Origin of the sequence: Leptotrichia sp. oral taxon 218, assembly GCF_018128225.1 — a bacterium.
Lineage (GTDB): Bacteria > Fusobacteriota > Fusobacteriia > Fusobacteriales > Leptotrichiaceae > Leptotrichia.
Genome location: NZ_CP072377.1, coordinates 576715 through 692057, shown reverse-complemented (window position 1 = coordinate 692057; position 115343 = coordinate 576715). Strand labels below are relative to the sequence as shown.

Sequence of the window (115343 nt, the reverse complement as noted above, 5' to 3'; positions counted from 1 at the left end):
AACAATAGAATATATTTTTTTATCTTTTCTATGCTGAATCGTATAAGCATTCAAAATTATTTGATACCCGCTCTTATTAACTGCTGGATAAGTGCAATCCACTTTGTCTTCAGGTATGTTCCCAACTTCCAACTTTAACTCTCCACAAATTTCTTTTAATATTTGCGATGGCTTTTTCTTATTAAAATTTTTCACAAAAAAGTTTTTATTAAGATATATGGAGTTATCAAAACATCTAAAAGTTTTAACTTTACTTTCTCCGACAACTTCCACAGAAAAAACTTTACCAATAAATAATTTGTCATCATCGACATAAAATTCAACTTTGTCTCCTAATTTAGTAATTTGAGTATCATCTAAATATGCTACTTCCAATGTTCGTGAAGTTCCGTGTATTCCACCCTTCCAAACAATTCTTTCAAATTTTTTTATATGTTCTTCATCGTTTATAACAATCTTTAGCATTTTTTTTAATTTCCTTTTCTAAGATTTTATCAAACTTTTAATTTTACCTTGTACTTTACCTTTTATTTCACTCTTCAAATCCTCAAATCTCTCTACTAATTGATACTCTTTTATCGGTGAAGTTTTTCCAGTATACCTCTCGTAAAGTGCATTAACATCGTCAATCATTGTTGTCTGTTCCCCAGCTTCTATCAAATCAATTGTTATATCAATATCTCCAGTTTTTTCAACTATTTCATATTCTAGTTGTTCAATATAGCACTTTAAATAAATATTATAATTAGCACTTGTCAAAGTTAAAATTTCTTTATCATCTTTATATTTTTCCAGTTTTTTTATTCCAGCCATCGGAGAATGAGAATTGAGCAAATAATTAAAAAATTTAGATTTTTTGGATGGTAAAAATGTAGAAAAATTGACTTTTTTTATGTTTTTTTCTCCTATTAATGCTACTTCTCCAACATCTAATATCTTTACAACTTCACTGTTTTGACTGCTCGTAATTTTGAAATCCGATGGTGGAATCACAAAAATAAACGGTTCTGTATCGTGTAATAACATAAATATTGATCTCATATTGAAACTCCTTTCGTAATTATTGTGATGCTTGAATTTGAGCTTGTAAATTTGACATCATAGTGTTATATGTATTTTGACTAACATTCTGTGCTATCTGTCTAGCTATGCTCTCAATTTTTGCTGTATCATTTATTGTTATATTTGACAATTGTGCTGCTATCTGTGCATTAGCACTATGATTTATAACCTGTTCTATTGATACTGGTTGTGGAACTGGTGGTTGCATTGTAGCTAAACTAGAATTCAACTGACTGGGCAAACTATTCAAAGGACTTAATCCAGTACTAATAGCATTTGTTATAGCACTTGTGTCGAATGGCTGCATTGGATTCGTATTTTGTTGTTTTGCTACAAGTTGCGAAATTAAACCAGCCAGTTGTGATGTTTTATCCTGTTGAATAACAGGTTGATTTTGTTGTTGCATTCCATATTTTGGTGCAAAATTTGTTGCAAAGGATTTCATATCAAACAAGACTTTCTGCAAAGCTTCTGCGGAACGTCTATCATATTCTTTTTGCCTTGCAATTCTTGCTGATTCTTCTTTTTGCGCTTCTGCCATTGAAGGCACTTTAACACCAGAATACCCCATATAATGGAACTTTCCATCGCCAGAATTATAACCAGATTGACTTGCTCCAGGAGTAAAAGCTCTAGCTATAGCTCCTTGTTTTTCTTTTTCTTTTTTTGGGTCTTTAGGTTCTATAAGTTTTTTTACTATGTCTGGTGAAAAATATCCAATAGCTCCCCCAATTGCAGCACCTACCGCCGTTCCTACTCCAGGTGCAATTGCTGAACCAAGTGAGGCACCCAAAGACGCACCTTTAGCTGCAATAAATCCTCTCATCCCAAGTTCTGCAGTTTTTACCAAACCTTCTGCTTGACCTTTTAACTTATCAGGATTTAATGCCCCACTTTTTTGCCATTCGTCAACTTTAGTCATAAAGTCTTCCATCCACCTAGTCGCTATTGGGGCGAATGCTTCTCCTAACGATATTTTCAAATCATCTATCGCTGATTTAAATTGTGCTATTTTGTTAGCTGTTGTATTACTCATATCATTAGCAAATTTATCCGTTGCCCCACTAGAATTTCTTACAGCATTGGCGACTTTGTTATAGTTTTCTTCTGTTGTTCCCATAATAGAAGCCAGTATTTTCATACCTTCTCCACCAGCAATCATTGTCAAATATCTATTTCTTTCTTCCTCAGTAAGACCTGCAGTAGCAACTTTTAAATCATCAGATAATGCTTTTAATCCTCTAAAATGTCCTTGCTGGTCATAAAGTTGAATATTTAAGTCTTTTAAAGCATTTCCCACTTCTTTCGATGGATTAGCCAACCTTCTGTAAATTCCTGCTAAATTACGCCCAGCTTGACCAGACTTAATTCCATTATCCGCAAGTACTCCTAATAAGATATTTACATCTTCAAAGCTCTCAAAATTTCTTGAAGTTGCTGCAACATATTTATAAGCCTCTCCTAACATTTGTACATTGGTATTTGCATTATTACTTGTTGCAACCATTACATCCATAAGTCTATCAGAATGTTTTAACGACATACCAAAAGCTGTCAGGTTATCTGTGACTATATCAGAAGTTTGAGCAAAATCACTTCCAGCCGCAATTGACATTTTTAAAAGTTTAGGTGTCATTTCCAATACTTCATTTGTTTTCATACCAGCCATAGCTTGATACATTTGTGCTTCAGCCACTTCTTGAGCTGTAAATTTAGTTGATCTACCCAAATCTCTTGTTTGTTGCATAAGTTGCTTTTCTTGTTGTACTGTAGCCCCCATTATAGCCTTATTTCTTCTAACTTGGTCTTCTAAATTCGCATAAGCTTCAACAGAAGATTTTAATACACTAACTGCTGCACCTGCTCCAATACCAACTCCAACAGTTGCCAATGCTCCCTGAACTCCACTAAAAGATTTTTTTATTTTTCCAGTTACACCACCAACTTTATCTTTTAATGTTCCTAATGAGCTTCCAGCCTTTTTTGCTACATCAGTAAACTTATCTTTCAATTCAAGTAAAGCGCTCAATTTATATTCGCTCATTTTCTAATCCACCTCCAATCATAAAAAACATAAATAACAACTCCGAATTACTTAATTCCCTTAGACTTTGCAAACTATGTCCACAATTTAAATAGTGAGCGACCGTTTTTGCTTTCCAGTCGCCCTTGATTAGTTTTTTATCTCATCAACCACCTCTTCAACAGTAAATTTTTCATTCCACCCAGCCTTTTTCATAAGTAATTCCGAAATATTTACTATAGTAGATTGACTTAGCACTTTTGACACAACTTCAATCGGATTCATTTGACAACCTAATTTAGTAATCAATTTTTCATCTTTAAATATTTTTCCTGCAGTATAAATCAATTCACTATCTTTGTCTTGGGTGTTACTGGATAAAATATCCAGTATTTCCATTCTACTCAGCACTTCCAGTTCTAAAACGGCACCACCCAATTCTTCAATTTTAACTTTTATAATATTTTTGTTTTCTATTTTTTTGTTGTTTTCCAACAACATTTCCACTGTTATATTTTTCATTTCGTACCTACCTTTTCTTATCTTATCGCATTTTCATATCTAACATCGCTAGGAGTAAATCCAAAAGGAATTTCTTCTTCCACAATTTCTCCTCTTTCAAATTTTGCAAGTTCAATCGAATTTAACCAAACATTATCAATCGACACCCGTTCTTCTTGTCCACGTAAACTATCAGGATCTTTTATAGATGTGACTATTCTGCTTCTCACATCTTTTCCTTTTACCCAATTTTCAAGTATTTTTTTTCCACGAGTATAAACTTTAAAAACTTTGATAGTTCCTTCACCTTTCAATCCAGTTATTTTACTGTCAACAGAAATCCCCAGCTGTACATCTTTTCTTTCAGCTGTAATTTTAGCTTCTACAGATTTTAACTCCGCTACTTTTTCATTATCAAGCCATAACTCCCCATAAGCTCCTGTTATTGTTCTATTTCCTCTTATATTTTCCGACATTTTATCAACTCCTTTTCATTACATTGTCATTGTTAAGCTAAGTGAAGCCATAGTATCTGCAAATCTTACATCACCTGTTAAATATACATCATCACCTGTAGGATATTGTAGAATCTCTAAATCTGTCATAGTATCTGAATCTAATCCATCTGCTATAACCGTTCTTTTCTGTGCTTCAATATCAATTTCTACTTTATTGTCATAATCTCCATTCAATACATTTGGCGACATTTCTTTAAAATATACTTTTGTTACGTTTGAGCAGAAATTCATTTTATTGTCATAATCATTGATATATTTTCCAAGCCAATATTTTTTAAATGTGTCCCTTATATCATCCACAATAAAACACATACCCTCAACGACTTTAATTTTTCTTGTCTCTTTTTTCCAAGTACTGTCAAATGTAGTTTTAGAATTAACACCATAATTTACCCTAACTGTATCTTCATCCATATATAAACTGAATTTACCAATTTTAGGTTCATAATCTTCAACTTCTTTCAAATCATTCATAATGTGATTATCAGCACTACGATTTAATGGCATACCTGCAATAAGCCCTGCAATAGCCGCTGTGTATTCCTGTGCTGTAAAATCTCCATAAATAGACTTATATGTTCCACCATTTGCAAGTTCTACAATAGCTACATGATCTGTTTTATTCGCATAGCTTGATACATATTTTATAGTTTTACCAATTGGACCAGTATTCCCAAATTGTTGTTTTACCCAATTTACAACTGTTTGGTCTTCTGTTTCTAAAGCTTTTGGATAAGCTAACCAGTTGAACTTTCGCATTTCTAAATCCTTTAATACTTTGCTTGTATCTTCTCCACTTTGTATAACTCTGATTAATATTTTAAATGCTCCATAATGCATAGCTAAATTAATATATTTAATATTATCTTTATCCCATTTTTCAGTTTCAACATCGGCTATGGTTTTAAAAGTGTACCATTTTTCAGTAGCTTTTGTATCTTGTAAAATCAAACAAACAGTACCTCTTTCACTTCTTTGAATAGCTGTCGTTGCTAATGTTTTAAATGCAATACTAATGCTTGGACTCGCATTAATTTGTCCGACTATTGCCATTTTATCACTCTCCTATTTCTTTAATTTCATTTTTAAATTTCTCATTATCTTGTAATTAAACGGAACTCCGTTTTTATCAAATAACGATAATTTTTTAAACACTTCTTCACTAATTAAATTATCATTTTCATCAAATAACGGTACTTTTTCCCCTTTTTCATCAAATAATTGTAATTTTTTTAATATTTCATATTCCATCTCTTCAGTGTCAGGATTATTCAACACCTCTTTTATTGTTTCAATACTATTGTCAAAAGTTCTTAAATCAGTCCCATACACATCAAATAAATCTAAATCGAAAATATAATGACCTAAACCATCTATCATTTTTGTATGCTCATTTTTTAAAGTTAGACATCTATCTTTAACTTTTAAAATCTTATTACCTTTAATTTCAAACATATTATCCAATTCATCAAGCGCTTTATAAACTTCCATTGTATTATTTTCATCATTTTCAGGAATATACATAATATCTACGCTAATAAATATCCGTTTTTTATAATTTGCAAAAAACTCATTTTTGTAGTCAATCACCTGAATATAATAGCATGGTTTAGTCAAAACATTTATATTATCAATTCCAACTTCTTTATCTGTAAAATCGTATATTTTTTTGCTCAGGGCTTTTATAAAATCCATAAATTCCATTATTATTCAAACTCCGCTTTTATTGTTGACCCTATTTCATCTTTAAATATAGGTTCTAATTTTTCTATTGTTTTCTTTAACATAAACACACCAGGTACTACTTCACCCGTATCTTTACCAAAATACACCGCTCTATGTCCATATTCAACATGGTTTACATACTCCACATTGTTATAAACCATCTGTTTGAAACTTCCACCATTTTCCCTATGCCAACCCATTCTTAATTGACCAGTATCTGCTGGTGTTTCTTCTTTTACTTCTTTTATTGTTTGTTCAGCAACTTGTTTGAGTGTCATTCCTACTTTTTGTGGAGTATCAGTAGCTAACTTCTCTAATTTTTTTGCCAGTTTTTCCCAGTCACCACTAAGTTTCATTTTTTTCCACTTCCTCTACCGATATCTCCTGATGTTCCAAAAAATCAGTGTACTTTATAGGTTTATTAGCTTTAAATTTATATTTTATTCCGCCTTTACTTACAACCAAAATATCATTCTGCTTTATTTCTACATCATTACTAACAAATATCTTATATGAATTTTTAGAACTATTTATAACTCCAGTCTCAGTAGCTCTTAAAATTCCAGCACTCAACTGGCACTTAATATTAGTGTAAACAACTTTCCAATCTTGATCCGTTAGCCCATATTCAGTTTTTGTTTTTGTATTTCTTTTAACTTCTTCTATCACATCGGTATCAAAAAAATCTTCAAACATCACATACCACCTTTATTTTATAACTCCAAGTTTTCTAAAACGATTCAAACTTTTTCTAAATTCTACATCATCGTTTAACTCAGTTACAAATTCAACTTGCCTATCTCCACTTTTCATAGATTTTATATTTCTATTTTTATCAAAATTATATTTAAAAATATATTTTGTTATAGGAGTTATCAATTCTCTTGGGAAGTCTTCTCGGTTCATATAGTTAATACTATCTTGAACAATGCTCTCAATAGCAAATTTAGTCTTTGCTTCATTTGGTGTTACATCAGAAATAATTTTTATTTTTTCATAAATTTCATTAATTAATTCAACCATTTCTACTACCTCTTAAAAATAAAAAATCACAGCTAAATTAATAACTGTGATCTATCTACAATTCCCATTAAAATTCTTTTTTAAACTCTTTAAACTCTTCCAAAAATTCATCTTCTTTTTTACGAAAACTATCAGTTTTTTTAGCAAAATTGTCTGCATCTTTATTCGAAATTCCATTTCTTGTCATAATAACCTTAACCTGTTCTAGCCATTGTTGTTTTAATTGTAAATCTTCGTTAGCCAATCTCAACAGATCAGTACATTTAGAATCAAAATTAGTATTTCCTGTTTTTTCACATTCTGTTGCTAAAAAATAATCAGAGGCTTTTTTTAATCCTTTTTCCATATTATTTATATGAACAAAAAAGTCATCAATATCGACAATATCTCCACCTAAAAATATATTATCCAGACCCTCTGTTACTTTTTTCATATCAGCAAGATAATAATTCGCCCCTTTTTTTATTATATTTTCAATTCTATACTTTTCATTTTTTACTTTTGTAATTGATGAATTTTCAGTATTTCCTGAAACTGTTGTCGAGTTTGAAGACTCATTCTCTGATGAGTTTAAAGATGAATTTTTTTCTCCGCAGGAAAAAACAAATAAAATTGCAATAAATAAAAATATTTTTTTCATACCAAATATTCCTCCTAGATATAATTAATTATTGATATTATACTTTATTTATAATATTTTTAAAAGTTTTATTTGTTTTTTTAATCCTTAAAATTAAGCTTCAATTGCAACTAGACCCTTTACTTTGTTATCAAGTATAAAACAGTCATAATAAAATCTACCTAAAAATAAAGTTCCTGAATAATTTTCTGAATCTGTAACTACTCTATATTCAGCTAATTTCACAGGACCAACCGTTGCCGAATTGTGCCCTATTAAACAACCGTAATTTTTAGTTGTAGCTCCACCTACTCCTGTTTTAATTTCCATCCATTTTTTAGTAACTCTTACTATCGGTGCTCCGTCAACCATTCCTACTAATCCATTTATTTTTATATTTTGCCCAATATCCGAGGCTTTGATGAAATTGTCATCTTTTTTCAATTTTGTTAAAAACTCAGGTGTAACATAAGCAATCCTATTTTGAGGTACATCCGCATCATTTAATTTCTCCTGTGCTTCTAAAAATTTATTGTAAGCGTTATTAGCCGCAAGTCCTGTTACTGTCTGTGATTTTGTATCACAGGTTTTAAGAATTGTTTCAAATCTGTATTTCTCAATCTCAGGAATTACTCTTTCTCTCAATTGTCTTGCCAATACTTCTCCAGCTTTAATTTTTGTCTCGTCTTCGTCCATTTTATCCAAAAGCATTTTAAAAGATCTATCTTTTGTTAATGTCATTTCTTGGATTGAATTTTGTAAAATGTCCGCATTTCCATAACCTGTATTTCTGTTATAGTCCCTATTATCAACCGTATTAATCGAAGTAACTTTTACAGTTTTAGCACCTACAAAGCTGTAATCATTATTTACTATTTTCTGTGATACTGCTTCACTTGTAAATCTTTCATCAATTCTGTCTGCAAATAATTCAGTATAAATCATTGCCATATTCTATCATCTCCTTTAAATTAAAAAGAACTAAAAACCTTATCGAATGCTTCAAGTCCTATATCTTTTTTATCTTTTTCTCCTTCACTTCCACCGTTTAAAGAGTTTGGTGTTCCTCCGCTTTGTGTTTTAAGATAGCTAGATAAATTTTCAGAAAAAGATTTCACACTATCTTCAATCTCTTCTTGAGTATTTCCAGTAATGCTGCCTAAAAAACTATCTGGAATTTTATATTTCCCTAATATAGCCTTTTTCATCTCATTAGTTTTCAATGTTGCAAGTTCCGTATTTGAAGTATCAAGTTGTTTTTGAAGTTCAGCAAGGCTCTTATTATACTTCTCTTCTGCAGTAAGATTGGCATTATTGATTCTTGTTTCATAATCTTCAATCGTTTCACCGTGCTTTCTCTCCAATTCTTTTTTCTCACTTTCAAACTTTTTTCTCTCTCTTGCAATTCTTTCTTTAATCATTTCATCTACTTGTTCCTGTGTAAATGTGATTTCTGACATAACTGTCCCTCCCATTTAAAGTCTGTCGACTATTATTTTCTACCTAGATGTTTAATGTCCCTCAGTACGACAAATAAAAAGAGCAGTCGTTAAACTACTCTTTTGATTTTTTATCACTAAAATACAATTCATACAATTCTCGTACAACAATCAAACCTATCTCTTTTGCAACCTCAGAGCATTTCAATTCTTCAAAAAATTCTCTATCCATTCTCAGATATTCCTTATACAAGTAATTTTTCTCCTCGCTATTCTTAGCAGTACTAACTCTTTCTTCTGCTTCTTTTAATTTTTTAAAGTTTTTATATAATTCACTATCTACCGTTAATTTCATTTCTTCTATACCTTAATCCCTTTTTTTTTGCTGTTTCATACTGCTTTAGTTCTCTCCAGATTTTAAATGTCATTTTATCTAGTAAGTCACCTTGCTTTGCTATTATCTCCGCCATCATATCTTTCATTTCAAACATGTCTTTTGATAACTCATGAATATACTTTTCATCAATTGCAGCTAAATATTTCAATTTCAAATTAGTGAACGAACTAAAATCATCATTGCTAAATCCCCACTCGTGATTACTATTTTTAGGATGGTTGTGAGTATACAAAGCGTCTTCAAAATTAATTTTAGTCATCTTATGACTTGGTATTGAATTTTCATCTCCTTTCAAAATATAAATATCTCCATTTTTAGCTATTACTAACGCATTTTCTTTGCTCTTCTTAACGATTTTTTGTTCATATCTTCGCAACAATTCCAGCGGTTCATCTTTATACTCCGTTGCATTAATATTCCCTATATTTCTGTATCTACCACCTTCAACAAAAACAGTACCATTATTATTGATTATACCCTCATTTTCATTATTTTCAAAATCTTCTTTTTCAGGTTCATCAGAAAAAACATCTGAATACTCATAAGGAACAGTTGTACTTCTACAACGAGGGTGCATTGGCGGATAATTTTCTCCTTCCATTGCATTTTCCGTCTTGAACACCTCACCATTAAGACTAGCACAAGTATGACTTGTTCGACTATCCAATACCGCTAAAAACTCATACTTAACAACTCCAGAATCTTTATACCCCATAAGCGTTGCTTGGTTTTGTATATGGGCAGTTTCAGTTCTTACTAGCCTTTCAGCATTTTTATAACTTGTATCAAACTTCTTAGCTATATTTTGCGACATAGTTCTATAGTTAATACCTTTATTCAGCCCAACAATCACTTCATTCTTTATCGCTTTCGCTAAATTATCAATGTTACTCCATATTCTACTTGAATAATTAGCCCCACTCCATTCTTGCTCCAGTGCCATTTTTATTGTACTACTACTAATTACACCTTTTTTAAAATTCAAATCCTCAACAAATGATGTATAAGTATCTTCGTAAACATCAGCCAATGTATCTGTCACTTTACCTTTTATTTTCTCCCCTGCCTGTATAAGTTCATAGTCAACACCTGCTTTTAAACTGTCCAGTCGACTGATACGGCTTCTATATGCCAAGGTTTCAAGTTCAACTGACATTTTCCTGAACTCAACAGGATTACTTTTTTTCAACTTCTCAATTTCCGCTACATATTTTCCTATATCGTGTCGCCATTCTTTATACTCAGTACCACGGAGTAATTTATTCGCTTGAATCTTGTCGATACCTAGTTTCGTTACTTCTTGCTGATATTTAGCGTATAATTGGGCTATTTTATTCTCTATTCCTTTTTTACTCTCACTAAGTATTTTTACATATTCTTTGTATGCTTCTGTACCTTTGTTAAATGATAACTCTTCTCGTGCAAGTTGCCTTTTTTCCCAATATTCTTTATTCTTGTTTTTCATCTATTTTTTCCTGTTCATTTTTTAATCCTTTATATTCCAACGGTTGTTCAATTTGATTTTCTTTTTCAATCTTTTTCAATTCCGCTTCAGTATCTTCAATAAAAGGCAATAATGATATTAAACTTTCTTGTGATACAACATTTTGTAAATTTGTTATTACAGTTGAAAGTTCAACCAAATTTTCAGGAGTATTTCTTGTAAATATTTTTTGAACATCTAGCGGTTTCAATGATAATCCAAAATAATCAAAAATTAACTCTAGCCTTTCATTTAATGCTTTTTTAAAGTACATTTCTTTTTGTGCAGTTAGTTGTTCAAGTGCTAACAATTTATACCCTAATGCCACGCCCGAACTATTTCCAGCAAAATTTTCATCTTGCATATCAGGAATAAAAGAAAATTTATGAATATCCTGGTTCAGTCTATTTTTATTATTTTGAGAATATGTATCGTTTATATTTTTTACTAGCCAGTTAGCTTCTCCATTTTCTCCTAATAACATCACTTTGTTTTTCTTCAAACTCTCTATATCTTCTTCATCAGTTCCTTGCATATTTGTCAATACTAGGATTGCGTCTGTAAAATCCTTCATATCGTCTAATGAAGTTGATACCGCTTCATTATATCCATCAATCAGTGTTATTACTTTTTCAAAATCCCCAAGTTTCCTTTTATTGTTTATAAATTCAATAATTGGTACTTTATTAAATCCGTGCAATCTAGTTTCGCCTTGCCCCTGTGGAGTTAGTATAATCCCTTTGTAATCCATAACAGAAGTAAATGTATTGACAGTTACAGTTTTATCATCATAAATCTCCAAAATATAATCATACTCATTGTTTTCATTTTTTTCTTTATTCCACCGAATCGCATATTTAATATTTTTGTCTATCGTATTATCTCTAATAACAAAAACATCTCGAGGATCCAATGTTTTAAAATTTATCGTATTATCTATATTTTTATACCATAACTCATACGACCGCCCAAAAATCGAACAGTTTTCAGCATGCTCATAATTACACTGCTGTTCTTCCTCCGTTGCTAAATATTTTCCAACCATCTCGTACTCATTAGTCAAATTATCTTCCAACAACTTATAATTGATATTTTTCCCAATAAAATAAGCTGTTGCTATCGTAGTTATATAGCCTGGAAAATTATGGATAAGTTTACTATCTGGTTTCTCCTTCAACCTATTAGGTTTTTCCAATATTTTATGTCTACCAACATAATAGTCTTCCAGTTTTTGTAGCCGTGCTAAATCATTCACTAAAAAGTCCCATAACGCTTTTTCCAAAATTTTTATTTCCATTATCTCACCCCCAATATATTTTTATTAATTGTCTTCATCCGATTATTTCTCATATAATCCTCAAGTGCATATCTCATGGCATCCATTAAATGATTAAAGTCATCTATCGGTTTATTTACTGCTTTTCCAAATTTATCTTTATCCCAAGCATAATTAGATATCTCTGTTAAAAAATTTACACACCTTGGATGAATAAAAATTTTAAAATCCTGAATAAACTGTATTCCAGCATTTATACTATCTTTCCCTTTTTTAGATGCTTTTATCCTAGTCAATCCCAAGCTTCTTAAATGTTCTATACTCTTTGGTTCCTCACTGTCGGCAGTTATTATTTCCTTCCTGAACCCGAGTTTTTCTATGCTTCTGTAAATAACTGTATTTTGCATCCGTTTTTGATATATTTCATCAAAAACATAAATTTCTTTTTGTTCCTGGTCCATTATCCCGCAAAAAAAAGCAGCAGGGTCATTCGTATATCCAAAATCTAACCCAAATACTGCTTTTGCTTTTTGTCTTTTATTTAAAATTTCTCTCCAATCAAATTCCAACTCTCTCCAATTTTCATAAACAAGCCCTTCAACAATCCCCCAGTTGCCAAGCCCTGCCACTTGATAACGTCTAGGGTTGTTTTTCTTCATATCCTCAAACAGTTTCTTGTCACTGTCGTCAAGCCATTCATTACACATGTAGTTGGTTGTCTTTGCCATTATATTTTCGTCTTCAACATCAAAAAATCTTTTTTTGAGCCAGTGCAGTTCGTTCCAAGGGTTAAACGTGAGTGTAATCTGCTTATATAAAGGCTCTTCAACAGTACCTCTTATACTTTCGTCAAGCATATTAAAATCCTGCTCCTTGTTTATCTCATAGGCTTCCTCAATCCACGCCCAGCATAGATTTCCAGTTTCAACTGTTATTGAAGTAACTTTAAGCGGATCGTCCACATTTTGTTACGTATATATCGCTTCCATATATACTCTTTATGTTTCCATAAAGTTCAGACTATATCTTAACAAATTCTTTTATTTGTTCTCACCGTTTCGAGCTTGCTTAAGCCCTACTCTACTAACTAAAAAAAGACCTGCTAAATTGGCAGGTCTTTCTCTGCTTTCGATAGTCGTTGCACGTTATAAATTAACATATTCAAAATAATATTTTTCATTATTTATTAAGGTATATGGTTTTTCTTTAATTAACACATTGCTTATTGTTGTTCTTCCTTTTTTATAAAAAGCCGCACACTCAGTTACCGTTTTAAAAATATTACCGTCATTTAAACATTTAACTTTTCTGCGTCTTGGGTTATACACACCACTTCTGTTTTCCGCAGGTCTGTCGTTTTTTAACGTTTTTAAATATTTATAGTAATATTTTTCTTCCCATCTTAACAGCTCTTCTTTATTTCTGCACTCTTTCGTAAAAACAACTTCCACATCATCATATAATTTTAATTTTTTTTCTGTCATATATCTGTGAATGGCATTTTGAGGTTTCATTCCCAATAATTGTTGTTTATGCTCTTTTAACCTTACAATAGGTCTTGATGTACTTCCAACATAAATTACTTCATTAGTTTCTTTTTCTTTGAACAAATAAACAATATACATATAATTTCCCTCCTATTTATTTCTAGGGTCATTATACACCTTTTTATAATTTTTGTCAATTTATCTTCGCTCATGATTGCCGACGTCTTTACGTTTCGGTTTCCCATGAATTAGATGAGTTTTAAGAGAGCTGTTTTCAGTTTAACCCTCTAAATAATATTTTCTGCCCAGTAGGAATATAAGTTATCTCCAACGGACTTTCTTTGATACTCCAGTAATCGTTTACTTTAAGCCTGTTTATAGCCCATTTCAAGTCTGTAAAGCAGCTATCCTTTAACGTCCGATAAACTTTTCTTACCACAAGCAAGTTTGCCCCAGGATATTTCATCATTGAATAAATAAAAAATAATGCAGTTGTCTTGCTTTTTTTACTCCCACGACTCCCTTTACAGACTCTGTATCTTCCTTTAAAGTTCCAAAAATCTCTGTATCCTTTTCCGACTAAATCAGGAAGTCTTATCTTTTTACTCTTCAAGTTCGCTCTCACCTACAATCATAACAGGCACAACTCCTTCAACTTCAACTTTATCAGTAAACAGTCTATATCGTTTACCAAGTAGTTCCGCTGCTTTTAACCTGTCTTTTAAATCTACATTTTTAATTATTTTTTCTGTCGCTGATTTTCCAAATCCTCCCACTACTACTTCTTCAGTTACTTCTCCTCTTAAAGTTGCAGTTAAGAACTCCAGTATCTCTTCAGCTTTAGCTATTCTATTATTTGCATGTTCTTCCATTATCTTTTTTATATATTTAGAAACATTAGTATTTTTTAGTAATTTATCAGCATTTACACCTGCATACTTTTCTTTATACCCAGCCTTTATTGCGGATTCAGTAGCATTTCCACTAGCTACATAAAACTCACAAAAAGACTTCTGCCTTGCATTTAATTTCAATGCTACCTCCTCCTTTTTGTAACAAAAAAAAGACAGCTTTTAAACTGTCTTGTCCTTATATAAATCAAGGATCCAATAATAAGTACTCAACTCATACTCTTTCATCTTGACATATTATAACATATTAAAAATTATATACAATGCCAAAAAAGTGCCAATTTTTAATTTAATATACTTTTTAACACATCATCTGAAAAAATAATTATCTGCAGTTGCCTAATCATAAAGTTTTTATGTCTTTTTGCTGTTCTTACACTTATGTTTAATTTTTCAGCTATATTTTCAAAAGTCAAATCTTCAAAGTATTTCATCTCAATTATATTATAATATTTATCGTTCCTAATCGTATCCAAAGCCCTTTCAACCATATTAACAACGTTTTCTATCCTTGTAATTTCTTCCTGTAATTTTTCAATTCTATTTTCAACCTTTTCTAATTCTGATAGATATACTTTACTAGACTGCACATTAACTCCAGTTTCTCTTTTCTGAATTGATATTCCCTCTTTCTTCAAATCCTCTATAAGCATATTTTTAGAATCAATAGCACCTTTCAGCAAAGATAATTCAGATAATAACTTCTCTGTCTTTTGAAATGGTGTTAGTTGTTTTTCGGTTTTTATTTCTTTTTCATTTTTCATTCTTTCTATTATTTTATCTGCTATTCTGTCTATATCCTTTTCGTTCATTTTACTTCCTTTCTATTTTTGCAATAAAAAAGATCAATTTTATTTGATCTTTTTTACGATTTATTCAATTGTATCAAGAAATTCTTTTATATCTTGAATATCTTGACGCTCAATATTGCTTATTAAAAATAATTTGTTATGTATTCCTGATATTGATGTCCCTAAACACTTTCCTGTATTATTAGTTATGTAAAACCTATCATGTATTTCATTGTTATTTTTACATATTATATTGTTTGTATCATCTCCATATCCACAAAATTCTTTTATTTTATTCAATATAAATCTTTTATTTGTTTCTATATTAGTTTTATAATATATATTTATTTTTGAAGGCTTCAATGTTTCAAAAATAACCTTTAAATATTCCAAACTTTCTTCCATAGTACTGTAATTTCCAAAAATAAATGGATCTGATACATATAATTCCATATTTTTATCCATTTTTTCAAATTCCTCTTTTATTATTTCTTTTCTTTCTTCTAAACTCATCCTTGAATTTATAACAGATTCTCCACTTGCAACAAATTCACCTATATATTCCTTTTCATTCAATATATCAAAATCGTTTATCCAATCTTTTTTTATAGCCTTTATTAATTGTTCTGAATTTAAAGCATATCTATTTTTATTTTTAGCAAATTCTTGATATAAAACTCCTGTATCTAATATAAATTTTTCTAGTTCTTGTTTTCCATTTGATCCAAATTTTTTAACAAAAATATAAACATATCTTTTTTCCATAACTCCTCCTAAGTATAATATAATAATATAAGTTATACCCTAAAATCAAAAATATTCAACTGTCATTGTCCAATTTTTTCTAAAATTTACATTCTTTAATTTTTTCTCCAACATTCACTAATCTATATTTGGATTGTCCGATTGAATAAGTGTTGCTATTTTCAAAAGTTATATAATAATATACAGATGTTTGTGGTACTGGGATGTACAAGGGACTACTATTTATTTTCCCAGCATATTGATTTGTTATAAAAATTTCTTTTCTTTCGTATTTATCTGCAACTTTATAATTTTCACAATCTGAAATCAATTTTTTATTATTACAACTTCCTAACAATCCTAATATTGCAATTCCTAATAACATTTTCCCCATTTTGATTTCTCCTATTTCTTTTTATACTTGTCTTTATTCAATATTTTTTCAAAACTTGCTTTATTTTCATCTTCCTTGTTCCATAAGCTCCAATTTAATTTTCTCCAGTTTTTTAAATTAAACTGCATTCTATCTTTATTTTTCATATCTCTCCTTTAAACGCCTTAAAATGATTTTTATAAATTTTCTTCAATTCTTTTATCTGTTCATCACCCAAACAAATACCCCTCACATCATACTTTCTTTCAAATGCTTCCACTCCAATATCGTGCTTTTCGGTATGGTGTTGTCTACAAAGTGAAATATATCTTCCCTGTCCTCTATCATTCGCATAACCTCCCAAACTTCCAGCCGACTGCCAATGTTCAAAGTCAACTGGAGTTCCATTGCATACCGCACAACGTTTATATTTTAATTTCGTATAAATATATTTTTCTTCATTCTGCTGTTTATATAACATTTGCATTTCTTCCCACATTGCTATATCATTCTGTAAAAATAGTCAAACAGAAAATTAGTAAATGCCACAGCTTCAGTATTGCTCATTAATTTAAGTGCCAAGCTAAAAGTATCATTTAGTTTGATGAATAGCAACTGAATCTCATCAGTTACAAAATCCATTAAATCATTTGTGATTATATTAATTTTGCTCTCTTTCGTATAATTCTTGTCAATTATATCTCCAATTCTGTCTTTTAGCTTGCTCTCCATATTTCTGAAAGGCTCATATCCCTTTATATTCTTGCCACTGTGCCTGATATAAAGTTTTTTCAAGTCTTCCTTTGCTTTGTATAAAAAATAATCGGAAATGGCAGGATTTTGCTTGCTAGTCTGCCAATTTATGTCTACACCTTTCAGATGATAAGCGTAGCAGTCTATGAACCAGTAAATTAATTTTTGATTTTCCCTACTCATTCTCTTAGACATCCAAGTTCCCTTTCCGCCAGGCATGTCTAAAATTCATATATCCTACAAACCTTTTCTTTTTAGTTTCCTCATTTGGCTCGTATTCCTTGTCTGAATTTTGAATTTTTTGACGACTTTTAACTATGTTGTTAATTGAATATCCGTCATATATCTTTGCCGCCTGATCCTGTGTTATTATCCCGTCCTCAACCAATATTAAGCACATAACATATGTGTCGGGATTTTCAGCATTCCGTGTTTCTGGATATTCTTCTAAAATACTTCTAACTCTATTTTTCGCTAATCTTTTACCCATTATTCCTCCTAATTGAATAAATCACTAATTTCATATCTGTATCTTGTTCTTTTCTTTTGTTGAGATAACTGCTTTCCCAGTTGTCTTGCTTCATCTATGCTGATACTTTTTTTATTTGTCATTTTGTAAAATTCATCAAAATTATGAATATCTATTGCATACGTCTCTGACAAATCCCTAAAGTTTAATATCAGATATGCTTTTACATTATTTTTCTTTGCCTCAAGCCGTAAATTGTACAAAAACGTCTGCTGTTCATCAATTGTGTTCTTTATATTTGTGAATGGCATTGATTTACCTAAAAAGGATTTTAACTCAGCAAGGACAAGCAAGCCGTTCTTGAAAAGTAAAAAATCACACAAGTTTTTATTTTTGAATCTGATCATCTGTCCATTTACAGTTCCTGTTGTTCCATCCTTGAATCTATGTAAAAATATTTCATCTGTATTAACGCTATTCTTAAAGTCGTTTTCAAATTTTTTCCCTGCATTTATTGCCATTACTCAGTTACCTCTGCTTCCTGAACGGTTGTAAGTGTTGCTCCGTATATACCGTCTCTCCCTTTTTTTATAACTGTTATTTTCCCCTCGTCAATCAATTCTCTCACTATTTCTGTACATTCAGTTGGATGTATTTTTGTACCAGAGTGCACCTCTTTTGACCTATAGTAATATGGCTCATTCTTTTTCACAAATTCAAAAACCTTGTTCTCTTTTTTTGTTTTTTCTTTTTCCTCACGGCTATGTTTCTTGCTTTCTGCAATGCTAAATGATTTTGCTGGAGAATTTACTGCCTCAACCTCTTTTTTTTCGCTGATGACTTCCTGTGTAGCTCTAGTGACTTTATATTCAATTTTATATGTTCCATATTGCCCACTTTCAATTCTTTCAACTGTACGATTGATTTTAAACTTAACCATTCTTATGATTTTTTCAATCATTTCACTCTTGAATATTTTAGTGTTGTCAATCAAGCCTTTGATAACATTCTTTACCATTTTCACCTTGTTTATTTGTAAAGCTACAACAAAGCAGTCGGCTATTTCTTCAATTAGATTTTGTTCGTCCTTGTAAAATGTTTTTCTGTAATTTCTATATGCTGTTTGTAGCTCTTCAATTTCTTCATAAAGTTTCAGCAGTTGTGGCTCTGCTCCGAAAAATCTTTTTATTTTTACAAGTTTTTCTCTATTCTCCTGATTTAGCAACAATTCCTTTGGATTTTCTCCAAATAACTTTTCTGAATTTATTTTTTTGATGATATTTCTTGAAATTTCATCAAGTTTATTCATATCATCAATATCTGTTATTTCAAGCATTTCATTCAATCTTGTGCAATATTCAGATTCTGTTACATTTTCCCTTTGTGAATCAGTTAAGAAATTATTATATATAATTCCTGAAATTTTATCATTTGCAAACTCAATATTTAATTTTAAATCACTTCTTTTAAAAACAAACTGAACTTTCTTGTCTTCCACATTCTTTTTAATTAATTTCGCATTTTCTAAATTGTATGCTCCTTTACAATTATTTATCATATAGTCTACTATGTTATTTCCTAACATTTTTATCCTCCTATCAACATTTTTTCCTTTAAACTTTTGTAACTCAATTTATTCTCTGTTTCTTTTTTCGCATTATATTCCAACGGAATAAAGTTTTCGTTATTTCTAATTCCAATCATCGCATATGTAAATAATTTTGGCTTTGTTTGTCCAATTAACGGTTGAGAACCTCGAAAATATTCAGGAACACTATATGGATTTTTCATAAATTCCTTGTAGATTTTTTCAAATTCCCAATTCATAAAATTATCAAACTCAGTTTCACTCATATCACAAAGTCTCAACCAACTAGCATAATCAACAACAGCTTGTACTCCTTTGTCTTCAAACGCTATCATTCCAGTTCTTCCAACCTTTTCAATAGCTCTTTTAAGCATTTTTTTAGCTAGAATCACTTGATGTTCGATGTTAGCAGTTTTTTTTGCAACTTCCAAAATCTCTGCCGGTTGTGGTATAAATCCGCTTTTTCTAGTTTTCAAAATTTTAACAACCGCTTCTGCAAATTCTTTTTTAGTCAACTCATTTGCAATCGTCAAAAAATAAATTGTGGCTAAGTCCTCAATATTTTTTGTATTTGGATAAGCCGCTAAAAGCAGTTTAAATACTTCGTTAAATTCTTGATTATTCATTTCCCGTCAATCCTCCTAATAAATTCGCAATGCTTTCGTCAGTTACTCCAACAAAGTCTTTTTCTTGATAATTTTTGGATTTTTTTTCTTTTTCAGAATTATTAATACCTGCTTTATCGTCATAATTTCCTTCAAGCACTTTTAAAAAATTCGATTTGTTAGTAAACCAGTCGAATGATATTTGCCACCCTGTTTTATTGTTTCCTTGCAAGAAATTAGATGTACGGATTTTTCCCATAGCCCGTAACATTTCTTCCAGCGAATACTCTTTTAGCAAATTGTTAATAGCTCTCTTTCGATTGTCAGTTATTTTTAATTGTATACCTGACAATTTATATTCATGAGCAATTTTTATCCAGTTATTTTTTATTTCTTCACACACTCGTGAAAATTCATTTTTCACATATGTATATTCTTTAGTACTTACTTCTTTAGTATTTAATTCTTTAGTATTTAATTCTTTAGTATTTAATTGTCCTTGATTTTCTACCGCTTGACTTTCTAGGGATAGATTTTCTACACCTTGATTTTCTACCACTTGACTTTCTAACGTTTGTTCTTCTGTTTTTTGTTCTTTTTGTCTTTTATCTTCTTTAAGAGGTTTTTCAAAAATTTCATAAACATATTCTATTTTTTTATTTCCACGTTTTTTATTTGGAAATATTTTAGATATTCTTAAATACCCAAATTTTTTTAGCTCATTCAACCCTGTTTTTATAGCGGTTTCATTTTCGGCACATATCGAAGCTAATCCTGAAATTGAATAATCCCAATTTTCTGGTAGACTCAACATTAAAGTCAAAAGCCCTTTTGCCTTTAAGCTCATTCCTTTTTCTCTTAAATGATGATTTGATATTACTGTATAATCACTTGTTTTATTTACTCTAAAAGTTGCCATTTTCTTTCCTCTCCATATATCTTGTGTTTTTATCAAATTTATATTATAATTAACACAAGATATAGTATTTTTAAATTTCTTCTTTCCTAGCACTCTTCGGAGTGCTTTTTTTGTTGCTTAAATTTTCTCTCCTTTTGAGTTATAATAATATCGCCAAATAAAATTAAATCCACAAGAAAGGAGGTGTTTTTCAATGTTCTTAGATACAACTATTTTTAGGATATTAAAAGCTATTGATGTTGCTTACGAAGAAAATAATTTTAATTTTGATGAAACTCTAAACTTAAAAAAATTAGGCATTTCTGAAAGAAGACTAATTTTAATGTTAGAACAACTCAAAGAAAAAAATTATATAACAGGCATTTCAACAATAACTTCAATAAGTGGTCATATACATATCAGTATCAATAATCCCAGATTGACTTTAGACGGTATGGATTTTCTAGAAAATAACACCGCTATGAAAAAAGCATATAAAATGCTTAAAGAAGCCAAAGAATGGGTTCCTGGTATGTAATTTAAAATTTCCTAAAATAATGTTTCAATTCAATTCCCAGTGTTTCGGTTATTAATTCAACATCTATTTCCGTTATTTCTGGGAATTTTTTCTTTATAATTTCTCTAAATTCTTTTGTAAGTTCCCTTACTTTGTCAATTCTGTCATTATAATCATAACAATTTATTTTCTCGTCCACCTCGTGCCTCCTTCTTTTTCTTTTGAATCATCAAGTCAAACATTATTAAAATAATTACATCTTTAATGAAAGGAGTAATTATTATGGAAAATAATGATGAAAAATTAAAAGAAATTATTGAATTGTTAAGAAAAATTATTAACGCAAAAAAAATTAATTAATTCCGATTTAATCGTAATTAATGGTTAAAAATTTAACCCTAAATCAATTTTCAATTCACGTTGAATATCTATTAAAAAATCTAATTTAGGGAAATTACCATTCGCTAACCTCATCATATTATCGGAGAAAGTTTGTGGAGTCATATTTATTTTGCTAGCTATAACTTTCTGTGATAACTTTTCTCTTTTAAGAGTAATATTTATTTTTGAATAAATATCTGTTGCTATTTTTTTCTTTTCTTTCATTTCTACTCACCTCTAATTTATTTTATCCGATAAAATCGGAAATGTCAAGTTGTTTTTTAAAGAAATATTTTTTCATTTCTTTTTAACAAAAAAAGAGCCTTTTTAAAAGCTCTTCTAAAAATATTATTTTTTCTTATGACAATGATATTCACCTGTTTTACGATTTGTGTGGCAACCTTTACTATTCGTTCTTCCTTTATGTGCAAAACTTACAGTCGATAGTAAAAATGTTGCTAATAAGATAAATACAACTTTTCGGTTCACCATTTATCCTTCTTCCAATAATTTAATGAACCAAAATTAACCCCTTATTTATATTAAAAAATTTAGTAAATACTTTATTTCCCTTCTTTCAAATCAATTCTTACATTTTTGTAATTATGTTTTTGTAATAAACTTAATAAATTACTTCCATTTATCAAGGTCAAAGGTTTATCTTTGACAAATTCATAAGAATCCGCTCCAAAATCTGATGTAGTAACTAAAATACCTTTTGTAGCCCCTTCATTATGAACTGCTCCATATAAATCTCGAACTGCTGATATTCCTACTAAATTGTTATATCTTTTTGCTTGTATTATGTATTTTCCACCTTTAATTGGATCAGGGTCAAACATTATTGCATCAACTCCACCATCTCTGCTTGCTTGTGTAGTTTTTACTTCTACTCCATCATTTTCAAATTCTTTTTGAAACAATTCTCTTATTAAGTGTTCAAAATCTTTCCAATCAATATTTGCTATATTTATTCCCTCTATTTTATCACCTATTTCAACATTATCAATAAATCTTTTATCTTCTGTATTTATATTCAATATTGGGGCAACAGGAACTAAGTCATTTAAGTTAGGTTTTGAAATACCTTTTAATTTTCTAAAACAAGTTTTATAATCAACTTGTTCTAAATTTATAACATCAAAATTCTCTTTTTTAGTTTGTAGACTTAATAAACAAAAGCTTTGTTCATTTCCAGTTGCTTTATTTATATTTTCTATCCAACCATTAAATACTATTGATTTCACGCTATCATTTTCAACTTTTGAATATAATATTTCTACAATTTTTAAAACTAATCCATATAATAATTCATTATACACTTTTTCTTTTTGCTTTTCAGTTATATACGTCTCATTAAATTCATCTCGTGATTTTACATAAGTCATATTTTTTAAATCTGGTATCACATCTATATTTGGTAAAACATAATCTAACACTAATATTTTACTTAACTCGTTATACTCTAAATCATAATCTCCCTCCAAACCTTCGTATGGAAATTCTATCGCATCTAAGACTAATTCAAAATATTCTTCAATTGCCTCTTGTTCGTTTTTATTATATCTATCATTTAGTTCTTCAATACTTTTGTTGTATTTTTCACGTTCATCGTAAAAACTAATTTTTCTCTTTTTCCAATTTTCCAATTCTTCGTTAAAGGCTTTCAAATTTTCTTCATTTGCAGCTTTAGCGCCTTCACATTTCACTTTCCATTCTCTCAATTCTTTTTCATATTGCATTTTTTTCTTTCTCTTAACTGAAGGAATTATTTTTGATATAAAAGTTTCTTTGTATTCTGGTTTGGGAAATACAATTTTAACAGATTTTTCTGGACGTTTTTCATTGAATGTATCTTCTCTAATCTGATCCAACAAACTAATTTTATTTTTTATATGTATGTGATTAGCTATTTTTAAAAAAGTATTGCGTTGATTTTCAGCATTTTCTTTCATTGTTTTAGCATAATTTTGATTACCCTCTACATATTCTTTCTGTAATTGTTTTTGGTATTCTTTTTCAGCTTTTGTTTGTTCCCTCCTCATTGCATTTAATTTTTGAACTCGTTCTCTTTCTGCACGTTTTCTACTTTTTTCCGCCTCACGTGCAGCCTGTTTTAAAATAGTAGTAAAACTTTTTCCGCGTCTTGCCATATTATCCCTTTCTTTTATAATTCATTTATTTTTTCTTTTACTTCTTTAATTAATCCTTCAACTTGTTTGTAATTCCCATTTTTTAAACTTAAATATTCCACTTTTTCGGTTATAAGATTTAAAATATTTTTTTGTTCTTCAACTTCTACTAATTTCAAAAGTTCCAAAAGTCCATCTAAAAATTCATCACTGTGATCACCTAATAATCTTTTTCCAATATCTTTAGGTAACATACTAGCAAATATTTGTTCTCTTTCTTTTTTATTCAAACTTAATGCTTTAGATAATGTATCTACTGTAGCAATTGTAGATTTATTTTTTCCTGTTTCAATATCTCCTATCGTCCCTCTCCCTAATCCTGCTTTAGCCGCAAGTTCAGTAATTGTTAAATTTCTACTTTCTCTTAATTTTTTCAAAGTTATACCTAAAGTTTCCATAATTCTCTCCATTCTATAAGGCTCTTTAATATATTATACTTTATTTTTTTTAAAAAAATCAAAAAAATCTTGACATTTCCGATTTTATCGGATATAATATATTTGTAAGATTGATAAAAAGGCTCTTTAATTTTTTTTACAACACTAATCCGTTTAAAACGGATAAAATAATAGGAGATGATTAAAATGATAGAACTAAAAGAAATAAAAGATATTGTCTCTGACGAAATACAGAGACAGATTGCAGACGGTACTTTCGTGAAAAATTACGATGAAGGTACAATTGAATTTACTGATGAACAATTAGAAGAAACTCTGCAAGAATTTGCAGAAAATGGATGGGATTCAGAAGAACAGAAAGTTATAAAAGAATGTTTCAAGAATTACAGCTTTGAAGAGGAAGAGGAAGTCAGTGTACCTTACAAAGACTGTAATGGCGGAATCGACTGGTATGACACAGGGGAAACGAGAATAAATTATTTTAAGATGAAAGTAGGAGGTAAAGAAAATGAAATTTGAAGCATTAAAAATAGTAAATGATAACAGCAGTAAAGTGAGAAAAGAAAACAGCAAAAAGTTAGTGAACAGAATAAAAAAATTATTTAAAAAGTAATTGATGTTTTAACAAGCTCATTAGCGATAGTTAGTGAGTTTGGATAAGATATTAGTTATCTTGGACAATGACAGTTAAATATTAAAAGAGGATACACAATAGTTTATTCCTATGTGCGTCCTCTTGCTAAAATTTAAAGATTTGATTGCGCTGTTTGCGAAGTTATTTGCTACTGCACACGGCAGAGCACCTCCTTTCTGTATTTATATATTTATTCAAGCAGACAGCACTATTAAATCTTTAAGCAATGGACAAAAGCAGTCTAATCAAATCAGTAAAAGGTAAGTTAAAATCTTTTCTTTAAAAACTTTTCAAATAAAATGCTGGAGTTCAAAAAAATAGGAGGATAAAAATGATTAAAAATACAATAAAAATAATAGTAACAATTGCATTAACAATATTAGCTTATAGATATGCTCAAATAGAGCGAGGATACAATGCTTTTGGTGGAGAGGTACTTATACCACCGTTGTGTTGGATAGTGCTTTTTTTAGCACCAAAAATGGCTAAAGAAATTAAAAAAGCGAAAGGTGGAAATAAAAATGAAATTAGATAATATTTTGAAAGAAAGAGTTATAAAAATAATGAATTTAGCACTTATTAAAAGTGAAAAAAACAAAAACACGATTTTTTTAGCGTTTTCTGGTCATGTTGAGTGGCTAGAAATAAGTATATATAAAAATGGCTGGGAAAATTCAACAGAGGTATTTTTTAAAAAAAGAATTAGATTTTATAAAAAAAATGTCTTTGAAGAATTAGACGAAATAATAAAAAAAATAGAGGAGTTGGTATGAAAATGTATAAAAAAATAAGCTACTCTAATGAAGAAGAGTGGCTTAGTATTAGAAAAAAAGGCATTGGTGGAAGTGACGCAGGCGCAATAATGGGTAAAAATAAATATAAAAACATTATTGATGTTTGGAATGATAAAACTGGAAGAGTAAATGAAAAATTTACTAGTCCAGCAGCTCAAAGGGGTAAAGATTTGGAAAAAAACATATTTTATTCGTATAAAATAGACAATCCTGACAAGGATATTCTGGAAGTCAATAAAATGTATGTACATCCAAAATATGACTTCATACGGGCTAATTTAGATGGAGAAATTATTTATGAGGATAAAAAAGGAATACTGGAAATAAAGACGACTACAATTAACAAATGGAATAAATATGTAGAAGAATGGCAAAATAACATTCCTGAAAGCTATTTATATCAAATTTTACATTACTTTTTAGTAACTGGTTATGAATACGCTGTATTGGTTGCTGAAATAAAATTTGAATGTTTTAAAAATGAAAATTCTACACCATTCGACTTGGATAAAAGATTGCAGACGATAGTTGTAAATAGGGTAGATTGGGAAGAAGAAATAAAAGAACTTTTAAATAAAGAAATCGAATTTTGGAAATGTGTTGTAAATGATACAAAACCAAGAATGATAAAAACTTATGGAGGTTAAAAATGGAAAAAATAATTGAAACATCATTAGTTACATTACCTAAAATGGAGTTTGTTTTTGACAGTGCAAAAATAACTCCAGCCAAAATTGATAAAGATATGATTGATTTTGAAAAGGCTGAACAAAAAGTTGAAGAAATAGAAAAACTTTATGGCGTTATATTTACAGATGTAAAAGACATCAAAAAATACAGGGAAGAAGTGGCAAGCACAAAATCGAGTGCTGAAAAATTTAAAAAGGATTTGATGGATTATTTAACAGCTGATACAAAAGAAATTAATCAAAAACTTATTAATTTAATCAAGAGAGTAGATGCAGTTAGAAAATATTTACATGACAAAGAAAAAAAATGGGATAACGCTAAAAGAGAAAAAATAAAATCAATAAAAGAACTCATATTTAAAGATAGACCCGAGTACTTAGTTTATTTAGCAGAAAACAAAAAATGGGAAAATAAAACTTTTAAAGAAATAAATATTGAAGCTGAAATACAACAGCAATACGATGAATTAATCAGAAAAGAAAATTTCATAAAACGGGAAATCGAAAAAGCAAATAAAGAAATTAAATTCAAAATTGTATTTGAAAGCATGAAATATTTAATTCAAGAAGACTATACAGTCATTTCTAAAGCAATAAATGATAAAATGAATGAAATTAAGCAAACTGAAGAAAATTTAAGAATAAGAGCAGAAGAAGAAAAACAAAGAGAAATCGCTGAACTTGAAAGAAAAAGAGAAATTGAAAAGCAAGAAGCAATTGCTAAAGCTCTTCAAGAAAAAGAGCAAAAAGAAACAGATGATACTCAAAAAAAAGATACTTACATTTGCATAAAAGTAAATGGGCTTCCTAAAGAGATAGCGTTAGAATTAAAACAATTTTTAGATAAAAATAATATAAAATATTTTAAGGAGATGAAATAAAATGGCAGGAACTTTAACAAACCCAAGAAAATCAAAAAGAACAGTTGGAACAAGTACACTAAAATCAATGATAAATGATGAAAGAACAAAAAATAAATTTAAGGAATTATTAGGAAATAAAGCGGCTGGATTTTTAACGTCGCTAATTAATACAACCAATGGAAACAAACAGTTGCAAGAGGCAGAACCACAAAGTATTTTAAAAGCTGGAGCAATAGCTGCAACATTAGATTTACCAATTGATCCAAATTTAGGTTTTTCTTATATTGTGCCATACAATAACAAAGGAAGAAACGAGGCACAATTCCAACTAGGCTACAAAGGGTTTATACAACTAGCAATTAGAACAGGACAATACAAAAAAATAAATGTTACAGAACTTTACGAAGGACAGTTTGAAAGCTATGATCCGATTACTGATGAACTTAAATATAATCTTGATGGTAAAATAAGCGATGAGGTAACTCACTACATTGCATATTTTCAAACTACGAATGGATTCGAGAAATACAATGTAATGAGCAAGGAAGAAGTAAGAGAACACGCTAAAAAGTTTAGCAAAACATTTTTAAGCAGATTTTCAAGTTGGCAAACAAATTTTGATAGCATGGCAAAGAAAACTGTATTAAAACTATTGTTAAGCAAATTTGGGATATTAAGCATTGAAATGCAAACAGCACAAAAAGTAGATCAAGCTGTAATAAGAGAAGTAGAATCAAACGGAAATGTAGAAGTTGAATATGTAGATAGTCCTGACGGTGATAATAACGATATTAAAGAAGTTGAAACTATTGATTCTGAAGAAGACACTACTGAAAATTTTGATTCAGAAGAAATATTCTAACAAATGCGGGGGGCATTGAGAGAAATAGGAGGAGAAAAATATGCGCAAAGATAACGTTTTGAGACGAATAAACACTATAATTTCAGATTTAAAATCAATTGAAAGAAAAGTTGAAAACAACGAGATGGAAGCATATGATTTAGAAAAATTATATAGAGAACTTGATGATTTCTTGTATATAATAAATCAGTTTTAACAGGAGGATTAAAATGAGAGAAATAAAATTTAGGGCTTGGCTTAAAGAAGAAAAGAAAATGGTAAATGTAGAAACTCTCTTTATAGGTATAAATAGATTATGTTTTGGTAATTCTAAAACAGAGGATTTATTTTTTAGAGATTTTGAAGAAGTTGAATTAATGCAATACACAGGACTTAAAGATAAAAATGACAAAGAAATTTATGGAAACGATTTAATTTCTTGCAACAAATATAAGAATATAATTGTTTTCTTTGAAGATGGTTGTTTCAAAGTAAAATATCGTAAAACCCCAACAGCTTTAATAATTTGTTCATTAGACCTATTTTTAGAAAAATATAAATGCGGTATTGTTGGAAATATCTATGAAAACAAAAACTTAATGGGGGAAAACAAATGAAATATGTGCTAAAAATTGAAACTGATAATTTAGATGTATATAAACATATCTGCAAAGTTTTAGGGGTGGATGTACAAGAACACTTAATGAAACTAGGAAACGAAAAAAGCACATTCAAACAAGAAATATTTATAACAGAAAAGGAAAAATCCGAATGATAAAACATGCTGAAATTTATAAAATCAAAATTGAAAATGAAATAAGATATATAGCAAAAATGTATGTCACTTATAGAGACGAAATGATAGATAGTTTTAGCAGCAGTTGTTTAGAAAAAGTTGTTGAATATTTAATAAGCAAAGAATACGTTATAACAAATTATTTTGATATGACAGAAATGGAGGGGAAATGAAAAAATGGTTTTATGAATACAATGATGTTATGAAGATTATGAACGTCAAAGAGGGAAAAGCTTATGAAATTATAAGAAAATTAAACGAAGAGTTAAGGGAAAAAGGATTTTTAACACAACGAGGAAGAGTAAACATTAAATACTTTAATGAACGTTACAATATAGGATAGTGATTTTTATGCCAGCATATAAAGATGAAAAAAGTAAAAAATGGTATGTTTCTTTTTATGTAAAAGAAAATGGAATTTCTAAAAAAGTTAAAAAAATGGGATTTAGCAAAAAACAGGAAGCAATGGAATATGAAAGAAATTACATAAATTCTTTTGTTTCTGACACTGAAATAACATTTGAAAATCTATATAAATCTTATATGGATGATCAAAAAAATAGATTAAAACCAAGCACAATAGAAAGCAAAACATATATTTTTGATAAAAAGATATTACCATTTTTTAAAAAGTACAAGATAAAAGAAATAACTCCCTTACTGGTTAGAAAATGGCAAAATGAACTAATAAAAGGAAATCTTGCTCAAACATATCTAAGAGCTATTCACGAACAACTTGTTGCTATATTAAATTATGCAGTTAAGTTTTACAATTTAAATAAAAATCCTTGTTCAGCAGCTGGAAGAATTGGAAAAAAGAACGCTGGAGAAATGAATATATGGACATTAGAGGAATTTAAACAATTTATAGAAGCAATCAATCATAAAAAAGAAGCTGTAGTTGGATTCAATATATTGTTTTATACAGGTATGAGAGTGGGTGAAATGTTAGCATTAACAATATCAGATATAGATTTTGAAAAACATAAAATAAGGATAAATAAAACTTTTCAGAGAATAAAGAAAACCGATGTTATATCGACTCCAAAAACCCCTAAGTCTAAAAGAACTATTGATTGTCCTAAATTTGTTATAGACATTATACAAGATTATATCAAAGTATTATATAAACCTACTCCGAAAACTAGATTATTCGAGGGATTTACAAAGTTTAAGTTTCAAAACGATATAAATGTGTACTCTCGGAAAGCCAATTTAAAAAAAATTAGAGTTCACGATTTAAGACATTCTCACGCAACTTTCTTATTATCGAAAGGCGTTAATATAGTATCACTTTCAAGAAGACTTGGACACGAAAGAGTGTCAACTACTTTAGATATATATTCACACGTTCTAAAAGAAGACGATGATTTGATAAAAGACATACTAAATAGCTTATATGAACAGTACTAAAAAGGTACTGTTTTTTTATGAAAATGTTTAAAAATTTAAAGTTTTGACTTTTTTTAATAAAATGAAAACAAACAAAAACAAGTATTTAAACTATAAATAAAATTTAAACGATACATCATCCAAAGAAATGACGGCTTTATCCAAGTCATTCTGTTTAAACTGAACTTACTTCCAAACCTTCCTAACTTCAAAGCCTCGTCTGCTATTTCATTGTTATATGCCTGATAAACTCTTATTGTTTTATCATCAAATACTGCATAAATATTTCTTTCCTCTTCTTTTTTCATAATTATTCCTTTCATTCAACATCCTTATTTGTAAAATCATGTCTGTTTAATTCTCTTTTTGCTGATTCCCTTAAGTCTTGTGTCTCATTTAAATTATTAGCCAAAAATTCTAATTTTTCTTTTGATTTAGGAGTATTTATTTTCCCTAGTGCATGAATACATTTTCTAGCCATTGCAAGTCCTCCTTCATATCCTTCAAATTGATGTGCCAACGCTAAATAATATACCCATTCTATTGTTTTTGGTGATGCTATATCTTCAAATGCACCTGCTATATTTTCATGGTCACTATGCCAATCTCCTATTATAATTTTTTGCATACTGTCCTTAATTTCATCAAAATCTATTTTTAAATTAATAACCAAAGAAAAATAAGCCCACATCATTTCATCATTTTTTTTCATACAAGCTTCTTCTAATTTTTCTTTAGCAATATTAGGAACTTCTCTTCTGTACCTAATTTTCTTTAATCTAAATTTTTCCAAAAATTCATCATCGCTTATATCTTTATTATACCATTTTAATAATAGTAAAATTTCATTCATATACTTATTCATCATTTTTTAACTCCCTTATTATTTTATATTATATTATATTATTATTAAATATCTCCAGTGCTTTTCCACCTTCTTGTCCTAATTGTATATTTATTTGTCTTTTTTCTTCTTTAAAACGCACAAATTTATATCCCCAGCCAGAACTTTTTTCAGGCATTGGCATATTAGGATATTTATCTTTAACAACATTATCTTGAGTACAATTTCTCTTTCCTAATTAAGATAATTTATACATTTCAAATGTATCTTCAACATGTTCTCGTATAATATCTTTGTCACTTTTAGCCAATAATTTAAGTTTTTCTTTTGCCTCTTCCGTCCCTATTGCTCTTAAAACAAAGCAACAATTTCTCATTAAAAACTTTCTAACCAACTTTCAAAAAATTCTTCTTGTTCCTTAACACTGCCAATTTTTAATTCACTATCGTAATCAAAAATATCTACTACATCAGATAAAGTTGCTTGTTTTCCCATTTGTAATTTATACGCCTTTGTCCCTCCAAATTCTTTTTGCATTCCAGAAGGATAAACATTAATAACCGAAGCATTACAAAGTAAATAAATGTTTTTTAATTCTAATTTTTTTCGTAATTCTACAACAGAATCAAATATATTATCACTTTTTGAAAAATATACCATATTTTCAATTTCTATTTTCAAATTAATTTCATCTTCAAATTCTAATAAAAATAGTTTACTTTTTTCTACTTTTCCATTGTTTAAAATTCTAATGTTTTGTATTTCTGTATTATTTTCTTCTTTTTTCATATTTTTGTATTGTCTTTCTCGATCTCAATTATTTCTATATTCAATCCCACATCTCCATCATCTTCCCCATCTCAAACAACCACCCCGGTGTAATATACTCCCGCTTTTCGTCATACTTTTTCTGTATCTCATCAATTTTTTCATTAAATTTTTGATTATTCGCATAATAATTTTTCACAATATATTTTAAAACTTCAAAACAAAAATTTGAACAAATAGTCATATTTTTGCTGAAACTTCCCTTCACATACTTTTCATTTCCAAAACCAAAATCTCCGATTGTGAAAACTTTCATACTTTTATCATAATTATTTTTCTCAAAATATTCTTCCACAAAATTTTGGATTTTTCCAAACTCTTCTTCTGGAAAATTAATTTCAAAAATTTCTGCTCGATTTTCTAAATATGTCCTTGTTTCCAGACGATTTGGCAGATACCATTTCATTTTTCCGTCTTTATTTAAATTTTCTGAATAATCGTAGACCGTATTTCCGACTATCATTTCACAATGAATAAAATCTGACTTTGTTACATTTTTTATTAATTTTTCTATAATATTTTTGTCATTGCTCCGACAAAATGAAATAAATATCCGCTTCATCTTTCTCCCTTTTTTCTTTTTATTTTTTCTTTCTATTTTTTATTTAACATTTTTATTTAATATTTTCATATTTTTAAATTCATTAAAATATTTCAAGAAATTTTCTTTTAAGTCATCTAAGTCTAAAATAATTTCTCCAGTTTCATTATTCACATTATTTTTTAAATATTCTGAATAACCTAATCCAATTGCTCCTGTAATACTTCCAGCAACTGCACCATTTGCAGCCCAGCCAATAACTGGAATAATTTTTAACAAATTTGCAGCCAATTTTCCAATTTGCGCTATACCTGTTATTGAAATTAGTGCCGCCGCAATGTCGGTAAAAGTGTGAGTTCCTGCGTCTACACGATAAATTGTGTTTATATCAATTATCATTTTTGTCTGTAACGCCGCAAGAGCTATTGAATCTGGAAATGGTAACGGTGTTGCTCCGATTCCAGCCGCAAGAAAAGCGTATTTATTTGTCGCATCAGCAGCTTCTTTTGCCATTGTTTCAAGCCGTTCCTTTAAAATTATAGTTTGAGCTTTTTTTACTGCATTCTGTCTGCCTTCTGAAATATATTTATATGTTTCGTGCAACAGTTCCTGTGCGCCTTTTGGATTTAAAACTACTATTTCATCATCAATTTCAAACATTTCTTTAACATTTCGAACTCTCACAAATGCTCTTGCTTTTTCCAGCATTTTTTCATCAATAACTTTTTTCACAAATTCAGATTCCTTCAAAGTATCTCTTTTTGTAAATACAACAATTGTTGGAATTCCGCAATTTTCAAGAATATCCAAAAGTCTTACATCAGCAGTTTCAATTCTGCCGCTTTTTTCGCTGATACAAAGCCAAGCGATGTGGATATGCTCATTTTCATCTTTAGACTTTTGCTTTTCATCCAAAAAATCTTGAATATTTGCCAATGTCTGCTCATAGTCTTCCGCTTCAATTCCTTTTGTGTCGTATAAATTTACATTGTCTTTTTCCAGATGATAACATTTTATTTCTTGAGTTACTGGCATTCCAACTCCAATTTTAGCAACTTCTTTCCCAAAAATATAGTTAATTAGCGAACTTTTTCCAACTCCAGTTTTTCCAGAAACAATGATATTTACAGTCTCTTTCCCAGAATAAGATTTAAAAAATTTTTCTTCTCTATTTTTTTCTTTTTCTTTATCAAAAATTATTGCTCCATTACTAATCATTAGACCTTTAAGACTTTTTAAAATTTCTTCTCTCGTTCCAACTTTTTGATTATTTTCATTCTTTTGATTATTTTCTATTTCAATTAAATCTTTAAATTCTTTAACATCCATATTTTTCCCCTCTCTTTTTTAAATAAATTTTTCACATGTTTTTATTTTTAATCTCATTGTAAGTATACTATTTTTAGATTTTGTTTTACTTATAAAAAAAGTGAACTACTCCCGCTTTTAGAAGCGGGAGCTTCTTGGGAAGTATCTGCTTTTGCTAGCCAAATATATTTACCAAGCTCTTTGGGTAGTTCCTACCCTGTCTTCTTTTATTTTCTTAATATTTCAACATTTCTTTTCCAATGTTTTTTATATTCACTGCAGCATTGTAATCTCTATCAATTTCAATTCCACAGCACTCACATTTATAACTTCTTTCTGATAATTTCAGTTCCTTTTTGATATTTCCACATTTACTACAAGTTTTCGAAGACGGAAACCACTTATCTATTTTTAAAAATTGTTTTCCTAAAAACATCAACTTGTACTCAAGCATCCTCAAAAACATTCCCCATCCATTATCTCCTACACTTTTCCCAAAATTTAATGCCTGGCTCATCCCTTTCATATTCAAATTCTCAACAACCACAACATCATATTCTTCAGACAATTTTTTCGATAATTTATGCAGAAAATCTTTTCGACAATTTTTGATGTACTCATGTAATTTTGATATTTTAGCTTTTTGATTATACCAATTTTTAGAAAATCTCACTTTTCTTGATAATGATTTCTGTAATTTTTTCAATTTTTTCTCCAGCATTCTAAAATATTTTGGATAATCAGCCCTTTGGTTTTCAGAACTGACAAATAATTCAGACATTGAAAAATCAAGTCCAATTACTTTATCATTACTAGCTACCTTTTGAATTTCTTTTTTAAATTCCGTCAAAACAGAAACATAGTAATTTCCATTACTGTTTGTCAATGTTACTGACTTTATCTTGTAATCCTTCGGTATTTCTCTATGATATTTTAATTTTATTCTTTTCAATTTTGGTAAAATCAAATATTTGTTTTCCTCAATTCGTATCGAATTGTTCACACAATTTGTCGTGTAACTTTTAACATTATTCTTTATTAGATTTGAACCTTGGAAATTTCGCTCTCTTATGAAAAAAATTCGTAAACGATCGTTTTACATTCAATTGAGCATTTGAAAGTGCCAGACTATCTACTTCTTTTAAAAATTGATTTTCACTTTTCAAACTGGCAGGTGTAATTATTTTATTTTTTCCAGTTTCTTCATAAATTTTATTAGCGATGTATAAAATCGTATTATAAACAAAACGAACACATCCAAAAGTCTTATTTATCAACAATTCTTGTTCCTTATTTGGATAAATCCTGTATTTGAATGCTAAATTATATTTCATAAAATTACACCTCCTTTTGATTTTGAATATTATTTTTAATTATTTCTTTAGAAATTTTATTATTTATAACTTTTCTTCGATATTTTATACAAAAATTATATCATGGATGTATCCTTTTTTCAATAAAAAAAGCAATTCATCTCCCACTTGTAGAAAGCCTACGACTTCTTGCTATCTTTTTGTTAAAAAATATAAAATCATAAGATTTTTTTTTATTTATCTCTTGTTTTTTTCGTATTTCAAGTTAAAATTTAGTATAGAGAATTAAATTTTTATTTATATTAGCAAAAAATTGTTAATTGAGAGGAGAAAATTATGAGAATATATGATGGCAATAACATTAGAAACATTGCTTTATTGGGAGAAAGTGGTGCTGGAAAAAGTAATATGACTTCCGCTCTTGAATTTACGGCAAAACTTACAAATAAAATTCCTAATTCTAGCGATAATGTTAAAATAAGCAGTTCGCTTGCCCTACATGCAATTGAATATCAATCTTTCAAATTTAATTTTTTTGATGTGCCTGGATATGTTGATTTTTTTGGGGAACTTGAATCTGGACTTGCAGCGTGTGATGGAGCAATTATCACAGTTGACGGAACTGCTGACTTATCTGTCGGAACTGAAACTGCTCTTGAACTTGCCGACAGCCGAAATATCCCACGATTCATATTCGTGAATAAAATTGACAGCGAAAAAGCTGACTACGAAAAAATTCTTTTGCAACTTCGAAAAAAATATGGTAAAAGAATTGCACCATTTCATGTACCTTGGGGAGTTGCTGCTAATTTCAAGGGACATATAAATGTTGTGGATATGTTCGCCCGTGAATATAATGGCTCTGAATGTGTCAATGCAGATATGCCAACTGATATGGACGACAAGATTTTGCCGATTCGTGAGATGCTTTTGGAAGCGGTTGCTGAAACAAGTGAAGAATTGATGGAAAAATATTTTAATGGAGAAGAATTTACTACAAATGAAATTCACGCTGGACTTAGAAAAGGTGTACTAGATTGCAGCGTAATTCCTGTTATTTGCGGTTCAACTACAAAAAATATAGGACTTCACACAACATTTGACATGATAAGAGACTATTTGCCAGAACCGATGGACAATCCAAAAGTTGACGCTAAAAAAGATAAAACTACTTGCCAAATTTTTAAAACAATAATTGATTCATTTTTGGGAAAAGTTTCTTATGCAAAAGTTTTATCTGGAGAGTTAAAATCTGATTCAGAAATTTATAATTTGAATAAGAAAAAAAGTGAAAAGATTGGAAAACTTGGAACAAATGTGTCTGGAAAAATAGAATTTTTAAAAAAAGGAGTCTGTGGAGATGTCGTTTTATTAACAAAACTTGAAAGCACTCAAACTTCAGACACACTTTCAACTGATAAAAATGAAACTGCACAAAAAAATATCACTTTCCCAAAAGCTCAACTTTTGGTTGCAATAGAACCATTAAATAAAAATGATGATGAAAAGATGTCAACTGGACTTAATAAACTTATGGAAGAAGATCCAGCTTTTTCTTGGAAAAGGGATATGGAAACAAAGCAAACTATTTTGGGAGTGCAAGGAGAACTGCATTCCATCACATTGATTGAAAAACTAAAATCTAAATTCGGAGTTGATATAAAAACAGTTGACTTAAAAGTGCCATACCGTGAAACTATTAAAGGAAATTCGGATGTTCAAGGAAAATATAAGAAGCAATCGGGAGGACACGGACAATATGGAGATGTGCTTATCAAATTTTCTCCTTGCGATGAGCATTTTATATTTGAAGAAACTATCACTGGAGGAAAAGTTCCCAAGTCATATATTCCAGCTGTTGAAAAAGGATTAAGAGAATCACTTGCTCACGGAGTTTTAGCGGATTATCCTGTCACAAATATAAAAGCAGTTTTATATGACGGTTCTTATCACGATGTCGATTCTTCAGAAATGGCTTTTAAAATCGCAGCAAATTTAGCTTTCAAAAAAGGAATGCTTGAAGCTAAACCAACTTTGCTTGAACCAATTATGGAACTTACAATTTTTGTGCCTGAAAGCTGTATTGGAGATATAATGGGAGATATTAACAAAAAGCGTGGAAAAATTATTGGTATGGATGCTCACAAATCCGATAAACAAAAGATTACAGCTGAAGTTCCAATGGTAGAAACATTTAAATATGCAAATGATTTAAAAGCAATGACAAAAGGAAGAGGATATTTTGAGATGAAACTTTTAAAATACGAAGAAGTTCCTTATGAATTAGCACAAAAAATAATTGAAATCAGAAAAAAATAATTTTGAATAAGTTTAACAAAAAGATAGCAAGAAGTCTCCTTCTTCTGTAAGTGGGAGATGAATTGCAAAATATAGGTTGAAATAACAGCTCTTATATGGTATAATACTCATAGTCAGGGTAGGGACTGCCCATTGAGCTTGGTAAATATATTTGCAAAAGCAGATACTTCCCAAGAAGCTCTCTCTTCTACAAGTGGGAGTAGTTCACTTATAAAATAAAAAACAGTGAAAATACAAAAAATCTCACTGTTTTTTTTATTTTAAAGATTAGTAAATTAATCTAAATCCAAGTCCTCCTCTTAAATTTTCTCCTGCTGTAAGTCCAACTGACAACTGAGTTCTCACAGCTAGTGGTTGAATGTATTTAAATTCTATTCCAGCTTCTGGCTTTACTGAGAAATAGTCGTTTTTATCCACTTCCAATCGAATTTGCCCTTCATTTTCTTTTATGTTAGAAAATCTTCCATATTCCATTTTTAATGCTCCATAAGGTCGCAAGTGAGTTCTCTCACTCATTCTTATGTCATAACCTAAGTCAGTTTTTAATGCTGCTCCATATGAATAATAATCAGATTTTGTATTAAATACATCGTCAACTACGAAGAATTTACGCTTCATCTCATTTACTCCGACAAACACATCTCCAGCAACTGTCCACCTAAGTGAACCATTGTGATCCGCATATGGTGACATTGTTTTAAAAACACCTGTTTTTAACATTGTTTGGTTTTCATTCGATTTTCCAAGATCTTTAAACTTAAATCTGTTGTGAATAGCTCCAGCATACCATCCAGACGAATTTCCTAACTCAAATGTTTCATCTTCGTGAACACAAGCTACTCCGTAAGCATCACTTGTATAATCAATAATTCCCGCAGTTCCAGTTTTATATTCGTCTTTCATTCCAAAAACTTTAATTTTGTTATTTTGTTTAGAAGGATTTCTCCATTCATTGTGCAAATATTTAAACTCTTTGTCAAGTAAATTTCCTGTGCCATTAATTCTATGTTGAATATTTGCATATTGATGACCTTTCATTTCATCGACTGCTTGAGCAAATCCTGTGTACGGCACTTTTATCAAATAAGCTGTGTCAAGCAATCCAGTCGTTGCAGATTTTACAGGCTGCACCATCCAAGTCAAGTTTGCAGAAAATGCTTCTAAAGTAGTTCCACCTGGACTTATAATACTTGCTAATGCACTGTTATATGGATTTAATATATTATCCCCAATTTTTATAGCTTTTGCATTAGTATATTTTGTGGCTTCTGCTCCAAAAATTAATTCAACATCAGTAAGTCCCGATAAATTATTAAGACCTTGAATAGGATTTGTGTAATTTATTCCAGATGTATCGATATACATTCCGACAGCTGTTGCTTGTGACAGCGATGGTTTAACTTGAATAATCGTAGCTTGTCGCATCTAATACATTTACAGTTCCTCTTGATAAATCAGTAACCGTAACTTCTGATGGAGCTGGACTTGCTACATTTGTATCTACATTTACTAGTGCTATGACTTCTCCTGATGCATCAACTATTATTAAATTTGAAGAAACTAAAAAAATGTTACATTTAATAATTAATATTTCAATTAATTTATAAAATAAAAAAAATTTTAGGATTTTTTGATTTTCGGGGTATAATATAAGTATTAAGAAATTTATTTACAGGAGGACATATAGGTGATACATAATACGAAAGAATTGGTTGATATTCAAGAAAAATTTTTGGATATGGAAGTAAAAAGTTTTGGAAGAGAAGTTATTGAATTTATTGATGAAAGTGCAAGTGCATTTCATGTTGTAAAAAATTGCTCTGATATTTTGGAAGAAAATAATTTTTTGAGACTTATGCCACAAGAAAAGTGGAAATTGAAAAAAGGTGGAAAATATTTTTTTAAAAAGTCAAGTTCTACGATAATAGCATTTACAGTGGGAGAAAACATTGATATAAAAAAAGGATTTAAAATATTTGCGGCACATACAGATTCTCCTTGTTTTAAAATTAAACCAAATCCTGAAATGATAACAGAAAATATATTGAGATTAAATACAGAAGTTTATGGAGGTCCAATTTTAAACACTTGGTTTGACAGACCTTTATCCGTTGCGGGAAGAATTATTGTAAAAGGGAAAAATATATTTTCGCCAAAAACTATAAAAGTGAAAATAGACAAACCCATTATGACGATACCAAATTTGGCAATTCATCAAAATAGAGAAGTTAATAATGGAGTAAGAATAGACAGACAAAATGATGTCTTACCAGTGATTTCCCTTATAAACAAAAAATTTGAAAAAGAAGAATTTCTTACAAAATTAATTTTAGAAAATGTTGATATAAAAAGAGAAGATATTCTTGATTTTGACTTATATGTCTATTGTTGGGAAAAAGGTTGTCTTTTGGGTGCAAATGAAGAAATGATTTCTTCACCTAAAATCGACAATTTGGCTTCAGTTTATACGGGACTGCTTGGACTTTTTGAAGCCAGTAAAAATGAGGATAAAATTAATCTATTTGTTGCATTTGACAATGAAGAAATCGGAAGTGCAACAAAACAGGGAGCTGACTCTAATTATTTACTAAACACATTGGAGAGAATCGCTTTGACATTGGGATTTAACAGACTTGAGTTTTTACAGATGGTTGAAAATTCTTTTATGCTTTCAGCTGATGCCGCACACGCTGCACATCCTGCACATATTTCTAAAACAGACCCAACAAATCGTGGAAAAATGAACGAAGGTTTATCTTTGAAAATAAGTGCAAAACAGAGATATACATCGGATGCCTATTCAATTTCTGTAATCAAGCAATTAATTGAAGGAACAGATATAAAAATTCAGAGTTTTGTAAATGAATCAAATGAACCTGGTGGCTCGACAATTGGTCCAATTTCTGCAACTCACTTGGGAATAGATTCAGTAGATGTCGGAGTTCCTATGCTTGCTATGCATTCAGCAAGAGAAATGTGCGGAGTTTATGATATTTTTTTTCTAAAGGAATTGGCAAAAGAATTTTTTTCTAAGGGATAAAAATAAAATAATAAATAAAAAAAAAATAAAACTTATATAAATTTTGATAAAAATAATAAAGAAAAGTTAGGAGTTGATTGATACGATATTTTTAGATAAAGTGTTAGTTTATGTTGCACACAATATGGATAAGCCAAGAGATTTTATTGAAAGCGATTTGGAATTTATTATAAAACAAAGCATTTTACATTATTTTGTAAATGACAGGAAAGTTGATTTAAAAGATCTTTCGGATTTTACGGTAACATTAGTGATAGATTTTTGCGATGATGAAATAAATAATAAAACAAAATTGGTTGTAGAAGAGTATATGTTTGAAATAAGTTATCTTGGAGAAGTGGCGTTAAGAACGCTAAAATTGGGAAATGATTACGAGCACTACGCAAGAGAAGATGTAGCGGATCTTGAAAAAGAAATAGATTTATTTTTAAATGGAATAGGAATTCCGAAAGAAAAAAATAATATATCATAGTAAAACTGCTTTAAACTTGAACTCAAAAATTATAACTATTTTACTCAAACTCTAAATTTATATAATTTTTAGCAGTTTAATTTTTAAATAGATTTGAGTATAAAAATAGTGTAAATAACTAATTCATATCACATCACAATAAATCAAGATATTTAAATAAAAACAAGGGGTTAAGTTTCCCCTTGCCAAATAAATTTCCACATTTTTAAATAATAAATAATTAGTAAATTGCTCTAAATCCAATACCTCCACGAACATTACTTCCTTTAGTATCATACCCAGCATTCACCGTAACACCAAATCGAGTATTGTCAACTCCAATATTTAGATCAAATTTACCATTACCTCTTCTATCTTCCTTTTCCCCTCTAATTCCAAACCAGTCAGCATTCGTATATCTAACTCTAGCTTCATTATTGACATCTCCAATTTTTCCAAGCTCATTTTCATAAGCGGCTGTCAATCCAACTGTCAAATTAGTTCTTACTGCCAATGGCTGTACATATTTAAACTCTACTCCAGCTTCAGGCTTAACAGAGAAATAGTCGTTACCTTTAACTTCCAGTCTCATTTGTCCTGAATCTTCCTTTATGCTGTTAAATCTTCCATATTCCATTTTTAGCATTCCATAAGGTCTTAAATGTGTTCTCTCACTCATTCTTATGTCATATCCCAAATCTGTTTTCAGTACAGCACCGTAGGAATTATAATTTGACTTGGCTTCAAATACATCATCAACAACTAAAAATTTACGTTTCATATTGTTAATTCCTGCAAAAACATCTCCGCCGATTGTCCATTGCAATGCTCCATTGTAGTCCTTCTTAGGCGACATTGTCTTAAATACTCCGGCTTTAAGCATTGTCTGATCTTCACTTGAATGTCCGATGTCCTTGAATTTGAATCTATTTGTTACAGCTCCAGCATACCATCCGCTTGAATTTCCTAATTTAACTGTTTCATTTTCGTGAACATAAGCCACTCCGTAAGCATTGTTTGTATAATCGATGATTCCTGCTGTATCAGTTTTATATTGATCTCTCATTCCGAATACTTTGATTTTATTGTTTTGTTTAGATGGATTTTGCCAATTTTTCTGTAAATGATTAAATTCTTTGTCTAAAGTGTTTCCAGTTGCATTGATTCTTTGCTGAATATTTCCATATTGGTGTCCCATCATTTCATCCATCGCTTGATATAATAATACTTCTTCATTATTTCCAATTCCATTTAATTTTTGAAATAATTGATTTTCTCTGCTTCCAAGTGCTTCTATGCCATATCTTTGTTCTAATCCATCTGCAAAATTATATGAATCTGTTTTATTTACTGGCGATTTGTCTGTTCCTGCCCATTCTGTATATGGAATTTTTGCCATATAGGCATTTTCTATTGTTCCATCTGTCTGATTTTGTGCAACACTTGCCATCCAAGTTAGTGAACCTGAATAAATGCTCCATTTTTCAATTTGTGGATTATTTAAAATCATTTGATTGTATGGTGCAAGTATTTTTTTGCTTACTTGAATGTATTTTCCAGTTGTATTTTGAGCGGCTTCATTTCCTATAATTAAATCGGCTTGTTTTAATGTGCTTAATTGAGTTAATCCTGTTACAGGCACTGTAAACCGTTTATTTGAAGTATCGATGTACATTCCAATTGTTGAAACTTCCATCGGCTTAAATTCTTTGGCTGTTGTTGAAGCTAGTTCTGGTATTACTGGAACTCCGTTTACAGTTATTGTGGCTGTTTGAGATCCCGCTGGTGCATGTATTTTTACACCTCCCATATCTTTAGCCAAATCTTGACCTTCAGCTGGAACTACTGAATTTTCTGATCCGCTTCCTGTTATATTCAATGTTCCATAGTTCTTAATTATTCCCACATTTTTACCTGCCGAATTTCCTTTAGCAAGCAATCCTACCGCATCTATCGCATCAATCTGAATAATCCCATTATTTTCAATTGTTGAACCGTTTTTAACTACCATTCCTACAAGTCTTCTCAATCCTGTTCCATTTGAACGGATAATTCCGTTATTTATTCCATAAGCTCCATTGTCAAGATACATTCCAGTCGTGTTACTTGCATTAAGGTTAATAGTTCCATTATTTGTTACAGTCGTTCCTCTTTCCGTTCCATACATTCCAATACTATGTTCACCATTAACATCAATAATTCCTTCATTTACCACATTTCCAGAATATGCTGGCTTTACGGCATCTCCAACATATCCCGCAGCCATTCCTATCGCATAATAATTATCAGCTGGATTAGTATTTCCAACACTCGAAGCTCCTACCGCAATTCTAGCAGTACCGCTATTAACGGCAGTCCCTCCATAAATACTGTAAATTCCAACATTTCCTATACCTGAACTATAATTAATATCAGCCTTATTTACCACATTTCCTGCTGAATAAAGTCCATAATTTAGTGAACCAGTTGAAGTCAATGGAGTGTTGTTGATTACATTTCCAGATGTATCTCTTGAAAATACAAAAACGGTATTATCTCCAGCAGGTGAAACTGTTGCATCACTTATTATCGTATTTCCAGATCCTTCATTGATAAATCCATACGAACCGTTGCCAATTGTCATTTTTGAACCTGCATCGGCTTTTATCAGATTTCCAGTTCCTTTTGTATATACACCGATTGCTTCATTTTCTCCTAATGTAATTACAGAATTATTTGTCAATGTAACATTTCCATTTGTACTAAGTATTCCTTTACCCTTGTCCTTCATAGTCAATATTCCGCTATTTATGACATCTGCTCCATCAGAGTAAATTCCATAGGCTTTTCCGCTCTTATCGGTTATTGCAGCCGCATTTGCAAGAGTTCCTTTTGTTGCATAAATTCCAACTATTCCTTTATCGCTGCTAGTATTTACTATATCCACATCAGTTATGTTTGTAGCCGTGCTGTCATAAAAAATACCTGCTCCAGAAGCATTTGCTGAACCTGTATATTTTATTTCAAATTTATTTCCATTCGGATTTATAACAGAACCGCTTGAAACTGAAATTCCTACTCCTTTATCCTTAATTTCAACTCCAGTATTTGAAGTAAAATTCACTTCGCTCTTCGTTCCACCTGCATAAACTCCAATTCCGCTTTTTCCTACTAAAATATCAGAACTTCCAGTTCCCCCTAAATTAACTGTATTCCCAGCTCCTTCTGACACAATACCAACACCGCTATCGCCAGTCATCACTATTTTGCCATTATTTGAAATAACTCCATTTGATGTTAAAACTAATCCAGTTCCTGCAATATCGTTTGTATTTCCATATAGTCCAATCGAACCATTACCTGCAACAGTTATTGTCCCATTATTAGTTATTTCCAAAACTTTGTCAGCCGCTAGTAATATTCCGTTTGAAATTTTATCATCCGTTCCATAAGTTTTCAATTTTGAAGCAGAAGCAAATCCTGCCATACCAACACCGCTCGAAGTAATATTTATAGCATTATTATTCGTAAGAGAACTTCCATTTACTCCATAAGCTCCAATTCCCTTATCAACATTTATCGTACCTTTATTATCCACATATCCAAAACTTGTAGATATTGCTGCAGTTTTAGAAGCAGTTCCTCCTGTTATGTCAACAGTTCCATTATTTGTGTACCCTGTAGTTGCATTAGTTGCAACACCATCATGAGAAGCCATTGACAATCCTTTTCCAGTTGCAGAACTTACAGTCACGCCATTTGCTATCGTAAATTTTTCGTTTGAAAGACCTAAATTTTTGTTAAATTCGTCATTGTTGTCATCTAAATTTTGATTATTATTAAGATTAAATATTCCGTCTATATAATAAATTTTATAATCATGATTATTTGTATTCAATGCTGCAAGCTGCATATCGTTTTTTATATTCGTAGTTCCTGTCGTACCGCCAGTCCAATTAGTCGTATCTCCAGTATATGTACGAAGTATCGCATTATCTCCTGTTAAATTTACAGTTACATAATTCATTCCAAGATATTTAGCCGTAGCTGAAGTATTTCCACCATCATAATTAGTTGCATCTGTTCCTGGCATAAGTATCCCGTCTGCCATATTTATTGTAGTTGTACCTTTAAATTCAATTTTTGAAGAATTATCAGCATAAAATGGAGTCGATTTTGCATGATCAACAGTTGTCGAACCAGCTGCCACCACATCCGAAGTTGTCGCCTTATCTTCTTGATAAATCGTTCCACCGCTAAAATCAACCTTTCCACCGTCAACCGCAGCCAACGCTCCATTTTCTCCAGTCTGAATCTTATTATTAAGACCATTATTTATATTTACAACTGAACCAGTCCCCGAAGCAAATCCTGCCATACCGCTTATTTTAATACTTCCATCTTCTATATTAACAGTTCCCCCAGATGTTCCAGTTGCCGTTTTTGTAGCTAGACCTGCAATATTCTCAAATTTATTCTGAGTAGCATTTTTATCTATTGCTTCAATATTTCCATGAATATTAACAATTCCTTCATCTCGTGCAAATCCAATTATTGATTTGTAATTTACTGCTTCTGTAGTTGTAGGATTTGCCTGTGTTCCTGCATTTACAATACCTTTATTGTCACCCATATAGGCTATTCCTTCTTTTGAAGCCAATACCACATTAGGATAGACATTTACTTCAGAAGGTAATCCCTGTAACATAGAAGCTGTTGAAGTTGCACTTGGATCTCCAACATTTTTCCTTAATGCAGGATTTCCATTTATAGCCGCTGCATCTGCATCATTTTGATCAACATCTGTTTGTTTAGAACCTAACTGATGTTTAGCCTGATCCCAAGTTCCTTCTGCATAAGCTATTGTTGTTCCTGTCGATGCATCAGCTTCTGTTGTTGCATCTCCATTTACACCATCTGTAATTGATGTACTCAGATTAGTTACATAATATTGATGAGTAGCTTTTCCAACATCAATAACACTTCCTTCTTTTGCTATCATCATAAATCCATTTTTAGAGTATTTTCCAAAATTAATATCCAACTTCCCAACTTCTAAGTTATGGATAGGATCAAGTTTTAAGTCATCTAAAGTTGGAGTAACTGAAACAGGAACTCCCATATCTTTAAGTACATCTATTCCTTTTCTTTGTCCAGACATTACATATAGTCCTACTCCACCGTCAACTGTTTTATCTGTATATCCTTTATATTTAGGTGCTGTCGGATTAGTTAAATCTTCAACTAACTGTCCACTGGCTGTTTGAGTTGCAGCAGTAGGGTTTATAGCTAACTGTCCTCCTACTCTAGCCTTTATATCAAGTTCTCCCTGATAAATCCCTATATATGAAGCTTTTCTCAAATAACCGGCACTTGATTCCTGATTTCTATCAGTTGCTTCCCAGGATTTTGGACTTCCTCCAATTTTACTTCCAAAGAATAAAACTACGTTTTCATCTCCATAAAGTTCTACATCCTGTGAAAATTGAATTAATGAGTTCATCTTTCCTGCTTTTCCCCCATAAACTCCAACTTCCCAAGTTGGTGCATAAGAAAAACTAGAATAAACAATATTTGAAGCTCCTTCTAACTCCATTTTTCCTGTGTTTCTTATCAATCTTGCTGCTGAAATTCCTGATGATAGATACACAGTATTCCCTGTTCCATACATTTTTACATTTGTTTCCCCTTGTATCGCTCCAAGGTGATAGTTAGAATCTGTATATTTAGAAATAGTTTTAAAAGCCGCTGGCATTATATAGTAAACAGTATTGTCTTTTCCATACACATTTACATTTGTATTATGCATCGTAACTTTTCCATGTCTCCAAGTTTCTGAAGTTAAAAATCCTGCTCTTCCATATAAATTAGCAGTTACATTAGAAACTGTACCATTTTGCAATGTGTGAACTCCTATTGTCCCTAAAGTAGGTCCTCCAGTTGAATCAGAACCACCAGCATGTCCTGATCCTGCATCTGTATATCCATCAGAACCATCTCCAAAATATCCTCTAACATGAAAAGTTAAATTATTTAAATTAGGGTTATTTCTATATAAAATATTTGTTGGACGTTGATTAATAGTGGCAAGTTCTGCTAAATTATTATTTTTATCTAAAGCTCCTGTTTCTAAAGCAGGCCTTATTTGATCTGGTTGTCTCCCTGCTTTTATATCATCTGAATTTACACCTGAATAGAGAACCATATTACTGCTTCCAACATTTACAGCATTGGCAGTACCATTAAAAAAGAAACCAGTAAATGGCTCTGCACTTGGCTGAACAATATTTATTTCTTTTTCAGGTGTTTTTGGAGCTGGTACTGTTATTGCCTTTGGTTCAACTCCATTTACTGATAGAGCATTTAATTGCGGTGCTTTTATTCCTAAATCAGGAATATCTATTTGTACTGTCTTCGGTCTTATCGAAGCATCAACATTAATTTCCAAAAGCGGCTCTTGTGTCGGAGTATTGCTTATAAGCCCGTAAGTCGATCGAAGCCCATTTCTTTCATTTGATGAAGCCATTCTTCTATTTCTGCTTAATGCCAAATTTCCATAATTTTTACTCAATGGTGAAGTATTTCTCTCAAATAGATTGTTACTTCTTTCATAAACGCCTTCGTAAGAATACTTTTCAGATTTATCTCCTTTTCCTTTAAAAGTTCCACCCCAGTTACTAGAAAATCCGTTAATCCCAAATTGCCAATTGCTCCAAGGAGATTTTACAACATGATCCCCCTGTTCCATAAGCTGAATTAATTCTAAATTTGTCTTTTTCAAAAGTTTGTTATTTTCCTTTCGAGTTTCTTGAACTTTTTGATGTATATCTTTAATTGATGTAGAAATTACTTGCTTTTGCTCTTCAATTGTTGTATTTGTCTCATTAGAAAATAGGTTATTTGAAATGTTTACCGTTCCTGTTATTAAAAATGTTATAAGCGCTGAATCAGTATACCTAAATTCTTGACATCTTTTTGCAAATGAACATAGATCTTTTTTTATTTTTCTTAAATTATTCGTCATTTCCAATTCTCTCCTTTTAATTAAATTTTAGTTTTTTATTAAATGACTTATATTACTTCTTTTTTATTAGTTTTTATTTGATTTTTTGCCATAAAAAAAGTGAAATAATTATATTTCATGTCACTAATTATTATAACATAAAAAAAAGATTTTTCAAAAAAATTTTTAAATTTTTAATTTTTTTACAAATTCTAAAAATATCATAATTCTCTCAAAGCAATGGATTCATTATAAAATAAAAAGAGAACAGCAAAACTTAAATTTCACTGCTCTTTCTTTCATTTTAAAAATTTTAGTAAATTGCCCTAAATCCAATACCTCCACGAACATTATTTCCTTTAGTATCATACCCAGCGTTCACTGTAACACCAAATCTAGTATTGTCAACTCCGATATTCAAGTCAAATTTACCATTTCCATGTTTATCTTCCTTTTCCTTTTCAAGATTGTACCAGTCTGCCGTTGTGTATCTTACTCTCGCCTGATTTCCCTTTTGCAGTTTTCCAAGCTCATTTTCATAAGCAGCTGTAACTCCTACTGTCAAATTTGTTCTTACTGCAAGTGGCTGAATATATTTAAACTCTAATCCAGCTTCTGGTTTTACTGAGAAATAGTCATTTCCTTTTACTTCTAATCTAACTTCTCCATCATTTTCCTTGATGTTGCTAAATCTTCCATATTCCATTTTCAAGGCCCCGTATGGTCTTAAATGTGTTCTTTCGCTCATTCTTATGTCATAGCCAAGCTCATTTTTAAGAGCCGCTCCATAAGTATGGTATGTAGATTTAGCTTCAAATGTATCATCAACTATCCAGAATTTACGCTTCATGTTATTAATTCCTGCAAATACATCTCCTGCAACTGTCCATTGCAGTGCTCCGTTATAATCCTTTTTAGGTGACATTGTCTTAAATATTCCAGCTTTTATCATTGTCTGGTCTTCTGTCGAATGTCCTAGATCCTTGAATCTGAATCTATTTGTTACAGCTCCTGCATACCATCCGCTAGAATTTCCCATCTTAATCTTTTCATCCTCATGGACATAAGCTACCCCGTAGGCATTGCTCTTATAGTCAATGATTCCAGGTGTGTCAGTATTATATTCATCCCTTAAACCAAATGCTTTTATTTTGTTATTTTGCTTAGTTGGATTTCTCCATTCGTCCTTTAAGTATTTGAACTCGCTGTCAAGAGAATTTCCCGTAGCATTTGTTCTTTGCTGAATATTTGCATATTGATGTCCTTTCATCTCATCAAATGCCTGAGCCAAAATATGCCCTTCTCCGCCATTTAGGCTGCTTATCTTGTCAAACAGAAGTTTTTCTCTTGTTCCCAGTCCTTCTACTCCATACCGTTGTTCAAGTCCATCCAAGAAGTTGTATGTATTTCTGTCATTCTTTTCTGCATATACTGTATAAGGAACCTTAATCAAGTATAGCTTGTCAAGAAGTTCTGTTACAGGGTTTTTGGTAGGCTGTGCCATCCAAGTCAAGCTTGACGAGATTATATTTAACATAGTCCCTCCTGTTACAACCCCTTTCAAAGCATCATTATACGGTTTCAAAATGTTATCTCCAACTTCAATTGCCTTTGCAGTGGTATATCTTGTAGCCTCTGCCCCGAACAGCAAGTTAATATCAGTCAATCCTGTTAGGTAATTCAATCCTTGAATAGGATTTGTATAATTAACTCCTGAAGTATCTACATACATTCCTATACTTGAGATTTCTGAAGATGATGGAAAATTCATATAGTAGTCGCTTGCTGAAAAATTTATCGGTGTAACTCCTGATGGTGATTTTATTATCACTTCAGCAGGTTGTGGTACTGCAGCATCTGTATCTAGTTTATATATTGGAATTATATTTCCTTGTGCATCTGCCACGGTAGGAACTGCAGCTTTAGGCGGAACTTTTACTACTATTCCTCCCATTTCCTTCATGTCACTTGCTGTAGCCACTTTCATTCTTGGTGTTGAAGTTCCTGTCTGGCTTGTCAGAGTTACAGGATTTATTCCATTTGCATTTTCTTCGGCGTGATCTGCATTATCTGTCCAAATTCCTGCACTTTGGCTATCTGAAGCCGCAATATTTATCACTCCGTAATTCTTGATATAACCTCCGTTAGCTACATAAACTCCTTTTGCTGATGTAAGTCCGCTTGCCGTTGTCTGGATAGTTCCCCAGTTTTCTCCGACTGCACCTCTGTCAATGTACATTCCAACAGTTTTACTTCCCATAAGGTTGATGTTTCCATAGTTAATTGCCTTAGATCCTGAACCTACTGCATACATACCTATCGTGTCAGGTTTGCTCACTTCAATAGTTCCTTGATTTATAACAGTTCCTTGATTAGAAACTTGTCTGTATGTTGGTGACAATGGGTTGTCATCATAATATCCTGTTGCCATACCTACACCGTATTCTTTTCTGTTAGTATCAGAATCTCCAACTTTTATTATTCCTCCAGTAAGGTTTGTCGCAGTTCCGCCGGTAGTTGCATACATTCCTACACTTCCAATACCATTTGAAAAGTCAATTACTCCATCATTGTATATGCTTCCATTTCCGTAAAGGCCGTAATTTCTATCTCCTGCAGATGTCAATGGAGTGTGATTAATCACAGTTCCCTTATTATCATTCTGATAAACATAAACTGCATCTGTTCCCAAAGTTACTGGATTTGCTGTATTAGATGCTACAGTATTTCCTGCTCCAAGATTTACAATTCCAAATGAATTATCTCCAATTGTCATGCTAGATCCTGCATTTACATTGATGTGCTGGTTAGCTCCAACTGCATAAACGCCTACAGCTTGATCTTTTCCTACTGTAATTTTAGAATTTGCATTCAAGTTTACTGTACCGTCTCCTTGAGTATAGATTGCAACTCCGTTATCTCCAGCCTTAATGCTTCCTGTATTGTTGTTAATATTATATCCATAAATTCCTATTGCATTATCTCCAACAGTAATTTTACCATCATTAGTTATCGTATTTTTAGTTTTTGCATAAATACCGACATTTGCATTTTCCTGTAATGCTGCATTTCCTAATGAAATTTCTCCTGTATTGCTGTTGACAATATTTGCTCCGTCTGATACGATACCAAATTCAAGTGCTGGTGATATACCTGTAATTTTTTTATTATTTGTTAAAGTGTCGCCATTGGCTGTTGCTGTTGTATAAACTCCAATAAGTCCACCTGTTGTATGCGTAGAATTTGTAAGTTTTACATCTGCATTATTTGTGGCTTTTGAATTATAAACAATTCCCATTCCTGCTTCTGTTGCATTTCCATTATATTTATATTCAAAAGAACCAGTTACATTTGTTCTTCCAGAAGCAAATATACCAACACCTTTATCTTTGGATTCAATAATATAATCTCCGCCTGTTAGATTAATATCTGAATCTTCTGCATAAATACCAGTTCCTTTTACTCCTGTTGTAATATCAGTTCCTCCTGAAGCGGTTGCCGTGATTGTACCACCTTCTTCATTAGTACTGTGGTAAACAGTTTTTGAAGATACTGTCGGTGCTGTTGAAACTAATGCAATTCCTACTCCTTTTGTGCCAACTGTAATTGGAGAAGTGCTTTCAATCGTTACATTTGCTCGTGCTGTTCCAGTATTGTTTTCTGCATAAATTCCAATTGCTTCATCTCCTGCCACACTTAATGTACCTTTATTTATAATTTCTACAGTTTTTGTTGTATATGCAGTTGTATCATCAGTACCATAAGTTTGCTTAGACCGTCCTGTACCAATACCTGCAATTCCTACTCCTTTTCCAGTTACAGTAACTTTACCTTCATTTACGATTTTACTTCCATTAGTTGCATAAAGTCCAGCCCCATTGTCAATTGTTACTGTACCAGTCTTTGTATTTTCAATAGTTCCATAACTTACATTCATTCCAGCAATTCCTGCAGCAGTTGTACCACCTGTTACATTTATTGTTCCTTTGTTGATAAATCCTGAAGTTGAATTAGATGGAGTTATGCTGTCTGCCAATTGTGTAGCTGTGGCAATATTTCCCATAGACATTCCTTGCCCTTTCAGGTGTGTACTGTCTACATTTCCTGTAACAGAAGTATTGTTGCTTATTGTTACAAGTTCATTTGCCATTTTCAGACCCTTATATTTATCGTTTGCATCGTCCAATGTTACTGTTGGAGCATTTACATCCAGTTTACCATTTTTTAATACTACTGTGTAGAATGTCGCAGGACTTGAATATGTTATTTTACCAAATTGGTCTGCACCTTCCAGTTCTTTAGTAAACGTAGGTGATGTAGCTGTAGCTCCTGTATCAGTACTATTGTACCAAGTACGTGCTGCTCTTGACTTGTCATTGTAGATTCCCATTATTACCTTGTCATCATGAATATCAAGCGTTACATTTTCCAGTCCTCTGTAATTTCCAGAAGAAGCAGATACAGAAGCCTTATATTCACTAGGATCATCAGCTAACACAACTCCATCATACATTTCCAGAACTGTTGAATCCGCTTTGTCTGCCTTTGCTGGATTTGCATTAAAAATTATAGTTCCCGCTGTGCTTGTTTTTGTTGCCTTTGCATAAAATGGTGTAGCATTAGTGCTTGTAGCTTTTGTTACAGCTGAATCATTTTTTATTATAATTTTTCCACCGTTAAAATTAACTTTTCCACCATTTTTAGCTACTAATCCGGCATCTTTTACAGTCGTTACTTCATTATCCGTATTCTTCAGATTAACTTCCCCATTATCTGCAAATCCGCCAATTCCATGTATAGTAGCTTTTCCATCAACATTGACAATACCGCCATCTTTAGCATAAGCTCCTATATTAGTATATTTTTCAGTAATTTTATCAGATAGAGGACTTGAAATATCATCAATTGCAGTAATATCTCCTGTGAAATTAACAGTACTTTTTACATTTCCATCATAACCATTTGCATACCCAATTATTGAACCATATCCTTTTGCTGTTGTTGTTTTATTATTATTTACATTTACGAGTCCACCATTATCTGCATAATATGCAATACCTTTATCACTTACCATTGTCAAGTTCTGATCAACTTTAAGCTCTGAAGGCATGTTTTCCAGCGAAGTAGTATGTCCTGGTAATGTATCTAAATGAGTACTTGCAGTCTTCCACAGCCCATTTACATACCCAACAACTGTTCCAGTACCTGTATAAGCCTGATCCGTAGCACCTCCATGTATACCATCAGAAAAGTCGTCCTGTCCACTGTTACTTGCATCCCTAAGATGAACAACACTTCCATTATCAACCAGGAACATAAATCCGTTCTTAGCATATTTTCCAAATGTTATATTAAATTTGTCCATATATAAGTCATGAATTTTGTCTGGCGTAACATTACAATTAGAACCTGTACCTTCAAATATACAAGATTGCGTTTCACCATTCCATGCTCTACCATCTCCAACTTTTTGTCCTCCATCGGATAAACTCTTTGTTGCTCCAATTATATTTATTCCTTCTCTTTGCCCAGACTGTACAAATACTCCAACATTTCCATCTACAGTTGTAGGAGTATAGCCAGGTTTAGACAGTTGTCCTGCGGTTGACTGTGCTGATGCCGTAGTATCTGAATTTAAATATCTACCAATTTCCATTTTCAAGTCAAATGTCCCTTGGTGTATTCCAACTCCTTCTTTTTTATCAGCTGCTATATTTGGATCATTTGTTGATGTTCTGTCTCTCTTTTTTGCAGAAAAGAATATTCCAACATTTTCATCACCATACATCTGTATAGGATTAGATGTGATAATTTTAGATTCATAGCTATCTTTACTAGCTTCAGCATGTTGACTTTGCCAGTTTGGATAAGTCTTATCTATATATTTAGATCTATCTGGATTCCATGATAATACTGAAAATCCTATATTGCTAGCTCCGTTAAAAACCAGTTTACCAGTGTTATTAATAGTTACTGCTGGATTATATACAGTTAGGGCATAAATTGTATTATTTTGAGTATCAGCTGTTATATCTGCAGAACCGTATATTTTTGTAGCAAATTGTCTTCCAGTATTATTGAAATCAATTTCCTGCCAGCCTACTATATTAAATACAGTATTACTATCTTTTTTTAAATTAATTTTCACATCATTAAAAGTTATAGTTCCGCCACGGAAAGATTCTATGTTTGCAAAAGCTGCATGTCCATATAAATTGACAGTTACCTTTTCAAAATGTACATCTGATGTTACATGAAATGCTTCAGAACCGGGAACATTATCGTGTTCATCTCCTGCAATATAATATGTTGAATTAGCAAAAACATTTCCAGGATGTCCTGTCCATCTTCCATCATAATTTTCAGCTATAACATAATGTCGCATATTTATATTTCCAGAGCTTCCTTGAAAACCTCCAGTATTATAATGATCTTGATAATATGTTATTAATCCTGAAGTAGGCAATCCAGCAGGAACTAATCCTGAAAAGTTAGTGCTATCAGGTTGAGAAGCATTAGACCACCCAGTTACATTGCTAAGATTTCCTGTTGCAGGATCAACTCCTGTCCAGTAAGTACCTCCATTTATATTAATGCTTTCTGCTATTGACTGCTCCTTACTGTTATCATAAATAGTTCCATAATTACTTGATCCAGATCGAGTAAATCCACTAGTTTGATGAATATAACTATTCAGCCCATCTTTCCAAGAATATGGAGTTCCCATTTTCCCTGAAACTCTCCATCCCCACACAAAATTAGTAAATGGATCAGCATCAGGTGTAATCATAGTTACATTTCTGCTTGGATCTTTGACATTGATTTCTGGTATTTCCAGAGGATCTGCTACATTTATATTTAAATTTGGCTTTTGTGGTGGTTCAATTATTGGTAGGTTAAGATTCAAAGGAGTTTTGTGAATGTCCTTTGGTCTTACTGCGGCATATATTGGTATAACTGAAACAGGTTCTATAACCTTTCTGCTAAGAGTTGTAACTCCATATTTTCCTCCAGAATAAGTTCCAAACTTGTCATCTGGATTTCTTGTGTACTTCGTGTTTCCTGCTTTGCCTCCATAGCCTTTGTATGTGCCGTGCCAGTCGTTATAAAAATTATTGACTCCATATTGCCAGCTTGACCAAGGTGATTTTACTACATGATCTCCTTGTTCCATAAGCTGAATTAATTCTAAATTTGTCTTTTTCAAAAGCTTGTTATTTTCTTTCCTAGCTTCTGAAAACTGATTATGAATATCTTTTATTGATGTAGAAATAGTTTGCTTCTGAGCTTCGATGCTCTTGTCTGCTTCAGAAGAAAATAAGTTGTTTGAAATACTTATTCCTCCTGTAATCAAAAATGTAATTAATGCAGAATCTGTGTACTTAAAGTCTCGACACTTTTTTGCAAATGAACATAGATCTTTTTTTATTTTTTTTAAATTGTTCGTCATTTTTTACTTTCTCCTTTAATTATATTTTAATTTATTTTTCATATAAATAACTTTTTTCCTCTTTAATTGATTTTTATTTGATTTTCTGTTAGTGAACTACTCCCGCTTTTAGAAGCGGGAGCTTCTTGGGAAGTATCTGCTTTTGCTAGCCAAATATATTTACCAAGCTCTTCGGGTAGTTCCTACCCTATTTTTTTTTATTTTCTTAATATTCCAACATCAATTTTCCAATGTTTTTTATATTCAATGCCGCATTGTAATCTCTATCAATTTCAATCCCACAGCACTCACATTTATAACTTCTTTCTGATAATTTCAGTTCCTCTTTAATATTTCCACATTTACTGCAAGTTTTCGATGATGGAAACCACTTATCTATCTTCAAAAATTGTTTCCCTAAAAACATCAACTTGTACTCAAGTATTTTCAAAAACATTCCCCATCCATTATCTCCTACACTTTTACCAAAATTTAATGACTGACTCATCCCTTTCATATTCAAATCCTCAACAACTACAGCATTATACGCTTCAGACAATTTTTTCGATAATTTATGCAAAAAATCTCTTCGACAATTTTTAATATACTCATGTAACTTTGATATTTTCGCTTTTTGCTTATACCAATTTTTAGAAAATTTCACTTTTCTCGATAATGATTTCTGTAATTTTTTCAATTCTTCTTCCAACATTCTAAAATATCTTGGATAATCAGCCCTTTGGTTTTCAGAACTGACAAATAATTCAGACATTGAAAAATCAAGTCCAATTATTTTATTGCAACTTGGCATTTTTTGAATTTCTTTTTCAAATTCCGTCAAAATAGAAACATAGTAATTTCCATTGCTGTTTGTCAATGTTACCGACTTTATTCTATAATTCTTTGGTATTTCTCTATGGTATTTCAATTTTATTAGATATGTTCGATAACCTAAGTTTTTTTATCTATACAAGGGGTCAAGACCCCTTGCTTCAAGATATTTATTTTATTAAATTCTAAGTTTGTATAGTTATCGAACAGGTCTATTCTTTTCAATTTTGGCAAAACCAAATATTTGTTTTCCTCAATTCGTATTGAATTATTCACACAATTTGTCGTATAATTTTTAACATTATTCTTTTTAGATTTGAACTTTGGAAACTTTGCTCTCTTTTGAAAGAAATTCGTAAACGATCGTTTTACATTCAATTGAGCATTTGAAAGTGCCAGACTATCTACTTCTTTTAGAAATTGATTTTCACTTTTCAAACTGGCAGGTGTAACTATTTTATTTTTTCCAGTTTCTTCATAAATTTTATTAGCAATATGCAAAATCGTATTGTAAACAAAACGAACACATCCAAAAGTCTTATTTATCAATAATTTCTGTTCCTTATTTGGATAAATTCTGTATTTGAATGCTAAATTATATTTCATAAATTACACCTCCTTTTGATTTTGAATATTATTTTTAATTATTTCTCTTCGATATTTTATACAAAAATTGTATCATAGGTATATCCTTTTTTCAATTTTTTTTACAAAAAAAGCAATTCATCTCCCACTTATAGAAAGCCTACGACTTCTTGCTATCTTTTGTTAAAAAGTTGAAATAATTATATTCTATGCCAATAATTATTATAACATAGAAAAAAATTTTTTCAAAAGAAAATTTTAAGTTTTTAATTTGTTTATAAATTCTAAAAGTATCATAAAAAGGAGAATGTAAACTTTTTTGTGTAAATAAACCAGTGAATCCTTATATTACTGGATTTGTATATACATTTACACAAAATTTTGGACACTCTCTAAAAACAGTACTATTTTTTGTTAAAACAATGAATTTATTATATAATAAAAAAGAACAGCAAAACTTAAATTTCACTGCTCTTTCTTTCATTTTAAAAATTTTAGTAAATTGCCCTAAATCCAATACCTCCACGAACATTACTTCCTTTAGTATCATATCCAGCATTCACTGTAACACCAAATCTAGTATTGTCAACGCCGATATTCAAGTCAAATTTACCATTTCCACGTCTATCTTCTTTTTCTCCTCTAATTCCAAACCAGTCAGCATTCGTGTATCTGACTCTTGCTTCGTTATTAACATCTCCAACTTTTCCAAGCTCATTTTCATAAGCAGCAGTAAGTCCAACTGATAAGTTAGTTCTCACAGCCATTGGTTGAACATATTTAAATTCTATTCCAGCTTCTGGTTTTACTGAAAAATAGTCGTTTCCTTTTACTTCCAATCTTACTTCTCCGTCATCTTCCTTAATGTTACTAAATCTTCCGTATTCCATTTTCAATGCTCCGTAAGGTCTTAAGTGTGTTCTTTCGCTCATTCTAATATCGTAACCTAAATCTGTTTTAAATGCAGCACCGTAAGAAGTATAGTCAGACTTAGCATTAAATATGTCATCAACTACTAAAAATCTACGTTTCATTTCATTTTCACCTAAGAACACATCTCCGGCAACTGTCCATCTAAGTGAACCGTTGTGATCTGTATACGGCGACATTGTCTTGAAGATACCAGCTTTTAGCATAGTCTGATTTTCTCTTGATTTTCCTATATCTTTGAATTTAAAATTATTGTTTACAGCTCCAGCATACCATCCGCTTGAGTTCCCTAACTTAACTGTTTCATCTTCGTGAACGTAAGCAACTCCGTAAGCATTGCTTTCATAATCGTGAATTCCAGCTGTGTCTGTTTTGTATTCATCTTTCATTCCAAAGATTTTTATTTTATTGTTTTGTTTAGAAGGATTTCTCCATTCATTTTTCAAGTATTTAAATTCTTTGTCAAGCATATTTCCAGTTGCATTTATTCTCATTTGAGTGTTTGCATATTGGTGACCCATCATTTCGTCCATCGCTTGATAGAATAAAATTTCTTCGTTGTTTCCAATTCCATTTAATTTTTGGAATAATTGGTTTTCTCTGCTTCCTAATGCTTCAACACCGTATCTTTGTTCCAATCCATCCAAGAAATTGTATGTATCTGTAGGATTTACAGGCGATGCTTCATTTCCTGCCCAGTATGTATATGGTATTTTAGCAAGGTAGGCATTTTCTATTGTTCCATCATTTGAATTTTGTGCGACTGTTGCCATCCAAGTTAATGATCCTGAATAAATGTTCCATTTTTCAATTTGTGGATTAGCTCTAATTGTTGCATTGTATGGATCAGTTATTTTTGAATCCACTTGAATGTATTTTGCAGTCGTATTTTGAGCAGCTTCAGCTCCCACAATTAAGTCAGCTTTTTTCAATCCTGTCAAAGAACTAAGTCCTGTAATAGGATTTGTGTACACTTTATTTGAAGTGTCAATATACATTCCTATTTTTGATAATTCCATTGGCTGAAACTCTTCTGCTGATGTTGTTGCTAATTCAGGTATTACTGGATTTCCATTTACAGTTATTGTTCCAACTGAAGATCCTCTAGGAACATCAATTTTTATTCCAGATACTGTTTTTGTCAAATCACTCGCAGCATCCACTCCAATAACTGTCGCATCAGTCGAATCTGTTACACCATTAATATTGAATGTTCCATAGTTTTTAACTATTCCAAGATTAGCTCCTGAAGCATTCCCTTTCGATAGAATTCCTCTTGCATCTTCTGCAGTAATATCAATATTTCCGTGATTTTCAATTGTCGAACCATTTTTTACTACAACTCCGACAACTTTTTTCAATCCAGAACCATTCGATTTAATCGTTCCATAATTGTATCCGTAAGCTCCGTTATCCAAGTAAATTCCAGTAGTTTCACTCGAATTCAAGTTTATCACAGCATTACGATTTGAAGCATTACCGTTGTAAACCGTTGTTCCCGCTCCAGTTCCGTACATTCCAATACTTCCTTTTCCTGTAACATTAATAACGCCATTATTTACAATATTTCCAGTATATCCCACTTTTCCTGCAGCAATTTCAGCAGCCGTTGGAGTATATCCAGCAGCCATTCCTATAGCATAACGATTATTTAATGAACTAATTGGATCAAAATACGATTCTCCAACCGTAATCGAAGCATTATTCGTAGCAGTTCCGCCAAGAGTACTGTAAACTCCCACATTTCCATATCCTGAACCAAAATTAATGTTTCCGTTATTTACAACTTCTCCAGCAGAATAAACACCATAATTGTAAGAACCTGTAGAAGTCAAGTTTGTATTATTTGTAACTTGTGCTCCAGATCTATTGTCATTTGAATAAATGTAAACTGTTTCATCTCCAAGATTATTAATGTTTCCAATATTACTTACAATTTTGTTTCCAGCAGAACCTGTTCCTTTTTCAGAAATAATTCCAAACGAATTATCAGCAATCGTCATATTTGCTCCAGAATGTGCAGTTACAATTTGATTATCTCCATTCACATAAATTCCTGCCGCCTGATCTGTTCCAACATTTATCGTTCCACCAGTCAAGTCAACATTTCCAGCAGTACTGAATATTCCAGTTCCCGCATCGCCAACATTAATATTTCCACTGTTTTCAACTTGATGTCCATAAATTCCAACAGAATATTTTCCTATAGTAATATCTCCGCTATTTGTAATTTTGTTCCCATTTTTAACATAAATCCCAACACTAGCTTTTTTACTAGCAGCATCCAACGGATTTGGTAAAGTGATATTTCCACTATTTCTAACTTCTACACCTTCAGAAATAATTCCATATCCCGCATTTCCAGTAATATTTCCTTGATTGTTAATCTCTCCAGCAGTTCCTTTTGCTAATATTCCAACAAGTCCTTCTGTATTATTAACCGTGTCATTAAGAGTAATATTCATCTTGTTTGTCATACTAGATGCAGGTAATGTTGACTTATTATTCATAAAGAATGCAACTGCAGATGCTGTAGGTGCTCCAGAATATTTTAGTTCAAAATTTTTGTTATCATTCAATGAAGGATTATCTCCTTCAATAAATATACCAGTTCCTCTATCCTTAACTTCCACTCCATAATCAGTTTCAAATGTAACCTTCGTATTATCCGCATAAACACCAATTCCATCATTTCCAGTAGTCACAATATCTGAACTTCCAGTTCCGTTAAGTTTCACTTCAGGCCCACCAAATTGTAAAGGATCAGCAGCTCCAGCAGGTGGCGTTACTTTCGACACGATTCCAACCGAATTATTTCCAGTTAATACGATTTTTCCAGCATTTCTAATACTTCCATGACTTGTTCCAGCTTTTCCAACTTCAATGCTCGGATGTGCTCCAGTCACAGTATTTAACTCTCCATAAATTCCAACAGAGCCATTAGCATTAGATTTTATAAGCCCTTTATTTTCTATTTCAAGCGTTTTTTCAGTACTTCCAAGTGTCCCAGCAGCAATCTTCTTATCAGTTCCATAACTTTGTAAATTATTTCCAGAAGTAAATGCCGCCATTCCAACACCTTTATCCGAAAGTTCAATAGTTCCTTTTGTTTCATTTACAAGTTTACTTCCATTAATTCCGTAAACCGCAACACCTTTATCAAGTTTAATTGAACTGTTGTTTTCTATACTTCCATAACTTGTACTCAAAGCAGTAGTCGAAGCCTTTCCTCCGCTTATATCAACTGTTCCGTTATTTACATACCCAGTAGATGCATTAGAAGGTGCATTGCTAGAATCATAAGATCCCACTATCATACCTTTTCCAGATGTAGAAGTAATACTAGTAGAAGGCGCTATAAATATCTTCTCATTCAAGAATTTTATTCTGTCAAATTCGGTAGCATTATCCAAATCAATACTTTGTTCTATAGAATATTGCCCATCTTTATAAAATACTTTATAATCTGCACCAGGATTTACAGTCAATTTATTCAAATGCATATCATTTTTTATACCAGTTAATAGTCCACCAGGCCCTGTCCATTTATTATCAGCCGTTGTTCCACCTTCTGTAATCCGTAAAATAACTCCTGTACCATCAACGGTAACATCCATATTACTCATACCAGTGTATTTTTTCCCAGCTGGTGCGATTGATACATCATTACCATCATAGTCAGCAGCCGTTCCAGGCATAAGAATTCCATCGGAAATCGTAACATCAGTATGTCCTGAGAAATTTATATTCGACCCAGCATCAGCCAAAAATGGCACAACTCCGCTATAATCATCTGTAGAATTTCTTTTTCTAGTATCAATCTTTCCACCTTTAAAGTCAATCTTACCGCCATCTAAAGCTATAAGCCCTCCTTCTTTTGCCGAATAAATCTCATTATTAGTACCTTCAAATTTAATTACCGAACCAGCTCCATTAGAAAATCCTCCGATACCACGTACCTTAACATCTCCTCCAAACGTTATTGTACTTCCACCATCTGCTCCTTTATTTGCATATCCCCCAATATTCTTATACAAATACGGTTTCGTAGCATCATCACTTGCAGCCCACTCATCAACCGCCGTAGCTGCTTTATCCAATGTAATCTTCGCATTATTATCCGCATACGCAATTATAGATCCAAATCCTTTCGCATCAGTAGTTCCTGCAGCTGTAATTATACCGCTATCTTTAGCCACGTATGCCGCTGGGAATGACTCTACTTTTGTTGTAGAACCTGCTGGTGTATAATCTTTATAACGAGCTGTCATAACAACATTTCTTCCAATGTTTATTTGACTTCCTTGTCCTGTAAAATTTTGAGCGCTAGAAGAAGGAAATTCATGATCCCATTTACCTGATGCATAGGCAATGGTTGTACCTGTCGCTACTTCATTTTTACTATCATCATAAGATGCTTTTAGTGGAGTAGTTCCAGCATAATCTTTTATAACATCCGTTTTTGACATTATTTTAACAGTTGTATTATCTATTTCCCCAGTTGTAACATTAAATCCGTTTCTATCTTTAACTTCGGTAGAATGAGAGTTTGAATCTTTGGCAACATCAATTACTGTACCTCTTTCAGCTGCAATCATAACTCCATTTTTAGAATATTTCCCAAAATTTATATCAATATTATTAATTTGTAAAGAATGTATTTCATCTTTATCATATTCTATATCAGTATCAGTAGCCCCCAAATCCGATGATGGAACTATTTTTGCTACAAGCTTGGTATCTTCTCCCCTTTGTCCAGATCTAGAATAAATTCCTACATTTCCTTCTGCCATACTTCCTGGTGTTAATTCTGTAGTTCCTATTTGAGCTTTAGCCAAGATTTCACCTTGATAAATTCCTACAGGCGTACTTTGCCAAAGATCCACTTGAGGTTGGTTTCTCTTATCGTATACATTAATATCTTTAGATTGATCTTTAGGCATCATGCTATTAAATAACAAAACAACATTATTATTACCGTTTATTATTGGAGATACTGTTAATTTTATGCTTGGGGTCATACCAGTTTTTAGTTTATCTTCTACAACTTTAGTTCCTGTACCTAGTAAATTGTTCCAATTAGGTACATACCCATAACCAGAATATACAATATTTTCATTTCCTGTTATATTATAAGTTCCTTTACTATCTATTTCATAAGATCCTTGAACACCTAAAATTGAATATACGATATTTTTATTAGTTTTTATGTCGGCATCAACTTTTCCAACAAATCCTCCCCGTTGTTTTGTTGCACCTGCAGTCGAATTTTCTCTTTTTATTCTATCATATGTCCCTGGATAAATAAAAAATATTGTATTGTTATCTCCTGCTCCTGTCTCAGTTAAATTTGCTTTAGTAATATTTACCTTTATTCCATTGGTTTCATCAAATTTAATTTTTCCTGCATGCCAAGTTTCAAGACTTAGAAATGCTGCTTTACCATAAAGATTAGCTTCTATATTGGAAAGTTCTCCGTTCCATACACCATGTATACCTAATGCTCCTTTCTTTTCCGGAAAACCTGTATAGCCATAAGATTTTCCTGACCTTCCTATATCTCCTGCTAAATGCAGTTTCATATTTTTTATTGAGAAAGCAGCTTCACTATCAGGTCTCCCTGATACATTAGGATTAGTTTTATAATAAAATAAGGCACCAATCCTTTGATTATCTATACGGGTAGCAGTTCTCCATGCATTATTTATACCATATCCTTCAGTATTTATATTATTATCTATTCCATACTCTGGAACCAATGTTCCTGTTGTTGCAGATGTCGGCTTATATCCTAACCAAAACTCATGATTCCCTCCATCTGAAAACCATGATCCTGGTGCTGCTGTTGGTGAATAAGTAACATTGTAATCACTTTTCCTACTTTTCTGTAACCCTTGAATTATAACCCCGTTTTGGTACGAAAAATCCACAAATGGATCCGCATTAGGTGCAGGTAGTGTCACATTAACCTTCGGAGGATTCGGTTTTGGAATCGTTAAAGTAGGTGGAACTACAGCTGGGATAGTTAATGGGTTTAATGCTGGTGCGCTCACGCTAATATTTGGTGCAGCAATAGCGTATTTGTGTATTTCTTTTGGCTTAATTGAAGCATCAATATTTAGAGTTCCCACTGGCTCTTGTTTTTTCTCTGTGCTTGAAATTCCATATCCTCTCTCGTAGCCGAATCTTCCGCTTGTTGTGGCTGATCTTGGGTTTCTTGATTTGCTTAACAAATCGTAGTTTGAACTCAAGGGAGATATATTTCTCTCGAATCTGTTTTGGCTTCTTTCAAATTTTCCTTCATAAGGATATTTTTCAGATTTATCTCCTCTTCCCTTGTATGAACTTCCCCAGTTGTTTGAAAAAGCATTAATTCCATATTGCCAGCTGCTCCATGGAGATTTTACAACATGATCTCCCTGTTCCATCAACTGAATTAGTTCTAAATTTGTGTCTTTTAATAATTTGTTATTTTCCTTTCTGGTCTTTTCAATATTACCTTGAATGTCTTTAATAGATGTAAAAATCGTTTGTTTTTGATTTTTTATATTTTTGTCAGTTTCTGCAGAAAATAAATTATGTGAAATATTTACTGCGCCTGTTATTAAAAATGTGATTAATGCAGAATCCGTGTATTTAAAGTCTTTACACTTTTTTGCAAAAGCACATAAATCTTTTTTTACCTTTCTTAAATTGTTTGTCATCTTTTTTTATCTCCTTTATTTTTTCTTATATTATTATTATTTAAAACTTCTTGAATATTATACCATAATATAAAAAAAAATCAATTTTTTTATTTTTTTTTTCACAAATTATACAATCTATTTATAAAAAAAAACAGGAATTCATTATTTATCATTCCTGATTTTTTTATTTTATTTTTTTTCAACAAATACTTCGGTCGCATTGTCAACTTCTTCTCCAAGTGATACTTTTATCGCAACAATTGCAACTTCAAGCTGACTTTCATCCGGCTCTCTAGTCGTAATCTTTTGCAGCCACATTCCAGGAATTGCTATCATTTTAGCAAAAATGTTATCTAAATGAAAACTTGACCATCTCTGAAACTCATATGAAATTCCCGCAACAAATGGCACAAAAAGCACTCTTGTAACTAATTTATAAAGTAACATAAACAGATGATTCCCTTTTGGCATTGGTAAAATAAAATCTACTAGCGAAAAAACGATTATACTTACAAGCATTACAAGAAGCAAAAAGCTTGTTCCACATCTTGGATGAAATCTTGTACAAACTTTTGCATTTTTTGGTGTCAACTCTTTTTCCATTTCATAATTCATTATACTTTTATGTTCCGCCCCATGATATTCAAACACTCTTTTTATATCTTTTAAAAATGAAATTCCAAAAATATATCCCAAAAACAATACCAATTTTATAACTGCTTCAACCAAGTTCGCCGCAACTACATTTGCTGGAAATAAAAATCCTCCAACTGCTGACGGCAACCACATAAATATCGCAATACTTATCAAAACCGAAGTTAAAATTGTAAATCCAATTTGCTTGTCAGTTAATTCCTCTTCCTCAAGTCCAGCTTGATTTGAAGCAAATATCAACTCGCTTGTCCCAATAAACATTGCATCATAAAGAGAAATAATCCCTCTTATAAATGGAATTTTTACCCATTTATTATTATTTTCTGTCAAAATTCTTTTTTTATATACAATACTTCCATCCTGTTTTCTCACCGCCGTAGCAATTGCTTTGGGACCTCTCATCATAACCCCTTCTACAACGGCTTGTCCACCGACAGTAACTCTATTTTCTTTTTGTTTCATTCAACAATTCTCACTTTCTAAATTTATTTATTCCCTGTCCAAAGCAGTCTTATTTTTTATTCTTTTTAAAGCTTTACTAATATGAAGTGCTCTAAATTTACTAATCCCCTTCAACTGCGTTATTTCTTGAACAGAAGCCGCCAAAATAGACTGCACTCCAGAAAATTCCTTTATCAAAGTTTCCTTATCTTTTTTAGTAATCTTCGAAATATTATTAAGCAGTCCATATCCTCTCGGTTCAATTTTTTCATCTAAATTAGCGGCATTTATGTCATATCCTAACAAATTCAAAATTTTCTCGTCATCCAGCAAGTCCTCTTTTGATAAATCTTTTACTTTACTCACAATTCTTTCAACTTTTGCGCAATCTTTTTGATAATCTCTTATAAGCGCTTCAAAACTTTCATTTTTATTTAGCATAATTTCTTCATACTGAATTTTTATAAGCCGACCTTCTGTCCCCAATTCAGCCATATATTCTGTTAGCTCTTCAGACATTCTAAAAAATAGACCATACATTCTAAAACATTCTATTATATCAAATAACATAACTGTGTTATCATATTCCAAAATAGATAAATTAGTGCGAATTTTCTCAATATTCACAGAATACTTTTCAAGTGCCGTTATCGCTTGTGAAGCCTTTGTCAACAAATCTCCAATATCGTTTAATAAATATCTAAATTTACCTAAATATACAGTTATTTTATTTCTTCTCTCAGAAACTGTTATTACTAAATTTCCTTTTTGCTGTGCTATTCTATGCGCCGCTTGATGTCTTGTACCGCTCTCGTCAGTTTCTATGTTGTAATTTGGCTGCAACTGAATATTTGCCCCATAAATTGTCTCAATATCTTCAGACAAAATTATCGCACCATCCATTTTGGAAAGCTCATAAACCCTTTGTGGAGAATATTCGGCATTTAGTTCAAATCCTCCACCCATAACATCTTTTAACTCTTCAGGATTTCCTAAAACAATCAAAGCTCCAAGTTTTGCTTCTTGGATTCTACCAACGGCTTCTCTCAATTTCGAACCTGGCGATATAATTTTAAATATGTATTCTAATATCTTTTTTCTATTTGTCAGTTTTTTCATTATTTTATTTTATCCTTTCAACTAATTCACTTATATTGCTTATGTAATTTAGTTTTATTTTTCTCTTGGATTTACTATTTTTTTCATTTTCCAATTCTTCTTTGTGGCTTTTTGGCAAATAAACTCCTGTAAAGCCTAATTTTTCCAACTCCGTTATTCTGTTTTTTATAAACGAAACTTTTCTCACTTCCCCTCGTAGTCCCAACTCACCAATTGCCGCTATTTTTTGACTAATCGGCTTTCCACTAATCGAAGATAAAAGTGAAAAAACTACAGCCAAATCTGAACTTCTGTCACTCAAATCAATTCCTCCAGGAATATTGATATAAATGTCTTTAGAATTTACATCCACTTTTAACGAACGGGACAAAACTGCACTTAAGATTTCAACCCGATTTTTATCATATCCTTCCACCGTCCGTCGTGGCATTCCAAAATTTGGCGTTCCCAAAAGAGACTGCACTTCAAACAAAAACACTCTGCTTCCTTCAAAAATTGGAGCTATTATACTTCCGATATTTTTTTCATCTCTGTCGCTAATAAAAAACTCTGACGGATTTTTCACTTCACTTATCCCATTTTCTTTTATGTCAAAAATGGAAACTTCGTTTGTAGAGCCGTACCTATTTTTTATCGAACGAATTATTCTGTAATAGTTACTTTCTTCCCCTTCAATCTGCAACACAGCATCAACCATATGTTCCAAAAGTTTAGGTCCTGCCAATTTCCCATCTTTTGTCACATGTCCAACTATGTAAAAAGAAATGTCGTTCTTTTTCGCAATTTCAATTATTTTTAGCGTAGTTTCTCGAATTTGAGAAACTCCACCAGCAATGGAAGACAAATTTTGTGAATACATTGTCTGAATCGAATCAATGACAACGACTTTCGGTTTTTCCTTCAAAATAATGCTTTCAACATTTTCAATTTTTGTGTCACTCACAATGTACAAATTTTCACTTTTTACATTTACTCTGTCCGCTCTTTGTTTTATCTGACTTGCCGACTCTTCCCCAGAAACATAAAAAACTGTTCCCAATTTTGAATATTCCTGTGACAACTGCAAAAGAAGCGTTGACTTTCCAATTCCAGGACTTCCTGTCACAAGCACAACTTCCCCTTTTATAAGTCCGCCACCTAAAACTCTGTCAAATTCTTCAAATGAAGTTTTCATTCTAAATTCTTTTTCTATTTCTATTTCCGAAATTTTACTTATAGAAATATCTTGAGATACTATATTTTTAGATACTTTTAATTCCACTTCTTCTTCAAATGTTCCCCAAGAATCACAATTTGGACATTTTCCAAGCCACTTTAGCGAACTGTATCCACATTCCGAACACACAAATTTTGTCTTTTCCTTTTTTGCTGCCAAAACTCACACCCCCTTTTTTGCACATTTAATATTGAATTAAGTTTTCTCATTTTTTTATTAATTAATTTATTTATTCATTCATTAATTTCAATTTTTCTATTATTTTTTCTTCCACTTCTCTTGTCACAAAATGACTTAAATCTCCATTATTTTGTGCAACTTCTTTAACCAAACTGGAACTTAAATACAAATATTCTCTTGACGCAGTCAAAAATACTGTTTCATATTCACTTTTTGCAAGTGTCTTATTTGTAAGCGTAAACTGCAGTTCATACTCATAATCTGACAATGCTCTAAGTCCACGAATTAAAATATCAACTTTTTCCTGACGAATAAAATCTACCAATAATCCATTAAAAATTTTAACTTCTGCTTCTATATTTTCTTTTTCCAAAGTTTCTTTTATCATCGCAATTTTCTCTTCATCAGAAAACCAAGATTTTGATTTTGTAGAATTTTTAAAAATCCCAATTACCACTTTGTCAAATAATTTTGAAGAACGCCTAATGATGTCCAAATGACCTTTTGTTATTGGATCAAAACTGCCTGGATACAAAGCCTTTTTTTTCATATTGTTCTCCTATTTTTTCAATTTTTTTATTTTTTCAAGTGCTTCTTTTGCTGCATTTTTTTCCGCTTCTTTTTTACTTTTACCTACACCTACACCAAAAATCTCGTCATTCCATTTTACACAAATTTCAAAAATTTTGTCGTGATCAGGTCCTTTAGTCCCGATTAGCACATATTCTGGCATTTTCTTATATTTTCCTTGAACAACTTCCTGCAAAATTGTTTTGTGGTCTCCTGTTCCTTCGATTTCTTCAAGATTATCTATTTTATCAAGTAAAAATTTCAATGCAACTTTTTTAGCAGTGTAATAATCAGAATCTTTAAAAATTGCACCAATTAACGCTTCAAATGCATCTCCTAAAATTGATTTTCTATGTCTTCCACCAGACATAATTTCACCATTGCTCAAATATAAATATTCACCCAATTCCATATCAGACGAAATCGAAGAAAATACTGGTTCACTTATAATCTGACTTTTTAATTTAGCAAGTTCACCTTCTGTCTTTCCTTCATATCTTTCGTAAATATATTCCGTCGTTATCAAATTTAGCACAGCATCCCCTAAAAATTCAAGCTTTTCATTGTTATAGCGTTTCGTCTTTTCAATTTCATTCGAATACGATCTGTGTGTCAAAGCTTTTTCCAAATACTTTCTATTCTTAAATTCATATCCTATTTTTTCCATAAGTTCTTCTGAATTTCTTTTCACTTTTTCCTTTCACCTCCTTATTTATTAATAGCCAAACTGCAAATAACAGTTTGACTATAAATTAATATTAATTATCCTTTATATTTTCTAAATGCAAGCACTGCATTATGTCCACCAAATCCAAGTGAACTTGACATTCCAACTTCAATATCTCTTTTTCTAGCTTCATTTGGCACATAATCCAAATCACAAAGCGGATCAGGATTTTCATAATTTATTGTAGGTGGCATTATTCCTTCATCAATAGCCAACGCTAAAAATGCAGCTTCAATTCCACCTGCTCCTCCCAATAAATGTCCTGTCGCACCTTTTGTCGAACTTACTGAAAGTTTATAGGCATGTTCTCCAAATGCTGTTTTTATCGCTTGTGTTTCATTTTTGTCATTTGCTGGAGTTGAAGTTCCATGTGCATTTATATACCCAACTTCTTCAGGTTTAACATTTCCTTGCTCCATTGCCATTTTAAAAGCTCTAGCGGCTCCTTCTCCACCATCAGATGGCGCTGTCATATGATATGCATCTCCTGTTTCCCCATATCCTACAACTTCTGCATAAATTTTAGCTCCTCTAGCTTTTGCATGTTCTAATTCTTCCAAAATCAAAACACCTGCTCCTTCTCCTAATACAAATCCATCTCTATCCGCAGTAAATGGTCTTGAAGCAGTTTTAGGATCAGGATTAGTAGAAAGTGCTTTTAAGTTTGCGAATCCTGCAATTCCAGAAGGTGTCACAGTAGCTTCTGTTCCTCCCGCAATCATAGCGTCTGCTTTTCCTAATAAAATTGTCTGGAAAGCATCACCAATTGAGTTTGTCCCTGATGCACAAGCGGTTACAACTGTTTTATTTGGTCCTTTTGCTCCAGTATAAATTGATGTATTTCCAGAAGCCATATTTGCGATAGCTGCTGGAATATAAAATGGAGACACTCTTTTTGGTCCTCTTGTAACTAATTTTTCCACTTCTTGTTCTATCACATCAAGTCCACCAATTCCTGATCCAATAATTGTTCCAATTCTATCCGCATTTTCTTCTGTAATTTCAAGTTTTGCATCTTCTAATGCTTCTTTAGACGCCGCTATTGCAAATTGTGAAAATCTAGCAATTTTTTTCATTTCTTTTTTTTCAATAAATTTTTCTGCCTCAAAATCTTTCACTTCGGCTGCAATATGTACAGGATGATTTGAACTATCAAATTGAGTGATTTTATCAATTCCACACTCCCCAGCCAACAAATTTTTCCAAGCTTTTTCTCTTCCAGTTCCTAATGGCGTTACTAAGCCTATTCCCGTTATAACTACTCTTTTCATCGATACACCTCTCATTTTTATTATTATCAATTTAGATCTATAATTTAATTATTATCTACTCTTTTATATTTTAACATTTTTTTTAAAATTTTTCAATAAAAAAGGGGGAAACACCCCCTAAAAGTAAATCTAATAACTATTTAGATTCAATATATTCCATTACATCTTTAACTGTTTTAATTTTTTGTGCATCTTCATCAGGAATTTCTACATCAAATTCTTCTTCGAATGCCATAATCAATTCAACTGTATCTAGTGAATCAGCTCCTAAATCATCAACAAATGACGCATCTTCAGTAACTTGATCTTCGTCAACTCCTAATTGTTCAGCAACTATTGATTTAATTTTATCTAGCATTAAATGCCACCTCCGTTTTAATATATCTAAAATTATTATACCAAAAGAATTTAAATTTTGCAACTATTTTAAGAATTTTTTTTAAAAATACTTAATTTTTTAGTGTAAATTATATATTTTCTATATTTTCTACATTTTCAATGTTAATAACTTCTATTTCTTTATTGATTTTTTTAATAAGTCCAGCAAGAACTTTTCCAGGTCCAACTTCATAAATTTTTGTAACTCCATTTTCGCTAAGTTTGTTAATTGTATCAACCCATTTTACAGGACCAAATGTCTGATTATAAAGTTCCGTTTTTATTTCATCAGATGAAGTCAAAATATTTGCCGTAGTGTTAGCTACAATTGGTGTTTTTGCGTCACTCCAGCTATAATTTTCAAATTCTTTTTTCAAAACTTCGGCAACAGGTTTCATAAGTGATGAATGAAATGGTCCTGATACCGCAAGTGGCAATGCTCTTCTAGCTCCTTTTTCCTTAAAGATCTCCAAACTTTTTTCAATTGCAGCTTTTTCTCCCGCAACAACTGTTTGTTTAGGTTCATTATAATTTACCGCTTCAATTACTCCATCAATTTCACAACAAATATTTTCCACTTCATTTGCAGGTAATCCTAAAATTGCAGCCATTGAACCGTCTATTTTAGCTTCACTCATTATTTTCCCTCTGGCAGAAATCAATTTTAATGTATCAATTTCATTCAAAAATCCAGCCGCATACAGCGAACTATATTCTCCCAAGCTATGTCCTGCAACAAAATCTGGATTTATTCCTTTTTCTTTTAACAATTTTGTTAAAATTACTGAAAATAAAGCTATTGCTGGTTGTGCAAATTTTGTATCTTTTAATTCATCTTTTGTTCCTTCAAATACAACTTTTTTCACTTCTTCATTATTTTCAAAAATTTCGTCTATTATCTTTTTATTTTCACAGCTTACACTGCTGTACAAAACTTCACCCATTTTTTCATATTGTGTTCCTTGACCAGGAAATACAAAAGCAACTTTTGACATTTTTTCTCCTTATTTATTAATTCCTTCAGCTTCTTCGATTTCTTCAGCTTCTTCAACTTTTTTAGGTTTAGATTTTTTAGGAAATTTGTTAAAATTTCTCTTATCAACAATTTCTTTCACACCAAGTCCAAAAATTACAAGTCCTGCTATTAAAAGAAGTATCCAAAATGGCAAATCTTCCCAAATTAATGACAAATAAGAATAAATTCCCACACCTGTAAGAACCCATCCTAAAACCTTTTTCTTAAACACAAAATAAATTCCTAAAAGAATTAATATAACTTGATAATTAAAAATATACTTTTGAATTTCTTCAGGAATAAATTGAAACAAACTTAATACTACAATTACTAATCCCCAAAACATTTTTTTATTCATAATCATCATCCTTTCTAAAAAAATTTTTTATTTTGACCATTCAAATAAAATAGAACCATATGTCAGTCCGCCACCAAATCCTGTTATTACGATTTTATTACCTTTTTTAAGCCTATTTTGTCTATTTGCTTCGTCTATCGCAATAGGAATTGAAGCTCCTGAAGTATTTCCATATTTATTCAAATTTACAAAAAACTTATCTAATGGTTGTTTAAATCTTTTGGCAATCGACTCAATTATTCTTATGTTTGCCTGATGAGGTATAAATAAATCTATATCGTCCGCCGTAATATTTTGCTGGCTTAAAACATTATCAACGCTCTCAGGAAATACTTTTACTGCAAATTTAAATATTTCCCTTCCATTCATTTGTAAATATGTCTCTTTATTTTTTAGTGCTTCAACAGTAACAGCTTTTCTCGAACCACCAGCAGGAACAATTAATTCACAAGCGCCAGAACCATCTGCCACCAAATGACTTGCACAAAATCCTCCAGTTTGCACTTCACCAAGCACAACCGCTCCAGATCCATCTCCAAATAAGATGCAAGTCCCTCTATCGCTCCAATCTGTAACTCTTGACATAGTTTCAGCACCTATCACAAGAACCTTTTTATAAATTCCTGATTTTATAAAGCTGTATCCAGTCGTAAACGCATAGACAAATCCAGTACATGCTGCACTCATATCAAAAGCCGCAGCTTTTATTCCTAATTTATCTTGAACTAATGCCGCTGTTGATGGTGTAAAATGATCAGGTGTCATCGTTGCAACAATGATTAAATCAATTTCGTCTTTATTTATTCCAGCGTCATCTATAGCTCTTTTGGCAGCTTCATATGCTAAATCCGAAGTGGCTTCATTTTCAGAGGCTATTCTTCGCTCCTTGATACCAGTTCTCGTTGTTATCCACTCGTCATTAGTATCGACTATCTTTGCTAAATCGTCATTTGTCAACACTTTTTCTGGAACATAAGAACCCGTCCCCAAAATTCCTACTCTCATTTTTTTCTCCTTTTCTTAAATTTTATAAAATTTATTATCTTAACCGCTTTTTTTATTCGCAAATTTTAATACTTACACAATAAGTTTATCATAAATTTTAAAATTTTACAATATAATTAATTTTTTTAATGAAAAAAATTTTTTAAAAATTTTAAAATTTTAATTGATTTTTTTATAATTTAAATAACTTAATTTTTTATGTTAATTTATATATTTTTCAAATTTATAATATTTAATGTAAAAATATTTTTTTAATATTAATAATTTATAATTTACAGTTTATAATTTCTAATACAACTTTTTGTTTGTCAATTTTCTCATTTTGTAATATATATGCTTTCAAAATCATTTCTTTTGAATCTTTCACATTTTTTGAATCATTATAATAAATTTCCGCCAATTTTTCCCCTTTTTCCACTTTATCTCCAACTTTTTTAAAAATTTTAATTCCGACAGAATAATCAATTTTATCTTGTTTTGTAGCTCTACCCGCTCCAATTATCATCGCCGCTTTTCCAATTTCTTCAGTTTTTATTTTTGATACATAGCCACTATTTTTAGAAAAAACTTCCAATTTTTCTTTTGCAACTGATAAAATCGAATAATCATTTACTAAATTTCCATTCCCTCCACTTTCTGTTATAAATTCCTTTAATTTTAAAAGTGCAAGTCCATTATTTATCACTTCATCAATTTTTTTATATCCATCTTTTAACTCTTTTATTTCTCCCCTCGCCTCTAATGCAAGTGCAGCAATTGTGTAAACTACTTCTTTTACATCTTTTGCTCCATTTCCTTTCAATGTTTCAATTGCTTCTATTATTTCAATCGCATTTCCCACCGAATATCCAAGCGGTTCATCCATATTGCTCAAAACTGCTCTTACTTTTCTTTTAAATCCAATCCCAATTTCAATCATTCTTTTTGCCAATTCTCTTGCACAATCAATATTTTTCATAAAAGCTCCGTCACCAACTTTCACATCAAGAATTATCACATCCGACTGAATCGCCAGTTTTTTACTCATTATGCTGCTTGCAATTAATGGAATACTCGGAACTGTCGCCGTAACATCTCTTAACGAATACAATTTTTTGTCAAGCGGAACAATTTTATCGCTGTATCCCATAAGACCAATCCCTGTTTTACTTGCAATTTTTTCAACTTCTTCTTTTGAACTCGAAAATTTAAATCCTTTTATCGCTTCAAATTTGTCTATCGTACCGCCAGTATGTCCTAAACCTTTACCCGATAACTTAGTCGAAGCCAAACCAAGTGCCGCAAGTATTGGTGCTAATACAACAGTTACTTTATCTCCCACTCCACCTGTACTATGTTTGTCGACCAAAAATTTATTAATTTTTTCAAATTTTATAATTTCTCCCGAATCTCTCATTAAAGTTGTAAATTCCAAAAGTTCATTTTTTGTCATATCATTAAAATAAACTGCCATTAAAAATGCCGACATCTGATAATCTGGAACATTTCCTTTTAAGTATTCACTCAATAAAAAATAAATTTCTTCTTTTGCAAGTTCTTCTTTTTCTCTTTTTTTCTCAATCAAATCCACTACTCTCATAATCTTTCCTTTCTCTCTCTCTCTATATATATATATATATATACTCAAACCTATTTAAAATTAAACTGCTAAAAATTATATAAATTTAGGAGTTAAGTAAAACAGTCGTAATTTTAGACTTTAGATTTAAAGTAGTTTTAACATATATTTATTTAATTAAATTATTTATTTAATTAATTAATCTCTCAATTAATTAAACTAAATTAATTTTTAAAATAAAAAAATAAAGTTTTAAATTTTTTTAAAAAAATAAGCGAGACCAAAAAGATCCCGCTTTTTTTAACTTTTATAATTATATTTTTGGTTTTACAACAATTTTTCCATTTTTAATATCTTGTTTAATTTGTTCAAGTCTTTTAATATTTTCTTCACCAATTTTATCTTTTGTAAATTCAAAGTTTGTTGTTCCAATTCCATCTTCTTTTATTCCATATGTTTGAACTTTTGCGGCAAACTTTCCATTTAAAGTTGTTTTAATTTCATCAAAAACTGCGTTATCCACATATTTCATCATAGAAGTCAAAATATTTCCTGGATATAAACCATCTTGATTTGAATCAACACCTATTCCATAAATATTTTTTTCTTTAACAGCTTGAAATACTCCAAGTCCACTTGCTCCAGCTGCATGATAAACAACATCTGCACCTTGTTGAATCAAAGTTTCAGTTTTAGCTTTTGCTGAAGCTTGATCATTAAATGCTGATGTTCCACCAATTGTAACTGGCACAACTTTAATATCAGGTTTTATATATCTTGCACCTTGTGCATATCCTGCAAAAAATTTAGCTATCAAATCAGAATTGTCAGCGCCTACAAATCCAATTGTTCCTGTTTTATCCATCATAGCCGCCAAAGCTCCTACCAAGAATGATCCTTCTTCTTCCTTAAATACAAGTGAAGCAACATTTGGTTTACCACTAACTACACTGTCAATAATCGCAAATTTTTGATCTGGAAATGCATCAGCTACTGCAACTACAGCATCTTGCATTGTATATCCAACTGCGATTATCAAATCATATTGTCCTTCTTCAGCAAATCTTGTTAAAGCATCTTTTGCTTCTGAAGTCGGATCTTTTGGCTCATATTCGCTATAAGTTATTCCCAATTCTTTTTTAGCCTTTTCAAGACCTCTGAAAGTTGAGTCATTAAAAGATTTATCACCTTTTCCACCAGTAGAATAAACAACTGCTACTCTCTTATTAGCATTTGTCGAATCAGTTGAAGTTTTTCCGTCTTTTACTTGATCCGCTGTTGCAGGTTTATTTCCACACGCAACAATAAACATTAATGCAAAAAGTACACCAAAAATTGTCAAAATTCTTTTCATTTTTTCCTCCTAAATTTATTTTATCATAATACTAATATTATACCTTATTTTTTCTTATTTTTAAATAAAAACTTTTATTTTTTTAATTAAAAAATAATTAAAAATTTAATGATAAAATTAAAATATTTTAATTTAATATTTTTTATAAAAAAAACTATCTCAAAATATGAGATAGTAATTTTATTTACTATTCAGCAACAAAGCTTCCTGCTAATAATGGATCAATTTTAATTCCAGGTCCCATAGTTAATGAGATTGCAACTGTTCTTAAATATTGTCCTTTAGAAGCTGCTGGTTTTAATTTAACAATTTGATTTAATGCAACTTTAAAGTTTTCTATGATTGCTTCTTTTGAAAAATCAACTTTTCCAATTGGTAAATGAATCGAACCTAATTTATCAACTTTAAATGCAACTTTTCCTTTTTTAAATTCTGTTACAGTTTGTTCGATATTTGTTGTAACTGTTCCTGATTTAGGGTTAGGCATAAGTCCTTTAGTTCCTAAAATTCTTCCTAATCTTCCTAATTTAGGCATCATATCAGGTGTAGCTATAACTAAATCGAAATCTAACCATCCACCTTGAATTTTACTGATATATTCATCATCTCCAGCAAAATCTGCTCCAGCGTCTAACGCTTTTTGGATGTTATCTCCTGAAGTAATTGCTAATACTCTTACAGTTTTTCCTGTTCCATGTGGCAACGAAACTGTCCCTCTTACTTGTTGATCAGCATGTCTTGGGTCAACTCCAAGTCTTACAGCTAATTCAACTGTTTCAACGAATTTTGCACTTTTTGTATCAAATACTAATTCCAAAGCTTCCTCTGGAGTATAAACTTTCATTTTATCTACTTTTTGAGATATTTCATTATATCTCTTACCTTTTTTTGCCATTTATTATTTCCTCCTCTGTGGTCATTGGCTAGAAAACCTTCCACTTCTTCCAATAATGTTTTTTATTTTTTATATATAATTATTCAGAAATTTTAATTCCCATGCTTCTTGCAGTTCCTGCAACAATATTCATAGCTGCTTCAACACTTCCAGCATTCAAATCTGGCATTTTAGTTTCTGCAATTTCTTGTAATTGAGCTTTAGTTATAGTTCCAGCAACTTCTTTTAATGAGTTTCCAGCACCTTTTTTAACTTTAGCTGCTTTTTTTAATAAGTCTGATGCTGGTGGAGTTTTTAAAACAAATGTAAAACTTCTGTCAGCATATACTGTAATTTCTACTGGAATTACAAATCCCATTTTATCTTGTGTTTGTGCGTTAAATGATTTACAAAATTCTGCGATATTTACCCCATGTTGTCCTAATGCAGGTCCTACTGGTGGTGCAGGATTCGCTTTCCCTGCTTCTAATTGTAATTTAATCTTTCCGATTACTTCTTTAGCCATTTTTCCTCCTCTGTGGTCAGTGAATTTTTTTAAATCTCCCACTTTTTCATAAATTTTGCTAATAGTTATTCTTAAATAATACTTTTAATACTATTTTAGTAATGTAGTTAATATTTTTTGACTTTTATTAATAGTCTAATTTTGCAATTTCTGTGTATTCAAGTTCTACTGGCGTTTGTCTCCCAAATACTTCTAGCATGACAGTTACTTTTCCATTTATGTCGTCAATAGCTGAAATTTCTCCTTCTTGATCCAAGAATGAATCTTTTTTAATAATTACTTTTTCTCCAACTTTAAAATCAATATTATATCTAGGTCCTTTTTCAACTGTATCGCCATTTATTATATCAATTCCAACTTTAGCAAGTAACTCTTGTGCTTCTTCGTCAGATAGCGGTATTGGATCACTTCCAACTCCTACAAATCCAGTAACTCCGTTAGTATTTCTTATAACATACCAAGCATCACTGTCAACACGGTAACCTAATCCTAATTCATTTTCTTCTTTCACAGATAGCATTTCAATCATTACATAACTAGGAAATAATTTTCTTGAAACTTTTACCATTTTTCCTCGTTTTTCTTCTAATACTTCTTCTTCAGGTACTAAAATTCTAAAAACTCTATCTGTTAAATCCAATGATTCGATTCTTTTTTCCAAATCTGTTGCTACTTTTTTTTCGTAACCAGAATAAGTATGAATTATATACCATTTTTTTTCGTATACAATTTCATTTTCATTTTCATTTTTTTCAGTCAACTTACGCGCCTCCTATAAAATTTTTTATAATGTTGCTCACATTGGTCAATACAAAACTAAATGCTGTATCAAAAAGAAGTGTATAAAGTGCTATAAAAATTGTTATTAAAATTACAATTACAGTTACATGATAAACTTCTTCCCTACTAGGCCAATATATTTTTTTATATTCTTCACGCAAATTTTTTAGACTTTCTCCTAAATTAAATTTACCCATAAATATTCTCCTAGAATTATTTAAGATATATCTTAAACTTCTATTTTATTTTTCTAAAAAAAAATACTCATATTTTAAAATGGCAGGCCAGGCAGGAATCGAACCCGCAACTTTCGGTTTTGGAGACCGACGCTCTACCAATTGAACTACTGACCTATCTTTTTATATGAGATTATTTTACTTCTCTGTAAAGAGAATGTCTTTTTAGCACTGGATTATATTTTCTCATTTCCAATCTTTCTGGATGAGTTTTTTTATTTTTAGTTGTAACATAATGTCTCAACTTAGTTTCAGTGCACTCTAAAATTACTTGTACTCTCATCTTTTTCTATCCCTCCCAATAAAATATTGGTATTACCAGAATAAACTAGCAAAAAGATTATAACACAGTTTTTTAACTTTGTCAACACCATTTTTTGTTTTTTATTATACTTCTAAGATTTTTGTTATAATTTCATAACTTTTTCCAACTTTTTTTTCTAAAATTCTTTTGTAATTTTCTATTTGCTCTTTATATTTTTCATTTTTTTCAGGTTCATAACCTGTTTTGTAGTCAAAAATATAAATTTTCTTATTTTTTTCATCGATATTAATTCTATCTATTATTTTTTTTTCCATCTTTTCATCGTCAAAAATTTCAAATTCATTATAAACTTTATATTTTGGATCGTAAATTTCAAGATTTTTTTCAATAAATTTTTCCATACGCTCAATCATCTCAAAAATGTTATTTTTCCCAATCATATTTCCATAACGGCTAAAAATTGCTGAATTTGCAACTTTCTTTTCATTTTCCACATCTGTTAAAATATGTTCAAAATAATAATGCATTGCAAGTCCCTTTTTTCTTTTAAATTCTTTTTCCAAATTAATCTTACTGGCATTTCTATCATTTTTTGTAATATTATCTGAAAAATATGGAAGAATTTTTTTTAAATCTAACATCTTTATTTCTTTTGTATTTTTTATTTTTTTTCTTTCTCTTTTTTTTCATTTTCTTTTTCTCTATCTTCTCTATTTTCTCTTTTTTCTTTTTTTTCTCCATTTTTTTTATTTTCTTTATTTTCTCTGATTTCTTCATAAATTTTTCCAGCTGAATACTTTTCACATTCATTTAAGCAATCTTCTGAACAATCTTTTGAATATTTTTCAGTCAATTTTTTAGTTAATTCATCGCAATATTTCCCACCTGATTTTTTTATGTCAAACAGCAAAATCAGATTTTTCTTGGCTCTTGTAAGTGCCACATAATCTCTGTTAATTTCTTCAATTCTTTCTTTTTCTTCTTCCAATTCTCTGATTTTTTTATATTTTTCATCTTTTAAAATCAATTTTTCATATTTTTTCAAAGTCACCAAAAATTCCGTAACTTTTTCAAAATTTCTGTCAAATTGAATAAATGTCTTTATTTTTGATGTTTCATTTCGGGAACTTTTGCTCATTCTCTTACATTTATAATAAAAAACCGTATCAAATTCTAGTCCTTTTGATTTATGCACCGTCATAAGATTTATTGCGTTTTTATCCTCACTTCCAAATTGCTTTATCTCTTCTTTTTTTCTTCGATATAATTTATAAAGTCAAATAAATCTGTGTGACTTTTTAAAATATTGAAAAATTCAAAAATATTTTTTATGTCGCTATTTGTTGAATAAAAATTTGTTATCTCAAAATCTTTTATAACTTCTAGCGAAAAATTTTCTTTTTTTGTTTTTGAATTTAAGTTTTCAGACAATTTTTTTAATTTTTTTATTTTACTCAAAACATCCGAAAATAAAAAGCCATTTCTTTCAATTAAATTTATTTTTTTATATTTCAATAATTCTTCTTTTTTTATTTTTATTTCTTTATCTTTTTCTTTTTCTTTATCTTCTATTTTTATTTCTTCTTTTTTATCTTCATATTTTTTTTCTATTTTTTCATCTTTTATTTCTTCTTTTCTTGATTTTTCTTCTTCTCTTTCATATTCTCTTTCACTTTCTTTTTCTCTTTTTCTTTCACTTTTTTCTATTCTTTCAATATTTATATTTATATTTTTAGTATTTTCATTTTTATTTTTTTCAAAATCAAAATTAAAATCAAAATTTTCTAAAAACAAATCAAAATCTTCTTCTTTTGAATTTTTCATAAAAATTTCAATAATATTTTTATTTTCTAAAATATATTTCACATGGCTATTCAGACATCCGATTAAATCTGAACGAAGAAATTCTAACAAATATTGAAAGTTATTGTATAAAAAATATTTTATAAGTCTATAAATTGGATTAACTGCACTGTGCTCCAAAATTGACTTGTTACTCTTCAAAGTATATGGAATATTATGAGCATTCAATTCACTTGCGATTTCAGATAAATATTTATTTTTTCCAGCGATTATACAACTTTTTCCAAGATTTTTAATCTCTTTATTTTCCACCATTTGAATAATATTTTTAAAAATTCTCTTTTCAGTTGGCGACTTTTTATCTTCCAACTCATTTATTTCAAACTCAAAATAACCTTTTTGGTATTCAGCATCTTCAGATTTATAATCAACTTTTTCATAATTCCAATTGCTTTTTTCATCATAATCGCAATAAATTTTGTTTACATTTTCAATAACCGCTTTATAACTTCTGTACGATTTTTTCAAAGTTTCCACTTTCGAGCCGTCAACTATTTCGTCAAGATTTTCAAAAAGCTCTTTTTCTCCGTCACGCCAACCATAAATACTTTGTTTTTCATCTCCCACGCAAATTACATTTTTAGCGCAGTCCATTATGAGCTTTAAAATTTTCCACTGCAAAATGCTTGTGTCCTGAAATTCATCGACCATAATTGTATCAATATTTCCACCAATTATTTCAAAAAAATCTTGAGTAAATTTATTATTTTTTATAAATTTTAAATTTTTGTCAAAAATGAATTCGTAAGTATAAATCGAAATATCGTCGTGCGTAAATTTTTTGGAAGAAATTTTTTCTCTTCGGACCAAATCATACAAAAATTCACAAAATTCTTTTAATTTATTGTGAAACGGATAAACTTTATTTTTTAAAATATATTTTGAAAATTTATCTAAAAAGTTTTTTTGAAGTTCTTGCAAAGTTTCTGTTAATTCTTTTTTCCGAATAAACTTTCCGTTATAATAATTTTTTATTTTAGAATCTAAAAGTTTTTCCAAATTTTTAACCACAATTTCTATTTTTTTTTCAGAAGAATTTTCACTTTCTTTTTTTATTTGGTCAAAAATTTCAAAAAGTTTGTCATTAAAACATTCAGAAATATTTTTCCCTTTTTCTTCAGAAAATATTTTTACTTCAGAATAAATTTCTTGAAGCGGCGTCAAAAAATCAAATACTTCTAAAACTTTTTTGTCACTTTCTTGTTTTTTTTGTTTTTCTTCTTTTAACTCAAAATCTTTTGCAATAACATATTTTTTTTGAAATTCCACAAGCTCTTCAATGATTTTTACATAATTTTTAATTTCTTTTTTTTCTCCAACTTCTTCAATCAAAAACTCAAATTTTTTATAATAATTTTCGTTGTCCATAATTTTCTTAAATATTTTTTCATAAAAATCACTGCTCTCACTGTCAAGAGTTTCAAAACTCGAAATTTCAAAATAAGGAGCAATCGCCTGTTTAAAAATTCTGTTTGTAAAACTGTCAATTGTGTAAATTCTAATATCTTCTTTATTTTTCAACATTTCAAAATAAATATTCTGCAATTTTTCCTTATCAAAATCATCTTCACTCAAATTATAAATTTCTTTCAGATTTTTTTTTAACTCAATTCCTTTACTTTTTTCAAAAGCGACTTGATACAAAAAATCAAAAATCCGCTCTTTTATTTCCGCAGTTGCCTTTTTTGTAAAAGTTACGACAACGATATTTTTAAAGTCTATATTTTTTAATAAATTGTAAATATACTCAAGCGACAGTCTATAAGTCTTTCCTGTTCCTGCACTCGCTTTTAATATTATTTTATTACTTTCCTGCTTTTTCATTTTCGTCCTCCCATCGCAAAATCAATTCGTATTTTTTCTGATTTGAACTTTCTAAAGTGCTATTTTTTTCTCCCAATCTGTAAAAACTTACTTTTTTATCACTTTCCACTTCAAAATATTTTTTCAAAACTTCCATCACTTCATCTTTCGTAAGTTTTTTATTATCTTTTCGACTGTCGGAAATAATTTTCCCATCCCAGACATCCACAACATATTTTTTATATTCATTTTCTCCCAAAACAATCGAATAAAAGTCAAGTTGCGTAAATGCATCATCAATTCTTTTTTGCGTCAAATTTCCAGTTTTATAGTCAACCAAAATTTCTTCTTTTTTATCTTTTTTTTCATCTTTTATGTGCAAGTCAATTGAAATATTAAAAGCTGCATTTCCAAATTTTTCGCTGTCAATCTCTTTTTCAAACTTTTCTTTAATTCTTTCTTCCGAGCTAACTTTTATCACACTTTTATCACTAATTTTATTTGATAAGTCAACAAAATATTTTTTTATTCCAATTTTTAAATCTTCAAACGAAATATTTTTATAAAATTCCAAATATTCCTGCGGAATTTTATATTTGTAGGACTGTATTCCAGCCTCAAATTCACTTGCAATTTCTTCCTCACTTATGTCAAAATTTCCTTTTTCCAACATTTTTTTATTTTTTTTCACAATATTTTCATAAATCGAATGAATTATCGTCCCAAAAAATCTCGCATCAATAACTTCTTCAATTTTTTCTCTTTCCACTTTTCCCAATTTTTTATCAATATAATAGGCATATTCTGATTCTTTTAAATTTTTATAATCGTAATAACCCAAAGTTATTTTTTCATTTTTTAACTCTTCCACATCTTTTAAAAGTCTTGACTGAATAAATTTCCCAATTTTTTTCTCTTTATAATTTTCTATAAAATAATTTTTTATAAATTCCATCTCTTCTTCTTCAGAAATTTTTTTATTTTTGTTATTTATCTCTAAATCATATTTTAATTTAATTTCTTCCAAAATCCCAGAGCAATCAACATTTTCGTCCAAATTTTTTATATATGAAAGACAAACTTTTTTTGCACCAAAAATTGCGTTCAAAAATCTAAAAATTTCTATCGCTTTCACATCTTCTGGAACTGGTAGTCCCATTTTCTTTCTCTGAATTTGCGAAAATAAATAATTGTTAACCTTGCCTTTTGGAAAAGTATCCTGAAAATTTAAAAACACAATGTTTTTTTTATTCGTTTCAGGCAAAGTTTTAAATTCGTTAATTTTGTATTGATTGTCATTCTCTTGTCCCGCAATTTCTTCCAAGTCCAAGCTAATTGATTTCTTGTCCAAATATTTTAAAAACATCTTTAAAAGTCCCGCCGAAATATTTCCCTTGTCAAAAAATTTGTCCCAAAGATTGTCAAAGTCAAATTCTTCTAAAACTGCAATTTCTGAGAGAGCTTCAAAATATTTGTCCCTAATTTTTTTCCCGCTATTTTTTTGTCTGTCAAATACTTCTTCCAAAAATTTTGAATAATCCTGCAAATTTTTTATTTCAAAAATTTTTTCTAATTCTTCTAAAAATTTTATAAATTTATTTATATTTTTTTTCAGTTCAGAAAATTTATTTTTCTCTTTTTTAATTTTTCAATCTTTTCAACTTTTTCAATTTTCTTATTTTTTTTAATTTCTTTATTTTCTTTATCTTCTTCTTTTTTATTTTTTTCTTTTTTATCTTTTTTATTTTCACAATTTTTAAAATCAAAATCAAAATTTTCTTCAAATTTTTTATATTTTTTTTCAAGATTAAAATAAATTTTCTCTTTAATTTTAAAATTTTTGCTTTCGTTTTCCAAATATTTTTTCAACATTTCAATCGATAAATATTTATAATCTTCTCTGACAAATTTTTGAAAAAGCCAGTAAATATTTTCAATTTTAAATGTTTCTAAAAATTCTTTTAACTTAAACCCGTTATATAATTCTTTCACTTTAAAAATATATTCAATCCCATTTTCTCTTTTTTTAATTCTCACTTCATTCAAAATGTTGCAAAGCACATCCAAAACTTTATAAATCTTAGTTTCCTGTAAAGTTTCTTCCAAATTGTAAATTATTTTCTTTTGGTTTAACAGCTGATAATCTCTTTTAGTTTCACTATTTATATCCTGAACATCGTAAATTTGACATTGCTCTTTTTCATCCGATAATTTTTTTACCAAGCCTAACAGCTGATTAAATTTTGAGCTGTATTCAAAAATTTTAATATCTATATTTTTTTCCAAAAATTTTTCTTTTGGCAAAATTGAAAAGCCACTTTTTATTTTTAATTCCTTTTCGTCAAAATCTTTTTTTGAAAGCTGCAAAATATTTTTTAGTTCTACTCCATTTTTTTTCAAATAAATAATTATTTCTTTTTCAAATGGAGTAAAATTAACTTTATTCACAAAACAAATTTTTTTATTTTTTTCAAAAAATCTTTTGAAATATTTTCAATTTTTCTAATCATATAAGGCAAAATTAAATTTTTTTTCTCAACTTGCAATTTAATGCTTCTCTGAACCTCTCACGACTGAAGTCGCGAGGTTCTTGGGTAGTAGTTGCTTCTGTTAGCCAACTAAATTTACCAAGCTATCCCCATAGTTCCTACGGTTCATATATTTATATATTTAAGCACTTTCTCTTAATATCCTTAGCCCTTCTTTTAGTATGTTTTTGGCTGCATTTATATCTCTATTATGTACAGCTCCACAGAATGTACAATTCCATTCTCTTATGCTTAAGTCTTTTACTTCTTCATTCTTATATCCGCAACAGTTACATATTTGACTACTTGCAAAAAACTTATCTACTTTTACTATCGTTCTTCCATACCACTTTGCTTTATATTCCAGTATTCTACTAAATTCACTCCATGATACGTCTACAATATTTCTTGCTAATTTATGATTTCTCACCATATTTTTTACTTGTAAATCTTCCATACAAATAATATCATATTTTCTTATTAGCTCTGTCGATAATTTCTGCAAAAAGTCTTTTCTTTGATTTGTTACTTTTCATAACATTTCGCTACTTTTATTCTAGCCTTATTTCTATTTGAACTGCCCTTTGTTTTTCGTGACAGTTTTCTTTGGCATAAAGCTAGTTTTTTCAAAGACTTCTGTAAATATTTTGGATTCTCTATTAAGGTTTCATCACTGGTAATCGCAAAGTTCTTTATACCTAAATCTATTCCAACATTTTTATTTGTGCTCTCTAACTTTTCTACTTCTACATCTGTACAACATAGAGATATATAGTATTTTCCGCTAGGTGCTTGTGTTATTGTTGCATTTATTATTCTTCCTTGTGGCTTCATCTTATCTCTTATTTTTAGTTTTCCTAACTTAGGTACTTTTATCCATTTATCTAAAAACTCTATATTATTATTTGTATAACCGGTTCTATATGATTTTCTATTATCTTTCTTAGATTTAAACTTTGGATAGCCATTTCCGCTAAAAAAGTTCTTATAGGCTTTATCTAAATCTTTTAAAGAATTTTGTAAAGAAAATTTATCTACATCTTTTAACCATTCTTTATCTTTCTTTAAAACTGTTAATTCTTTACTACACTCACTATATGACATAGACTTTTTCTCTGTATTATACAGCTTTTGTTTTAAACCTAAAAAATGATTATAGACATATCTAACACAACCAAAAGTACAATTTAACTTTTCTATTTGAGTTTTAGTTGGATAAAATCTGAACTTGTATGCTTTTTCCATTTGATTTCACCTCCATTTACTTATACATAAGTATACTATTTTTTATACTGTAAGTAAATGAAAAAGTAAAATTTTTCTAAATATATGAACCTAAAAACCGACTTAGTCGTTTTAGAGGTTGTCGTTCACATAAGTACGCTACCACCTATGCAGTTCTCTTATGAACTTCTTAATATTTCTATTAAGCACAGACTATATCTTATCCCACAGCTCTACCTGTTTGGGTCTACCCACTTCCACCAGCTTTGGTGTACTTCCCTCAGGAGGAATAGTCGTTGAACCTTACCTTTCGGTCTTGGCTGCTGATTGCCCATTATCTTAACACTTAGGATTTAACCTTATGTCATCTAGTATATTTTTTCTGCTTTCGCCACTTTCACATCTGTACTGTATTTATTTAGGTATTATGTTGTAGTTATACCAGCTTTAGGGGTTCCCAGCAATTCGAGTAGTATTGGATAGCTTTTTTTAAGTTGCTATCTCCACATACATATTTCTATATATGCTGACTATACTTCTCGGTCTAACTCATTCCTTGCGTCACGAGTGTGCGACCGCATTTTTAATCAATTTCCTTCAAATTCTCAAAAATTTCCCGCTGCCAATTTTCCACTTCAATTTTTTGTGCATCAATTTTATATTCCTGCAACTCTGCAAACAAATTATAATAATTATAAGCCACATCAATTATGTCATAATAATTTTTAACTTTCAGTTTTTTCCCAATTTTATTTTTTATCGCATTATAAAAAAATATAACTTGCTTTTCTTCTTTTATCAAAATTTTATCTGTAAAAAAAAGATTTTCATTAAAATCATAACTATTCATAAGTTTAAAATTATGAAAAATCCCAATTTTTTCGTTAAATTCCACATCTTGTAAAAGTTCTTTTTTTATTTCATAAAAAGTCGAAGCATTTTCAAAAACATACAAAACCCTTTCATTTTTTTCAAATTCACAAAATAAATTTTGCTTCAAATCTGCTCCCAGTCCTAAATAATTTATTTCCATCTTTCTTTTCCTTTTCCCCTTTCAACCAAAACTTTTTACTAAAATTATACCACAATTTTTTTCATATCAAAAAAAACTTTGTTTCACAAAATATTTGATAAAACTATTGACAAAATAAAAAAAATATTGTATTATAACAAATGAATAGTTGTTCATATATTAAATAATAGAGGTGAAAAAAATGGAAAAAAATAACGAATGCACTTTGGGAATAAAAGGTCTTGAATGTCCCCAATGTGCCGCAAAAATCGAGCATAATCTAAATGCTTTGGATGAAATAAAAGCAGCTACTGTCGATGTTTTAGGAAAAAAAATTGTAATTAATCCTAACAAAAAATTTTCTAGCGAAGACATCACAAAACTTGTTCAAAAAGAAGTTGACAGAGTTGAAGAAGGTGTGACTGTTTTAATGCCAAATTCTGCAATTGAAGAAGATGAGGAAATAGAAGAAACGAAAGAAAATTTTAAAAGTATAAGAAATAGATTTATTTTAGGTGCAATTATACTTGCAGCCGCAATATTTGTTCCAAAAAATTTATTTGTTCTAAGATTAATTTTATTTTTAATAAGCTACTTTACAGTCGGATATGATGTTTTATTTAAAGCTGTGAAAAATATAAAAAAAGGACAAATTTTTGATGAAAACTTTTTGATGGCGATTGCGACACTTGGAGCTTTTGCGATAAAAGAGTTTCCTGAAGCTGTGTCAGTTATGTTATTTTACCAAATTGGAGAAATGTTCCAAGATTTGGCAGTTGGAAAATCGAGAAAATCCATCACCTCACTTATGAATATTAGACCTGATTATGCAAACTTAAAAATTGAGGGAGAAATTAAAAAAGTTTTGCCAAAAGAAGTAAAATTAGGCGATATAATAGTTATAAAACCTGGAGAAAAAGTCGCATTAGATGGAAAAATTATAAATGGAAGTTCAACTTTTGACACATCCGCTTTGACTGGAGAAGCCATTCCAAGAACATTTGAGATTGGAGATGAAATTCTAAGTGGATTTATAAACACCACAAATCTTGTAGAAATCGAAGTTACAAAGTCATTTGAAAATTCTACAATTTCAAAAATATTAGATTTGGTACAAAATGCAAGTTCTAAAAAATCTAAAACTGAAAACTTTATTACAAAATTTGCAAGATTTTACACACCAGCAGTTGTAATAATCGCTTTACTTATTACAATTTTGCCAATGATATTTGTAAAAGATGCACAGTTTTCAACTTGGCTTTACAGAGCGCTTATCTTTTTAGTAGTTTCGTGTCCGTGCGCCTTAGTTGTTTCAATTCCGCTAGGATTTTTTGGGGGAATCGGTGGAGCTTCAAAAAATGGAATTTTAATAAAAGGAGCAAATTATTTAGAAGCATTAAACAATTTGGAAACTGTTGTTTTTGACAAAACTGGAACACTTACAAAAGGTAAATTTAAAGTCTCAGAAATAAATGTTCAAAATTCCAAATACACAAAAGACGATTTATTAAAATACGCAGCTATTGCAGAAAGTTTTTCAAATCACCCAATTGCACAATCAATTGTTTTAGAATATGAAAAAAACAATAAAAAACTTGAAAAAACTGACAGTTCAGAATTTGAATTTGAAGAAATCGCAGGTCATGGAGTAAAAGTAAAATATGAAAATAGCGAAATTTTAGCAGGAAATCTTAAATTATTAAAAAAGAAAATGTAGAAGCTGCTGAAAAAGACGCTGTTGGAACAGTTGTCTATGTCGCAAAAGATGGGAAATATTTGGGAAATTTAATAATTGCGGACGAAATAAAAGAAGACGCTAAAAAAACAGTTGAAGAACTTAATAATTTAGGGATAAAAAATGTTGTAATGCTAACAGGTGATAACAGAAAAATTGGGGAAAATGTGGCTAGTAAATTAAATATTTCAAAAGTATTCACTGATTTATTACCGCTTGGAAAAGTTGAAAAAATGGAAGAATTTTTGAAAAATAAAAGTACGAATGGAAAAGTGCTATTTGTGGGTGATGGAATAAACGATGCACCAGTTCTTGCAAGATCTGATATTGGAGTAGCAATGGGTGGTGTAGGAAGTGATGCCGCAATCGAAGCTGCTGATATGATTATAATGAACGATGAACCCTCAAAAATAGTAACCGCTCTAAAAATTGCCAAAAAGACAAAAAAAATTGTCTGGCAAAATATAATTTTTGCACTAGGTGTAAAAATCATAATTTTAGTAATGGGAGCACTAGGATTTGCTACAATGTGGGAAGCCGTATTTGGAGATGTCGGAGTCGCATTAATTGCAATATTAAACGCAACAAGAGCATTAACTTACAAAGAAAATTAAATTCTAAATTATCAAAAATTTTCAATATAGTAAAAAATATCTTTTAAATATTTTTTATTTTTGGGTGCCATCGTGGCACTCAATTTTTTTCTCTTCTAAAAAAAATTTTATAGCTTTGAATTCAATTCTAATATTCAAAATAAAACAAGGGGTTTTTACCCCTTGCTGAATAATTATATCAAATTTTAGTAACAAAAATTAGTAAATCAATCTAAATCCAAGTCCACCTCTAATATTTTCTCCTTTAGTGTCATATCCTGCGTTTACTGTCACTCCAAATCTAGTATTGTCAATTCCCAAATTCAAATCAAACTTACCATTTCCGTGTCTGTCCTCTTTCTCATTTCTCAAGTTATACCAGTCCGCTGTCGTATAACGAACTCTTGCCTGATTAAGTCTATTAAGTTTTCCAAGTTCATTTTCATATGCAGCTGAAAGTCCAACCGACAACTGAGTTCTAACCGCTAGTGGCTGAACATATTTAAACTCTGCTCCAACTTCTGGTTTAACTGAGAAGTAGTCGTTTCCTTTTACTTCCAAGTTCATCTGACCTCTGTCTTCCTTCACGCTTGAGAATCTTCCATATTCCATCTTTAACGCTCCATAAGGTCTTAGATGCGTTCTTTCAGACAATCTTATGTCATAACCTAAATCTGTTTTTAGTGCCGCTCCATAGCTGTAGTAGTCAGCTTTTGATTCAAACACATCGTCTACAACCCAGAATTTACGGTGCATATTATTTACTCCGCCAAACACATCTCCTGCAATTGTCCATCTTAAACTTCCGTTGTGGTCTTTTACTGGCGACATTGTCTTAAACAGTCCTGCTTTAATCATTGACTGCTGTTCAGCTGATTTTCCTAAATCTTTAAACTTAAATCTGTTTGAAACTGCTCCAGCATACCATCCAGTTGAATTTCCAAGCGTAACTGCTTCATCTTCGTGAACATAAGCCACTCCGTAAGCATTGCTGTCATAGTCAATTACTCCTGCAGTATCTGTATTAAATTCATCTTTTTGTCCAAACACTTTTATCTTGTTATTCTGTTTAGAAGGATTTCTCCATTCGTCGTGCAAATATTTGAACTCTTTATCCAAAGCATTTCCAGTCGAATTAATTCTCATCTGCGTATTTGAATACTCGTAACCTTTCATTTCATTTACAGCTTGTGCAAATATATGATTTTCCCCTTTTCCTAAGCTATTAAGTTTGTTGAAAATCTGTTTTTCTCTCGAATGAATGTCTTCAACTCCATATCTCTGTTCAAGTCCATCCAAGAAATGTGCTGTGTCCGTATCATTTTCACTCGCAAAGTCAGTATAAGGAATTTTTACCATATATACAGTCTTTATTGGTGCATTTATATTTTTTGATTCCACTGGCTGCGCTATCCAAGTCAGACTGGCTGAATTTACATTCAATGTAACTCCCGAAGACACAACACCTGCCAACGCATCATTATACGGCTTCAATATGTTGTCTCCTATCTGTATTGCTTTGGCATTTAAGTATTTTGTTACTTCTGTTCCCATTATCAAGTCAATGTCTGTTAATCCGTATAAATTGCTCAATCCTTGAATTGGTTTTGTGTAATTTATTCCCGATGTATCTACATACATTCCTATACTTGATATTTCTGCATTTGACTGCGTATGATCGTGATCCATCTGCTCTGTCGCCAAATTCAGTTTAGTAAGTCCTGTCAAGTCAGTAATAAGAACTTCTGGCGCCTTTGGTGATGCTACATTTGTATCAACTTTTACTGGCGATACTTCCACTCCGCTTATTGAAATTGATACTGCGCTCGGTAATGATGCCGGTGGAACTTTTACTACTGAACTTCCTGTTATTTTCCTGTCTGTCGCCGTTCCTTCTAAATATGGTCTTGTCGATGTGTTTCCTGTCCCGCTTTCTACATACGGCACATATGACGGATCTGTCTCATCTCCTCTAAATGCGTACACTCCCATATTTTTATTTCCTGCTATATTTATCGTTCCGTAGTTCTTGATAACTCCTCCATTTGTCACTACCACACCTTTTATTCCTGTTCCGTTTGCTGTCGGCGTAGTCTGAATTACTCCGTAGTTTTCCCCTTCTGCATATCTGTCAATATACATTCCTGTCGTATTCTTGCCGTCTAAGTTAATTGTTCCTCTATTTATCGCTTTTGCTCCTTTTCCAACGGCATACATCCCAACACTGTTTTCCTGAGAAACATTTATCGTTCCATAATTTTCAATCGTTCCTACATTTGATGTTGCTTTTGTAGTTTCATCATAATACCCAGTCGCCATTCCAATTCCATATTGTTTATTAGCTATATTACTTGTCCCAACTGTAATCGTTCCATAGTTTTTCCCGACTCCCTGCGTTGAGTAAATTCCTATATTCCCATCTCCAGATCTCAAGTCAATATTTCCATAATTTATTGAATCCTGCGATGAATAAATTCCATATCCGTTATTTTTATCAGTCACAATATTAGAGTAGTTTTCAATTTTTCCACCTAACGCTTTTGGCGCTCCTGAATAAATATATACAGATTTTTCTCCAATGTGAACATCGTTTGGCGCATGTGTTGTCAAATCAGTCTTGGCATTCTTAGCTGTTATCAAATATCCAAATGAATCCGTATCTCCAACTTTCATATCCACATTTCCTGTAACTGTTGCAGGTTGCGGATTAGTCGCATCATCAGCGATGTAAACTCCAACGGCGTTATTGTTTGCCACATTAATTTTTCCACCTGTTAGACTTACAGCAGGACCAGTTGAGTAAACTCCAACTCCATTGTCATCAACATTAATTTCTCCACTTGTCATATCAACTTTTTTCCCAAAAATTCCGTAAGAAGATTTTCCGACATTTATTTTTCCTGTATTTGTAATTGTAGATTTTTGGTCGTCAATGTACATTCCAATTGACTCGTTTTTAGCGGATGTAGCTGCAACATTGATTTCTCCGTTGTTTATTAAGTCAGATTCGTTTGTTCCGTACATTCCAGCTGATTTTGTTCCGTTTACAGTGATTTTACCAGTTGTATCATTTGTAATTATACCGTTATTTGCTCCCATTCCAACCGAACTACTGCTTCCATTAATCGTAATTTCACCTTTATTTACACCATGTGTGTCATTTTTAGTTCTTCTGTCAAGAGCATTTGTCACGATATATGCTGTACCATTTTTATCGTTGCTGTTATTTTTTATAAACATCCCAACAGCTCCGTCACCATCCATTGTAATTTTACCAGTTGTACTATTTTCAACATTTACTATTCCGAATTTGTGTCCAGAATGAGCAACTACATTATCATAATATAGTTCATCTTTTGGATTTTTTACAATACCTGTCGCTGAATCAATTCTATAAGAAAGTCCTAAAATACCGATTGACTTTTTACCTCCAGCATTTACTTGTCCGTCATTGACTATTTTAGTGCTATTTGTTCCAAATATTCCTATTGCCTTTTCATTAGGAGCATTAAATGTTCCTTTCTCTACATTTACCACTCCCGTAGAATTATTATTAATAAATCCGTAATCTACATAAAGACCAATTCCACCTTTATCAGTACCAACTGTTCTATCTGCTTCTATTTTCCCACTATTATTAATTCCTGTTGTTGAAGTATTTTCTGTTTTTGCACTTGCTGTTACTGCAAGTCCGACAGGAGTTTTAAGATTAGAATCTATTCTTTGCAATTGCGAATCATTTAATTCTGCTTTTACCAAACCTGTTTTATCTACATCAATTATAGAATTTTGATATAAAAATCTTTTTGAAAAAACTTCACTATCAGTATCTGTACCTGAATTATCTGATCTATCTATAGCCGAGCTTATAGTAATTTTGGCTCCATCCACAACCGCATATTTAAAAGTACCGTTAGGAGCATTTTTTGTCTTATCATTTATTGCGACAATTCCAGAACCAATTAATTGGCTTTTCAAGGTAGTCTTACCATCAATGTTTATATTTATCTTATTTCCGCTTGTATCTTTCAAATCTGCAATTATCACATCATTATCATACACATTAATTGTAGTATTATTAAAAGTTACAGCACCAGCGTTATTTCTATCGTTTACATATCCGACAGCTTTTCCTCTCAACTCCAATGTCGCATTTGTCATATTAATAGCTCCAGATCCACTTCCACTAGATTTATCAGTATAAAGCGCATACCCTTCACCATCATAATCCACAGTTGCACCAGTTAAATTTATTTCTGATGAAGTACTAGTACTAGTACTAGTATCTCCAAGTGAAACTACAGCAGCCGAACCATTTTTAACTTTTACCAAACTGCTTCCACCTGTTCCAATAGCACTAATTTTAGCTCCGCCATCTGCAAATAATCCAAATCCAGCCTTATCTCCAGTCGATTTTCCAGCACTATCTAAAATATCCGCTCCTTCAACTTCAATTTTTGTAGCAGGAGTTGTAGCACCTAGTGTAACTACAGTACCTTCTCCAGTAGCATAAACTCCACCAGCATTTTGTGTACTTGTTCCTGAAGCAGGTATTGCACTAATAACTTTTGTATTAACTTTAAAATCCTTATTTACTGTTACATTAGATCCTTTGGCTGCATAAATTGCAATAGAATTTCTAGTTTGTGATGGCGCAAAAGGCGAAGTAACACTTGCATCATTTACACTATTTACTGTCACTTTTTCAGTTGTACCTGCGTTATTATCTCCCATAGCATAAATAGCCGTATTTTCATCACCGCCAGACATAACTATTTTATCAGCAGTCACTTGCGCATTTTTTTGACCATTAAGCGCTATTCCTATATTTTTTAAACCTTCTTTAAGTCCAATTATTCCAGAACCTAGATTATAATTAGTTCCATCATTAGAAGCTCCTTTTGTACTTGTTAGGACACCAATATTATTTTTACTGTTTCCGTATATAACTATTTGATGTCCGCCGTTTATGCCGTTAGCTAAATTTTGAGAAAAATCAATGTCTGTAGCGGCAAAAATTCCGTATGAATTTTCTATTGCTTCATCATTGTTATTTAATCCATATGCTGTTAAATAATTTCCTGTTGTTGTTTTATCTGTTGGTGCATTATCAAGATCTGCTGTATTATTAGAAGTATAAGTCTGATTTCCGTTATCACTTGAATCTCCAATATTTACTGCAAAATTCCCATTTACAGTAGCTCTTGCATTTGCTGCTGTTTTTTGTACAAATAATCCAACACTTTCATCTCCATATATATTCATAGGTTTAAAATTTGTACCTGCGTTATCCTTAAAATCCATCGTCAAATCTACAGGTGTTTTTACATAAACCCCAACAGAATTTTCTCCATAAAGTTTTATATTATTTCTATTAACTACTGTAATAGGTCTTTTTGGCGCTTGAGTCCCAGCATTTCCACTATATTCAAGACTTCCTGCTGGACCAAATTTAAGTCTATAATCTAATAAAAAATTCTCATTAGGATTCAAGAAAAATACTGATGATTTTTTATTATACAAATCTATATTTCCCGAGTTATATAATATTTGATATTGCGCCAATGAATTAGAGTCACCTCTTGCTGTATCTTTTGAAACTATAAATGCAGCCGAAAGTAAATCATAAGGTGTTGTATTTGTTCCACTTTCTTGATACGGATGTGATACAATGTCTCCAGTATTTATTACAATACCTCCAACATCAAATCTCATTTTATCTACATAATTTATATTAGTTGCTGTATCAGCTCCAAAATGCGCTGCTTGAAAGTGATCATAACTATTAGAAAAAGCTATATTTCTACCTTCTAATATAATTTTACTGTTATTTATAAAAGTTTGAGCCATTGTTTTGGAACCATCTTTAGCACTATCAATATCACTATTATTGAATATTGCAATTTTTGAAGCATCATCAAATGCAACTTTAGCTTCGTTCGAAACAACACCACTACCTGCTAGTGAATTCAATTTGTTTTTTTCTTTATCTATTGTACTCGCATAATGTAAATCTAAATGTGCCAATTCCATCAAATTATCTGTATCCCCAAGATTTGATTGATTTTTTCTAGTATAGACCACATTTGCATTATTATACAATATTGAAAGATCGTCTGGATCTAATGTTTTTCCTGGTGCAGAATAATCAAAAAATGATCCACCCGCAGGTTGAGAAGTAGGTTTCAACTCACCTGTAGTTTTATTTTTTTTTGCAGGAGACCCATATCCACCTGTCATCTTAAAAAAACCAGTTTTAGGATCCGAAGTAATAGGAGCAGTCATTGAATTGTCAGCAACTGTAGCCGAATTATTTATTGTAAGCGTAGCAGTTGGATTTTCCCAAGTATGAACACTAAGATCACTATGTGCACTATCTGTATAACTTTGCATTGTATCCCCTCTGAATACATTTGAAATATTTAAATTTTTATTTGAATAATGCCATATACCGTGATTTGGTTCAGTATAATATTTTTGATTTATAGGTAAAGCAGGATTCATATCAATATTTTCTCTCATAGCTATAATATTTCCACCAGTAACAGCAACTGGCTCAATTATCCCACGCCCAGCTGATGTCTTTTGAGATGTACTTTGTTGATTATATGGACTATAAAAGTATTTATCTGTTTCATTCCCAATTGAAACTGCATTCATTTCAAAAACAGGTTCATTTACTGTACCCAATGATGTAACTTCAGGTTTTTGTGGAGATTTCACTGTTCTTGGAGTAAATGAAGGTAAATTACTAATATCAACTGCCATTGACACATCCGCCACCTTTATCTTTGGCACAAGTGGTGTAAGTGAAGCTGATACTGGTATCATTGCATTTGGTTCTCTTTTTAATCCAAGTTCTGTTGTATTTCCGTAAAGAGCATGTGTATTTGGAGTCGTATTATATTTATATTTCCCCATTGTCTTATCTCTTTCATATTTTACATCAGGAGTTTTATCCCCACGACCTTTGTAATGTCCTTGCCAATTGTTGTAAATTCCATTTATTCCGTATTGCCAGCTGCTCCAAGGGGATTTTACTACATGATCTCCTTGTTCTGTCAGTTGAATTAATTCTAAATTTGTGTTACGAAGTAGCTTGTTATTTTGTTCTCTTGCTTTTTTAAAATCCTGTTTTAATTGTCCGATTGAATTGTTAATCGCCTTTGTCTGCTCTTTTATTTCGTCTTGAGCCGAGAAAAGATTGAATGAAAGTCCTCCAGTTCCAATCGCTCCCGTTAATAAAAACGAAATCAGCGCTGAATCTGTATATTTAAAATCTTTTACTCTCTTGGCAAAAGATTTCAATTCCTGTTTCAAATGTTTTAAATTATTTGTCATATCTTCCTTCTTCCAAAAAAATAAAAAAACTAGGTATAAAATTTTCTAATATTTTTTATCTTGTTTTTTTATTTTTTTATTAATTTTTAATTTTTGTTTCAACAAAATTTTTTGAGAAATAGCCAATATTCCGCTATTTCAATAATTTTATCAGCTTTTTTATTATATAAAAATTTTTAAAAAAAGTAAAGCAATTTTTTATTTTTATTTTAAAAATTTTCACAGTTTCAAATGAACTATTAAAAAAATATTTTAAATTTATTCTATTTAAATTCTATAATTATTATATTTTTAGATAAAATACAAATTATTTCGCACAAAAAAATTAATTATTATTTTTAGATAAATTAATTATTTTTATTTATTTTTTAAATATTTAATTTTATAAAAAAAAGAAATTACCTAAAAATTTTAGATAATTTCTAAAAAATCTTTTTTTTTTAAATTTTTTTATTAGACCTGTTCGATAACTATACAAACTTAGAATTTAATAAAATAAACATCTTGAAGCAAGGGGTCTTGACCCCTTGTATAGATAAAAAAACTTAGGTTATCAAACATATCTATTAGTTTTTATACAAATTAATCGATTCTCTAAATTTAGCAATTTTGTTTTCCAGTTCTTCTTTAATCCCTTTTTCTTTGTCAATAACTTCTTTTGGCGCTTTAGACAAGAATTTTTCATTTGATAATTTTCCTAAAACTTTATTTAATTCTTTTTCAGTTTTTTCAATATTTTTTATAAGTTTAGCAATTTCTTTTTCCTTGTCAATCAAATCGTTAAGCGGTACATAAATTTCAGTAGTTTCAACCAATTTAAAGCCAACTAGCTCAGGAATTTCTGCGTTAAATTCATATTTTTCAACATTTGCCAATTTATCCAATATTTTAGCATTATGCTGCAAAATATTTTTTTCTGCATCATTTACAGTTTTGAAAATCACTTCGATTTTCTTAGCTGGACTTACATTAGCTTCTCCCCTAATATTTCTAATCGCATTGACAATTTCTTTTAAGAAGTCAAATTCTTTTTCAGCTTCCAAATTAACAAATTCTTTTTCTTCTTTAGGAAAGTCCGATAACATTATTGTTTCTTCTCCTAAATCCAGTTTTTGCCAAATTTCTTCCGTGATAAACGGCATAAATGGATGAAGCATTTTTAAACCTTTGTCAAGAACAGTTTTTAGAACATATTGCGCTACTGTCTTATCTCTTCCTTCTTGTCCATAAACACGAGTTTTCGCAATTTCAACATACCAATCGCAGAAATTTCCTCTAAAGAATTCATAAGCAAGTTTTGCTGCCGTGTCAAGCTCATATTTTTCAAAACTTTCATTAACTTGTCTAGCCGTATTTTGCAATTTTGATAAAATCCATTTATCTTCTAACTTAAATTCTGAACTATCAATTTTTACGCTTGAATCAAAATCTTCCAAATTTGACAACACAAATCTTGACGCATTCCAAACTTTATTAGCAAAAGTCGATCCCATTTCAATCAATTTTTCTGAAAAGTGAATGTCTTGACCTTGTGAAGTATTGTATAAAAAGCTAAATCTTATCGCATCTGCTCCATATTTTGCAATCAAATCTAGTGGATCTGGCGAATTTCCAAGAGATTTTGACATTTTTCTGCCAAGCTCATCTCTTATAATTCCGTGCAAATATACATAGCTAAATGGAATTTCATCTTTTATGTAAAGACTCATCATAACCATTCTTGCAACCCAGAAAAATAAAATATCTGCTCCTGTCACAAGTGCATTTGTCGGAAAGAATTTTTTCAAATCTTCAGTTTCCTTTGGCCATCCAAGTGTTGAAAATGGCCACAATGCCGATGAAAACCAAGTGTCAAGCACATCTTTTTCTTCTGTCAATTCAGTTTCAACTCCAAATTTTTCTTTTGCTTGTTTTTTAGCGTCTTCCAAGCTCTTTGCCACGAAAACCGTTCCATCTTGAGCATAATAAGCAGGAATTCTATGTCCCCACCAAATTTGACGAGAAATTGTCCAGTCTCTGATATTTTCAAGCCAGTTATAGTAAACTTTTTCCCATCTTTGCGGAGTTATTTTAATCTGTCCATTTTTTACTACTTCCAAAGCTCTTTTAGCAAGTGGCTTCATTTTTACAAACCACTGTGTCGACACTCTCGGCTCAATTACTGAATTACATCTATAGCAATGCCCAACTGCGTGATTATGCTCTTTTACTCCAACCAAAAGACCTTCTTTTTCCAAATCAGCTAAAATAGCATCTCTTGCCTCATATCTGTCAAGACCTTTATATTTTCCTCCGTTTGAATTGACATGCGCATCTTCGGTAAAGATATTTATAAATTCAAGTCCTGTTCTTTTTGCCACTTCAAAGTCGTTAGGATCGTGAGAAGGTGTCATTTTTACAACTCCTGTTCCAAATTCCATATCGACATATTCATCGGCAACTACAGGGATCTCTCTATTCATAAGCGGCAAGATAACTTTTTTTCCAACCAAATCTTTATATCTTTCATCATTTGGATTAACAGCAACCCCAGTATCTCCAAGCATTGTTTCAGGTCTAGTTGTTGCAATAATCACATAGTCGTCGCTATCTTTTATTTTATACTTAATTTCCCAAATTTTTCCTTTTTCGTCAGTGTGATCAACTTCATCGTCCGCAAGTGCAGTTTTATCAAATGGACACCAGTTTACAATATATTCTCCCCGATAAATAAGCCCGTCGTTGTAAAGTTTTATAAATACTTCTTTTACGGCATCTGAAAGTCCTTCATCCATCGTAAATCTCTCTCTTGACCAATCCAAAGAAACTCCCAATTTACGAAGCTGCTTAGTTATAAGGCCACCATGTTTTTCTTTCCATTCCCAAGTTCTTCTTAAAAACTCATCATATCCGATTTCTTCTTTAGAAGTTCCTTCTTCTTTTAACATTCTCTCAACTTTATTTTGAGTCGCAATCCCAGCATGATCCATCCCCGGAATCCAAAGTGCATCAAATCCGCTCATTCTTTTAAATCTAATAATCGCATCTTGAATGGAATTGTTTAACATATGTCCCATATGCAAAATTCCTGTTACATTTGGCGGTGGAATCGCAATTGAATATCCTGGTTTTTCAGCATTGTGCTGAGCAGTAAAATATCCATTTTCTTCCCATATTTTATACCATTTATCTTCAATTTCATTTGGTGAATATGCTTTGCTTAATTCTTCTGACATCTTTTCCTCCTATTTTTTCTATTTTTCATCTTTTTATTATACTACATTTATCCCAATAATTCCATAAGTTCTTTATCACTCATTTCAAATAGCACTTTTTCTCCATCTTTGCTTTCCAAAAGATTTTCACTTAACTGCCGTTTTTTCTCCTGAATTTTTATAATTTTTTCTTCAATTGTCCCTTCTGTCACAAGTTTTATAACTTGCACACTTTTTTTCTGCCCAATTCTATAGGCCCTGTCACTCGCCTGATTTTCCACCGCAATATTCCACCAAGGGTCGTAGTGAATAACAACATCGGCTCCCACAAGATTAAGCCCTGTTCCTCCAGCTTTTAACGAAATCAGCACAACTTGTCTTTCTCCATCATTAAATCTATTACAAATTTCCACTCTCTCTTTAGATTTCACATTCCCGTCGATGTAAAAATATTCAATTCCCATATTTGCAAGTTCTTTTTCAATTTCTTTCAGCGTTCCGACAAACTGAGAAAAAATCAAAAGTCTATGTCCATTTTCAGTAATATCTGGCATCAAATCTTTTAAAACTTCAATTTTAGCCACTTCTCCGCTGTAATCTTCTTTAAATAAAGCTGGAGAATTACAAATTTGACGAAGTTTTGTCAAAATCGCAAGAATTTTTATTCTGTTATTTTCATTTTTATCAAATTTTTTCATTTCTTTTTTAGCCTGTTTTACATACGACAAATAAAGCTGTTTTTGCTCACTGCTCAAAGTTACAAATACATTTGATTCCATTTTTTCTGGAAGTTCAGTCAAAACTTCCTTTTTTGTTCTTCTAAGCAAAAATGGCGCAATAATCTCACGCAAATTATTTATTTTTGAAGAATTTGGATTTACAATCGCTTCTTTATAAGTTTTTTTAAATTTGCTCAAAGAATCCAAATACCCAGGAATGACAAAGTCAAAGATTGACCACAGCTCTAAAATATTATTTTCCACAGGAGTTCCTGTAAGTGCAAAATTTACTTTACTGTTAATTTTCATAACCGCTTTTTTAATCTGCGAAGTTGTAGTTTTAATATTTTGCGCTTCATCTAGTACAACAATGTCAAAATTTCTGTTTTTATACTCTTCAATATCGTTTCTTAACGCCTGATATGTTGTTATCAAAAATCCATTTTTCTCATTGGCAATAATTTTTTTTCTATTACTTGCCACACCTTCCACAAGTGTCGGAGTAATTCCAGTAAATTTGATAATTTCTTCCTTCCAGTTATAAAGAAGCGAACTTGGCACAATTATGAGTCCCAGAAAATCTTTATTTTCCTGATAAACTTCATTTAACAGAGAAATTGTCTGAAGTGTCTTTCCAAGACCCATATCATCCGCCAAAATCCCTCCAAATCCGATGTCATACATATTTTTTAGCCAGTTAAATCCCAATTTCTGATACGGAAACAAACTAACCTTCACATTTTTCGGCTCAACTTCCTTCCGATTTTTTATTTTATGAAAAAGCTCTCTAAATTCATCCAATTTTTCCAAATCATTTTTAATATTTTTAGAAATTTGTGCAAGTTGTAGCGCTTTTACTTTTGAAATTCTATTTTTCCCAATTTTAATATTTCCGATTGAATCGACGATTCCAAGCAGTTCTTCCATACTTTTATTGGCAATTTTGACAAGTTCTCCACTTGACAGCGTTATGAACTTTTTCTCTTTTTTTATTGCTTCTGTCACAATTTCAACATCTTGCGGCTTAATCCCTTCAATCTCAAAATTTACATCTAAAAAGTTATTACTAGCCTTTTTTACTTCAACTCCAACATTAATGCTTCTTGCATTTTTTATTTTATTTTCCAAATGAATTTTCACTTTGTCAGAATATTTTTTATCAATTATTTCAGAAAGTTTGCTCAATCCTTCATAATTTAAAATATAAGTATTTTTTGTCAAAGTCGGATTTGAAATAGCAAAATTTCCAACAATTTCTTCCAATTTTTCAAAAAGTTCCACATTTCTTCGTGGAATATAATATTTATTACCTTTTCTTGTCGCACAAACCGTGTTTGAAATATTGACTTTTACAATTTCATCTTCTTCAGTTTCCAGCACAAAAATATCAATTTCTCCGTCTTCTTCAACATATTCGGCGACATTTATGTCTTCAAATTCCAATGTTTTTTTTAATTTTTCACTTTCTTTTTTTGGTAGTTGATTAACTAGCTCAGCGTCAATAAAATCAAATTTTTCTAAAAACTTAGCTTCATTTTCCGCCATTTTAAATATTTTGGAAGAATCATTTTCAAAATGATAAAATGGACTTGTCTCATTAATTTTTTCAATCTCTCGCATTTCAATTTTTCCATTTTCAAAAACAAAAATTGGCTCATAACTAGACATAACTTGCTTGTCTTCCCCCAAAAGCAAAAAGTTTTTCCCTTTTTCCATCGCAAAAAGAAGTTTATTTAAAAGCATATCATAAACTTTTAATCCTTTTTTATCTTTTATTCCATTTTCAATAACAGTTTGAATCTGTTTGCTGTATTCATAAATCGCTAAAATAATATTTTTATTTATCTCGCTAAAATAACATTTTTCAGGCTCATATTTAATTTTAGAAGTTATCTCAAATTCTTCTTCTAAAACAATTGCTTGTACAAATTTTATAATATCTTTGACATAATAAGTTTTTTGAAAACCAGTTTTTATTCTCAAAATATAATCTGGAATATTATTCTCTTCATTATAGTCGTAGCCGTATTTATAGTCACTATAGCTTCCTTCATCAATTTCCACTTCTAGTCGTAACTCTTTTTTATTTTCATTTAAAATTTTTTCTTTTTGAAGATGAAAATTATAGATTTCATCTATTTTTTGACTTATACTTTCAACATTTTCCAAATTTTCCAAATCATCAAAACTTTTTTCTTTTTTAGTTTCGACTTTTGTGTCAAAATTTTCATTTTTATCTTCTTTATCTTCTTCTTTTTTAACTTTTTTATTTTCTTCAATTTCTGATAAAATTCCCACTTTTTTATTATTTTTTTTGTCCGAAAAATCATTAACTTCTTTTTTTTGCTCCAAAGACTTTCTTTCACTTCTTTTTAAATCTTTTTTTTCTCCATCTTTTTCCAAATTTTCATTTTTAGTTTCTTCTTTTTTAACTTTTACAATTTCCTCTTTTTTATTTTCTTCTTCGAAGTCATCTTCAAAAAGCACCTCAAAATCGTCCGTTCCAACAATATTATTAATTTTCTCAGATTTATCCGCAATGATACTCAGTGCCACAATATGCTTACAAGCTCCATGCTTCTTATTATTTTGAAAAAACATGCAATCGCAACTTGCCTCTTCTAGCGCAGCGGTTTTCTGATTTAGCGTAAGAGATGTATGATAAAGTTTATTTTCCTGAAATTCTCCATCCAATGTAACTAGATTTCCATCCGCATAAAGTGCTGTAATTCCTCCAATTCTCTTTTTGTAATATTCCATCCCAATTGAATAAATTGTCGGTGTAAATTTTTCTTTTAACTTCATTAAAATATTATTTTTTCCCATTTTTCTCCCTTACTTTTTTTTCTTAATCTTTTATCTTTATCTTTTTATCTTTTAGTCTTTATAATCTTTTAATTATTTAATTATTTAATTATTTATAATTTTCAAAAATTTAAAAAATTCTATTAATACGATATTTTTTACAAGAGTCAAATATTATTGTTATTATTATATCTTGTTATTATATATAGCCGTTTTCTAACTTTTTACAATTTTATCTTTAACATCATTATTATTGCATTTTTGTTTTGTCCATAATAATTTTTTCGTACAGATATTTTTTCAAAACCCGTTTTCTCATATAATTTTATTGCAAAAAGATTTTTTTCGCAAACTTCCAGAAAAATTTCTTCTCCAAAAAAATTTATATCACAAGAAACATTATTTTTTATTTTTGAGAAAAACAGCTTTTTTATTGAATTTTCCAAAAGTATTTTCCCAAATCCTTTATTTTGGCAGCTTTTCAAAATGGCAATTTCAAATATATCCGTGCTCTCTATTGTACCATAAAATGCGATGTAACCCAAAATTTTTTTTATTTTTTTTTCAAAGACTAAATTTTTAATTTCAGAAATTTCAAAAATTTTATTTTCTTTTTCATCCATAAAATCAAATAAGCAGTATATAGCATACTGCTTACTCAATATCATCTCAGAAAAATATTCGGTCTTTACTTTTTTTTCAAAATTTTCATTATGAATTTTTACCAAATCTTTCAATATTTTCATTTTACATAAGTCCTATTCTGTTTAATGGCCACCATCTAAGAAGCAGCTCACCTTTTATACGATTTTTTGCAACCAACCCAAAATATCTTGTATCCAAACTGTTTGCCGTATTATCTCCCATAGCCATGTAATAATCCTTATCAAGCGTTATAGTTTCACCATTTAACAGTCTTGTAAACAGCGCATCATCATATTTAAAGTCCATAATAGGCATAACCATTTCTGGTCTTCCTTCCACTTTCAATAAGAAAGTATAATAATTTTCAGTGCTGTTTGAATCATCATTTCCAATTATATCTTTAAAGTTTTTAGCCATTTTTATTTTTTCCAAAAATTCTTTTCCGCTCATAGTTTTATAATTTTCCCCAAAACTGAATTTTTCCCAGTCAATGTCAAAACTTCTCTCATTATAAATTGTCATATATTCAGATTTTGAAATTGCTATAATTTTATCTAATTTAACTTTGTCACCTTTTTTAGGGATATAAATTTTGTTATTTCCCATAAGTCCTTCAGGAAGATAATTTTTCTCAGGTTTAACTTTGGCCAAAACTTGTGATTTCTCCCCGTTTATAAGCATTTCTCCTCCGACATTAGCCACTTTTAAGCTATTAAACGCCTTTGTATCCGCATAATATTTTTTTACAGCTTCTTCAAATGCCTTTTTGTCTGAAAATTGCGAAGCATCAGGATAAATCGGCTGATTGTCAACATTTGCCATCATAAATGTCTTTAAATCAACTTTTCCTTTTGAAATTTGAAGAGTATTTCCAGATGCACCAACTATTCTTTTGGTATACATCATCTTGTTAGTCACTGGCTCTTTAAACGCAATAATCTGTCCAACTTTAGGTGCTTCAAATCTATATTTTATCATATTTGCAAAAACCCTGTCTTTTACAGCAATTGTCGGCTCCATCGAACCTGTTGGAATAACATAGTTTCCAAGATAAAACATCTGAATCAAAAGTACAAGAATAATTGCAAGAATTGAATTTGTAATTCTTGTAAAAGCTCTTCCAAGTGAACTTCTTTTTCTTTTTTCTCTTGATACAACTTCTTCTGCCGTAAGATTTTCATCTTTAAATATTTTTTTTATAATTTCCTGTGTTGATTCATTTTTAATTTTCGCTTCAGTAAATATTTTTTCCAAATCTTTGTTATTTTGAGTCATTTCTTTCAAAATTGACTGCTCCGTTATTTCCTCTTTCGCTGGTTTTCTCAAAAAATAGACAAGCAATAGCGACAACACGACATTTATCGCAAGATAAATATAATATTTCACATCCAAAATATTAAACATCGCTTTTCCCAAGAACAACATAACTAAATTTCCTAAAAAAATCCATTCATGCTGTTCTCTCAAAACATAAAAAATTAAATTTAAGATAAAAACTCCATAAATTCCAAAAACTTTTATTTTAATGACATTGTCAGGAGTTTTGTCAATAATTGAAAAAAACACGGCGGTCACAACTAAACTTATAACTGTCAAAATATTCCCCAAAAAAAGGTTGTTATTTTCTTCCAAATCAATATTTTTAAGTATATCGTCTTCTTTTTTTCTCAAAAAGCTCATCACTTTTTTTTCTCTAAAAAAGAAATACAACAAGCACAATGTAGTAATAATATAAAATACTACCCACAATACTATATTCACTAATTTTCCCCTTTCTTTTTAACTTTTTAATTTTTTTATTTTTTTATTAATATCTAAAAACAGAAAAAGCTAGCAAAAATATGCTAGCTCGCTTGCTATTTTCTAATTTCTTTAATTCTAGCAGCTTTTCCTGATAAGTTTCTTAAATAGTACAATTTAGATCTTCTTACTTTACCAATTCTCTTAACTTCGATTTTTTCAATTAATGGTGAATTTAAAGGAATGATTCTTTCTACACCGATTCCAGAAGATATTTTTCTAACTGTGAAGTTTTTAGCAACGCTTCCTCCACTTACTCTGATTACTACACCTTCAAAAACCTGTATTCTTTCTTTATTTCCTTCTTTTACTTTGTAGTGTACTGCCACTGTATCCCCAGATTTAAATTGAGGTACATCTGATTTTAAATAAGATTTTTCTACTAATTCGATTAATTTCTCTTTCAAGAAATTCACTCCCTTCTTTTTTAAAATATTCTTTTTATCTATACCAATTTTTCATAAAAATTTCAAAACAAAACTGGTAGCAACAATAAAAGCGGAATATTTATTTTTTATAACTAAAATAGTATAACATATTTAGTTTTATTTTTCAATCAAATAACAAAAAAAATATAAAATTTTTTGAACAAACTATTTTTTATTTTTTGAAGTATATCCGAAGACATAATCTAAATTTATATTTTTCATTGAATTAAAAACACTTTGTTTGATTCCTGGATTTTTTTCTTCAAGTTCTGCCAACATATTTTTTATTTCTTTTCTCTTGCTCGAAGTTTTTCCAGCTTCAATCGTGCAGCCGCAATTCATTGCTCTAATTCCATTTGTTTTTGTGTAATCAATTATGTCACTTTCCTTGACATAAATTAATGGTCTTATAAGTTCTAATTTCCCCGAAGTCGATAAAACTTTTGGAGTCATCGTCTTTAGTGTTCCCGCATAAAACATATTTATTAGAGTTGTTTCGATGACATCATCAAAATGATGTCCCAATGTAAGTTTATTAAATCCCATTTCTTCGACTTTTGTGTAAAGTATTCCACGCCGCATTTTTGCACATAAAAAGCACGGATAATCCTTTGCCTTTTCATTGGCTATTTCCCAAATGTTTGTCGTTATAATTTCGCAGTCAATATTTAATTTTTCTAAATTACTTTTAAAATTATTTAAATCTTCTTCTCTAAATCCTGGATTTAAGCTAACCGCTTTAAATTCAAAATTTCTTCTTTTATCTTTTTTCAATTCGTGAAATAATTTTGCCAAAAGCAAACTGTCTTTTCCACCCGAAACTCCAATTGCAATTTTGTCGCCATCTTTGACTAAGTCAAAATCATCCACAGCTTTTAAAAATTTTGACCAAATAGTTTTTTTATATGTTGTAGTTATGCTTTTTTCAATTTCACCAACTTCTTTCATAGGTCCGTCAGGAATAATTGCATCACAATGTAAATTTATCATTTTTAATTTCCTTTTTTTTTTTAACTAATTTTTTCATCGTTCAAATATTTTTTATATTTATTTTCTAAATATTCAATTTTCTCAGCTAACCCTTCATCTCTCGAGTCAATATCATAAGCTGCCTTATATTCGTCAAGTGCCTTCTTATGTCTTCCCATATGTTCATATTTTCTTGCAAAATCAATGTGTGCTATATACATGTCAAAATCAAAGAAAATTGCCATTTCATAGCAATCCACAGCTTTTGTTATTTCCCCTTTTCTCGAATAAATATTTCCTAGTAAAAATAAAACAAACGGCTCTATTGGACATAAATCCAGTGCCTTTTCCAAATTTTTACAAGCCTTGCCAAAATCTTCATTTTCGTAGTATAAATATCCTAAAAATGCCCAAATTTCATGATTTTTTGGCTGTAATTTTATCAATTTTTCATAAATTTCGATAGCTTTGTTATTTTCTTTTAAGGCGTGATATGTCGAAGCTAGTGTTTGTAATGTTTTAACATCATTTGGATCACTTTTTAACTTTTCTAAACTTTCTTTAAGCAATTCTTCGTTATTATCATTATATCTTATTTCTCTAAAAATCAAAGTCTCTAACATTTTTCTTCAGCTACTGAAAAAACTTTCTATTAATTTATATTTTTAATTATTTATATAATTAGTTTTATATTAAAAATAGCTATTTTACAAAGTAGCCCTTCTCCTTCCATAAATTCCGTTATATTACTTAGTCTATTTTATCACAAATAATAATTTAAGTAAACAATATTTTTTGCAAAAAATAACATATTTTTAATAAAAAAACGCACTTTTTTCAATTTAGCACGCTTTTTTTACTTCAACTTTTATTAATTTATTAATTTATTATTTTAATATTTTTAATACTAATTTTTCTTTAGCATCTTTAATAATTTCATCTATTTCATTTTTTGAAATATTATCAGCCAAAATAATATAATAATTTTCTATTTTATTTTCCGCTTCAAAAGGTGATTTTTCAATATCAAAATCATCAGAAACTCTTATATAATAAGAACTTTTTACTGTATTTGAATCAACAATTTCAAAAACTTTTGTTGAATTAAAGAAATAGTCTGATTCAATGTGATTTCTTGTCACAATTTTTACAATATCAGCAACTACTGCTGAAGCTGTCGGATCCATTCCAGCACCTTTTCCATAAAATAATGTCTTGTCAGTATATGAACCTATTGTTTCAATAGCGTTGTAAACATCGTCAACTTTTGCCAAAATTCTAGTATTTGAAACTAATGTTGGTTCCACTGAAATTTGAGCAGAAGTTTCTGTCAATAATTTTGATGAAGCAATTAATTTAATTGTTGAATCTAATTGACTTGCAGCAAAAATATCAATTGTGCTTATATCTCTTATTCCTTTAAGCTGCATATCTTTAAATTTGATTGAACCACCATAAGCAAGAGAAGCTAGAATATTTATTTTATGTCCAGCGTCAATTCCGTCTACATCGTAAGTTGGATCAGCTTCGGCATATCCTTTTTCAGATGCGATTCTTAGTGCTTCTTCAAATGATAAATTGTCATTTTTCATTTTTGTCAAAATATAATTTGAAGTTCCGTTCATTATTCCACGAATTTCTGTAATTGTATTTGCAACAAGGCTTTCCATAAGTGGTGTTACAATTGGTATTCCTCCACCAACTGCCGCTTCGAATAAAAATGACACTCCATTTTCTTTAGCGATTTGGAATAGTTCAACTCCGTGTTTTGCAATTAGCGCTTTATTTGCAGTAACTACGCTTTTTTTTGCTTTAAACGCTTCTGTGATAATTGTTTTAGCAAGTGTTTCTCCACCTATTAGTTCCACAACTATTTTAATTTCTGGATCTGCAAGTACTTTTTTGTAGTCATTTACTAAAATACTTTTATCAAAGTCAAAAGAAAATTCACGATCAATATTCAAATCACACGCATACTTTACTTCAACTTTAGCTCTTGATTTTTCAAAAATGCTCTCTTTTTCGTTTACGAGCACTTTAAGTACTCCTTCACCAACTGTTCCAAGTCCAATAATTCCTACTTTCATATTTTCACAAAGTTTCCACTTTATTTTAAGAAACTTTCTCCTTTCCTTAACTAGTCTATTTATAATACATTTATTATATAGATTTTAAGAAAAAAAGTCAATTAATTTTAAATCTTTTAAAAATTTTATTTTACAAAAAATTTTCAAATTTATTTCTTTTTTCAAAAAAAATGTGTTAAAATATTAGTGAAATGCTTTGATACAACATTTGCAAGAAAGGTGGAAATAATGTTTAAAATATATTAAACATTAGGAAATAAAGATGAAAAAGTTAAATATTTTAGGTATTGCAACGCTGATTGCGGCAAATGCGACAAGTCAAGAAGTGATAAAAACTCAACCAGTGCTTGATAAAAAAGATGAAGTAACTTCTATTGCAAAATCAAAAAATGAAAATGAATCTGTAAAAAATACACAAAATACAAAAAAAACTAAAAATAAAAAAAACACAAGTGAAAAAATTTCTCATAAAAAGAAAAAAATGAGATTTAAAAAAAAGAAAAAGCACAGAACACGACAAGAAATTTTATCTGGCATTGATTTTATTGATGTTACACAATTTTTCCAAAATAATGAAGAAAACGAAAAAGTTGAAAAAAGAGCAAAAGTCGATAAAAAAGTGGCAATTTTATCAAAAGAAAAAAATAAAAAAAATAAAGAAAACGCAAAAAACGATAAAAACAGAGAAAATAAAGAAAATAGAGAAAATGAAAAGAATGAAAACTTTGCTTCAAATCCAGATTTGATTGCAATTAATACGAATTTAAAAAATAAAAAATAAAAAATATTAGTGACAATTCAGACAAAAAAAATTTAAATAAACAAGATAAATTACAAGATAAATTGGATAAAAAAATCTTAAGAGATAAATTAAAAGAAATGAAGAAAAAAGAAGCTGCAATCAAAAAAAGAATAAAAATGATGGATCGCGATCTTAAAAAAGATGATAATCTTATCACAGAAGAAATTTATTCTCAAAATGAAAGTTCAAAAAATAAAAAATTAGCATCTGCAAAAATTGAAAAAAATTCTCAAAATAACGAAAAAAATTTGGATGCTGATACATTGAATATAATTAATTTTTCTAATAATTAATTTTAATAAAAAAAATTAACAGGAGATGAAACGATATGAGAAAAAAATTAATTTTTTTATTTTTAATAACTATGGCAGTAGTAATTGGCTGCTCTACATCTTCAAGAGAACATTCAAGAAGATATAAAAATATGGGATGCGGAAATGGATATTGCAATAATTATAATAACCGTTATGATGAGATGCCTTGTGGACATCATATGAGAAACCAAAGAAATTAACATAATTTAAGGAGCTATTTTAAAATAACTCCTTTTTAGTTTATTTATTTATTTAAAAATATAAACTTTTTGTGTAAATAAATTTAATTTTTTATAAAACAAATAAAATTTTTTAAACAAACATTTCAACAAACGACTTTAATATCAAATATCCAATTTTTGCAAATAAACCATTGAAAATTCCTTTTATAGTTAAATAAGCCAAAGAAAAAATTATTAAAGTCACAAAACTTGTTGCATACATCAAATAGATATTTCTTTTTATATCTTCTGTTCTAAATTCTTTCAATTTTTTCCCAATAGTCGGCTTTTGCACAACTTTCCCAAAATATGAAGTTGCACCTCCAAACTGAACGCCTAAAGCTCCAGCAACAGCACTTTCAGAATGAGCAGAATTTGGACTGGCGTGTTTTTTTCTATCTTTTTTAAAAGTGTTCCAAGCTCTTTGGTAATCATATCTCAAGAAAAAACTTGCAACTGTAATACAAATTCCACTAATTCTTGCTGGAATAAAATTTGCAAAATCATCAAGAATAGCAGCAAATTTTCCAAAATATTCGTACTTTTTATTTTTATAGCCAATCATCGAATCCAGCGTATTAACCGCCTTATAGCTCATTGCAAGTGGCAATCCTCCCAAAAACATAAAAAACATGGGAGCAATTATTCCATCTGTCATATTTTCCGAAATAGTTTCCATTGTACTTCGAATTACCGTAGTTTTGTCCATATTTTGAGTATCTCTTGAAACAAAATTTGACAACTCTTTTCTTGCCTTTTCCAAATTTCCCAGCTTCAAAATTTTATAAATTTTTTTTCCGCAATTTCCTAAAGATTTTACTGAAAAAACTGTATACATCAAATAAATTTCAATTATTGTAAAAATTGTCTTAAAATTTTTAGAAAGTAAAGAAATAATAAACATTGCAAAAAATGTGCTAATTATTACAATTATGCTCAAAATTGCTCCAAAAAGCATCATACGCGCTCTATTATTTTTCCCCAATTTATAAAATTTATTTTCCAAAAAAGTTATTAATTTTCCAATTATTTGCACTGGATGTAAAATTCTTTGCGGATCACCAAAAATTAAATCCAAAATAAATGCAATTAAGATTTTAATCTCTAAATTCATTTTTCTCTCCCTTCATTCGTTATTTGATTTTTTTACTTTATTTTTCATTATTTTAACATATTTCAAAATTTTTAGCAAAATTTGACAAAAAATCAAAAATCTTAATTTAATTGAAAATTTTATTAAAATAAATTGAAAAAATTTTTAATTTTAGTGTTGACAAAATAAAAAATTTGTGTTATAGTATATTTGTTAGCAACCTAAGTTAAAGAGTGCTAACAAAATAATAAATAAATTTATTAATAAAAAGGTGATATATATGGAACAAAACTTTACGCAAAAAAGTATGAGTGCCATCTCGGAAGCTCATAACTTTGCGATTAGATATAAACATTCCGAGATAAAAACGGAGCATTTACTTCTTGCTTTGATTAATCAAATGGATGGACTTATTCCTAACATTCTACAAAAGATGGGAATTAATCCTACCGAATTGACTAAAAAGCTTGAGGCAAAATTGAATAGTATGCCGAAAATTGAAGGTGGAGTTGGTGAAGTAAGACCGAACGCTGAAGTTAATAGAATAATTGTCGGTGCTGAAGATTATGCTAAAAAGATGGGTGACAGCTACATTAGTACAGAGCACTTATTTCTTGCGGCATTTGATAACAACTCTTTCTTGAAGGAAAATGGCGTTAATAAAAAACAATTTGAAAATGTTTTAAATGAGGTTAGAGGAGGAAGAAAAATTATGACAGACAACCCTGAAAGTACTTACGAAGCATTAGATAAGTTTGGTAAGGATTTGGTTGAGTTGGCGAGAAAAGGTAAATTGGACCCAATAATTGGTCGTGACCAGGAAATTCGTCGTGCAATCCAAATTTTATCAAGAAGAAATAAAAATAATCCGATTTTAATTGGGGAACCTGGTGTTGGTAAAACTGCTATCGCCGAAGGAATTGCTCAGAGAATCTTGAAAGGAGATGTACCTGAAAACTTGAAGGATAAAACAATCTTTTCATTAGATTTAGGAGCGTTGGTAGCTGGTGCTAAATATCGTGGGGAATTTGAAGAAAGATTAAAAGCGGTTCTTGAAGAAATTGAAAATAGTGAAGGTAGAATAATTTTATTCATTGATGAAGTTCATAACATCGTTGGAGCTGGAAAAACTGAAGGTTCAATGGATGCTGGAAACCTTTTAAAGCCAATGCTTGCTCGTGGTGAAGTAAAAGTAATTGGTGCAACAACAATTGATGAATATAGAAAATATATTGAAAAAGATGCGGCTCTTGAAAGAAGATTCCAACCAGTAATGGTTAATGAGCCAACAATTGAAGATACAATTTCAATTCTTCGTGGATTGAAGGAAAAATTTGAAATCTTCCATGGAATTAGAATAACTGACAATGCGATAGTTACTGCTGCAACAATGAGTGACAGATATATTAATGACAGATTTTTGCCAGATAAAGCGATTGACTTGATTGATGAAGCTGCTGCGAAGGTAAAAACTGAAATTAATTCGATGCCAGTTGAATTGGATGAAATTACGAGAAGATTGATGCAATTGGAAATTGAAAAAGTTGCGTTGAGTAAAGAAACTGACAAGGCTTCTAAAGAAAGATTGACTACTCTTGAAAAGGAAATTGCTGATTTAAAGGATGAAGAAAAAGAATTGAAATCACAATGGGAAAGAGAAAAACAAGAAGCTGGAAAAGTTGCTAAAATTAATGAAGAAATCGAAAAAATTAAATTGCAAATTGAAGAAGCTCAAAGAAAAAATGACTATAATAAATTGGCTGAACTTCAATATGGTAAATTGCCAGAATTAGAAAAACAAAAAGAAGCTGAAGAAGAAAAAGCTAAAGATAATTCTTCTGTCGCAAATAAATTATTGAAACAAGAAATTGACAGTGAAGAAATTGCTGAAGTTGTTGGAAAATGGACAGGAATTCCAGTTGCGAAATTGTTGCAAGGGGAAAGAGAAAAAATCTTACACTTGGCTGAACATATGATGAAAAGAGTAATTGGACAAGATGATGCAATTAAAACTATTAGCGATACAATCATTCGTTCTCGTGCTGGATTAAAAGATCCAAATAGACCAATCGGTTCGTTCATATTCTTAGGACCTACTGGTGTTGGTAAAACTTATTTGACGAAGACATTAGCATTTAACTTGTTTGATGATGAAGACAATATTGTAAGAATCGATATGTCGGAATATATGGATAAATTCAGCGTCACTAGATTAATAGGAGCGCCTCCAGGATATGTTGGATACGAAGAAGGTGGACAATTAACAGAAGCTGTTAGAAGAAAACCTTATTCTGTAATCCTATTTGATGAAATTGAAAAAGCACATCCTGATGTATTCAATGTATTGTTACAATTATTAGACGATGGTAGACTTACTGATGGTAAAGGTAAAATCGTTGACTTCAAAAACACAATTGTAATTATGACATCAAACATTGGTAGTGAAATCATCTTGAATGACCCAATGGTAAGCGAACCTACAAAAGAAGCCGTTTTAGATGAAATGAAACATAGATTTAAACCAGAATTCTTAAACAGAATTGACGATATCATTGTGTTCAAAGCATTAGGAAAAGAAAGTGTTAAAAACATTGTTAATCTTATCCTTGAAGGTATTAACGAAAGATTGAAAGAACAATACATCAAAGTTGAATTTACTAATAAAGCGTTGGATTACATCGTAGACGAAGCATACGACCCAGCTTACGGTGCAAGACCATTGAAACGATTTGTGCAAAAGGATATTGAAACTAATTTATCTAAAATGATTTTAGGTGGAAAAGTTCCTGAAAACAGTATTGTTAAAGTTGATAGCGATGGTAAAGATTTAATTTATAAAGTGGAAAAATAAAAGAAAATAATTTTAGATTAGTCTTTTGAAATTAATTCTTAAAAATTAATTTTCTAAAAAACAGAAAAGGAAGTATCAGAAATGGTACTTCTTTTTTGTATTTATACTTGAATCTATTTAAAATCAAATTACTAAAATTATATAAATTTAGATTTTGAGTAAAGAGACATAACTTTTGAGTTTAGTTTTAAAGTAGTTTTACTATAATATGAATGAAATATAACATTTTACTAAATTTTATCAAAAAATTTAAAATATTGCAGTTGAATTTTGTAAAATAATAAGATAAAATACAAATAAAGATTATTTGAAGTATATTTTCAAGAAGGAGAATTAACTATGAAAAAAGATTTAAAATGGGCAGTTTTGGGAACAGGAATAATTGCTAATGAAATGGCACAAGCTCTTGAAAAAATGGGTAAAAATCTTTATGCAGTTGCTAACAGAACTCATGAAAAAGCTGTAGATTTTGCGAAAAAATATGGGGTTGAAAAAGTTTATGATAAAATAGAAGATATAT

106 protein-coding genes, 1 tRNA gene and 2 pseudogenes (2 of these 109 only partly in view) are annotated in these 115343 nt (G+C 30.5%); 23 read left to right on the top strand and 86 right to left on the bottom strand.

All coding sequences use genetic code 11. The annotated features are described in order from the left end of the window. The 31 genes from J5A73_RS03265 to J5A73_RS03120 all read right to left on the bottom strand — a co-directional run. A protein-coding gene (locus J5A73_RS03265) for a terminase (RefSeq protein ID WP_211616583.1) crosses the window boundary here: on the bottom strand, nucleotides 1–465 show its 5' end (the start). It extends 579 nt beyond the left edge of the window; only the first 465 of its 1044 coding nucleotides appear in the window; the start codon lies at nucleotides 463–465; its stop codon lies beyond the left edge, outside the window. 18 nt (nucleotides 466–483) lie between these two features. Then, on the bottom strand, nucleotides 484–1041 hold the full coding sequence (locus tag J5A73_RS03260; protein WP_211616581.1) for a peptidoglycan-binding protein: 558 nt from the start codon (nucleotides 1039–1041) through the stop codon (nucleotides 484–486). A gap of 19 nt (nucleotides 1042–1060) precedes the next feature. Then, a complete protein-coding gene (locus J5A73_RS03255; protein WP_211616579.1) occupies nucleotides 1061–3106 on the bottom strand; it encodes a phage tail tape measure protein in 2046 nt (681 codons plus the stop codon). Between the two features lie 129 nt (nucleotides 3107–3235). After that, nucleotides 3236–3607: a regulator gene (locus J5A73_RS03250; protein ID WP_211616577.1), complete on the bottom strand. Its 372-nt coding sequence runs from the start codon at nucleotides 3605–3607 to the stop codon at nucleotides 3236–3238. 17 nt (nucleotides 3608–3624) lie between these two features. Further along, on the bottom strand, nucleotides 3625–4062 hold the full coding sequence (locus J5A73_RS03245) for a phage tail tube protein (protein WP_146964819.1): 438 nt from the start codon (nucleotides 4060–4062) through the stop codon (nucleotides 3625–3627). Nucleotides 4063–4080: 18 nt separating this feature from the next. Further along, nucleotides 4081–5157 carry a phage tail sheath C-terminal domain-containing protein gene (locus J5A73_RS03240; protein ID WP_211616575.1) on the bottom strand — a complete coding sequence of 359 codons (1077 nt, stop codon included), beginning with the start codon at nucleotides 5155–5157 and terminating at the stop codon, nucleotides 4081–4083. A gap of 12 nt (nucleotides 5158–5169) precedes the next feature. Further along, nucleotides 5170–5808, bottom strand: coding sequence for a DUF6838 family protein (locus J5A73_RS03235; RefSeq protein ID WP_211616573.1), 639 nt, complete (start codon nucleotides 5806–5808; stop codon nucleotides 5170–5172). Nucleotides 5809–5810: 2 nt separating this feature from the next. Then, on the bottom strand, nucleotides 5811–6185 hold the full coding sequence (locus J5A73_RS03230; protein WP_211616571.1) for an HK97 gp10 family phage protein: 375 nt from the start codon (nucleotides 6183–6185) through the stop codon (nucleotides 5811–5813). Next, nucleotides 6175–6525, bottom strand: a complete 351-nt coding sequence (locus J5A73_RS03225) for a hypothetical protein (protein ID WP_211616569.1) — start codon at nucleotides 6523–6525, stop codon at nucleotides 6175–6177. Before J5A73_RS03225 ends, J5A73_RS03230 begins: the two co-directional genes overlap by 11 nt. Nucleotides 6526–6537: 12 nt before the next feature. After that, the gene (locus J5A73_RS03220) at nucleotides 6538–6852 is read right to left on the bottom strand and encodes a hypothetical protein (RefSeq protein WP_211616567.1); all 315 of its coding nucleotides are present in this window, start codon (nucleotides 6850–6852) and stop codon (nucleotides 6538–6540) included. Nucleotides 6853–6919: 67 nt separating this feature from the next. Beyond that, nucleotides 6920–7492, bottom strand: coding sequence for a hypothetical protein (locus tag J5A73_RS03215; RefSeq protein ID WP_211616565.1), 573 nt, complete (start codon nucleotides 7490–7492; stop codon nucleotides 6920–6922). Between the two features lie 93 nt (nucleotides 7493–7585). Next, complete coding sequence (locus tag J5A73_RS03210) at nucleotides 7586–8422, bottom strand: hypothetical protein (RefSeq protein ID WP_211616563.1); 837 nt, start codon at nucleotides 8420–8422, stop codon at nucleotides 7586–7588. 20 nt (nucleotides 8423–8442) lie between these two features. After that, complete coding sequence (locus tag J5A73_RS03205; protein ID WP_249069372.1) at nucleotides 8443–8931, bottom strand: DUF4355 domain-containing protein; 489 nt, start codon at nucleotides 8929–8931, stop codon at nucleotides 8443–8445. A gap of 94 nt (nucleotides 8932–9025) precedes the next feature. Continuing rightward, nucleotides 9026–9265, bottom strand: coding sequence for a hypothetical protein (locus tag J5A73_RS03200; protein WP_211616559.1), 240 nt, complete (start codon nucleotides 9263–9265; stop codon nucleotides 9026–9028). Next, a complete protein-coding gene (locus J5A73_RS03195; RefSeq protein WP_211616557.1) occupies nucleotides 9246–10772 on the bottom strand; it encodes a minor capsid protein in 1527 nt (508 codons plus the stop codon). The genes J5A73_RS03200 and J5A73_RS03195 overlap by 20 nt, the downstream gene beginning before the upstream one ends. After that, complete coding sequence (locus tag J5A73_RS03190; RefSeq protein ID WP_211616555.1) at nucleotides 10756–12087, bottom strand: phage portal protein; 1332 nt, start codon at nucleotides 12085–12087, stop codon at nucleotides 10756–10758. Before J5A73_RS03190 ends, J5A73_RS03195 begins: the two co-directional genes overlap by 17 nt. Beyond that, nucleotides 12087–13028, bottom strand: coding sequence for a PBSX family phage terminase large subunit (locus tag J5A73_RS03185; RefSeq protein ID WP_249069370.1), 942 nt, complete (start codon nucleotides 13026–13028; stop codon nucleotides 12087–12089). Before J5A73_RS03185 ends, J5A73_RS03190 begins: the two co-directional genes overlap by 1 nt. Before the next feature lie 183 nt (nucleotides 13029–13211). Next, on the bottom strand, nucleotides 13212–13691 hold the full coding sequence (locus J5A73_RS03180) for a GIY-YIG nuclease family protein (RefSeq protein ID WP_211616553.1): 480 nt from the start codon (nucleotides 13689–13691) through the stop codon (nucleotides 13212–13214). Between the two features lie 136 nt (nucleotides 13692–13827). Then, complete coding sequence (locus J5A73_RS03175) at nucleotides 13828–14166, bottom strand: phage terminase large subunit (protein WP_211616551.1); 339 nt, start codon at nucleotides 14164–14166, stop codon at nucleotides 13828–13830. After that, a complete protein-coding gene (locus J5A73_RS03170; RefSeq protein WP_211616549.1) occupies nucleotides 14156–14587 on the bottom strand; it encodes a terminase small subunit in 432 nt (143 codons plus the stop codon). Before J5A73_RS03170 ends, J5A73_RS03175 begins: the two co-directional genes overlap by 11 nt. Nucleotides 14588–14748: 161 nt before the next feature. Beyond that, nucleotides 14749–15276, bottom strand: a complete 528-nt coding sequence (locus J5A73_RS03165) for a sigma factor-like helix-turn-helix DNA-binding protein (protein ID WP_211616547.1) — start codon at nucleotides 15274–15276, stop codon at nucleotides 14749–14751. A 60-nt stretch (nucleotides 15277–15336) separates the two neighbouring features. Then, on the bottom strand, nucleotides 15337–16020 hold the full coding sequence (locus J5A73_RS03160) for a hypothetical protein (RefSeq protein WP_211616545.1): 684 nt from the start codon (nucleotides 16018–16020) through the stop codon (nucleotides 15337–15339). A gap of 79 nt (nucleotides 16021–16099) precedes the next feature. Further along, nucleotides 16100–16393, bottom strand: a complete 294-nt coding sequence (locus tag J5A73_RS03155) for a hypothetical protein (protein ID WP_211616543.1) — start codon at nucleotides 16391–16393, stop codon at nucleotides 16100–16102. Between the two features lie 11 nt (nucleotides 16394–16404). Further along, nucleotides 16405–16539, bottom strand: coding sequence for a hypothetical protein (locus J5A73_RS10650; protein ID WP_021744351.1), 135 nt, complete (start codon nucleotides 16537–16539; stop codon nucleotides 16405–16407). Beyond that, nucleotides 16536–16853 carry a putative HNHc nuclease gene (locus J5A73_RS03150; RefSeq protein ID WP_211616541.1) on the bottom strand — a complete coding sequence of 106 codons (318 nt, stop codon included), beginning with the start codon at nucleotides 16851–16853 and terminating at the stop codon, nucleotides 16536–16538. Before J5A73_RS03150 ends, J5A73_RS10650 begins: the two co-directional genes overlap by 4 nt. Nucleotides 16854–16873: 20 nt before the next feature. Further along, on the bottom strand, nucleotides 16874–17320 hold the full coding sequence (locus J5A73_RS03145; protein ID WP_211616539.1) for a hypothetical protein: 447 nt from the start codon (nucleotides 17318–17320) through the stop codon (nucleotides 16874–16876). Beyond that, nucleotides 17313–17615 (bottom strand): hypothetical protein, encoded by a 303-nt coding sequence (locus tag J5A73_RS03140; RefSeq protein WP_021746823.1) that lies wholly within the window; start codon nucleotides 17613–17615, stop codon nucleotides 17313–17315. The genes J5A73_RS03145 and J5A73_RS03140 overlap by 8 nt, the downstream gene beginning before the upstream one ends. An 8-nt stretch (nucleotides 17616–17623) precedes the next feature. Continuing rightward, on the bottom strand, nucleotides 17624–18115 hold the full coding sequence (locus J5A73_RS03135) for a Holliday junction resolvase RecU (RefSeq protein ID WP_211616537.1): 492 nt from the start codon (nucleotides 18113–18115) through the stop codon (nucleotides 17624–17626). Next, entirely contained in the window at nucleotides 18115–19179 is a 1065-nt protein-coding gene (locus J5A73_RS03130; RefSeq protein ID WP_211616535.1) for a hypothetical protein, read from the bottom strand. Before J5A73_RS03130 ends, J5A73_RS03135 begins: the two co-directional genes overlap by 1 nt. Nucleotides 19180–19181: 2 nt before the next feature. Beyond that, nucleotides 19182–19808, bottom strand: a complete 627-nt coding sequence (locus tag J5A73_RS03125) for a hypothetical protein (protein WP_211616533.1) — start codon at nucleotides 19806–19808, stop codon at nucleotides 19182–19184. Beyond that, on the bottom strand, nucleotides 19801–20706 hold the full coding sequence (locus J5A73_RS03120; protein WP_211616531.1) for a helix-turn-helix domain-containing protein: 906 nt from the start codon (nucleotides 20704–20706) through the stop codon (nucleotides 19801–19803). Before J5A73_RS03120 ends, J5A73_RS03125 begins: the two co-directional genes overlap by 8 nt. Nucleotides 20707–20899: 193 nt before the next feature. Here J5A73_RS03120 and J5A73_RS03115 point away from each other — a divergent pair, with 193 nt between their 5' ends. Further along, nucleotides 20900–21223 carry a YjcQ family protein gene (locus tag J5A73_RS03115; protein WP_211616529.1) on the top strand — a complete coding sequence of 108 codons (324 nt, stop codon included), beginning with the start codon at nucleotides 20900–20902 and terminating at the stop codon, nucleotides 21221–21223. A gap of 1 nt (nucleotide 21224) precedes the next feature. Here the strand turns inward: J5A73_RS03115 and J5A73_RS03110 are convergent, their stop codons facing one another. The 5 genes from J5A73_RS03110 to J5A73_RS03090 all read right to left on the bottom strand — a co-directional run bounded on the left by J5A73_RS03110 (nucleotide 21225) and on the right by J5A73_RS03090 (nucleotide 24173). Next, on the bottom strand, nucleotides 21225–21401 hold the full coding sequence (locus tag J5A73_RS03110) for a hypothetical protein (protein ID WP_211616527.1): 177 nt from the start codon (nucleotides 21399–21401) through the stop codon (nucleotides 21225–21227). Between the two features lie 185 nt (nucleotides 21402–21586). Then, on the bottom strand, nucleotides 21587–21808 hold the full coding sequence (locus J5A73_RS03105) for a hypothetical protein (protein WP_211616525.1): 222 nt from the start codon (nucleotides 21806–21808) through the stop codon (nucleotides 21587–21589). Nucleotides 21809–21931: 123 nt separating this feature from the next. Next, nucleotides 21932–22075, bottom strand: coding sequence for a YHYH domain-containing protein (locus tag J5A73_RS03100; RefSeq protein ID WP_211616522.1), 144 nt, complete (start codon nucleotides 22073–22075; stop codon nucleotides 21932–21934). A gap of 71 nt (nucleotides 22076–22146) precedes the next feature. After that, nucleotides 22147–23736, bottom strand: a complete 1590-nt coding sequence (locus J5A73_RS03095; protein WP_211616520.1) for a restriction endonuclease — start codon at nucleotides 23734–23736, stop codon at nucleotides 22147–22149. A 14-nt stretch (nucleotides 23737–23750) separates the two neighbouring features. Further along, complete coding sequence (locus tag J5A73_RS03090; RefSeq protein ID WP_211616518.1) at nucleotides 23751–24173, bottom strand: helix-turn-helix domain-containing protein; 423 nt, start codon at nucleotides 24171–24173, stop codon at nucleotides 23751–23753. Nucleotides 24174–24359: 186 nt separating this feature from the next. On the opposite strand from J5A73_RS03090, the gene J5A73_RS03085 reads away from it, so the two are divergent. The 12 genes from J5A73_RS03085 to J5A73_RS03030 all read left to right on the top strand — a co-directional run bounded on the left by J5A73_RS03085 (nucleotide 24360) and on the right by J5A73_RS03030 (nucleotide 30203). Then, nucleotides 24360–24692: a hypothetical protein gene (locus J5A73_RS03085; protein WP_211616516.1), complete on the top strand. Its 333-nt coding sequence runs from the start codon at nucleotides 24360–24362 to the stop codon at nucleotides 24690–24692. Between the two features lie 446 nt (nucleotides 24693–25138). Next, a complete protein-coding gene (locus J5A73_RS03080; protein ID WP_211616514.1) occupies nucleotides 25139–25342 on the top strand; it encodes a hypothetical protein in 204 nt (67 codons plus the stop codon). Beyond that, on the top strand, nucleotides 25329–25580 hold the full coding sequence (locus J5A73_RS03075) for a hypothetical protein (protein WP_211616512.1): 252 nt from the start codon (nucleotides 25329–25331) through the stop codon (nucleotides 25578–25580). Before J5A73_RS03080 ends, J5A73_RS03075 begins: the two co-directional genes overlap by 14 nt. A gap of 2 nt (nucleotides 25581–25582) precedes the next feature. After that, nucleotides 25583–26248 carry a YqaJ viral recombinase family protein gene (locus J5A73_RS03070; RefSeq protein WP_211616510.1) on the top strand — a complete coding sequence of 222 codons (666 nt, stop codon included), beginning with the start codon at nucleotides 25583–25585 and terminating at the stop codon, nucleotides 26246–26248. Between the two features lie 2 nt (nucleotides 26249–26250). Next, nucleotides 26251–27171 (top strand): hypothetical protein, encoded by a 921-nt coding sequence (locus J5A73_RS03065; RefSeq protein ID WP_211616508.1) that lies wholly within the window; start codon nucleotides 26251–26253, stop codon nucleotides 27169–27171. Nucleotide 27172: 1 nt separating this feature from the next. Continuing rightward, entirely contained in the window at nucleotides 27173–28015 is an 843-nt protein-coding gene (locus J5A73_RS03060; protein WP_211616506.1) for a recombinase RecT, read from the top strand. Between the two features lie 40 nt (nucleotides 28016–28055). Beyond that, complete coding sequence (locus J5A73_RS03055; protein WP_211616504.1) at nucleotides 28056–28211, top strand: hypothetical protein; 156 nt, start codon at nucleotides 28056–28058, stop codon at nucleotides 28209–28211. A 13-nt stretch (nucleotides 28212–28224) separates the two neighbouring features. Continuing rightward, the gene (locus J5A73_RS03050) at nucleotides 28225–28611 is read left to right on the top strand and encodes a YopX family protein (protein ID WP_211616502.1); all 387 of its coding nucleotides are present in this window, start codon (nucleotides 28225–28227) and stop codon (nucleotides 28609–28611) included. Next, a complete protein-coding gene (locus tag J5A73_RS03045) occupies nucleotides 28608–28769 on the top strand; it encodes a hypothetical protein (protein ID WP_211616500.1) in 162 nt (53 codons plus the stop codon). The genes J5A73_RS03050 and J5A73_RS03045 overlap by 4 nt, the downstream gene beginning before the upstream one ends. Beyond that, on the top strand, nucleotides 28766–28963 hold the full coding sequence (locus tag J5A73_RS03040; protein ID WP_211616498.1) for a hypothetical protein: 198 nt from the start codon (nucleotides 28766–28768) through the stop codon (nucleotides 28961–28963). The genes J5A73_RS03045 and J5A73_RS03040 overlap by 4 nt, the downstream gene beginning before the upstream one ends. Further along, the gene (locus J5A73_RS03035) at nucleotides 28960–29133 is read left to right on the top strand and encodes a transcriptional regulator (protein ID WP_211616496.1); all 174 of its coding nucleotides are present in this window, start codon (nucleotides 28960–28962) and stop codon (nucleotides 29131–29133) included. The genes J5A73_RS03040 and J5A73_RS03035 overlap by 4 nt, the downstream gene beginning before the upstream one ends. Before the next feature lie 8 nt (nucleotides 29134–29141). Further along, a complete protein-coding gene (locus tag J5A73_RS03030; protein WP_211616494.1) occupies nucleotides 29142–30203 on the top strand; it encodes a site-specific integrase in 1062 nt (353 codons plus the stop codon). 107 nt (nucleotides 30204–30310) lie between these two features. Here the strand turns inward: J5A73_RS03030 and J5A73_RS03025 are convergent. The 9 genes and pseudogenes from J5A73_RS03025 to J5A73_RS10415 all read right to left on the bottom strand — a co-directional run. Then, nucleotides 30311–30505 (bottom strand): annotated as a pseudogene (locus tag J5A73_RS03025) (DUF4291 family protein); the annotation flags it as partial. Then, a complete protein-coding gene (locus J5A73_RS03020) occupies nucleotides 30502–31050 on the bottom strand; it encodes a HEAT repeat domain-containing protein (RefSeq protein WP_211616491.1) in 549 nt (182 codons plus the stop codon). The gene J5A73_RS03020 and the pseudogene J5A73_RS03025, both read right to left, overlap by 4 nt. 25 nt (nucleotides 31051–31075) lie before the next feature. Beyond that, nucleotides 31076–31210, bottom strand: coding sequence for a hypothetical protein (locus J5A73_RS10645; RefSeq protein ID WP_256438648.1), 135 nt, complete (start codon nucleotides 31208–31210; stop codon nucleotides 31076–31078). Between the two features lie 54 nt (nucleotides 31211–31264). Then, nucleotides 31265–31420, bottom strand: a complete 156-nt coding sequence (locus tag J5A73_RS03015; RefSeq protein WP_211617474.1) for a hypothetical protein — start codon at nucleotides 31418–31420, stop codon at nucleotides 31265–31267. Then, complete coding sequence (locus J5A73_RS03010) at nucleotides 31402–31815, bottom strand: hypothetical protein (RefSeq protein WP_211616489.1); 414 nt, start codon at nucleotides 31813–31815, stop codon at nucleotides 31402–31404. Before J5A73_RS03010 ends, J5A73_RS03015 begins: the two co-directional genes overlap by 19 nt. Nucleotides 31816–31855: 40 nt before the next feature. After that, nucleotides 31856–32416, bottom strand: a complete 561-nt coding sequence (locus tag J5A73_RS03005; RefSeq protein WP_211616487.1) for a hypothetical protein — start codon at nucleotides 32414–32416, stop codon at nucleotides 31856–31858. A 39-nt stretch (nucleotides 32417–32455) separates the two neighbouring features. Continuing rightward, entirely contained in the window at nucleotides 32456–33724 is a 1269-nt protein-coding gene (locus J5A73_RS03000; RefSeq protein WP_211616485.1) for a YcjF family protein, read from the bottom strand. Nucleotides 33725–33938: 214 nt separating this feature from the next. Continuing rightward, nucleotides 33939–34742, bottom strand: coding sequence for a transposase (locus J5A73_RS02995; protein ID WP_305798730.1), 804 nt, complete (start codon nucleotides 34740–34742; stop codon nucleotides 33939–33941). Continuing rightward, on the bottom strand, nucleotides 34732–35037 hold the full coding sequence (locus tag J5A73_RS10415) for a helix-turn-helix domain-containing protein (RefSeq protein ID WP_249069368.1): 306 nt from the start codon (nucleotides 35035–35037) through the stop codon (nucleotides 34732–34734). Before J5A73_RS10415 ends, J5A73_RS02995 begins: the two co-directional genes overlap by 11 nt. Before the next feature lie 315 nt (nucleotides 35038–35352). Between J5A73_RS10415 and J5A73_RS02990 the strand changes: the two genes are divergently transcribed. Then, the gene (locus J5A73_RS02990; RefSeq protein ID WP_211616483.1) at nucleotides 35353–37335 is read left to right on the top strand and encodes a translation factor GTPase family protein; all 1983 of its coding nucleotides are present in this window, start codon (nucleotides 35353–35355) and stop codon (nucleotides 37333–37335) included. A 267-nt stretch (nucleotides 37336–37602) separates the two neighbouring features. On the opposite strand, the gene J5A73_RS02985 is transcribed toward J5A73_RS02990, so the two are convergent. Continuing rightward, on the bottom strand, nucleotides 37603–38760 hold the full coding sequence (locus J5A73_RS02985) for an autotransporter outer membrane beta-barrel domain-containing protein (protein ID WP_211616481.1): 1158 nt from the start codon (nucleotides 38758–38760) through the stop codon (nucleotides 37603–37605). Between the two features lie 262 nt (nucleotides 38761–39022). Between J5A73_RS02985 and J5A73_RS02980 the strand changes: the two genes are divergently transcribed. Then, a complete protein-coding gene (locus tag J5A73_RS02980) occupies nucleotides 39023–40375 on the top strand; it encodes a M18 family aminopeptidase (protein ID WP_211616479.1) in 1353 nt (450 codons plus the stop codon). Between the two features lie 73 nt (nucleotides 40376–40448). Next, the gene (locus tag J5A73_RS02975; protein ID WP_249069367.1) at nucleotides 40449–40847 is read left to right on the top strand and encodes a hypothetical protein; all 399 of its coding nucleotides are present in this window, start codon (nucleotides 40449–40451) and stop codon (nucleotides 40845–40847) included. 220 nt (nucleotides 40848–41067) lie between these two features. On the opposite strand, the gene J5A73_RS02970 is transcribed toward J5A73_RS02975, so the two are convergent. The 30 genes and pseudogenes from J5A73_RS02970 to J5A73_RS02825 all read right to left on the bottom strand — a co-directional run bounded on the left by J5A73_RS02970 (nucleotide 41068) and on the right by J5A73_RS02825 (nucleotide 87247). Next, the gene (locus tag J5A73_RS02970) at nucleotides 41068–47829 is read right to left on the bottom strand and encodes an autotransporter-associated N-terminal domain-containing protein (RefSeq protein ID WP_211616477.1); all 6762 of its coding nucleotides are present in this window, start codon (nucleotides 47827–47829) and stop codon (nucleotides 41068–41070) included. Nucleotides 47830–48121: 292 nt separating this feature from the next. Continuing rightward, nucleotides 48122–55258 (bottom strand): autotransporter-associated N-terminal domain-containing protein, encoded by a 7137-nt coding sequence (locus J5A73_RS02965; protein WP_211616475.1) that lies wholly within the window; start codon nucleotides 55256–55258, stop codon nucleotides 48122–48124. A gap of 205 nt (nucleotides 55259–55463) precedes the next feature. Next, nucleotides 55464–56165, bottom strand: a complete 702-nt coding sequence (locus J5A73_RS02960) for a transposase (protein WP_249069366.1) — start codon at nucleotides 56163–56165, stop codon at nucleotides 55464–55466. 23 nt (nucleotides 56166–56188) lie between these two features. Next, on the bottom strand, nucleotides 56189–56674 hold the full coding sequence (locus J5A73_RS02955) for a helix-turn-helix domain-containing protein (protein ID WP_249069365.1): 486 nt from the start codon (nucleotides 56672–56674) through the stop codon (nucleotides 56189–56191). A gap of 473 nt (nucleotides 56675–57147) precedes the next feature. Next, complete coding sequence (locus J5A73_RS02950) at nucleotides 57148–64287, bottom strand: autotransporter-associated N-terminal domain-containing protein (RefSeq protein WP_211616473.1); 7140 nt, start codon at nucleotides 64285–64287, stop codon at nucleotides 57148–57150. A gap of 171 nt (nucleotides 64288–64458) precedes the next feature. Then, on the bottom strand, nucleotides 64459–65385 hold the full coding sequence (locus J5A73_RS02945) for a DUF1385 domain-containing protein (protein ID WP_211616471.1): 927 nt from the start codon (nucleotides 65383–65385) through the stop codon (nucleotides 64459–64461). Nucleotides 65386–65412: 27 nt separating this feature from the next. Continuing rightward, complete coding sequence (gene disA, locus J5A73_RS02940) at nucleotides 65413–66483, bottom strand: DNA integrity scanning diadenylate cyclase DisA (RefSeq protein ID WP_249069364.1); 1071 nt, start codon at nucleotides 66481–66483, stop codon at nucleotides 65413–65415. A gap of 4 nt (nucleotides 66484–66487) precedes the next feature. After that, nucleotides 66488–67858: a DNA repair protein RadA gene (gene radA, locus J5A73_RS02935; RefSeq protein WP_211616469.1), complete on the bottom strand. Its 1371-nt coding sequence runs from the start codon at nucleotides 67856–67858 to the stop codon at nucleotides 66488–66490. Nucleotides 67859–67928: 70 nt separating this feature from the next. Continuing rightward, complete coding sequence (coaD, locus tag J5A73_RS02930; RefSeq protein WP_211616467.1) at nucleotides 67929–68429, bottom strand: pantetheine-phosphate adenylyltransferase; 501 nt, start codon at nucleotides 68427–68429, stop codon at nucleotides 67929–67931. 9 nt (nucleotides 68430–68438) lie between these two features. After that, complete coding sequence (gene rnc, locus J5A73_RS02925; protein WP_211617263.1) at nucleotides 68439–69116, bottom strand: ribonuclease III; 678 nt, start codon at nucleotides 69114–69116, stop codon at nucleotides 68439–68441. A gap of 95 nt (nucleotides 69117–69211) precedes the next feature. Next, on the bottom strand, nucleotides 69212–70447 hold the full coding sequence (fabF, locus tag J5A73_RS02920; RefSeq protein WP_211616465.1) for a beta-ketoacyl-ACP synthase II: 1236 nt from the start codon (nucleotides 70445–70447) through the stop codon (nucleotides 69212–69214). A 136-nt stretch (nucleotides 70448–70583) separates the two neighbouring features. After that, nucleotides 70584–70805 carry an acyl carrier protein gene (locus J5A73_RS02915; RefSeq protein ID WP_211616463.1) on the bottom strand — a complete coding sequence of 74 codons (222 nt, stop codon included), beginning with the start codon at nucleotides 70803–70805 and terminating at the stop codon, nucleotides 70584–70586. Between the two features lie 109 nt (nucleotides 70806–70914). Next, nucleotides 70915–71820 (bottom strand): ACP S-malonyltransferase, encoded by a 906-nt coding sequence (gene fabD, locus J5A73_RS02910; protein ID WP_211616461.1) that lies wholly within the window; start codon nucleotides 71818–71820, stop codon nucleotides 70915–70917. Between the two features lie 9 nt (nucleotides 71821–71829). Next, complete coding sequence (locus J5A73_RS02905) at nucleotides 71830–72198, bottom strand: hypothetical protein (protein ID WP_211616459.1); 369 nt, start codon at nucleotides 72196–72198, stop codon at nucleotides 71830–71832. Between the two features lie 27 nt (nucleotides 72199–72225). Beyond that, entirely contained in the window at nucleotides 72226–73203 is a 978-nt protein-coding gene (locus J5A73_RS02900) for a beta-ketoacyl-ACP synthase III (protein ID WP_211616457.1), read from the bottom strand. Between the two features lie 265 nt (nucleotides 73204–73468). After that, complete coding sequence (locus J5A73_RS02895) at nucleotides 73469–74782, bottom strand: thymidine phosphorylase (protein WP_211616456.1); 1314 nt, start codon at nucleotides 74780–74782, stop codon at nucleotides 73469–73471. Between the two features lie 292 nt (nucleotides 74783–75074). After that, nucleotides 75075–76115, bottom strand: a complete 1041-nt coding sequence (locus J5A73_RS02890; protein WP_211616455.1) for a BMP family protein — start codon at nucleotides 76113–76115, stop codon at nucleotides 75075–75077. A 187-nt stretch (nucleotides 76116–76302) separates the two neighbouring features. Beyond that, complete coding sequence (gene rplA / locus J5A73_RS02885) at nucleotides 76303–77010, bottom strand: 50S ribosomal protein L1 (RefSeq protein ID WP_211616454.1); 708 nt, start codon at nucleotides 77008–77010, stop codon at nucleotides 76303–76305. Between the two features lie 79 nt (nucleotides 77011–77089). Further along, a complete protein-coding gene (gene rplK / locus J5A73_RS02880) occupies nucleotides 77090–77515 on the bottom strand; it encodes a 50S ribosomal protein L11 (protein WP_094080698.1) in 426 nt (141 codons plus the stop codon). A gap of 127 nt (nucleotides 77516–77642) precedes the next feature. Beyond that, complete coding sequence (nusG, locus tag J5A73_RS02875) at nucleotides 77643–78275, bottom strand: transcription termination/antitermination protein NusG (RefSeq protein ID WP_211616453.1); 633 nt, start codon at nucleotides 78273–78275, stop codon at nucleotides 77643–77645. Between the two features lies 1 nt (nucleotide 78276). Then, nucleotides 78277–78492, bottom strand: coding sequence for a preprotein translocase subunit SecE (gene secE / locus J5A73_RS02870; RefSeq protein WP_211616451.1), 216 nt, complete (start codon nucleotides 78490–78492; stop codon nucleotides 78277–78279). A gap of 80 nt (nucleotides 78493–78572) precedes the next feature. Further along, nucleotides 78573–78648, bottom strand: a tRNA-Trp gene (locus J5A73_RS02865). Between the two features lie 16 nt (nucleotides 78649–78664). Continuing rightward, a complete protein-coding gene (gene rpmG / locus J5A73_RS02860; RefSeq protein WP_006807173.1) occupies nucleotides 78665–78814 on the bottom strand; it encodes a 50S ribosomal protein L33 in 150 nt (49 codons plus the stop codon). 104 nt (nucleotides 78815–78918) lie between these two features. Beyond that, on the bottom strand, nucleotides 78919–79437 hold the full coding sequence (locus J5A73_RS02855; RefSeq protein ID WP_211616449.1) for a PD-(D/E)XK nuclease family protein: 519 nt from the start codon (nucleotides 79435–79437) through the stop codon (nucleotides 78919–78921). Nucleotides 79438–79457: 20 nt separating this feature from the next. After that, nucleotides 79458–80039: a 3'-5' exonuclease gene (locus J5A73_RS02850; RefSeq protein WP_256438656.1), complete on the bottom strand. Its 582-nt coding sequence runs from the start codon at nucleotides 80037–80039 to the stop codon at nucleotides 79458–79460. After that, nucleotides 80036–82483: an exodeoxyribonuclease V subunit beta gene (locus J5A73_RS02845; protein WP_211616445.1), complete on the bottom strand. Its 2448-nt coding sequence runs from the start codon at nucleotides 82481–82483 to the stop codon at nucleotides 80036–80038. Before J5A73_RS02845 ends, J5A73_RS02850 begins: the two co-directional genes overlap by 4 nt. Further along, nucleotides 82464–84008: a PD-(D/E)XK nuclease family protein gene (locus tag J5A73_RS02840; RefSeq protein WP_211616443.1), complete on the bottom strand. Its 1545-nt coding sequence runs from the start codon at nucleotides 84006–84008 to the stop codon at nucleotides 82464–82466. The genes J5A73_RS02845 and J5A73_RS02840 overlap by 20 nt, the downstream gene beginning before the upstream one ends. A gap of 65 nt (nucleotides 84009–84073) precedes the next feature. Beyond that, nucleotides 84074–84910, bottom strand: coding sequence for a hypothetical protein (locus tag J5A73_RS02835; protein ID WP_211616441.1), 837 nt, complete (start codon nucleotides 84908–84910; stop codon nucleotides 84074–84076). Nucleotides 84911–85132: 222 nt separating this feature from the next. Beyond that, a pseudogene (gene tnpB, locus J5A73_RS02830) lies at nucleotides 85133–86235 on the bottom strand (IS200/IS605 family element RNA-guided endonuclease TnpB). A 562-nt stretch (nucleotides 86236–86797) separates the two neighbouring features. Next, on the bottom strand, nucleotides 86798–87247 hold the full coding sequence (locus J5A73_RS02825) for a hypothetical protein (protein ID WP_211616439.1): 450 nt from the start codon (nucleotides 87245–87247) through the stop codon (nucleotides 86798–86800). Nucleotides 87248–87428: 181 nt separating this feature from the next. Between J5A73_RS02825 and J5A73_RS02820 the strand changes: the two genes are divergently transcribed. Then, on the top strand, nucleotides 87429–88943 hold the full coding sequence (locus J5A73_RS02820; RefSeq protein WP_371813413.1) for a heavy metal translocating P-type ATPase: 1515 nt from the start codon (nucleotides 87429–87431) through the stop codon (nucleotides 88941–88943). Between the two features lie 59 nt (nucleotides 88944–89002). Further along, entirely contained in the window at nucleotides 89003–89575 is a 573-nt protein-coding gene (locus tag J5A73_RS10760) for an HAD-IC family P-type ATPase (RefSeq protein WP_371813412.1), read from the top strand. Nucleotides 89576–89773: 198 nt separating this feature from the next. Here the strand turns inward: J5A73_RS10760 and J5A73_RS02815 are convergent, their stop codons facing one another. The 9 genes from J5A73_RS02815 to J5A73_RS02775 form a co-directional block, all read right to left on the bottom strand. Next, the gene (locus J5A73_RS02815; protein ID WP_211616437.1) at nucleotides 89774–96895 is read right to left on the bottom strand and encodes an autotransporter-associated N-terminal domain-containing protein; all 7122 of its coding nucleotides are present in this window, start codon (nucleotides 96893–96895) and stop codon (nucleotides 89774–89776) included. 566 nt (nucleotides 96896–97461) lie between these two features. After that, nucleotides 97462–100110, bottom strand: coding sequence for a valine--tRNA ligase (locus J5A73_RS02810; RefSeq protein ID WP_211616435.1), 2649 nt, complete (start codon nucleotides 100108–100110; stop codon nucleotides 97462–97464). A gap of 47 nt (nucleotides 100111–100157) precedes the next feature. Further along, nucleotides 100158–103634: a DEAD/DEAH box helicase gene (locus J5A73_RS02805; protein ID WP_211616433.1), complete on the bottom strand. Its 3477-nt coding sequence runs from the start codon at nucleotides 103632–103634 to the stop codon at nucleotides 100158–100160. 203 nt (nucleotides 103635–103837) lie between these two features. Further along, entirely contained in the window at nucleotides 103838–104359 is a 522-nt protein-coding gene (locus J5A73_RS02800) for a GNAT family N-acetyltransferase (RefSeq protein WP_211616431.1), read from the bottom strand. Nucleotide 104360: 1 nt separating this feature from the next. Next, entirely contained in the window at nucleotides 104361–105938 is a 1578-nt protein-coding gene (gene lepB / locus J5A73_RS02795) for a signal peptidase I (protein ID WP_249069462.1), read from the bottom strand. A 176-nt stretch (nucleotides 105939–106114) separates the two neighbouring features. Beyond that, the gene (gene rplS / locus J5A73_RS02790; RefSeq protein ID WP_211616427.1) at nucleotides 106115–106465 is read right to left on the bottom strand and encodes a 50S ribosomal protein L19; all 351 of its coding nucleotides are present in this window, start codon (nucleotides 106463–106465) and stop codon (nucleotides 106115–106117) included. 186 nt (nucleotides 106466–106651) lie between these two features. Beyond that, the gene (locus J5A73_RS02785; RefSeq protein WP_211616425.1) at nucleotides 106652–107476 is read right to left on the bottom strand and encodes an ATP-binding protein; all 825 of its coding nucleotides are present in this window, start codon (nucleotides 107474–107476) and stop codon (nucleotides 106652–106654) included. A gap of 20 nt (nucleotides 107477–107496) precedes the next feature. Then, on the bottom strand, nucleotides 107497–108078 hold the full coding sequence (locus tag J5A73_RS02780; protein WP_211616423.1) for a tetratricopeptide repeat protein: 582 nt from the start codon (nucleotides 108076–108078) through the stop codon (nucleotides 107497–107499). A 264-nt stretch (nucleotides 108079–108342) separates the two neighbouring features. Further along, a complete protein-coding gene (locus J5A73_RS02775) occupies nucleotides 108343–109542 on the bottom strand; it encodes a homoserine dehydrogenase (RefSeq protein ID WP_211616421.1) in 1200 nt (399 codons plus the stop codon). Between the two features lie 262 nt (nucleotides 109543–109804). On the opposite strand from J5A73_RS02775, the gene J5A73_RS02770 reads away from it, so the two are divergent. From J5A73_RS02770 to J5A73_RS02760, 3 genes are all read left to right on the top strand, one after another. Then, nucleotides 109805–110323 (top strand): hypothetical protein, encoded by a 519-nt coding sequence (locus J5A73_RS02770; RefSeq protein WP_211616419.1) that lies wholly within the window; start codon nucleotides 109805–109807, stop codon nucleotides 110321–110323. Between the two features lie 62 nt (nucleotides 110324–110385). Beyond that, nucleotides 110386–110637 (top strand): hypothetical protein, encoded by a 252-nt coding sequence (locus tag J5A73_RS02765; RefSeq protein WP_211616417.1) that lies wholly within the window; start codon nucleotides 110386–110388, stop codon nucleotides 110635–110637. Nucleotides 110638–110672: 35 nt separating this feature from the next. After that, entirely contained in the window at nucleotides 110673–110858 is a 186-nt protein-coding gene (locus J5A73_RS02760; protein WP_211616415.1) for a hypothetical protein, read from the top strand. Nucleotides 110859–110970: 112 nt separating this feature from the next. On the opposite strand, the gene cbiB is transcribed toward J5A73_RS02760, so the two are convergent. Continuing rightward, complete coding sequence (gene cbiB / locus J5A73_RS02755) at nucleotides 110971–111993, bottom strand: adenosylcobinamide-phosphate synthase CbiB (protein WP_211616413.1); 1023 nt, start codon at nucleotides 111991–111993, stop codon at nucleotides 110971–110973. A gap of 259 nt (nucleotides 111994–112252) precedes the next feature. Here cbiB and clpB point away from each other — a divergent pair, with 259 nt between their 5' ends. Together clpB and J5A73_RS02745 are read left to right on the top strand one after the other, a co-directional pair. Beyond that, nucleotides 112253–114823, top strand: a complete 2571-nt coding sequence (clpB, locus tag J5A73_RS02750; RefSeq protein WP_211616411.1) for an ATP-dependent chaperone ClpB — start codon at nucleotides 112253–112255, stop codon at nucleotides 114821–114823. A gap of 339 nt (nucleotides 114824–115162) precedes the next feature. Continuing rightward, nucleotides 115163–115343, top strand: the 5' portion of a protein-coding gene (locus tag J5A73_RS02745) for a Gfo/Idh/MocA family protein (protein WP_211616409.1). It continues 800 nt past the right edge of the window; 181 of the gene's 981 nt are visible here — the first part of the coding sequence; the start codon lies at nucleotides 115163–115165; its stop codon lies off the right edge, out of view.

Excerpts from the sequence above, each read along its gene's own strand:
- J5A73_RS02815 (WP_211616437.1), bottom strand. The coding sequence starts at position 96,895 with ATGACAAATAATTTAAAACATTTGAAACAGGAATTGAAATCTTTTGCC.
- J5A73_RS03070 (WP_211616510.1), top strand. The coding sequence starts at position 25,583 with ATGTATAAAAAAATAAGCTACTCTAATGAAGAAGAGTGGCTTAGTATT.
- J5A73_RS02825 (WP_211616439.1), bottom strand. The coding sequence starts at position 87,247 with ATGGAAATAAATTATTTAGGACTGGGAGCAGATTTGAAGCAAAATTTA.
- J5A73_RS03205 (WP_249069372.1), bottom strand. The coding sequence starts at position 8,931 with ATGTCAGAAATCACATTTACACAGGAACAAGTAGATGAAATGATTAAA.
- J5A73_RS03245 (WP_146964819.1), bottom strand. The coding sequence starts at position 4,062 with ATGTCGGAAAATATAAGAGGAAATAGAACAATAACAGGAGCTTATGGG.
- disA (WP_249069364.1), bottom strand. The coding sequence starts at position 66,483 with ATGAAAAAACTGACAAATAGAAAAAAGATATTAGAATACATATTTAAA.
- J5A73_RS02965 (WP_211616475.1), bottom strand. The coding sequence starts at position 55,258 with ATGACGAACAATTTAAAAAAAATAAAAAAAGATCTATGTTCATTTGCA.
- J5A73_RS03115 (WP_211616529.1), top strand. The coding sequence starts at position 20,900 with ATGTTCTTAGATACAACTATTTTTAGGATATTAAAAGCTATTGATGTT.
- J5A73_RS03045 (WP_211616500.1), top strand. The coding sequence starts at position 28,608 with ATGAAATATGTGCTAAAAATTGAAACTGATAATTTAGATGTATATAAA.
- J5A73_RS03035 (WP_211616496.1), top strand. The coding sequence starts at position 28,960 with ATGAAAAAATGGTTTTATGAATACAATGATGTTATGAAGATTATGAAC.
- J5A73_RS02785 (WP_211616425.1), bottom strand. The coding sequence starts at position 107,476 with ATGATAAATTTACATTGTGATGCAATTATTCCTGACGGACCTATGAAA.
- J5A73_RS02820 (WP_371813413.1), top strand. The coding sequence starts at position 87,429 with ATGGAAAAAAATAACGAATGCACTTTGGGAATAAAAGGTCTTGAATGT.
- J5A73_RS02970 (WP_211616477.1), bottom strand. The coding sequence starts at position 47,829 with ATGACGAATAATTTAAGAAAAATAAAAAAAGATCTATGTTCATTTGCA.
- J5A73_RS03220 (WP_211616567.1), bottom strand. The coding sequence starts at position 6,852 with ATGGTTGAATTAATTAATGAAATTTATGAAAAAATAAAAATTATTTCT.
- J5A73_RS03160 (WP_211616545.1), bottom strand. The coding sequence starts at position 16,020 with ATGGAAAAAAGATATGTTTATATTTTTGTTAAAAAATTTGGATCAAAT.
- J5A73_RS02915 (WP_211616463.1), bottom strand. The coding sequence starts at position 70,805 with ATGCTAGATAAAATTAAATCAATAGTTGCTGAACAATTAGGAGTTGAC.
- clpB (WP_211616411.1), top strand. The coding sequence starts at position 112,253 with ATGGAACAAAACTTTACGCAAAAAAGTATGAGTGCCATCTCGGAAGCT.
- rplK (WP_094080698.1), bottom strand. The coding sequence starts at position 77,515 with ATGGCTAAAGAAGTAATCGGAAAGATTAAATTACAATTAGAAGCAGGG.
- J5A73_RS02780 (WP_211616423.1), bottom strand. The coding sequence starts at position 108,078 with ATGTTAGAGACTTTGATTTTTAGAGAAATAAGATATAATGATAATAAC.
- J5A73_RS03085 (WP_211616516.1), top strand. The coding sequence starts at position 24,360 with ATGATAGAACTAAAAGAAATAAAAGATATTGTCTCTGACGAAATACAG.
- J5A73_RS03130 (WP_211616535.1), bottom strand. The coding sequence starts at position 19,179 with ATGTTAGGAAATAACATAGTAGACTATATGATAAATAATTGTAAAGGA.
- J5A73_RS02990 (WP_211616483.1), top strand. The coding sequence starts at position 35,353 with ATGAGAATATATGATGGCAATAACATTAGAAACATTGCTTTATTGGGA.
- J5A73_RS03095 (WP_211616520.1), bottom strand. The coding sequence starts at position 23,736 with ATGGCAAGACGCGGAAAAAGTTTTACTACTATTTTAAAACAGGCTGCA.
- J5A73_RS03050 (WP_211616502.1), top strand. The coding sequence starts at position 28,225 with ATGAGAGAAATAAAATTTAGGGCTTGGCTTAAAGAAGAAAAGAAAATG.
- J5A73_RS02760 (WP_211616415.1), top strand. The coding sequence starts at position 110,673 with ATGAGAAAAAAATTAATTTTTTTATTTTTAATAACTATGGCAGTAGTA.
- J5A73_RS03010 (WP_211616489.1), bottom strand. The coding sequence starts at position 31,815 with ATGAAAAAAGAAGAAAATAATACAGAAATACAAAACATTAGAATTTTA.
- J5A73_RS03030 (WP_211616494.1), top strand. The coding sequence starts at position 29,142 with ATGCCAGCATATAAAGATGAAAAAAGTAAAAAATGGTATGTTTCTTTT.
- J5A73_RS02955 (WP_249069365.1), bottom strand. The coding sequence starts at position 56,674 with ATGAAATATAATTTAGCATTCAAATACAGAATTTATCCAAATAAGGAA.
- J5A73_RS03005 (WP_211616487.1), bottom strand. The coding sequence starts at position 32,416 with ATGAAGCGGATATTTATTTCATTTTGTCGGAGCAATGACAAAAATATT.
- J5A73_RS03065 (WP_211616508.1), top strand. The coding sequence starts at position 26,251 with ATGGAAAAAATAATTGAAACATCATTAGTTACATTACCTAAAATGGAG.
- J5A73_RS02950 (WP_211616473.1), bottom strand. The coding sequence starts at position 64,287 with ATGACAAACAATTTAAGAAAGGTAAAAAAAGATTTATGTGCTTTTGCA.
- J5A73_RS03140 (WP_021746823.1), bottom strand. The coding sequence starts at position 17,615 with ATGGGTAAAAGATTAGCGAAAAATAGAGTTAGAAGTATTTTAGAAGAA.
- rplA (WP_211616454.1), bottom strand. The coding sequence starts at position 77,010 with ATGGCAAAAAAAGGTAAGAGATATAATGAAATATCTCAAAAAGTAGAT.
- J5A73_RS02945 (WP_211616471.1), bottom strand. The coding sequence starts at position 65,385 with ATGAAACAAAAAGAAAATAGAGTTACTGTCGGTGGACAAGCCGTTGTA.
- J5A73_RS02800 (WP_211616431.1), bottom strand. The coding sequence starts at position 104,359 with ATGAAAATATTGAAAGATTTGGTAAAAATTCATAATGAAAATTTTGAA.
- fabF (WP_211616465.1), bottom strand. The coding sequence starts at position 70,447 with ATGAAAAGAGTAGTTATAACGGGAATAGGCTTAGTAACGCCATTAGGA.
- J5A73_RS03125 (WP_211616533.1), bottom strand. The coding sequence starts at position 19,808 with ATGAATAATCAAGAATTTAACGAAGTATTTAAACTGCTTTTAGCGGCT.
- J5A73_RS03000 (WP_211616485.1), bottom strand. The coding sequence starts at position 33,724 with ATGGATGTTAAAGAATTTAAAGATTTAATTGAAATAGAAAATAATCAA.
- J5A73_RS03195 (WP_211616557.1), bottom strand. The coding sequence starts at position 10,772 with ATGAAAAACAAGAATAAAGAATATTGGGAAAAAAGGCAACTTGCACGA.
- J5A73_RS02890 (WP_211616455.1), bottom strand. The coding sequence starts at position 76,115 with ATGAAAAGAATTTTGACAATTTTTGGTGTACTTTTTGCATTAATGTTT.
- J5A73_RS03075 (WP_211616512.1), top strand. The coding sequence starts at position 25,329 with ATGAAATTAGATAATATTTTGAAAGAAAGAGTTATAAAAATAATGAAT.
- J5A73_RS03020 (WP_211616491.1), bottom strand. The coding sequence starts at position 31,050 with ATGATGAATAAGTATATGAATGAAATTTTACTATTATTAAAATGGTAT.
- J5A73_RS03090 (WP_211616518.1), bottom strand. The coding sequence starts at position 24,173 with ATGGAAACTTTAGGTATAACTTTGAAAAAATTAAGAGAAAGTAGAAAT.
- J5A73_RS03055 (WP_211616504.1), top strand. The coding sequence starts at position 28,056 with ATGCGCAAAGATAACGTTTTGAGACGAATAAACACTATAATTTCAGAT.
- J5A73_RS03215 (WP_211616565.1), bottom strand. The coding sequence starts at position 7,492 with ATGAAAAAAATATTTTTATTTATTGCAATTTTATTTGTTTTTTCCTGC.
- J5A73_RS03100 (WP_211616522.1), bottom strand. The coding sequence starts at position 22,075 with ATGGTGAACCGAAAAGTTGTATTTATCTTATTAGCAACATTTTTACTA.
- J5A73_RS02845 (WP_211616445.1), bottom strand. The coding sequence starts at position 82,483 with ATGAAAAAGCAGGAAAGTAATAAAATAATATTAAAAGCGAGTGCAGGA.
- J5A73_RS10645 (WP_256438648.1), bottom strand. The coding sequence starts at position 31,210 with ATGCCAATGCCTGAAAAAAGTTCTGGCTGGGGATATAAATTTGTGCGT.
- J5A73_RS03190 (WP_211616555.1), bottom strand. The coding sequence starts at position 12,087 with ATGGAAATAAAAATTTTGGAAAAAGCGTTATGGGACTTTTTAGTGAAT.
- J5A73_RS03235 (WP_211616573.1), bottom strand. The coding sequence starts at position 5,808 with ATGGAATTTATGGATTTTATAAAAGCCCTGAGCAAAAAAATATACGAT.
- J5A73_RS03135 (WP_211616537.1), bottom strand. The coding sequence starts at position 18,115 with ATGGCAATAAATGCAGGGAAAAAATTTGAAAACGACTTTAAGAATAGC.
- J5A73_RS03150 (WP_211616541.1), bottom strand. The coding sequence starts at position 16,853 with ATGTTATATAAACAGCAGAATGAAGAAAAATATATTTATACGAAATTA.
- J5A73_RS10415 (WP_249069368.1), bottom strand. The coding sequence starts at position 35,037 with ATGAAATATAATTTAGCATTCAAATACAGGATTTATCCAAATAAGGAA.
- J5A73_RS03105 (WP_211616525.1), bottom strand. The coding sequence starts at position 21,808 with ATGAAAGAAAAGAAAAAAATAGCAACAGATATTTATTCAAAAATAAAT.
- J5A73_RS10650 (WP_021744351.1), bottom strand. The coding sequence starts at position 16,539 with ATGAAAAATAAAGATAGAATGCAGTTTAATTTAAAAAACTGGAGAAAA.
- J5A73_RS02770 (WP_211616419.1), top strand. The coding sequence starts at position 109,805 with ATGAAAAAGTTAAATATTTTAGGTATTGCAACGCTGATTGCGGCAAAT.
- lepB (WP_249069462.1), bottom strand. The coding sequence starts at position 105,938 with ATGAGCTTTTTGAGAAAAAAAGAAGACGATATACTTAAAAATATTGAT.
- J5A73_RS03165 (WP_211616547.1), bottom strand. The coding sequence starts at position 15,276 with ATGAACGAAAAGGATATAGACAGAATAGCAGATAAAATAATAGAAAGA.
- J5A73_RS03200 (WP_211616559.1), bottom strand. The coding sequence starts at position 9,265 with ATGAAATTAACGGTAGATAGTGAATTATATAAAAACTTTAAAAAATTA.
- cbiB (WP_211616413.1), bottom strand. The coding sequence starts at position 111,993 with ATGAATTTAGAGATTAAAATCTTAATTGCATTTATTTTGGATTTAATT.
- J5A73_RS03240 (WP_211616575.1), bottom strand. The coding sequence starts at position 5,157 with ATGGCAATAGTCGGACAAATTAATGCGAGTCCAAGCATTAGTATTGCA.
- J5A73_RS03230 (WP_211616571.1), bottom strand. The coding sequence starts at position 6,185 with ATGAAACTTAGTGGTGACTGGGAAAAACTGGCAAAAAAATTAGAGAAG.
- fabD (WP_211616461.1), bottom strand. The coding sequence starts at position 71,820 with ATGTCAAAAGTTGCTTTTGTATTTCCTGGTCAAGGAACACAATATGAA.
- J5A73_RS03250 (WP_211616577.1), bottom strand. The coding sequence starts at position 3,607 with ATGAAAAATATAACAGTGGAAATGTTGTTGGAAAACAACAAAAAAATA.
- J5A73_RS03155 (WP_211616543.1), bottom strand. The coding sequence starts at position 16,393 with ATGGGGAAAATGTTATTAGGAATTGCAATATTAGGATTGTTAGGAAGT.
- rnc (WP_211617263.1), bottom strand. The coding sequence starts at position 69,116 with ATGGAAAAAATAGGATATGAATTTAAGAATAGAAAGTATTTGGAAAAA.
- J5A73_RS03145 (WP_211616539.1), bottom strand. The coding sequence starts at position 17,320 with ATGTCTAAGAGAATGAGTAGGGAAAATCAAAAATTAATTTACTGGTTC.
- J5A73_RS03210 (WP_211616563.1), bottom strand. The coding sequence starts at position 8,422 with ATGGCAATGATTTATACTGAATTATTTGCAGACAGAATTGATGAAAGA.
- J5A73_RS02855 (WP_211616449.1), bottom strand. The coding sequence starts at position 79,437 with ATGTTAGATTTAAAAAAAATTCTTCCATATTTTTCAGATAATATTACA.
- J5A73_RS03040 (WP_211616498.1), top strand. The coding sequence starts at position 28,766 with ATGATAAAACATGCTGAAATTTATAAAATCAAAATTGAAAATGAAATA.
- J5A73_RS02775 (WP_211616421.1), bottom strand. The coding sequence starts at position 109,542 with ATGAAAGTAGGAATTATTGGACTTGGAACAGTTGGTGAAGGAGTACTT.
- J5A73_RS02805 (WP_211616433.1), bottom strand. The coding sequence starts at position 103,634 with ATGGGAAAAAATAATATTTTAATGAAGTTAAAAGAAAAATTTACACCG.
- J5A73_RS02905 (WP_211616459.1), bottom strand. The coding sequence starts at position 72,198 with ATGAATAAAAAAATGTTTTGGGGATTAGTAATTGTAGTATTAAGTTTG.
- J5A73_RS02985 (WP_211616481.1), bottom strand. The coding sequence starts at position 38,760 with ATGCGACAAGCTACGATTATTCAAGTTAAACCATCGCTGTCACAAGCA.
- J5A73_RS02810 (WP_211616435.1), bottom strand. The coding sequence starts at position 100,110 with ATGTCAGAAGAATTAAGCAAAGCATATTCACCAAATGAAATTGAAGAT.
- J5A73_RS02900 (WP_211616457.1), bottom strand. The coding sequence starts at position 73,203 with ATGAGAGTAGGAATTTTGGGGACGGGTTCTTATGTTCCAGAAAAAGTG.
- J5A73_RS03260 (WP_211616581.1), bottom strand. The coding sequence starts at position 1,041 with ATGAGATCAATATTTATGTTATTACACGATACAGAACCGTTTATTTTT.
- J5A73_RS03080 (WP_211616514.1), top strand. The coding sequence starts at position 25,139 with ATGATTAAAAATACAATAAAAATAATAGTAACAATTGCATTAACAATA.
- coaD (WP_211616467.1), bottom strand. The coding sequence starts at position 68,429 with ATGAAAAAAAAGGCTTTGTATCCAGGCAGTTTTGATCCAATAACAAAA.
- rpmG (WP_006807173.1), bottom strand. The coding sequence starts at position 78,814 with ATGAGAGTACAAGTAATTTTAGAGTGCACTGAAACTAAGTTGAGACAT.
- J5A73_RS03120 (WP_211616531.1), bottom strand. The coding sequence starts at position 20,706 with ATGGCAACTTTTAGAGTAAATAAAACAAGTGATTATACAGTAATATCA.
- J5A73_RS03180 (WP_211616553.1), bottom strand. The coding sequence starts at position 13,691 with ATGTATATTGTTTATTTGTTCAAAGAAAAAGAAACTAATGAAGTAATT.
- J5A73_RS03255 (WP_211616579.1), bottom strand. The coding sequence starts at position 3,106 with ATGAGCGAATATAAATTGAGCGCTTTACTTGAATTGAAAGATAAGTTT.
- J5A73_RS03225 (WP_211616569.1), bottom strand. The coding sequence starts at position 6,525 with ATGTTTGAAGATTTTTTTGATACCGATGTGATAGAAGAAGTTAAAAGA.
- J5A73_RS03060 (WP_211616506.1), top strand. The coding sequence starts at position 27,173 with ATGGCAGGAACTTTAACAAACCCAAGAAAATCAAAAAGAACAGTTGGA.
- secE (WP_211616451.1), bottom strand. The coding sequence starts at position 78,492 with ATGGGTAAATTTAATTTAGGAGAAAGTCTAAAAAATTTGCGTGAAGAA.
- J5A73_RS02895 (WP_211616456.1), bottom strand. The coding sequence starts at position 74,782 with ATGAGAGTAGTGGATTTGATTGAGAAAAAAAGAGAAAAAGAAGAACTT.